The sequence below is a fragment of the Halorubrum ejinorense genome (assembly GCF_039522565.1).
GTDB classification, from domain to species: domain Archaea; phylum Halobacteriota; class Halobacteria; order Halobacteriales; family Haloferacaceae; genus Halorubrum; species Halorubrum ejinorense.
This window is the reverse complement of the sequence record NZ_BAAADQ010000016.1, coordinates 1-112279: the sequence shown is the minus strand read 5'-3', so window position 1 is coordinate 112279 and position 112279 is coordinate 1. Positions and strand designations below refer to the sequence as shown.

Annotated in this window: 102 protein-coding genes, 1 tRNA gene, 1 other RNA gene and 1 pseudogene (1 of these 105 cut by a window edge); 40 read left to right on the top strand and 65 right to left on the bottom strand. The window is 69.1% G+C overall.

The annotated features are described in order from the left end of the window. Both ABDZ89_RS15965 and ABDZ89_RS15960 read left to right on the top strand, forming a co-directional pair. Positions 1-25 carry the 3' portion of an amidohydrolase family protein gene (locus ABDZ89_RS15965; RefSeq protein ID WP_343780658.1) on the top strand. It extends 1037 nt beyond the left edge of the window, so the window shows 25 of its 1062 coding nt (coding positions 1038-1062); its start codon lies beyond the left edge, outside the window; it ends in the stop codon at positions 23-25. Next, complete coding sequence (locus ABDZ89_RS15960) at positions 25-873, top strand: metal-sulfur cluster assembly factor (RefSeq protein WP_343780656.1); 849 nt, start codon at positions 25-27, stop codon at positions 871-873. The genes ABDZ89_RS15965 and ABDZ89_RS15960 overlap by 1 nt, the downstream gene beginning before the upstream one ends. 103 nt (positions 874-976) lie before the next feature. Here the strand turns inward: ABDZ89_RS15960 and ABDZ89_RS15955 are convergent, their stop codons facing one another. The 4 genes from ABDZ89_RS15955 to ABDZ89_RS15940 form a co-directional block, all read right to left on the bottom strand. After that, positions 977-1174, bottom strand: coding sequence for a hypothetical protein (locus ABDZ89_RS15955; protein ID WP_343780655.1), 198 nt, complete (start codon positions 1172-1174; stop codon positions 977-979). Positions 1175-1206: 32 nt separating this feature from the next. After that, on the bottom strand, positions 1207-1962 hold the full coding sequence (locus ABDZ89_RS15950; protein ID WP_343780654.1) for a metallophosphoesterase: 756 nt from the start codon (positions 1960-1962) through the stop codon (positions 1207-1209). Next, on the bottom strand, positions 1959-2750 hold the full coding sequence (locus tag ABDZ89_RS15945; RefSeq protein ID WP_343780653.1) for a DnaJ domain-containing protein: 792 nt from the start codon (positions 2748-2750) through the stop codon (positions 1959-1961). Before ABDZ89_RS15945 ends, ABDZ89_RS15950 begins: the two co-directional genes overlap by 4 nt. Positions 2751-2889: 139 nt before the next feature. After that, positions 2890-3147 carry an MTH865 family protein gene (locus ABDZ89_RS15940; RefSeq protein WP_343780652.1) on the bottom strand — a complete coding sequence of 86 codons (258 nt, stop codon included), beginning with the start codon at positions 3145-3147 and terminating at the stop codon, positions 2890-2892. Between the two features lie 202 nt (positions 3148-3349). Here ABDZ89_RS15940 and ABDZ89_RS15935 point away from each other — a divergent pair, with 202 nt between their 5' ends. Continuing rightward, positions 3350-4408, top strand: coding sequence for a M42 family metallopeptidase (locus ABDZ89_RS15935; protein ID WP_343780651.1), 1059 nt, complete (start codon positions 3350-3352; stop codon positions 4406-4408). A 22-nt stretch (positions 4409-4430) separates the two neighbouring features. On the opposite strand, the gene ABDZ89_RS15930 is transcribed toward ABDZ89_RS15935, so the two are convergent. Continuing rightward, entirely contained in the window at positions 4431-5732 is a 1302-nt protein-coding gene (locus tag ABDZ89_RS15930) for an MFS transporter (protein ID WP_343780650.1), read from the bottom strand. Positions 5733-6001: 269 nt separating this feature from the next. Between ABDZ89_RS15930 and ABDZ89_RS15925 the strand changes: the two genes are divergently transcribed. Beyond that, positions 6002-7240 carry a cytochrome P450 gene (locus tag ABDZ89_RS15925; RefSeq protein WP_343780649.1) on the top strand — a complete coding sequence of 413 codons (1239 nt, stop codon included), beginning with the start codon at positions 6002-6004 and terminating at the stop codon, positions 7238-7240. A gap of 153 nt (positions 7241-7393) precedes the next feature. Next, positions 7394-8452 (top strand): hypothetical protein, encoded by a 1059-nt coding sequence (locus ABDZ89_RS15920; RefSeq protein WP_343780647.1) that lies wholly within the window; start codon positions 7394-7396, stop codon positions 8450-8452. A gap of 41 nt (positions 8453-8493) precedes the next feature. Here the strand turns inward: ABDZ89_RS15920 and purN are convergent, their stop codons facing one another. Continuing rightward, on the bottom strand, positions 8494-10098 hold the full coding sequence (purN, locus tag ABDZ89_RS15915; RefSeq protein ID WP_343780646.1) for a phosphoribosylglycinamide formyltransferase: 1605 nt from the start codon (positions 10096-10098) through the stop codon (positions 8494-8496). 168 nt (positions 10099-10266) lie between these two features. Between purN and purB the strand changes: the two genes are divergently transcribed. The 6 genes from purB (at position 10267) to ABDZ89_RS15885 (ending at position 16071) form a co-directional block, all read left to right on the top strand. Further along, positions 10267-11712 (top strand): adenylosuccinate lyase, encoded by a 1446-nt coding sequence (purB, locus tag ABDZ89_RS15910; RefSeq protein WP_343780645.1) that lies wholly within the window; start codon positions 10267-10269, stop codon positions 11710-11712. Positions 11713-11754: 42 nt separating this feature from the next. Beyond that, positions 11755-12120: a zinc ribbon domain-containing protein gene (locus tag ABDZ89_RS15905; protein ID WP_343780643.1), complete on the top strand. Its 366-nt coding sequence runs from the start codon at positions 11755-11757 to the stop codon at positions 12118-12120. Positions 12121-12206: 86 nt separating this feature from the next. Further along, positions 12207-12902, top strand: coding sequence for a sensor domain-containing protein (locus tag ABDZ89_RS15900; protein ID WP_343780642.1), 696 nt, complete (start codon positions 12207-12209; stop codon positions 12900-12902). Positions 12903-12992: 90 nt separating this feature from the next. After that, positions 12993-13700 (top strand): hypothetical protein, encoded by a 708-nt coding sequence (locus tag ABDZ89_RS15895; RefSeq protein ID WP_343780641.1) that lies wholly within the window; start codon positions 12993-12995, stop codon positions 13698-13700. Then, positions 13701-14378, top strand: a complete 678-nt coding sequence (locus ABDZ89_RS15890; protein WP_343780640.1) for a metal-dependent hydrolase — start codon at positions 13701-13703, stop codon at positions 14376-14378. A gap of 97 nt (positions 14379-14475) precedes the next feature. Then, positions 14476-16071, top strand: coding sequence for a phytoene desaturase family protein (locus tag ABDZ89_RS15885; RefSeq protein WP_343780639.1), 1596 nt, complete (start codon positions 14476-14478; stop codon positions 16069-16071). A gap of 39 nt (positions 16072-16110) precedes the next feature. Here the strand turns inward: ABDZ89_RS15885 and ABDZ89_RS15880 are convergent, their stop codons facing one another. Then, complete coding sequence (locus tag ABDZ89_RS15880) at positions 16111-16677, bottom strand: PAS domain-containing protein (RefSeq protein ID WP_343780638.1); 567 nt, start codon at positions 16675-16677, stop codon at positions 16111-16113. A 187-nt stretch (positions 16678-16864) separates the two neighbouring features. On the opposite strand from ABDZ89_RS15880, the gene ABDZ89_RS15875 reads away from it, so the two are divergent. Then, positions 16865-18394 (top strand): Ig-like domain repeat protein, encoded by a 1530-nt coding sequence (locus tag ABDZ89_RS15875; protein ID WP_343780637.1) that lies wholly within the window; start codon positions 16865-16867, stop codon positions 18392-18394. Positions 18395-18475: 81 nt separating this feature from the next. Here ABDZ89_RS15875 and ABDZ89_RS15870 read toward each other — a convergent pair whose 3' ends face one another. The 3 genes from ABDZ89_RS15870 to ABDZ89_RS15860 all read right to left on the bottom strand — a co-directional run bounded on the left by ABDZ89_RS15870 (position 18476) and on the right by ABDZ89_RS15860 (position 20065). Further along, entirely contained in the window at positions 18476-19051 is a 576-nt protein-coding gene (locus tag ABDZ89_RS15870) for a hypothetical protein (protein WP_343780636.1), read from the bottom strand. A gap of 303 nt (positions 19052-19354) precedes the next feature. Beyond that, positions 19355-19426 (bottom strand) — tRNA-Ala (locus ABDZ89_RS15865). A gap of 81 nt (positions 19427-19507) precedes the next feature. Further along, positions 19508-20065 carry a type II toxin-antitoxin system RatA family toxin gene (locus tag ABDZ89_RS15860; protein ID WP_343780634.1) on the bottom strand — a complete coding sequence of 186 codons (558 nt, stop codon included), beginning with the start codon at positions 20063-20065 and terminating at the stop codon, positions 19508-19510. 589 nt (positions 20066-20654) lie between these two features. Between ABDZ89_RS15860 and ABDZ89_RS15855 the strand changes: the two genes are divergently transcribed. Beyond that, the gene (locus ABDZ89_RS15855; RefSeq protein WP_343780633.1) at positions 20655-22742 is read left to right on the top strand and encodes an ABC transporter ATP-binding protein; all 2088 of its coding nucleotides are present in this window, start codon (positions 20655-20657) and stop codon (positions 22740-22742) included. A gap of 84 nt (positions 22743-22826) precedes the next feature. Here ABDZ89_RS15855 and ABDZ89_RS15850 read toward each other — a convergent pair whose 3' ends face one another. From ABDZ89_RS15850 to ABDZ89_RS15830, 5 genes are all read right to left on the bottom strand, one after another. Further along, entirely contained in the window at positions 22827-23045 is a 219-nt protein-coding gene (locus ABDZ89_RS15850) for a hypothetical protein (RefSeq protein ID WP_343780632.1), read from the bottom strand. A 235-nt stretch (positions 23046-23280) separates the two neighbouring features. Further along, entirely contained in the window at positions 23281-28026 is a 4746-nt protein-coding gene (gltB, locus tag ABDZ89_RS15845) for a glutamate synthase large subunit (RefSeq protein WP_343780631.1), read from the bottom strand. A 232-nt stretch (positions 28027-28258) separates the two neighbouring features. After that, complete coding sequence (locus tag ABDZ89_RS15840) at positions 28259-28426, bottom strand: HEWD family protein (protein ID WP_343780629.1); 168 nt, start codon at positions 28424-28426, stop codon at positions 28259-28261. 150 nt (positions 28427-28576) lie between these two features. Further along, positions 28577-30421, bottom strand: a complete 1845-nt coding sequence (locus ABDZ89_RS15835; protein ID WP_343780627.1) for a PGF-CTERM sorting domain-containing protein — start codon at positions 30419-30421, stop codon at positions 28577-28579. A gap of 1749 nt (positions 30422-32170) precedes the next feature. Further along, on the bottom strand, positions 32171-32836 hold the full coding sequence (locus ABDZ89_RS15830; RefSeq protein ID WP_343780625.1) for a DUF6517 family protein: 666 nt from the start codon (positions 32834-32836) through the stop codon (positions 32171-32173). Between the two features lie 160 nt (positions 32837-32996). On the opposite strand from ABDZ89_RS15830, the gene ABDZ89_RS15825 reads away from it, so the two are divergent. Beyond that, on the top strand, positions 32997-33737 hold the full coding sequence (locus tag ABDZ89_RS15825; RefSeq protein WP_343780994.1) for a hypothetical protein: 741 nt from the start codon (positions 32997-32999) through the stop codon (positions 33735-33737). 102 nt (positions 33738-33839) lie between these two features. Here the strand turns inward: ABDZ89_RS15825 and ABDZ89_RS15820 are convergent, their stop codons facing one another. Continuing rightward, entirely contained in the window at positions 33840-34349 is a 510-nt protein-coding gene (locus ABDZ89_RS15820; RefSeq protein WP_343780624.1) for a DUF7097 family protein, read from the bottom strand. An 81-nt stretch (positions 34350-34430) separates the two neighbouring features. Beyond that, entirely contained in the window at positions 34431-35777 is a 1347-nt protein-coding gene (locus ABDZ89_RS15815) for an alkaline phosphatase family protein (RefSeq protein ID WP_343780623.1), read from the bottom strand. A gap of 283 nt (positions 35778-36060) precedes the next feature. Here ABDZ89_RS15815 and ABDZ89_RS15810 point away from each other — a divergent pair, with 283 nt between their 5' ends. The 8 genes from ABDZ89_RS15810 to ABDZ89_RS15775 all read left to right on the top strand — a co-directional run bounded on the left by ABDZ89_RS15810 (position 36061) and on the right by ABDZ89_RS15775 (position 44163). After that, on the top strand, positions 36061-36972 hold the full coding sequence (locus ABDZ89_RS15810; protein WP_343780622.1) for a PhzF family phenazine biosynthesis protein: 912 nt from the start codon (positions 36061-36063) through the stop codon (positions 36970-36972). Between the two features lie 119 nt (positions 36973-37091). Continuing rightward, a complete protein-coding gene (locus tag ABDZ89_RS15805) occupies positions 37092-38042 on the top strand; it encodes a calcium/sodium antiporter (RefSeq protein WP_343780621.1) in 951 nt (316 codons plus the stop codon). A 108-nt stretch (positions 38043-38150) separates the two neighbouring features. Further along, positions 38151-39578 (top strand): D-aminoacyl-tRNA deacylase, encoded by a 1428-nt coding sequence (locus ABDZ89_RS15800; protein WP_343780620.1) that lies wholly within the window; start codon positions 38151-38153, stop codon positions 39576-39578. 146 nt (positions 39579-39724) lie between these two features. Then, a complete protein-coding gene (ftsZ, locus tag ABDZ89_RS15795; protein WP_343780619.1) occupies positions 39725-40879 on the top strand; it encodes a cell division protein FtsZ in 1155 nt (384 codons plus the stop codon). A 109-nt stretch (positions 40880-40988) separates the two neighbouring features. Further along, the gene (locus tag ABDZ89_RS15790) at positions 40989-41165 is read left to right on the top strand and encodes a protein translocase SEC61 complex subunit gamma (protein ID WP_343780618.1); all 177 of its coding nucleotides are present in this window, start codon (positions 40989-40991) and stop codon (positions 41163-41165) included. Continuing rightward, complete coding sequence (locus ABDZ89_RS15785) at positions 41165-41617, top strand: transcription elongation factor Spt5 (protein ID WP_343780616.1); 453 nt, start codon at positions 41165-41167, stop codon at positions 41615-41617. The genes ABDZ89_RS15790 and ABDZ89_RS15785 overlap by 1 nt, the downstream gene beginning before the upstream one ends. A gap of 179 nt (positions 41618-41796) precedes the next feature. Then, positions 41797-42759, top strand: coding sequence for an archaeosortase A (artA, locus tag ABDZ89_RS15780; protein WP_343780613.1), 963 nt, complete (start codon positions 41797-41799; stop codon positions 42757-42759). Between the two features lie 156 nt (positions 42760-42915). Further along, positions 42916-44163: an MgtC/SapB family protein gene (locus ABDZ89_RS15775; RefSeq protein ID WP_343780612.1), complete on the top strand. Its 1248-nt coding sequence runs from the start codon at positions 42916-42918 to the stop codon at positions 44161-44163. 64 nt (positions 44164-44227) lie between these two features. Here the strand turns inward: ABDZ89_RS15775 and ABDZ89_RS15770 are convergent, their stop codons facing one another. The 3 genes from ABDZ89_RS15770 to dph5 all read right to left on the bottom strand — a co-directional run bounded on the left by ABDZ89_RS15770 (position 44228) and on the right by dph5 (position 45961). Next, a complete protein-coding gene (locus ABDZ89_RS15770; protein WP_343780611.1) occupies positions 44228-44602 on the bottom strand; it encodes a CBS domain-containing protein in 375 nt (124 codons plus the stop codon). Between the two features lie 61 nt (positions 44603-44663). Further along, complete coding sequence (locus ABDZ89_RS15765; protein WP_343780610.1) at positions 44664-45050, bottom strand: CBS domain-containing protein; 387 nt, start codon at positions 45048-45050, stop codon at positions 44664-44666. Between the two features lie 113 nt (positions 45051-45163). After that, positions 45164-45961, bottom strand: coding sequence for a diphthine synthase (gene dph5 / locus ABDZ89_RS15760; RefSeq protein WP_343780608.1), 798 nt, complete (start codon positions 45959-45961; stop codon positions 45164-45166). 216 nt (positions 45962-46177) lie between these two features. Between dph5 and ABDZ89_RS15755 the strand changes: the two genes are divergently transcribed. The 3 genes from ABDZ89_RS15755 (at position 46178) to lrpA1 (ending at position 49527) form a co-directional block, all read left to right on the top strand. Beyond that, on the top strand, positions 46178-48073 hold the full coding sequence (locus ABDZ89_RS15755) for a 2-oxoacid:acceptor oxidoreductase subunit alpha (protein ID WP_343780606.1): 1896 nt from the start codon (positions 46178-46180) through the stop codon (positions 48071-48073). Between the two features lie 3 nt (positions 48074-48076). Beyond that, positions 48077-49015: a thiamine pyrophosphate-dependent enzyme gene (locus tag ABDZ89_RS15750; protein WP_343780605.1), complete on the top strand. Its 939-nt coding sequence runs from the start codon at positions 48077-48079 to the stop codon at positions 49013-49015. Between the two features lie 83 nt (positions 49016-49098). Then, positions 49099-49527 (top strand): HTH-type transcriptional regulator LrpA1, encoded by a 429-nt coding sequence (lrpA1, locus tag ABDZ89_RS15745; RefSeq protein ID WP_343780603.1) that lies wholly within the window; start codon positions 49099-49101, stop codon positions 49525-49527. A gap of 52 nt (positions 49528-49579) precedes the next feature. Here lrpA1 and ABDZ89_RS15740 read toward each other — a convergent pair whose 3' ends face one another. Both ABDZ89_RS15740 and ileS read right to left on the bottom strand, forming a co-directional pair. Continuing rightward, positions 49580-50053, bottom strand: a complete 474-nt coding sequence (locus tag ABDZ89_RS15740; protein WP_343780601.1) for a GNAT family N-acetyltransferase — start codon at positions 50051-50053, stop codon at positions 49580-49582. A 134-nt stretch (positions 50054-50187) separates the two neighbouring features. Next, a complete protein-coding gene (ileS, locus tag ABDZ89_RS15735) occupies positions 50188-53340 on the bottom strand; it encodes an isoleucine--tRNA ligase (protein WP_343780599.1) in 3153 nt (1050 codons plus the stop codon). A gap of 239 nt (positions 53341-53579) precedes the next feature. Here ileS and ABDZ89_RS15730 point away from each other — a divergent pair, with 239 nt between their 5' ends. Further along, positions 53580-54836: a carboxypeptidase-like regulatory domain-containing protein gene (locus ABDZ89_RS15730; RefSeq protein WP_343780598.1), complete on the top strand. Its 1257-nt coding sequence runs from the start codon at positions 53580-53582 to the stop codon at positions 54834-54836. Here the strand turns inward: ABDZ89_RS15730 and ABDZ89_RS15725 are convergent. Next, the gene (locus ABDZ89_RS15725; protein WP_343780597.1) at positions 54827-55924 is read right to left on the bottom strand and encodes a pyridoxal phosphate-dependent aminotransferase; all 1098 of its coding nucleotides are present in this window, start codon (positions 55922-55924) and stop codon (positions 54827-54829) included. The two genes, ABDZ89_RS15730 and ABDZ89_RS15725, sit on opposite strands and share 10 nt — an antisense overlap. Positions 55925-56054: 130 nt before the next feature. On the opposite strand from ABDZ89_RS15725, the gene ABDZ89_RS15720 reads away from it, so the two are divergent. Beyond that, complete coding sequence (locus ABDZ89_RS15720) at positions 56055-56567, top strand: metal-dependent hydrolase (protein WP_343780596.1); 513 nt, start codon at positions 56055-56057, stop codon at positions 56565-56567. 74 nt (positions 56568-56641) lie between these two features. On the opposite strand, the gene ABDZ89_RS15715 is transcribed toward ABDZ89_RS15720, so the two are convergent. Continuing rightward, positions 56642-57433: a PHP-associated domain-containing protein gene (locus ABDZ89_RS15715; protein WP_343780595.1), complete on the bottom strand. Its 792-nt coding sequence runs from the start codon at positions 57431-57433 to the stop codon at positions 56642-56644. Between the two features lie 137 nt (positions 57434-57570). On the opposite strand from ABDZ89_RS15715, the gene ABDZ89_RS15710 reads away from it, so the two are divergent. Continuing rightward, the gene (locus ABDZ89_RS15710; protein ID WP_343780593.1) at positions 57571-57870 is read left to right on the top strand and encodes a DUF7565 family protein; all 300 of its coding nucleotides are present in this window, start codon (positions 57571-57573) and stop codon (positions 57868-57870) included. Positions 57871-57931: 61 nt separating this feature from the next. Here the strand turns inward: ABDZ89_RS15710 and rocF are convergent, their stop codons facing one another. Next, positions 57932-58837, bottom strand: coding sequence for an arginase (gene rocF, locus ABDZ89_RS15705; protein ID WP_343780592.1), 906 nt, complete (start codon positions 58835-58837; stop codon positions 57932-57934). 135 nt (positions 58838-58972) lie between these two features. On the opposite strand from rocF, the gene ABDZ89_RS15700 reads away from it, so the two are divergent. Continuing rightward, positions 58973-59191, top strand: coding sequence for a hypothetical protein (locus tag ABDZ89_RS15700; RefSeq protein ID WP_343780591.1), 219 nt, complete (start codon positions 58973-58975; stop codon positions 59189-59191). A gap of 116 nt (positions 59192-59307) precedes the next feature. Then, complete coding sequence (locus ABDZ89_RS15695; protein WP_343780590.1) at positions 59308-59841, top strand: Rrf2 family transcriptional regulator; 534 nt, start codon at positions 59308-59310, stop codon at positions 59839-59841. 116 nt (positions 59842-59957) lie between these two features. On the opposite strand, the gene ABDZ89_RS15690 is transcribed toward ABDZ89_RS15695, so the two are convergent. From ABDZ89_RS15690 to ABDZ89_RS15660, 7 genes are all read right to left on the bottom strand, one after another. Continuing rightward, complete coding sequence (locus ABDZ89_RS15690; protein ID WP_343780589.1) at positions 59958-61136, bottom strand: NAD(P)/FAD-dependent oxidoreductase; 1179 nt, start codon at positions 61134-61136, stop codon at positions 59958-59960. Between the two features lie 84 nt (positions 61137-61220). Then, entirely contained in the window at positions 61221-62081 is an 861-nt protein-coding gene (locus ABDZ89_RS15685) for a nucleoside phosphorylase (RefSeq protein ID WP_343780587.1), read from the bottom strand. A 75-nt stretch (positions 62082-62156) separates the two neighbouring features. Beyond that, positions 62157-62588 (bottom strand): cytidine deaminase, encoded by a 432-nt coding sequence (cdd, locus tag ABDZ89_RS15680; protein ID WP_343780585.1) that lies wholly within the window; start codon positions 62586-62588, stop codon positions 62157-62159. 78 nt (positions 62589-62666) lie between these two features. Continuing rightward, positions 62667-64244, bottom strand: coding sequence for a glutamate-cysteine ligase family protein (locus ABDZ89_RS15675; protein WP_343780584.1), 1578 nt, complete (start codon positions 64242-64244; stop codon positions 62667-62669). A 57-nt stretch (positions 64245-64301) separates the two neighbouring features. Beyond that, on the bottom strand, positions 64302-65036 hold the full coding sequence (locus tag ABDZ89_RS15670; protein ID WP_343780583.1) for an MBL fold metallo-hydrolase: 735 nt from the start codon (positions 65034-65036) through the stop codon (positions 64302-64304). Between the two features lie 35 nt (positions 65037-65071). Then, positions 65072-65902, bottom strand: a complete 831-nt coding sequence (locus ABDZ89_RS15665) for a hypothetical protein (RefSeq protein ID WP_343780582.1) — start codon at positions 65900-65902, stop codon at positions 65072-65074. A gap of 88 nt (positions 65903-65990) precedes the next feature. Further along, a complete protein-coding gene (locus ABDZ89_RS15660; protein ID WP_343780580.1) occupies positions 65991-67991 on the bottom strand; it encodes an ATP-dependent DNA ligase in 2001 nt (666 codons plus the stop codon). Between the two features lie 193 nt (positions 67992-68184). Here ABDZ89_RS15660 and ABDZ89_RS15655 point away from each other — a divergent pair, with 193 nt between their 5' ends. Continuing rightward, positions 68185-68769, top strand: coding sequence for a GNAT family N-acetyltransferase (locus ABDZ89_RS15655; RefSeq protein ID WP_343780579.1), 585 nt, complete (start codon positions 68185-68187; stop codon positions 68767-68769). Between the two features lie 123 nt (positions 68770-68892). Next, positions 68893-70530, top strand: a complete 1638-nt coding sequence (locus tag ABDZ89_RS15650; protein ID WP_343780578.1) for an HTTM domain-containing protein — start codon at positions 68893-68895, stop codon at positions 70528-70530. A 59-nt stretch (positions 70531-70589) separates the two neighbouring features. On the opposite strand, the gene ffs is transcribed toward ABDZ89_RS15650, so the two are convergent. Together ffs and ABDZ89_RS15640 are read right to left on the bottom strand one after the other, a co-directional pair. Continuing rightward, an RNA gene (gene ffs, locus ABDZ89_RS15645) (signal recognition particle sRNA) lies at positions 70590-70901 on the bottom strand. 83 nt (positions 70902-70984) lie between these two features. After that, entirely contained in the window at positions 70985-71392 is a 408-nt protein-coding gene (locus ABDZ89_RS15640) for a DUF7548 family protein (RefSeq protein WP_343780576.1), read from the bottom strand. 109 nt (positions 71393-71501) lie between these two features. Here ABDZ89_RS15640 and ABDZ89_RS15635 point away from each other — a divergent pair, with 109 nt between their 5' ends. Beyond that, positions 71502-71960, top strand: a complete 459-nt coding sequence (locus ABDZ89_RS15635; protein WP_343780575.1) for a DUF7992 family protein — start codon at positions 71502-71504, stop codon at positions 71958-71960. Between the two features lie 51 nt (positions 71961-72011). On the opposite strand, the gene ABDZ89_RS15630 is transcribed toward ABDZ89_RS15635, so the two are convergent. Continuing rightward, on the bottom strand, positions 72012-73037 hold the full coding sequence (locus ABDZ89_RS15630) for an aldo/keto reductase (RefSeq protein ID WP_343780574.1): 1026 nt from the start codon (positions 73035-73037) through the stop codon (positions 72012-72014). An 86-nt stretch (positions 73038-73123) separates the two neighbouring features. Continuing rightward, on the bottom strand, positions 73124-73768 hold the full coding sequence (locus tag ABDZ89_RS15625; RefSeq protein WP_343780572.1) for an FAD-dependent oxidoreductase: 645 nt from the start codon (positions 73766-73768) through the stop codon (positions 73124-73126). A gap of 334 nt (positions 73769-74102) precedes the next feature. On the opposite strand from ABDZ89_RS15625, the gene ABDZ89_RS15620 reads away from it, so the two are divergent. The 3 genes from ABDZ89_RS15620 (at position 74103) to ABDZ89_RS15610 (ending at position 78091) form a co-directional block, all read left to right on the top strand. Beyond that, positions 74103-75860, top strand: coding sequence for a 2-oxoacid:acceptor oxidoreductase subunit alpha (locus tag ABDZ89_RS15620; RefSeq protein ID WP_343780571.1), 1758 nt, complete (start codon positions 74103-74105; stop codon positions 75858-75860). A gap of 3 nt (positions 75861-75863) precedes the next feature. Next, positions 75864-76727: a 2-oxoacid:ferredoxin oxidoreductase subunit beta gene (locus tag ABDZ89_RS15615; RefSeq protein WP_343780570.1), complete on the top strand. Its 864-nt coding sequence runs from the start codon at positions 75864-75866 to the stop codon at positions 76725-76727. Between the two features lie 128 nt (positions 76728-76855). Next, positions 76856-78091, top strand: coding sequence for a digeranylgeranylglycerophospholipid reductase (locus ABDZ89_RS15610; RefSeq protein WP_343780568.1), 1236 nt, complete (start codon positions 76856-76858; stop codon positions 78089-78091). A gap of 199 nt (positions 78092-78290) precedes the next feature. Here ABDZ89_RS15610 and citZ read toward each other — a convergent pair whose 3' ends face one another. The 5 genes from citZ to alaS all read right to left on the bottom strand — a co-directional run bounded on the left by citZ (position 78291) and on the right by alaS (position 85968). Then, positions 78291-79430 carry a citrate synthase gene (citZ, locus tag ABDZ89_RS15605; protein WP_343780567.1) on the bottom strand — a complete coding sequence of 380 codons (1140 nt, stop codon included), beginning with the start codon at positions 79428-79430 and terminating at the stop codon, positions 78291-78293. Between the two features lie 192 nt (positions 79431-79622). Continuing rightward, positions 79623-81512: a PINc/VapC family ATPase gene (locus ABDZ89_RS15600; RefSeq protein WP_343780566.1), complete on the bottom strand. Its 1890-nt coding sequence runs from the start codon at positions 81510-81512 to the stop codon at positions 79623-79625. Positions 81513-81602: 90 nt separating this feature from the next. Next, positions 81603-82319 (bottom strand): type 1 glutamine amidotransferase, encoded by a 717-nt coding sequence (locus ABDZ89_RS15595; protein ID WP_343780565.1) that lies wholly within the window; start codon positions 82317-82319, stop codon positions 81603-81605. Between the two features lie 49 nt (positions 82320-82368). Further along, the gene (locus ABDZ89_RS15590) at positions 82369-83178 is read right to left on the bottom strand and encodes an alpha/beta fold hydrolase (RefSeq protein ID WP_343780564.1); all 810 of its coding nucleotides are present in this window, start codon (positions 83176-83178) and stop codon (positions 82369-82371) included. A gap of 9 nt (positions 83179-83187) precedes the next feature. Then, on the bottom strand, positions 83188-85968 hold the full coding sequence (alaS, locus tag ABDZ89_RS15585; RefSeq protein ID WP_343780562.1) for an alanine--tRNA ligase: 2781 nt from the start codon (positions 85966-85968) through the stop codon (positions 83188-83190). Between the two features lie 159 nt (positions 85969-86127). Here alaS and ABDZ89_RS15580 point away from each other — a divergent pair, with 159 nt between their 5' ends. From ABDZ89_RS15580 to ABDZ89_RS15570, 3 genes are read left to right on the top strand one after another with little or no spacing between them, the layout of a single operon-like run. Further along, positions 86128-87999: an ATP-binding protein gene (locus ABDZ89_RS15580; RefSeq protein WP_343780561.1), complete on the top strand. Its 1872-nt coding sequence runs from the start codon at positions 86128-86130 to the stop codon at positions 87997-87999. Positions 88000-88057: 58 nt separating this feature from the next. Next, the gene (gene srp19 / locus ABDZ89_RS15575; RefSeq protein ID WP_343780560.1) at positions 88058-88336 is read left to right on the top strand and encodes a signal recognition particle subunit SRP19; all 279 of its coding nucleotides are present in this window, start codon (positions 88058-88060) and stop codon (positions 88334-88336) included. Between the two features lie 2 nt (positions 88337-88338). After that, on the top strand, positions 88339-88569 hold the full coding sequence (locus ABDZ89_RS15570) for an H/ACA ribonucleoprotein complex subunit GAR1 (RefSeq protein ID WP_343780559.1): 231 nt from the start codon (positions 88339-88341) through the stop codon (positions 88567-88569). Here ABDZ89_RS15570 and ABDZ89_RS17155 read toward each other — a convergent pair whose 3' ends face one another. The 17 genes from ABDZ89_RS17155 to ABDZ89_RS15485 form a co-directional block, all read right to left on the bottom strand. Then, positions 88570-88998 carry a hypothetical protein gene (locus tag ABDZ89_RS17155; RefSeq protein ID WP_371153024.1) on the bottom strand — a complete coding sequence of 143 codons (429 nt, stop codon included), beginning with the start codon at positions 88996-88998 and terminating at the stop codon, positions 88570-88572. Positions 88999-89132: 134 nt separating this feature from the next. Continuing rightward, positions 89133-90635, bottom strand: a complete 1503-nt coding sequence (locus ABDZ89_RS15560) for an NADH-quinone oxidoreductase subunit N (protein ID WP_343780557.1) — start codon at positions 90633-90635, stop codon at positions 89133-89135. Next, a complete protein-coding gene (locus ABDZ89_RS15555; protein ID WP_343780991.1) occupies positions 90628-92142 on the bottom strand; it encodes a complex I subunit 4 family protein in 1515 nt (504 codons plus the stop codon). Before ABDZ89_RS15555 ends, ABDZ89_RS15560 begins: the two co-directional genes overlap by 8 nt. A 14-nt stretch (positions 92143-92156) precedes the next feature. Further along, complete coding sequence (gene nuoL / locus ABDZ89_RS15550) at positions 92157-94202, bottom strand: NADH-quinone oxidoreductase subunit L (RefSeq protein ID WP_343780555.1); 2046 nt, start codon at positions 94200-94202, stop codon at positions 92157-92159. A 1-nt stretch (position 94203) separates the two neighbouring features. Beyond that, positions 94204-94524, bottom strand: coding sequence for an NADH-quinone oxidoreductase subunit NuoK (gene nuoK / locus ABDZ89_RS15545; RefSeq protein ID WP_343780554.1), 321 nt, complete (start codon positions 94522-94524; stop codon positions 94204-94206). Then, entirely contained in the window at positions 94521-94880 is a 360-nt protein-coding gene (locus tag ABDZ89_RS15540) for a hypothetical protein (RefSeq protein ID WP_343780553.1), read from the bottom strand. Before ABDZ89_RS15540 ends, nuoK begins: the two co-directional genes overlap by 4 nt. Next, entirely contained in the window at positions 94877-95143 is a 267-nt protein-coding gene (locus ABDZ89_RS15535) for an NADH-quinone oxidoreductase subunit J (RefSeq protein ID WP_343780551.1), read from the bottom strand. Before ABDZ89_RS15535 ends, ABDZ89_RS15540 begins: the two co-directional genes overlap by 4 nt. Before the next feature lie 49 nt (positions 95144-95192). Further along, positions 95193-95654 (bottom strand): NuoI/complex I 23 kDa subunit family protein, encoded by a 462-nt coding sequence (locus tag ABDZ89_RS15530; RefSeq protein ID WP_343780549.1) that lies wholly within the window; start codon positions 95652-95654, stop codon positions 95193-95195. A gap of 1 nt (position 95655) precedes the next feature. Further along, the gene (locus ABDZ89_RS15525) at positions 95656-96729 is read right to left on the bottom strand and encodes a complex I subunit 1/NuoH family protein (protein WP_343780548.1); all 1074 of its coding nucleotides are present in this window, start codon (positions 96727-96729) and stop codon (positions 95656-95658) included. Then, positions 96729-98393, bottom strand: a complete 1665-nt coding sequence (locus ABDZ89_RS15520; RefSeq protein ID WP_343780547.1) for an NADH-quinone oxidoreductase subunit D — start codon at positions 98391-98393, stop codon at positions 96729-96731. Before ABDZ89_RS15520 ends, ABDZ89_RS15525 begins: the two co-directional genes overlap by 1 nt. Further along, on the bottom strand, positions 98390-99088 hold the full coding sequence (locus ABDZ89_RS15515; protein WP_006629677.1) for an NADH-quinone oxidoreductase subunit B: 699 nt from the start codon (positions 99086-99088) through the stop codon (positions 98390-98392). Before ABDZ89_RS15515 ends, ABDZ89_RS15520 begins: the two co-directional genes overlap by 4 nt. Next, on the bottom strand, positions 99088-99504 hold the full coding sequence (locus ABDZ89_RS15510; RefSeq protein ID WP_343780546.1) for an NADH-quinone oxidoreductase subunit A: 417 nt from the start codon (positions 99502-99504) through the stop codon (positions 99088-99090). Before ABDZ89_RS15510 ends, ABDZ89_RS15515 begins: the two co-directional genes overlap by 1 nt. A 153-nt stretch (positions 99505-99657) precedes the next feature. Further along, positions 99658-100266 carry a 5-(carboxyamino)imidazole ribonucleotide mutase gene (purE, locus tag ABDZ89_RS15505; RefSeq protein ID WP_343780545.1) on the bottom strand — a complete coding sequence of 203 codons (609 nt, stop codon included), beginning with the start codon at positions 100264-100266 and terminating at the stop codon, positions 99658-99660. Positions 100267-100399: 133 nt separating this feature from the next. Further along, the gene (locus ABDZ89_RS15500; RefSeq protein WP_343780544.1) at positions 100400-101581 is read right to left on the bottom strand and encodes a 5-(carboxyamino)imidazole ribonucleotide synthase; all 1182 of its coding nucleotides are present in this window, start codon (positions 101579-101581) and stop codon (positions 100400-100402) included. 122 nt (positions 101582-101703) lie between these two features. After that, on the bottom strand, positions 101704-102438 hold the full coding sequence (locus ABDZ89_RS15495) for a profilin-fold protein (RefSeq protein ID WP_343780543.1): 735 nt from the start codon (positions 102436-102438) through the stop codon (positions 101704-101706). Between the two features lie 76 nt (positions 102439-102514). Beyond that, positions 102515-103681, bottom strand: a complete 1167-nt coding sequence (locus tag ABDZ89_RS15490) for an FtsZ/tubulin family protein (RefSeq protein WP_343780541.1) — start codon at positions 103679-103681, stop codon at positions 102515-102517. A gap of 70 nt (positions 103682-103751) precedes the next feature. Further along, positions 103752-104855, bottom strand: coding sequence for an AI-2E family transporter (locus ABDZ89_RS15485; protein WP_343780540.1), 1104 nt, complete (start codon positions 104853-104855; stop codon positions 103752-103754). Between the two features lie 110 nt (positions 104856-104965). Here ABDZ89_RS15485 and ABDZ89_RS15480 point away from each other — a divergent pair, with 110 nt between their 5' ends. Beyond that, positions 104966-105463 carry a LabA-like NYN domain-containing protein gene (locus ABDZ89_RS15480; protein WP_343780538.1) on the top strand — a complete coding sequence of 166 codons (498 nt, stop codon included), beginning with the start codon at positions 104966-104968 and terminating at the stop codon, positions 105461-105463. 39 nt (positions 105464-105502) lie between these two features. On the opposite strand, the gene ABDZ89_RS15475 is transcribed toward ABDZ89_RS15480, so the two are convergent. From ABDZ89_RS15475 to ABDZ89_RS15445, 7 genes and pseudogenes are all read right to left on the bottom strand, one after another. Further along, positions 105503-106729, bottom strand: a complete 1227-nt coding sequence (locus ABDZ89_RS15475; protein WP_343780537.1) for a M20/M25/M40 family metallo-hydrolase — start codon at positions 106727-106729, stop codon at positions 105503-105505. Then, positions 106726-107679 carry a diaminopimelate epimerase gene (dapF, locus tag ABDZ89_RS15470; RefSeq protein ID WP_343780536.1) on the bottom strand — a complete coding sequence of 318 codons (954 nt, stop codon included), beginning with the start codon at positions 107677-107679 and terminating at the stop codon, positions 106726-106728. The genes ABDZ89_RS15475 and dapF overlap by 4 nt, the downstream gene beginning before the upstream one ends. Continuing rightward, a complete protein-coding gene (gene lysA, locus ABDZ89_RS15465) occupies positions 107676-109052 on the bottom strand; it encodes a diaminopimelate decarboxylase (protein ID WP_343780535.1) in 1377 nt (458 codons plus the stop codon). The genes dapF and lysA overlap by 4 nt, the downstream gene beginning before the upstream one ends. After that, positions 109049-109888, bottom strand: coding sequence for a 2,3,4,5-tetrahydropyridine-2,6-dicarboxylate N-succinyltransferase (locus tag ABDZ89_RS15460; protein WP_343780533.1), 840 nt, complete (start codon positions 109886-109888; stop codon positions 109049-109051). Before ABDZ89_RS15460 ends, lysA begins: the two co-directional genes overlap by 4 nt. Positions 109889-109945: 57 nt before the next feature. Continuing rightward, the gene (gene dapB / locus ABDZ89_RS15455; protein WP_343780531.1) at positions 109946-110755 is read right to left on the bottom strand and encodes a 4-hydroxy-tetrahydrodipicolinate reductase; all 810 of its coding nucleotides are present in this window, start codon (positions 110753-110755) and stop codon (positions 109946-109948) included. Continuing rightward, on the bottom strand, positions 110752-111738 hold the full coding sequence (gene dapA, locus ABDZ89_RS15450) for a 4-hydroxy-tetrahydrodipicolinate synthase (RefSeq protein ID WP_343780530.1): 987 nt from the start codon (positions 111736-111738) through the stop codon (positions 110752-110754). The genes dapB and dapA overlap by 4 nt, the downstream gene beginning before the upstream one ends. 249 nt (positions 111739-111987) lie before the next feature. Further along, positions 111988-112098 (bottom strand): annotated as a pseudogene (locus tag ABDZ89_RS15445) (haloacid dehalogenase type II); the annotation flags it as partial. Positions 112099-112279 lie beyond the last annotated feature (181 nt).

Sequence of the window (112279 nt, the reverse complement as noted above, 5' to 3'; positions counted from 1 at the left end):
CGACGCGGGGGCCGCGGCGGACTGATGTCGGGGAGCCGTAGCGACGCCGGCGGCGACCCGCGCGGGACGCCGGCGGTCAGGGAGCGGCTGGACCGCGTCGAGGACCCGGAGCTCGCCCGCTCCATCGTCGAACTCGACTACATCGACGCGATCGAGGTCGACGGCGGCCGCGTCGTGGTCAGGTTCACGCTGCCGACGGCGTGGTGTTCGCCCGCTTTCGCGTGGATGATGGCGACCGACGCCCGCGACGAGGTCGAGGCGCTCGACTGGGTCCACACGGCGCGGATCGAGCTGTGCGACCACATGCACAGCGCGGAGATCACGACCGGGGTGAACGCCCGCGACGGCTTCGGCGAGACGTTCCCGGACGCCGACGGCGACGTCGCGGCGGTCCGGGCCGCCATCGCCGACAAGGCGCGGGTCTCCAGGCAGCGCGAGGCGGTCAGGGTCCTGCTCGACGCCGGCGCCGAACCGGCGCAGGTCGTCTCGCTCGTTCGCGGCGACCTGACGGTCGCCGAGGAGGAGGCCCACGTCGACGTGGGCGGGCTGTCGCTCGTCGTCGACGCCGAGCCGATCGCTGACTACCTCGACCGGGTCACGACGAGCGGCCACGTGACGGCGGCCGACGACACGCTGTTCCTGACGCCCGAGGGCGGACCGATCCCGGCCGAAGAGTTGGACGTGGTCCAGAAGCGGTCCCGGCTCGCGACCGTCAACATGGGCGGGCAGGGCGCCGTCTGCGACGCGCTCCACCGCGCGCGTCACGGCCCCGACGGCCCGGACGGCTCGGCGAACCCGTCGTTCGACGGGTCGGCGTACGACGGCGAGGTCGACGAGTTCACCTCCACGTGGACGCTCGGCGACGACGACTGAGCCGCGGGCGGCGGCCGCCGTCGAGGGCGGCCACGCGTCCCCGTCTGTTCGGCCGCGGGTCCCCGTTCCGTCGGGCCGGCAGCGCTCCCCGGAGCGACCGAGCTCAGCGGATCGGCCCCAGGCCGCCGAGCCCGCCGCCCCCCGAGCCGCCGTCCTCCTCGGGCTCGCCGTGGCCCTCCTTCTCCAGCCCGTGACGGCCGTTCGCGGCCCACTCCTCGCGGTCCCAGCCGCACTCGGGGCACTCGCCGTCGCCCCAGTCGAACGGTTCGCCGCAGCCGAGACAGCCGGTGTCTGTGTTCATAGGTCACACTGCTCGCGGGGCGACAAAAGCGTTCACAACAGCTCGCGGAACTCGCCGAGCGGCGGGAACAGGAGCGCCTCCTCGCTCCCGCCGTCGTACACGATCGGGGCGAGGTCGGCGGCGTCGGTGACGAGCGGGGAATCGAACCCGTCGGCGCGCAGGCGGTTGACCGCGACCCCCGCCGCGAGCCGGGTGAACGCCGGTACCAGCAGCACGTCCGCGCCACGGTACGCGCCGGCACCGGAGAGGAAGCACGGCCGGCGGTCGCCCTCGATCTCGATCGTCGGGTGGACGTGGCCGAACACGTACCGGTCGGCCGGGGCGGACGGCGGCTCGTGGCCGTGACAGACGACCGTGGTCCGCGACGGGCCGTCAGATTCGGGGCCTTCGGGTCGGCTCGCTCCCGCCTCGAGGACGACGGAGTCCGAGACGGGGCCGTCCCACGCCGCCGCGAGCGCGGTGTCGTGGTTGCCGGCGACGAGTCGGAGCTCCGCGCCGCGGGCCGAACACGCCTCGCGGACCGCGCGCAACGTCTCGGCCGCGCGGTCGCTGACGCGGTCGAAGGTGTGGACGACGTCGCCGGCGACGACGAGCGTCGCCGGCTCGAACCGGTCGAGCAGCGCGGCGAGTCGGTCGGTGAGATCGGCGCGCTCGCCGAGCGGGAGCGAGACGGCGGAGGCCTCCCCGCGGCCGACGTGGAGGTCGGCGACGACGAGCGCGTCGGGGCCGGCCAGGTAGACCGCCCGCTCGGCGAACTCGGCGTCTGGGGCGTGGGGCGGACCGGTCACCGGCCGAACCCGGTGGACGGCTCCCGGCGTCGGCCGCCGTCGCGGCGGGCCTCGACGCGCTCCCCGTCCGGCGCCCCGGCGCCCTCCCCCCCGTCGACGTGATTCCGCGCGGTGGCGTACGCCTCGCGGACGCGCCGGAACGACTCCTCGTCGCCGCCTTGGTCGGGGTGCGTCTCCATGACGCGCTCCCGATAGGCGCCCTTCACCGCGTCGAGGTCGGCGTCGCGGGAGACGCCGAGCTCGTCGAAGGCGTCCCCGACGGGGTCGGCTCGACCGGCGGGGCGGCCCCGCGGCGAGCGCCCGGTCGCCCGGTCGCCGCCGAAGCGACCGGGTCCGAACCCGCTCGAGCCGGAACGGCCGGCCTCCGAACCGTTCCCGGTCGCCCAGTCCGGCTCGTCGACGTCGAACGGCAGCCGGCGGCCGAGCCCTCGGCCCGGCATCTCGTGTTCACAGAGGACCGTGTAGACGCCCTCACCCTCCAGCCGGAAGTAGTCGTGTGCGTTGAACGTGATGGCGACGCCGCGCTCGGGGAGGTAGAAGGGGACGACCACGTCGTCGAACCCGTGGTCCTCGCTGAAGCGCTCGCCGGCCGCCTGCAAGTACGTCCGGATCTCGCGGCGGCGGCGCTCGTCGCCGGCGGCGCCACGGTCGCCGGCCTCGGCGACCCGGGACGGAGCGAACCGGTCCCCGAGGTAGAACACGAGCGCGACCGCCACGGTGGCGACCGCTCCGAGGACGATCCCCCAGAGCACCCACCGCGGCAACAGCCCCGTAAGATCGGCGGTCACACCCGCCGTAACGGTTCCGTGGTAATCAACCTCCCGCCGTGACGGGCGCGGCGGCGACGGAGGTGCGGGACGGACCGACGGCTCGGAGGTCGAGCCTGCGGTTCGACGGCAGAACGTTCGCGTGCGGGTCGTCGGGCGGTCAGATCATTCCCTTCGACTCCAGCCCGTCGAGGATGTCGTCGACGAGGGCCTCGGCGGAGTCGTAGGGGAACTCCTGTTCGCTGCCGAGCTTCGCCGCCATCTCCATGGCGGTGAAGCTCACGTCGCCGGCCTCGAACTTCGTCGCCGGGCCGTCCGGCAGCGCCGGGACGAGGTCCATCTGGTTGCTGACGGGGAAGTCGGCGTCGCCGAACGCGTCCAGGAACTGTTCGCGGAGTTCCGCTCTCACGTCGCTCATACACACTCCATCCCGCGAGCGCCCGCAAAAGGGTTGCGGAACAACGGTAAACGCATTTAGGGTTGTCGACGGGAGGCGTCGCCGAGACGAGCGCGGCGAAGACGGTCGGTGCCCGAGCGAGGGCCGCCGCCGCGAGCGCACCGAAGCCCGACGGTCGTGCCGGAACCTCCGAGACTTTGTCGCTGGGACGACCAGTCCGAGTATGGCACGCGAGTTCGACTTCGACTTCGACCTGCTGCGCGAACTGACCGAGGCCCGCGGCGTCCCGGGCTACGAGGACGACGTCCGAGACATCGTCCGGCGCGAGTTCGCCGACAGCGTCGACCGCGTTCGCACCGACGCGATGGGCAACGTCGTCGGGACGATCGAGGGCGACGCCGACTACTCGGTCGCCGTGGCGGCCCACATGGACGAGATCGGGTTCATGGTCCGTCACGTCACCGACGACGGCTTCGTCCAGGTCGACCCCCTCGGCGGCTTCGACGCGCGGGTGTTGCGCGCACAGCGCGTCACGGTCCACGGCGACGAGGACCTGACAGGCGTCATCGGCTCGGTCCCGCCGCACACGCTCACGAAGGAGCAACAGGAGAAAGACGACGAGGTGAAAGACGTCTTCATCGACCTCGGCCGCGACGCCGAGGCGGTCGAGGAACTGGTCTCGGTCGGCGACCTCGTGACGCTCGACCAGACGACGACGCGGATGGGCGATCGAGTCACCGGGAAGGCCCTCGACGACCGGATCTGCCTGTTCGCGGCCATCGAGGCCGCCCGCCGGATCGAGGACCCGGACGTGACGATCCACTTCGCGGCGACGGTCCAAGAGGAGGTCGGCCTCCGGGGCGCGAAGGCGCTCGGGGTCGATATCGACCCGGACCTCGCGATCGCGCTGGACGTGACCGTCGCCAACGACGTCCCGCAGATCGGGGAGCCGGCCGACGCCGTCACCGAACTCGGCGCGGGGACCGCGGTCAAGCTGAAGGACTCGTCGGTGATCACCAGCCCGAAGGTCCACGGCCGCCTCACCGACGTCGCCGAAGGCGAGGGGATCGACCACCAGCACGAGGTGCTGCCCGCGGGCGGCACCGACACCGCGGGGTTCCAGCACACCGCCGGCGCGAAGCCGGTCGGCGCTATCTCGATCCCGACGCGGTACCTCCACACCGTCACCGAGACCGCCGACGGCGGCGACGTGGAAGCGACGATCGACCTCCTGACCGCCTTCTTGGAGTCCGAGACGGGCGAGCACGACTACACCCTCTAACGGGGTTCCCCGCCGACCGGTCTCAGTCGTCGCCGGGGACGGCGGCGCCCGGCTCCCGGTCGGCGCGGTGAGCGCCACGCGCCTGCCACGCGAAGCCGGTCGTCGCGAACGCGATGAACCCGGCCGCGAGCAGGAACCCCGTCTCGGTGGTCGTCCCGTCCATCGTGACGCCGACGAGCACCGGGCCGACGACCTGTCCGACCTTCCACGAGACGGAGCGCAGGCTCATCGCGCTGGCGACTGAGTCGTACGCCTCGCCCTCGCTGACGAACAGCGACATGCTCGCCGGCAGCCGGATCGAGTCGGCGACGCCGAGCAGCGAGTACGCGCCGAACAGCGCGAAGAACGCCCCGCCGAGCGTCTGGGAGTCGCCGAGGTACGAGACGGTGACCGGCGACAGCGTCCCCTCGAAGTACGCCGCCAGCGGGACCATCGCGGTGCCGACGCCGTAGAGGAGCGCGCCGACCGCGACGAACAGGTAGGTGCGCTCGTAGCGGTCCGTGAGGTCGCCGACGAACCCCTGCGTGAGCGCCTTCGTCAGCTTCCCGCCGGCCATGATCCAGCCGATGGCGAACGCCGAGATGCCGAACGTCGTCCGCGCGTAGATGGGGAGGAAGATGATCACCGCCATCTTGCCGACGCTGAACGTGAACCGGAAGAAGACGAGCGCGCGCACCATCGGGAGGCCGAGCAGCGACCGGAAGGTCTCGATCCCGCCCGCGTCCTCGGGGTCCTTCCGGCCGCCGGGGTTGTCGCGGAGGAAGGCGATCACGAGCGCGAACGCGGCGAGCGTGACGACGGACAACACGACGTACGTCTCGGTGAAGCCGTAGGCGTACAGGAGGTAGCCGCCGACGAGGTCGCCGGCGAGCGACGAGAAGGAGGCGAACTGGTTGTACGAGCCGAGCCAGCGCCCCTGCTCGTCGTCCGGGCTGATCTCGCCGATGACCGTCGCGCCGGTGATCCAGAGGACGCTCGCGCCGAGCCCCTGGACCATCCGCACGAGGATGATGTGGACGGAGCTGTCGACCAGCGCGAAGCCGACGAAGACGGCGACGTTGATCAGGAAGCCGCCGAGCAGCCACCGCTTCGCGTTCCCGGTGTCGACCTTTCGCCCCAGCGGCAGGACGATGACGAGTTGAACGATCGCGAACGCGGTGCCGAAGAGTCCCTCGATGAACCCGGTGGTGCCGAACAGGTCCGCGTACAGCGCGAGGGCGATCAGGATCGTCGAGTACGCCTGACTGCGCGCGAACGCGGTCCCCGCGAGGGCCGCGAACTCGCGGTCGCCGAGCAGCCGTACCGAGTTTCCGAACTGCGCCACGGTCGTCTCTGATCGGAACCAAGGTCACCCCGAGAAAAAAGGGTCGCAGATCCGGCGGTCCGGGTGGGGTTATCGTTTCGTTCGGTCAGTATTCGGGCCTGGTGACCCCGTCGAGATCCGCGGGTACCGAGAGGGGCTGCCCGCTGCGCTCGGAAACCTCCGACGACGGCGGAAACGCATCGATAACTGAGAACGTCCGAAACACCGGTGAACACTATTTAAGCGAGCTGTCCAGTAATTTTATCCCATTCGTTTCCGATAGTTGAAACATGAGTTCAGCAGGTCCCCAAGGACTCCAAGCCGTTCCCGAGGAGCTACAGGATCGCGAGTCGTGGCTCGACCCGTTCGACTGGTACGAGCGGATGCGTGACGAGGCGCCGGTCCGCTACGACCCCGAGCGTCGGACGTGGGACGTCTTCCGGTACGAGGACGTGAAACGCGTCTTGGACGACGACGACACGTTCTCGGCGGACCCGGGGGAGGCGTCCGACTTCGTCGAGCCCGAAGGGCCGGGAGAGGGACTGATCTTAGACACGATGCTGTTCGAGGACCCGCCCCGTCACGACGAACTCCGGAACGTGGTAGACGAGTGGTTCCAGCCCCGGACGCTCGCCGACCGCGAGCCCCACTTCCGGGAGCTGGCGGGGGAGCTGCTCGACGACGCCGTCGGACCGGGCGGAGAGATGGACGTCGTCGGGGACCTCGCGTACCCGTTCCCGGTGACGGTAATCGGCGAACTGCTCGGCGTCCCGTCGTCGGACCACGACCGGTTCAAGACGTGGTCGGACACGCTCGTGGAGGCCGCGAGCGACGGGGAGAGCGCGGACGCGTTCGCGGATCGTCAACAGCGGACCCAGATGGAGATGGGCCAGTACTTCCTCGAGATGATAGAAGACCGTCGCGAGGACCCCCGAGACGACCTGCTCTCCGTCATCGTCACCGCGGAGTCCAGCGAGGGGGAAACGCTCTCGCGCGAGGAGGCGCTCGGGATGTGTATCCTGCTGCTCGTCGCGGGGAACATCACGACGACCAACCTCATCACGAACGCGGTGCGGTGTTTCGCCGAGGCGGACGGGGACCTGTTCGACGACCTCCGCGGAGACGACCGCGCGCTCACGGGTGCCGTCGAGGAGGTGGTCCGATACCGGTCGCCGGTCCAGGCCATGAGTCGGGTCGCCACCGAGGACGTGACGATGCGCGGTGAGACCGTCGAAGCGGGCGACCGCATCATCGTCTGGCTCGGCTCCGCGAACCGAGACGAACGCAAGTTCGAGGCGGCCGACGAGTTCCGTCCGGACCGATCGCCCGCCCAGCACCTCGGGTTCGGTCACGGGACGCACTACTGTCTGGGCGCCCCGCTCGCCCGGCTCGAAGCCAAGGTCGGGCTGTCTGAGCTACTCGACCGCGTCGAGAACGTGCGACTCGCGGAGACGTCGCTCCAGCCGACCCGAAGCTCGTTCGTCTACGGCGTCGAATCGCTCCCGATCCGATACGACGAGCGACGGTAGATCCCGTCACCGGGAGCTCACCTGACGAGCGGACGGCCCCGTCCGAGAGACCCTCGCAGCGTCGGTCGCCGCCGGTCGAGTCCGGTGGTCAGCGGCGATGACCGCGGGTCGAACCACAGGTTTGAGGTGTCGGAACCGAGTACCGCCGGCCGCATGCCCTCCCGCTCTCGTCGCGCCCTCCTCGCGGCAGCCGGTACCGGATTCGCCGGCGGTCTCGCGGGCTGTAGCGCCCGCATCGGGGACTTGTCGACGGCACAGACCGATCCGAACGATTTCGACGTGGGTCCGGTCTACGTCGCCGACGGCGTCCGGCTCCCGGACGGCGCCGGGCCCCGGACCGTCGAGGACCCCACGGGCGGCCGCGTCGCGCTGTTCCCGTCCGACGGGACGGACAGAGAGGCCGCGCTGTCCGCGTTGCGGGGTGCGACTCCCGTGGCGGTCGTCGGCCGCAGCGCCCAAGCGACGCTCATGGACCTCTGCGCGGCCGACGGCCGGCCGTACGGCTTCGCCAGCAACAGTTGGGGACCGACGACACGCGTCGCGGCCGCCGTCCCGTCGGACGACGGGCTGGTCACGCACGTGTTCGAGGGGGTCGAAGTCCCGAGCGGTCTCGCCGGAGCGGTCGCCCGCGTCTTGGACCCGCCGCGGACCGCGTGCCCGGTCGACGCGGAACTGTCGGACCGCCCGCCCGGGCTCGACGACGGGGCGAGGACGCTCGGCCCCTCGTACGTCCACGGTCGCAACGACGTGGCCGCCTTCACCCGCCGGGACGCGGTTCGAGTCGCCAGCGACGCGGACCGGACGCACGTCGAACTGGAACTGCGAGGGACGATACGCGGGGGCGAATCCGCCGGCTGCGACGGGGCGTACGCCGCCGATCAGGTGCGACTCGTGGCCTCGTTCGACGGCGACGTGCGTTCGACCGCCCCGCCCGCGGGCGAGACCGCGGGGCTGGAGGTTCGCCGTGTCGCGGAGGAGACCGGCGACGCCGTCGACCATCGGTTCACGCGGTCGGGCGACGGGGTGCGTCCGGAGTTCACGGCGTGTCAGCGCTCGCTCGTGACGGCGACAGAGACGCTCGATCCGTTCTCGTACGTGGCCAACGCTCGGTTCCGGTGGCGAGACCGGCGGATCCTTCGCGAGGACGACCTCTGGCACCACCACACGCCGGGGCGCGCGGTGTGGTACCCCGACGGCGGCCGGTCGGCGTGAGCCCTCGTCGCCGACGGGGACGGCGGACGCGACCGCGCCCGTCAGTCGTGTCGGAAGCAGCGCGAGCCGGTGAACGCCATCGCGACGTCTCGCTCGTCGGCCGCGGCGATCACGTCCTCGTCGTTGACGGAGCCGCCGGGCTGGATCACGGCCTCGATCCCCGCGTCGGCCGCCTCCTCGACCGCGTCCGGGAACGGGAAGAAGGCGTCCGAGGCCATCACGGCGCCCTCGGCGGACTTGCCCTCCGCGTCCTTCTCGGCTTTCATCGCCGCGAGCGTGACCGCGTCGACGCGGGACACCTGCCCCATCCCGACGCCGACCGTCTCGGTGCCGGTCGCGAACAGGATGCCGTTGGACTTGACGTGTTTCAGGGTCTTCCACGCGAACAGCATCGTCTCGACCTGCTCGTCGGTCGGCGCCCGCTCGGTGACGACCTCTAAGTCGTCGGCGGTGGGCGACCGGCGGTCGCGCTCCTGAACGAGTCGGCCGCCGACGATGGGCTTCTCGGTGAACCGCTCGGAGAACCGGTCCTCGCCCTCGCCGAGCGGGCCCACGTCGAGCACGCGGAGGTTCTTCTTCTCGCGGAGCACGTCGAGCGCGCTGTCGGTGTAGCCGGGCGCGACGACGACCTCCTTGAACGAGTCGGCGACCGCGGTGGCGGTGTCGGCGTCGCACTCGCGGTTGAGGGCGACGATGCCGCCGAACGCCGACTTCGCGTCCGTCCGCAGCGCGCGGTCGTACGCGTCGGCGAGGTCCGAGCCGACCGCACAGCCCGCGGGGTTGGTGTGTTTGATCACCGCGGCGGCGGGGTCGTCGAACTCCTTGACCAGATCGAGGGCGGCGTCCGCGTCGTTGTAGTTGTTGTACCCCATCCCCTTCGCGCCGGGGTTCAGCTGGTCGGCCCCGACGACGCTCGCCTCCTCGCAGCCGTCGTCGACGTATAAGGCGGCGTCTTGGTGCGGATTCTCGCCGTAGCGCAGCGAGGCGGACCGCTCCTCGGAGACGAACCGGCGCTCCGGGAAGTCGCCGCCCACGTCGCCCTCGACCGCGACGTTCGCGGGGCGGCCGTCGGCGTCCCGGTCGACGGTCACCCGGTCCTCGGCGAACCAGCGGACCGCCCGCGGGTACGCCGTGAACTCGGCCTCACGCAGGACGCGGGCCTTCAGCGAGTCGGCGTCGTCGTCCTCGTACACCGGGATCGGCTCCTGGGTGACGACGGGGCCGGCGTCGACCTCCTCGGTGACGACGTGGACCGTGCAGCCGGTGGTCCGGACGCCCGCGTCCAACACCTGCTCGTGGGCGTCCGTGCCGGGGAACGACGGGAGCAGCGAGGGGTGGACGTTCAGCGTCGTCGGCATCGAGTCGAGGAACGCGTCGGTCAGCACGCGCATGTAGCCGTCGAGACAGACGAGGTCCACGTCGTAATCCGAGAGTCGCTCGACGATCCGTCGCTCGTGTGACTCCCGCGACTCCCCCTCGTCGCGCTCGACGACTTCCGTCGGAACCCGGCGCTCCGTCGCGGCCTCCAGCACGGGCGCCTGCTCGCGGTTCGTCAGGACGACCGACAGCTCGGCGCCGCCCGGCGCGGCGTCGGCGATGTGTCTGAGGTTCCGTCCCCGGTTGCTCGCGAGTCCGGCGATCTTCATACCCGTGGGTCCGACCGATCGGGTATATCGATTGCGGTCCGTGTCGCGTCGATACCCACGATTGCGGATCGGATGTGGGTTTGACGGCGCCGAGAGACGAGAACGGATCCACATCCGTGCCGTCGCCCCATCGACACGCTTTTGCTGGCTCCGGCGGCAGTCGCGGACGTGACAGACGATGCCATCTCGGGGCTGTCCCGGTCGGACCCGCTCGCGGCCGTCTCGCCGCTCGACGGCCGGTACGCCTCGCGGACCGCGCCGCTGTCGTCGTACGCGAGCGAGGCCGCGCTGATGCGGGCCCGGACCCGCGTCGAGGTCGAGTACCTGCTCGCGCTGGGCGCGCTCGACGCGACGCCCGTCGCCTTCGACGAGGCGGCCGAAGCGTCGCTCCGCGGCGTCTACGAGGAGTTCTCGGCCGAGGACGCGCGGCTGATCAAGGACCTGGAAGTCGACGGCGCCGCGGGGTACGCCGCGACCAACCACGACGTGAAAGCGGTCGAGTACTTCCTCCGGGTCCGGCTGGCGGAACTCGCCGACGCGCCCGACGCCCCCCTCGCCGACGCCGAGTCGCTGTACCCGTGGATCCACTTCGGGCTCACGAGCGAGGACGTGAACAACCTCGCGCACCGGCTCCTCGTCAAGCCCGCGGTGAGCGACGTGATCGTTCCCGCGGTCCGCGAGGTTCGCGACGCCCTCGTCGAGTTGGCCCACGGCCACCGCGACACGCCGATGTTGGCCCGGACCCACGGCCAGCCCGCGACGCCGACCACCTTCGGCAAGGAGATGGCGGTGTACGCCGCGCGGCTCGGCCGCGCGCTGGGCCGCGTCGTGGTCGCGAACGAGGACCTCTCCGGGAAGCTCGCGGGCGCGTCGGGCACCTTCGCGGCGCACCGCGCAGCCTACCCGGAGGTCGACTGGCGGTCCTTTTCCGCGTCGTTCGTGCGCGGCCTCGAGTTGGAGTACACCCCGCTCGCGACGCAGGTGAACCCCTGCGACGACCTCGCGGCGCTTTTCGACGCGCTGCGAGGCGTCAACAACGTGCTCCTCGATCTGGATCTGGACGCGTGGCTGTACGTCTCCGACCGCTACCTGGGCCAGCAGACCGTCGAGGGCGAGACGGGGTCGTCGACGATGCCCCACAAGGTGAACCCGATCGACTTCGAGAACAGCGAGGGGAACCTCTCGAAGGCGAACTCGGACCTCACCTTCCTCACCGACTACGTGACGAGCTCGCGGCTCCAGCGCGACCTCTCGGACTCCACGGTCAAGCGCAACGTCGGCGCCGCGCTGGCGCACTGCCTCATCGGCTACTCGAAGGCCGGCGACGGGCTCGGGAAGGTCGTCCCGAACGAGGCCGTCATGCGCGAGGAGTTGGACGCGACACCCGAGGTGATCGGCGAGGCGGTCCAGACGATCCTGCGGCGCGAGGGCGACACCGAGGCGTACGAGCGCGTGAAGGAACTCTCTCGCGGGCGGTCGGTGACGCTCGACGACTTCCGCGAGCTGTTCGACGAACTCGACGTCGACGACGACGTTCGCGAGGAGCTGAAGGCGCTGTCGCCCGCCGGTTACACCGGGTTCGCGGACGAACTCGTCGACGAGATCGACGAGTAAGCGACACAAGAAGTTTATCGCTCGCCGCTGAAATCGAGGCCGATGCCCTCCGAGACCGACGACTCGAAGTATTCCGTGTTCGGCGACGACGAACCGAACGAGACCGATACCGACAGCGGCGGCGCGGACCGTGCGAGCGGCGCCGGCGGCGGCCGCGACGCTCCGAACGACCGCGCCGCTCGGGGCGACGGCCGACCCGCCTCGCTCGGCGGCGACGACGAGGGGTGCCCCAAGTGCGGCGGAACCGAGGCCGAGACCGACGAGATCGCGACCAGCGGGACGGGACTCACCAAGATGTTCGACGTTCAGAACCGCAGTTTCCTCGTCGTCTCCTGTGCGAACTGCGGCTACTCCGAGCTGTACAAGGGCCAGTCGTCCGGGAACGCGATCGACTTCTTCCTCGGCTGATTCGAGGGACGCGGCCGCCGAGCCCGTACAGCCGATCCCGCGGCGCGGAGCGACCGATTTTTGTTGGACGAGAGACCTGTCACGGTATGGTCTCCCTCCGACCGCTCGCCGCCCTCCCGGTCGTCGGCGTCCTCGCCGACGGCCGCACGTATCGTCACCTGCTGTACCTGCTGGTCGCGCTGCCGATCGCCTTCGTCCACTCCGGCGTGTTCTCGTTCGGCGTCGTCTTCGGGGCCCTCCTCGCGCCGGTGCTGGTCGGGCTCGTGGTCCTGCTCGCGACGCTCGTCGCCGCTCGGCTGCTCGCGGCCTTCGAGCGCCGGCTCGCGGACGGGCTCCTCGGGACCGACCTCGCGAGACCGGACGACCTCGGCGAGGCCGACGGCGCGGTCACCGGCGCGCGGAAGTACGTGGACGCCGCCTCGACGTGGCGGGGGGTCGGGTTCCTCTCGGCGAAGTTCTCGGTCGCCCTGTTCGGCCTCGTTCCGCTGCTCCTGCTCACGAGGGGGCTCCCGCTCGTCGCCGCGCCGGCCCGGTATCCCGTCACGATCCAGTTCGGCGAGGTCAACGGCGAGCCCGCGACGTGGGCGATCGAGACGCTGCCGGAGGCGCTGGCGGCGGTCCCGCTCGGCGTCGCCGCAGTTCTCGCCGCCTGTCACCTCGCGAACGCGGTCGCGTACGCCGCCCGCCGGATGGCGGTCGCCCTGCTGGACGGACCGACGCGGAACGGCCCCGCGGGCGAGAGCGAGCGCGTGACGGTCGACGGCGAGCCGAGCGGGGACTGACTCCCCGACCGCCATCGGTCCGTCCGGAAGCGCCCCGATCTACCCCGGCCCGCCCGGTGCGCTTATTCGCCTCCGAGCGTCAGCGATGGTATGGCACCGCCGCTCGTGAGCGCGGCCGTGGGCGCGCTGCTCGCGGCCGCGCTGCTCGGAGACGCGTTCGACCGACGGTCGGTCGCGGTCGTCGTCGCGGCCGCGCTCCTCCCGAGCCTCGACGCGGCCGCGAGCCTCGTCGTGCCGGGCGCGACGAACGCGCTCTTCCACGCCGTCTGGGCGCCGCTTCTCGCCGGCGGACTGCTGTACTGGGACACGACCGCCCGCGCGGAGTCGACGCTCCGAGCGCGCGGCGGCTGGCGCGCCGTCCGGGTCGCGTGGGTCGCGCTCGCGTCGCTCGTCGTCGCGGGGATCGGTTCGGCGCTGTTCGCCGGAAAGGGGGCGGTCCTGCTGTACCCGTTCGAGGAGGCTCGATACGCCGTGCGGGGGCGGCTCCTCTTCTCGACGCAGGAGGGGGTCGTCCAGACGTTCGTCGCGCTCGGCGCCGACGGCCCCGGCCTGTTGCCGCTCGGGAGCGTGGACGCCGCGACCGCGGAGCCGGTCGCCTCGTGGATCAACCCCGACGGGCGCCCCGGGCTCGACCCGGGCGCAGACCGGCGGTTCGACTTCGTCGAGAACGGGTGGCAACTGGTCGTCGTCGCCGCCGCGGCCGCGACGCTCGCGGTCCGGTGCCGTGGGGAGGGGCGCGGGACCGAGGGGTCGACCGAGACGGACCCGACCGACGCCGACGCGGAGGTGACCCGGTAAATGCCCTCCACCGTCGTCCACGCCGGGTTCGCGCTGCTGCTCGCGGCCGCGCTGTTGCGCGACGACCTCGACCGGCGGGTGCTCGCGGTCCTCTTGATCGTCGTCGTGCTCCCCGAGGTGGACAGCTTCCTCGGCCCGATCATGCCCGGCGCGCATCGCACGGTCGGCCACAACTTCGTGATCCCCGCGGTCGCCGCGTCGGCGCTGTACTACGACACCCGCGTTCGGGGTCGGTCGCTGGTCCGCGACCGGCTCTCTGACCGGTGGGTCGCGGTGGCGTGGGCGGCCATCTTCGTCCACGTCTTCGCGCACATTTCGCTCGACTGGACTCACCTCGACGGCGTGAACGCGCTTTGGCCCCTCCGAGACCGGTTCTTCCACCTGGGCGGCGAGGCGTTCTACTCGACGGCCGACGGGTTCGTCCAGACGTTCGTCGACGTCCGGATCGACCCGGAGACCGGGACGCGGACCGTCGACGCGGGCGCCGGGGGCACCAGCGAGTCCGTCCACGTCAGCAACCCGGTCCAGCCCCGCGACCCGGACGTGGAGATCGAGGAGCCCGTCGAACGCCGCTTCCCGGTCGCGAACGGCGGCCGGCGGCTCTACCTGATCGGCCTCGGCCTGTTCGCTCTCGTCGCTCGTCGGCTACAGGGCGACGGCCCGACGAGCGGGGAGTGACGAGCGAGGAGTAACGGGGCCCGAAACCGGGAGAGGACGGCGCCCCCAACATGGTATGACCGCAGGGTAAACCCTCCCTGAGCCGTACGGGATCCCGATGACTACACAACCGGACGCGGACCTGTCGGAGGCGGACGAGCCGCTCGCCGGGGAGTCGATCGCGGTCGTCGGCGCCGGATTCGGGGGGCTCTCGGCCGCCGCCTACCTCGCCGACGCGGGGGCGGACGTGACGGTGTTCGAGCGGAACGAACACCCCGGCGGGTACGCCGGCCGGATCGAGCGCGACGGGTTCCGGATCGACACCGGCCCGTCGTGGTACCTGATGCCCGAGGTGTTCGACCGGTTCTTCGAGTCCTTCGGCCGCTCGACGGACGACTACTACGACCTGATCGAGTTGGACCCGCTCTACGACGTGGTCTGGAAGGACGGCGACCGCGCCTCGATGCCGGCCGACCGCGAGGGGCAGAAGGCGCTGTTCGAGTCGTACGAGCCGGGCGCGGGCGACGTGCTCGACGACTACCTCGCCGACGCCGCGGAGGCGTACGAACTGGGGATGGACCGGTTCGTCTACCCGAGCCGGTCGCGGCTCCGCGACATGGTCGACACCGACGTCCTCCGGTCGGGTCGGGCGCTCCCGAAGCTCCGCGAGATGGACGACTACGTCGGCGACTACTTCGACAGCGAGAAGCTGCGCCAGATCGCGGAGTACAAGCTCGTCTTCCTCGGCGGGTCGCCGTACAACACGCCCGCCATCTACACGCTGATGAGCCACGTCGACATGAACCTCGGCGTCTACCACCCGAGCGGCGGGATCGCGAGCGTCGTCGACGCGATGGCCGACCTCGCCGGCGAACTCGGCGTCGAGATCCGGACGAACGAGCCGGTGACCGCGGTCGAGCCGTCGATTCCGGCCTCGAAGCCGACGTTCACCGTAGAGACGGAGCGGCGCGGGGGAAGCGAGAACTCCGCGTCCGGGGGCGGACGCTTCGACCGCGTCGTGGCGAACGCGCCGCCGCCGCACGTCGAGCGCGACCTCCTGCCGACCGGGACCGTCGACCGCGAGTCGTACTGGGAGTCGCGGACGTACGCGCCCTCCGCGTACCTCTCGTACATCGGGGTCGAGGGCGACGTCGACTTGGAGCACCACACGCTCGTGTTCCCGACCGACTGGCGGCCCCACTTCGACGACATCTTCGACGAGCCGGGGTGGCCCGACGACCCCGCGTACTACGTCCACGTCCCCTCGAAGACGGACCCTGAGGCGGCGCCGGACGGCCACGAGGCGGTCTTCCTGCTCGTCCCGCTCGCGGCGGGACTGGAGGACGACCCGGAGACCCGCGAGCGGTTCCGCGAGCGCGTGTTCGACGACCTCGCCGAACACGCCGGCGTCGACTTCCGCGACCGGATCGTCTTCGAGGAGACCGCCTGCGTCTCCGACTTCCGGCAGCGGTTCAACGCGCCCCGCGGCACCGCGCTGGCGCTGTCGCACACCCTCGAACAGACGGGACCGCTCCGCCCGGCCCACCGCGCGCCCGGCGTCGACGGGCTCTACTACGTCGGTGCGTACACCAATCCCGGCATCGGGATGCCGATGTGCCTGCTCAGCGGGGAACACGTCGCCGAGGCGGTCGTCGCGGACGCGACCGGCGGCGGCGTGCTCCCGTCGGTCGTGCCCACGTCGACGCTGCGGTGAGGGCCGGTTCGGCGTCCGCCGCTTGGTTCGGGGAACGCGTCACTCCGGAGCGTTCCCGCCGGCTTCTCGGGTTTCGGTCGACTTCGGCTCCTGGGCGGCGACCCAGTGCGTGACCGTCCCCGCGTCACCGAACAGCGGCCGCAGCGAAACGAGGGCGGTGAACGGGGTTCCGTCCGAGCGGCGGTTTCGGATCTCGACCGTGACCCGCGACCACGTCGACAGGGCCTCCCGGAAGTCTGCGCGGGCGTCGCGGAAGTCGGCGCGGACCTCGGCGTCCGGGTCCGGTGCCTGGAACAGGCGGGGGTTCCGCCCGCGGAGGTCCTCCATCGCGTATCCGGTCCAGTCGCGGAACCAGCGGTTGACGTAGACGATCGGCGTGTCGCGGTACGCCGGCCCGGTGAGGGTGAGACCGAGCGGGAGGTCATCGAGCGCCCGGACGCGGTCGACCAGCATCGCCTCGCGCTCCGCGCGGTCGTCCGGGTGCGCCGACCGGGGCGGAACCAGCTCCCCGTCGAGGCCGTGTTCGTCGACGAGCTTCGAGAGGCGAGTCCGAAACGTGCCGCGGTCGGCGTCGACCGCCGCGAGAACGTCGCATCGGAGCGTCACACGATACGTTGGCGACCGGGCGACAAGCCAGTGTCGTTCGGCGGCGAACACCGGTCTCCGCGGTCGGCGGCGAGTCGATCCGGGCTGAAAGCGACGAGGTGAGGTTGGGTCGGGCTCCGCCACGTCACACCTAATCGCTGGTTGAAACGAATGTTATATATCTCCGTCTCCGAGCCCCCGGTAACCGATGCGCAAAGCAAGCGCCGTCGTCGCCGTCGCGCTCCTCGTCACGCTCGCCGGCTGTGGCGGGCTCGGCGGCGACACCGCTGGCGGACTCTTTGGAGCGCCGTCGCCGTCGATCGAATCCGTCGACGCGCCCGAGTCGCTCGTCCACGACGAGCGGGCGACGGTCGAGGCGACCGTGCGGTGGGAGGGTCTCGCGAGCGACGGCGGGGGCGGGAGCGGGGGGTCGGCGAGTTCGAACGCGACGCTCGATCCGGTCCGGGTCGCGGTTCGGGTCGGCGACGCGACGCTGCTCTCGGAGAACCGGTCGGTCCCCGCGAACGGGACGATGACGGTGGCGGCCGCGGTCGACGCCGCGGCGCTCGAACCGGGCGAACACGAACTCAGGGTGACCGTCGGCGAGGCGACGGCGACCCGGACGCTGGTCGTCGAAGAGGCGCGGCCGGCGACGTTCACCGTCTCTGACGTCGAGGCCCCGGAGGGCGTCGCGTACGGCGAGAACCTCTCCGTCGCGGCGACCGTGACCAACGCCGGCGACCTAGCGGGCAACCAGACCGTCCGGATCCGGTACGGGACCGGCGCGAGCGCGAACCGGACGGTCGCGCTCGACGGCGGCGCGGAGGCCCGGGTGTCCGTCACGTTCACGGACGTGCGGCTCGACGGCGGCGATTACCCGGTCGTCGTGACGACCGCGAACCGAACGCGCGAGCGGACCGTCGCGCTCGACCACCCGAGCCCGTACCGGAAGACGACGCTCGGGCTCTACGTCGACGACGACGCCGTCGACCGGAACGTCTCGGAGGTCGTCGCGGCCGCGACGGGCTACTGGGAGCGGACCGACGAGCGCTACCTCGGCTACCCGGTCGCGTACGAGCGCGTCGACGACGCGGACGACGCCGACGTGGTCCTCCGGTTCGACCGCGTCGATCGGTGCGGCGTGGAGGGCAACGACACGCGCTACTTCGGCTGCGCGGACCTCCTCGTCGACGAGCCGCGGACGCCGATGACCGCGACCGTCGATCCCCGGATCTCCGACGCGGAGATGAACGCGACGATCATCCACGAGCTCGGCCACGTTCAGGGGCTCGAACACGGCGAAGAGCCCGCCGGGCTGATGAACGCGACGAGCACGCTCGCGACCCACCGCCCGCTGAAGGTCCACGTGCGCGCCGACGACGGCGCGGTCACGGGTCCCGTCGAGGACGAGGTGGCCGCGGCGCTCGACCATTTCGCGGCCCGCGACGATATCGCGGGGAGCGACGGCTTCTCGTGGAAGTTCGTCGATAGCGCGCGGGAGGCGCACGTCCAGATCACCTACGACGAGCGCGGCGACGTCTGCTTCGCCGACGGCGGCGGCTCCTGTACAGTCGAGGGCGAGTACTACGGCCAGCAGGACGTGCGCCTAGAGGAGTTAGACGAGGCGGTCGTCGCGTGGCACGTCGGCGCGTCGCTGGCGCCGGTGTTGCTGGAGGAGGTCCCGCCGGAGCTGACGGGCGATGCGGAGCGGCGTGAGCGGGAGGCGTGGCCACAATAGCGTAAACTGGGCTAATAGAATGTTTTCGAAATAGCAATTCAAGTCCTGTTTAGCACGGAACCAGCAATGAGCGAATTATAACTAGAAGTAGTCTGTTATTTTTGATATAACACTAACAACCAGAAGGACACCAGAAAAACAGATAACGAACCCAAGCCAGCTAGGCAAAGTTTCGCGGAGATAGCCTTGGGCTAACAACTCGTCAGGAATTGGACCTGAGATTGTAAGTATTTGCCAGACAAACCCAACCACGAGCCCAGTTACGCCTACATTGGTCTTTACAGTACGTTTTGCCTTGGTCTCAATTTCTGATTTTAGATTATCGGAGCGTAGAATGACTTCTTCTGCAAGGATTTCGGGGGTGTAGAAGTTTGATACAGCGAGCTCTACACTGCCAAGAGCACCAATCACAAGGCCGTATACAACTGCATCCAACTCAAATCCGAAATCATATATTAGCAATATTAGAGTGCTCTTCCAAAGCGGGCCAATATTCGTATGTTCAACGTATTGCTGAGCTAGAATGCTTCTTGTGACTTCCAATTCTTCATCACTAGTGTCGTCGGGTTGTTCGAATCTACTTGGAAGTAGCACAAGAAGATAGTCTCGTACGTATGTTTCCCAACGAGTTAGATCTGGCTCAGTAACCTCCGGCATAGTAGAGAATATTTATCTAATTGATAAAATTAACGGGCAGTCATCTTATTTAAAGAAGCAAACAGTAGATGAGAGTTGTACAAGTGGACTCGCGGGGGTCCCACGAGCGAACGCAGTGAGCGAGTGGGACCACGCGAGGGAACGACTGAGCGAACGAAGTGAGCGAAGGAATGGACTCGCGGGGATTTGAACCAAAACCAGACGTGCTCGCTCGCTTCGCTCGCTGCGCGCGACTGGTAGGGTTCAAATCCCCACTCGTTACAGATGTGCGCAGCTCGCGACGTTGCTCGCGGCACAAAATCATGGACTCGCGGGGATTTGAACCCCGGGCCTTCCCCGTGCCAGGGGGATGATCTACCACTGATCTACGAGCCCTCGAACGCATTCGTTCGTTCCCCGCTGGATATATTAAGGCCTTCGACTCGGCGACGCGGCGGGCGTCGCGCACCGACTCACTCAGATGCGGTTGGAATCGACGTACACGTCGAGGTCGACGTCTCTTGTCGACCCCTCTAAGTCCTGGACGGCGCGCTCGACGACGCGCTCGGCCTCCCCCTTGATGAGCGGGATGGCCTTCTTCAACACCCAGTCGAACGAGACCAGCCGCGGCAGGTCGAGCGCGTCGGGGCTGGCGGAGCTGGGGTCGAACTCGACTTCGAGCGCGACCTCGCAGGGCGCGTCGTCGGTCGAGTTCCCGTCGCCCGTCTCCCCGTCGCCGTCGTCCGTCTCCGGGGGGGTCACCCGCCAGCAGCCGCCGGCGTCGATGTCCTTGGTGATCTCCCAGTCGATCCGCTCGGGCGGCTCGACGCCGGTAACCTTCGAGTTTGCGGTGTAAGATATCTTCCACCACGCGAACCGGAGCGCGTAGCGGGTCCCCGGACCGCCGTCGCCCGTGATCGTCCGGACCTCGCTGAGGTACTCGGAGTAGTTCGCGTACCGCGGGAAGTCGAGCAGGAACGCGTACACCTCCTCGGGGTCGGCGTACACCTCCGTGCTCACGACGAGTTCGTCCACGTACTGGAGTTCGAGCGGCGCTTATTAAACGGACCGGCGACCAGATCACCCCCGCTGAAGGGAACCGGCCGCCGCTTCAGTCGTCGAGGGACGCCGTTTATAATCGATTGCTAGTGGACCGGCAGCGAGCACCGCTAAAGCCCCAACTGCTCAGTAATGCGAAGTTGGCTTCCCGACGGTGAACACTTCCAAAGCCCCAGTCGCGAGGACTCGCGCACCTCGTTGCGCTCCTCGCTCGTTCGCTCCGCTCACTCGCTGCGGTGCTAACGTCGGTGTGCTTCGTCCTCGCGACTGCCCCTTTGAGTCCCGCCCCGCACAGCACCGCAGCCTCACGCCTCCCCAGCCTCGCGGTTCGCGCTCTTCGAGCGCTCACCGCGTCCAGCGAGAATCGAAGATCCTCTGGCAGCCGGCGCGTAGCGCCGGCGACCTCGCGCGCGCTGTTCGGCCGCGGGGCGGCCTCACAGGCACGCGCCACCGCACTCTGTGAGGTCAGTATCAACGATCGGTGGCGCAGCGATGGTGATGACCAGAACCCGGAACGGGACGCCGAGGTCGTCGGATACATGGGGCTGCCGGCGCTCGTACGCCCATGGCCGCCGACGACCGCAACGCCTTCGAAGTGTACCGCGACCGGGTCGACCGCCCGCTCGGTCGGCTGTTCCGCGAGTACGGGGCGTCCGAGGCCCACTGGCTCGTGATCGGGATGGTCGCCAACGTGGTCGCCCGCGTCGCGGGACTGATCCCGCCGGTCGTCCTCGGCGTCGCCATCGACGCCGTGTTCACGGGGACCGGCCCCTACACGCTCCCGCTCGTGCCCGACGGGTGGCTCCCGACCGCGGAGCCCGCGCAGTTCCGCCTCTCGGTGATCCTCATCTTCGGGTCGTTCCTCGTGACGGGCGTGTTCACGTACGTCTACGGCATCGCCGCGAACAACTTCGCCCACCGCGTGATGCACGCGGTCCGCACCGACTCCTTCGACCAGATGCAGCGGCTCGACATGACCTTCTTCGACGACAAACAGACCGGCGAGGTCATGTCCGTCCTCAACAACGACGCCTCGAACCTGGAGGTGTTCTTGGACAACGCCTTACAGAACTCCGCGCGTCTAGGCGTGATGGTAGTCGGCATTGCGGGCGTCCTCGTCTACTACAACTACGAACTCGCCGTCGTCACGCTGGCGGCCGTCCCGCTCATGTTCCTCTTCACGCTCTGGTTCATGCGCGCGGTCGAGCCGCGGTACGTCGCCCAACGTTCCGTCGTCGGCGACCTCAACACGGCCCTCGAAAACGCGCTCTCGGGCGTCGAACTGGTAAAGACCTCCAACACGGAGGCCCACGAGAGCGAGCGCGTCGAGGACGCCTCCTACTCGTACTTCCGGCGCACCATGTCCATCCTCCGGCTCAACTACGTCTACCGGCCGGGGATGGAGCTGCTCGCCGGGCTGGCGTTCGCCGCCACCTTCGCGGTCGGCGGCTACTGGCTCGCGAACGGCCCGCCGGGTCCGTTCAGCACCGAGCTGACGGTCGGGACGTTCGTCACCTTCGTCCTCCTCACCCAGCAGTTCGTCGCGCCGCTAGCCGAGGTGTCGAACATCATCGACCAGTACGAGAACGCGAAGGCCTCCTGCGAGCGCGTGTTCGGCCTCCGTGACATCCCGATCCGCATCGAGGACGACGACGACGCGGTCGAACTCGGCGGCAACGGCGGCGGACCGGCCGCCGACGGTGGCGTCTCCGAGGGCAGCAGCGGCGCGCAGGCCGAGCGTGGCGCCCGCGGCGGGGTCGCCGGCGCCGTGGAGTACGACGACGTCTCGTTCGCGTACCCCGAGAACGCCCTCGTCGACCCCGAAGACGCCGAGGAGGAGGTCCTCAGTGGCGTCTCCTTTTCGGCCGACCCGGGCGACACCGTCGCGCTGGTCGGACCGACCGGCGCCGGGAAGTCGACGCTGCTCAAGCTGCTCCTCCGGCTCTACGACGTGACCGACGGCGCGATCTACGTCGACGGCCACGACGTCCGGGACGTGACCGTCGAGAGCCTGCGCTCGTCCGTGGGCTACGTGGCGCAGGACACCACGCTGTTCGACGGGACCATCGCCGAGAACATCCGGTACGGTCGGTTCACGCGGATCGACGAGGCCGAGGGCGACGAGGAGTCGATCCGCGAGCGCGTGGTCGAGGCCGCGAAGGCCGCGGAGGCCCACGAGTTCATCGACTCGCTGCCGAACGGCTACGAGACGCGGATCGGCGAGCGGGGCGTGAAGCTCTCCGGCGGTCAGCGCCAGCGGCTCGCCATCGCGCGCGTCGTGCTCCAGGACCCCGCGATACTCATTCTCGACGAGGCGACCTCCGCGGTCGACACGGAGACGGAGATGCTGATCCAGCGCTCGCTCGACCGGCTCGCAGCCGACCGCACGACGTTCGTCATCGCACACCGCCTCTCGACGGTGACCGACGCCGACACCGCGCTCGTCTTGGAGGACGGGGCGGTCGTCGAGCGCGGCAGTCACGAGGACCTGCTCGACGCGGACGGCCTCTACGCGAAGCTCTGGGGCGTTCAGGCCGGTGAGATAGACGAGCTACCAGAGGAGTTCGTCGAGCGGGCCCGCGAGCGACACGTCGACCGCGCGGTCGAGCGGGCGACCGAGAGCGAGGACGACTCGGAGCCGCTCGACGGCTGATCGGGAAATCGGCCCCGATGGCCCCGTCGAACGTTCGCGGGCGTCCCGTCGAGACGGACGAGTGGGTTAACCCGGCGCCGTCGATCACTTCGTCTCGTCAGTTCGGGTCGGGTCGTGCATGTCCGGTTCCGATGATCGGATCGTCTTAACGGCGATGAGCGCGAGCAGACTCACCGCGGCGAGGAAGAAAGTGGGTACGGCGACCTTGACGAGGAGCGGTACTCCGAGGAGGTCACCTGCGAGCGCGGTGAAAAGCGTCACCAGTACGAGTCCGGACAGCCGGCTCTGCCAGTTTGCGGTCATACTCTGAACCCGTCGTAGATGGTATCGAGAGACAGCCAACACTCGGTGCCGTTTCTCGTGTGTTCGTCCACAGATACGCGTCTGACCTGTAACTCAGTAGTAAATAACCTTGTGGCGACTGCGCTGATCGAATCCGAACATCGTTCCGTGCGAGAGACGCGTTCTGTACCCTTAGAGGCCGTCGAAGTCCATCACCGGCTGCGGGGTTCAACGGAGCCGGGAGACGCGGCCCGAATCAGTCGTCGCCCGAGACCTGCTCGGCCGCGTCCGCGCCGGCGTCCGGCACCGCGGCGGCGGGCGCGGGCGGCTCCTCCCGAACGTCGTCGCCGATTCCCTCGGCGATGACGTCGGCGTACGCGTCAGGGAAGACGCGGACGAAGTCGTCGAGCGCGGTTCCCCAGTCGTCGAGGAGGTCGGCCGCGCGCTCGCTCCCGGTGTACGCGCGGTGGTTCTCGACGAGCCGGCGGAGCATGCGCTCGTCGGACTCGTCGAGGCTCTCGGAGACGGAGACCATCCCGCGGTTCACGCGGTCATCAAGTCGGTCGTCCGGGTCGTACACGTACGCGATGCCGCCGGACATCCCGGCCGCGAAGTTGCGGCCCGTGTCGCCGAGGACGGCGACGACGCCGCCGGTCATGTACTCGCAGCCGTGGTCGCCGACGCCCTCGACGACCGCCCGGACGCCGGAGTTGCGGACGCCGAACCGCTCGCCCGCGACGCCGTTGACGTACATCTCTCCGGACGTGGCGCCGTACAGACAGACGTTGCCGGCGACGACGTTGTCGGCCGGGTCGTACGCCGCCTCGGCCGGAGTGTCGATGATGATCCGACCGCCGGAGAGCCCCTTGCCAACGTAGTCGTTAGCGGCGCCCGACAGCTCCATCGTGATCCCGGACGCGAGGAACGCCCCGAAGCTCTGGCCGGCCTCGCCGTCGAACCGGCAGGAGATGGTGTCGTCGGGGAGCCCCTCGCCGCCGTGTTCGGAGACGACGCGGTTCGAGAGCGTCGCGCCGATCGCGCGGTCGACGTTCCGCACGTCGCGGGTGAGCGCGACCGGCGCGCCGTCCTCGATGGCGGGTGCGGCCTCGTCGATGAGGTCCCAGTCGAGCAGTTCGTCGATGCCGGAGTGGGCCTGTTCGCGGACCTTCGTACGAGACTCGCCCGCGGGCTCGGCGATGACCGCCGAGAGGTCGAGGTGTTTCGCCTTCTCGTGGTCGGTCTCGCGCTGGGTGAGCAGCTCGGGGCGACCGATGAACTCCTCCAGTTCGGTGTACCCCTGTTCGGCCATGATCTCGCGCAGCTCCTGTGCGATGAACGTCATGTAGTTGACGACGTGGTCCGGCTGGCCGGGGAACCGCTGCCGGAGGTCCTCGCGCTGCGTGGCGACGCCGACCGGACAGGTGTTCTCGTGGCACTGCCGGGCCATCACGCAGCCGGAGGTGACGAGCGAGGCGGTGCCGAAGATGTACTCCTCAGCGCCGAGCGCGGCCGCGACAGCGACGTCGCGCCCCGTCCGGAGCCCGCCGTCGGCCGACACGCGAATGCGATCGCGCAGGCCGGTGGCGCGGAGCATCTGATTCGCCTCCGCGAGCCCGAGCTCCCACGGCAGGCCGGCGTTTTTGATCGACGTCTTCGGCGACGCGCCGGTCCCGCCGTCGTGACCGGAGACGTGGACCACGTCGGCGTTCGCCTTCGCGACGCCCGCCGCGATGGTGCCGATGCCGGCCTCGGAGACCAGCTTCACGTTGACATCGGCCTCGGGGCTCGCGGCCTTCAGGTCGAAGATGAGCTGTTTGAGGTCCTCGATCGAGTAGATGTCGTGTTGGGGCGGCGGGGAGATGAGCCCGACGCCGGGCGTCGAACACCGGACGTGCGCGATCATCTCGTTGACCTTCTCGCCGGGGAGGTGACCGCCCTCGCCGGGCTTCGACCCCTGGGCCATCTTGATCTGGAGCTCCTCCGCGTTCGCGAGGTACTCCGAGGTCACGCCGAAGCGGCCGGAAGCGACCTGCTTGACGGTACACTCCTTTTCGGTGTCGAACCGCTCCGGCGGCTCGCCGCCCTCGCCGGTGTTGGACTTCGCGCCCAGCCGGTTCATCGCGATGGCGTTGTTCTCGTGGGCCTCCGGCGAGAGGCTCCCGAGGCTCATCGCGGCCGTCGAGAAGCGCTCGACGACCGACTCGACCGGCTCGACCTGCTCGACCGGGACCGGGTCGCGGTCGGAGTCGAACTCGAGCAGACCGCGCAGCGATTGGAGCTCCTCGGTCTGGTCGTTCACCAGGTCCGCGAACTCCTGGTACTGCTCGTAGTCGCCGCCGCGGACCGCCTGCTGGAGCGTGCCGACCGTCTGGGGGTTCCAGCCGTGTTTCACGCCCGACGAGCGGTGTTCGTACTCGCCGATGGTCTCCAACTGCGGGTCGGCGCCGAACGCCATCGCGTGGCGGGTGCGGAGGTCGTCTTCGATCTGTTCGATCCCGATCCCCTCGGTGCGGATCTCGGTCCCTTCGAAGTACTCGGCGACGAAGCCAGAGTCGAGCCCGACCGCCTCGAAGATCTGTGCGCCCTGATACGACTCCATCGTCGAGATGCCCATCTTCGCCATCGTCTTGAGGAGGCCGTCCTCCAGCGCGTGACGGTACGCCGCGAGCGCCTCCGTCTCTTCGGCCCCGTCCGGGCCGGCGACCACGTCGGCGATGGAGGCGTACGCGAGGTACGGGTCGACCGCGTCCGCGCCGTAGCCGACGAGCGTCGCGAGGTGGTGGACCTCGTGTGGCTCACCGGACTCGACGACGAGCCCCGCGCGGTTGCGGAGCCCGTTGCGGACGAGGTGGTGATGGACTGCGCCCGTGGCGAGCAGGCTCGGCACCGCGAGCCGGTTCGGCCCGACGGCGCGGTCGGAGAGGACGACGACGTCGGCCCCGTCCTCGATGGCGGCCGCGGCGTCCTCTCGGACGCGGCTCACGGCGTCGACGAGCGACCCCTCTCGGTCGTAGGTGACGTCGACGGTCACCGAGGTGAACGCCGGGGCGTCGGAGTCGCCGTCGCTCGGCGAGCGTTCGCCCGGCCCGGGGAGCGCTCGGAGGGTGGCGGTCTCGCTGTCGGTCAGAACCGCGGAGTCGGCGACGATCTGCTCGGCGTGTTCGGGCGTCTCGTCGAGCAGGTTTCGCTGGTTCCCGATCCGGGTCTCCAGCGAGGTGACGAGCTCCTCGCGGATGTAGTCGATCGGGGGGTTCGACACCTGCGCGAACAGCTGTTTGAAGTAGGTGAAAAGCGGTCGGTCCACGTCGGCCAAGACCGACAGCGGCGTGTCGTCGCCCATCGAACCGACCGGGTCCTTCCCGTCCTCGGCCATCGGCTCGACGAGGTGGTTCAGCGAGTCGGTCGTGTAGCCGAAGGCGGCCTGGTGCGCGCGGACCGTCGGCTCGGTCTCGTCAGGGTCGGCCCCGTCCGAGCCTTCGCCGTCGTCGCCCGTGGCGCCGACGGGATCGACACCCGACCCGGAGTCGACACCGTCGGCCGCGCCGATTCCGGCCGCGCCGTCGTCCTCGTCTGTGAGCGACTCCAAGTCGACCTGACCGCGGTCGACCCACTCGCCGTAGCGCTCGTCGGTGAGGTCCTCGAACACCTCGTCGTCGGGGACGATCCGGCCCGCCTCGGGGTCCGCGACGAAGATCTCGCCGGGCTGGAGTCGACCGCGCCGGCGGACGTCCGCGGGGTCGGTCGGGAGGGCGCCGACCTCGCTGCCGACGACGAGCCGGTCGTCGGTCGTTACCTCGTAACGGCACGGTCGCAGGCCGTTGCGGTCGAGGACTCCGGCGACGCGCTCGCCGTCGAAACCGATGACCAGCGCGGGGCCGTCCCACGGCTCGACCAGCGAGGCGTGGTAGTCGTAGAAGTCCGCCCGGTCGTCGTCCATCAGGTCGTCGTCGCGGAACGCCTCCGGGATCAGCATCCGCATGGCGTGCGGGAGGTCGCGGTCGGTCTGGAGGAGGAGTTCGAGCGCGTTGTCGACGCTGGCGGTGTCGGACTGGTTCGGGTCGTCGATCACCGGCTTGATCGTGTCGAGTTCGGCCCCGAACGCCGGGTGTTCGAGGTCGTTTTCGCGGGCCCGCATCCAGTTGACGTTGCCGCGGATCGTGTTGAACTCGCCGTTGTGGACGATGTTCCGATACGGGTGCGCGAGATGCCACGCGCCCAGCGTGTTCGTCGAGAACCGCGCGTGGACCAAGGCGACGTGGCTCGCGAACCGCTCGTCGGTCAGGTCGGGGTAGTAGTCGGCGAGCTGTGAGCCCTTCAGCAGGCCCTTGTAGACGACGCGCTGGCGGTCGAGCGAACAGACGTAAAACCGACCGGCGCCGTCCACCTCCGACACCGCGTTCTCGATCTCGCGGCGCGCGGCGTACAACGCGCGGTCGAAGCCGACTAGGTCGGGGTCGGCGTCGTCCTCGCGGGTCTCCTCGGAGGTGAATCGCTGGGCGAGCCCCGCGCCCTCGACGGGCGCGACGAACACCTGCGACACTTCCGGCTCGGACTCGAGCGCCGTCGTGCCGAGGTCGGCGTTGTCGGTCGGGACCGAGCGCCACGCCAGCACTTCGAGCCCGTAGACGGCACACACCTCGGCGATGACGTCGTGTATCTCCGCCTGAACGCCCGGCTCCGGCGGCATGAACACGGAGCCGACCGCGTACTCGTCCGGGAGGTCGGCGTCGACGACCTCGCGGAAGAACTCGTCGGGCCGGGCGACCATGATGCCCGCCCCGTCTCCGGTGTTCTCTTCGGCTCCCGTCGTCCCGCGATGTTCGAGGTTCTCGAGCAGCGTGACCGCGTCCGCGACGGTGTCGTGTGCCGGCGCCCCGTCGAGGTCGACGACGCCTCCGATACCGCAGTTCGACCGGTCGTCCGTCGGCGCCGCGAGCCCTTCCTCTCGGCCCGAGGAGTCCGAGTCGCGTACGCCACGGGTGGTACTACGTGACTTGGTCATACGCCCGCTCACGGATGAACAGTTAAAGGTATGACCCTGATAGGGGTGGTATCCATCGTACACACATTAGGGAATATAAGGTAATTATTCATCACGGGTGGTGTACAGATCACACGGTTTAGGATCGGCCACTGCCTACCGGTTGCGACGCGGCAAAGACGAGATTCGTCCGATATCGATCCGTGAACGTTTCACATATCCAGAGAAGACTGGCGGAGCGTCCAGTCGAGAGCTACTCCTCGAGCGGGACGAACGAGCCGTTGATGTCCCACTCGTGGATACAGTAGACGTTGCCGGGAGTCCCCGTGATCCGCCACCCGTCGGCCTCCTCGTCCCACCGTTCCTCGCGCCCGCAGAGTTCGCACGTGCGCTCTTTCGGCGGTGTGATGGTAACGCCCATGTCCGGACCGACGGCACCGCGGCGCAAAAGGATATCGACGGTCGGCGGGCAGGGGAAAACGACCTGACGAGCCACCGTCGCGTCGTCCGGTTCTGCCCTGAAGTCGCGATCGGCCCTTGGGACACGTCGCGATCGACCCTCGAGACGAGTCTACGATCCACGCACACGCCGCCTTGCGAGCAGCGACGCGCCCGTTAGCGCCGTGAGCGACGGGACGGCACCGAAGCCGGGGAGGTCGTACACGGTCGACCGGATCGGCGCCTCTTCGTAGCCGATGTCGGTCGCAGTGGCACCACCCGAGGACGGATCGCGCTCCGCGGACGACGACGTGGACTCGGTTCGGCCGGTCGACCGCGAGTCGTCGCCGTCTCTCCGACCGTCCGACCGTTCTCCGGAGGTCTCTGCTATTCCCGCTGCGGAACGGGACCCACCGAGATCACTGCGACCGGTCCCGAAGAGACCGGGCGGTCCCACGAACAGCGGGGCCTCGGAACCGTTCGGACCGGCGGTGACGCCGATCACGGGAGGAACCGTCGACAGATTAACGCCAGAGTCGGACGGTGCCGGACCACCACCGCCGGTGACGTTATCGACTTCGACCGGGGTGTCGCGACCGGGAGAGTCCCCGCCTCCGGTGGGGCCACCGCCCGAACCGGTTCCGCTGGGAGCACCGGTTCGCCCGGCGGAACCGGTGCTCCCAGCAGAACCGGACGCGCCGGCTGAGCCGGTTCCCCCTGCCGAGTCGGGTGGGCCAGCTGAATCGGTAGAAACGCCTTTCGGGCCGGCGGACGTGCCGGAACCGCCAGGCGTATCGGACCGGCCCGACGGGCCCGGTTCGGTCTGTCCCTCCGCTCCGACCGATCGATTCGGTCCGGACGACTCCGTCGGCTCGGTCGGCCCGTTGTCTGTCGGCGATGCGGCGGTCGTGACGCTCTGCGTCTCGTTGTCGGCGTGTTCCGCGGGGGAGTCGGCGCCGCCCGGAGTCAACCGCGTCGTCACGCGGTGGCGGTCGTTCGCCGCGGTCCGGCGCAGTCGCTCGTCGTCGACCCGGAACGTCGCCTCGAACGTCTCGCCCGGGGCGGGCGACGTCTCAGTCCCGAACGCGGCCTCACCGTCGGTGACGAGGAACAGGCCGCGACGGTCGAGGTGGACTGCCGACTCGTTCGGCGTCGGCCCGAGTGCGGTACCGGCTGCGGCGCCGGAGTCGTTCGTACCGACCGGCGCTACTCCGAACGAGAGACCGTCGAGTCGGTCGAGGTCCGCGCCGCGATCCAGGGACGCGTTCGTAGCTGCCGTGAGTCCGGTGAGTCCGGTCGCGTTCGCGGCGTACACGACCGTGTCGTTCTCGGTCGCGGTCGTCGCGGGGGTGAGCGTCCCGTCGGTCATCGCCTCGCGGACGGCGGTCGCGTTCTCGAAGCCGTCCGGTGAGACTGCGCGCGTGGTGTAAGCGGTCAGGTCGGTCGTCGAGCGGGGCACCACGGTGACCGTGGCGGTGTCGTTGGTGACTGCGGTGCCGTGTTCCGACCGCAGCGTGAGGGTATACGTTCCCGGCGAGAGCGGAGTGAGATTTCCGGATACCGAATCCACGGAGATTCCGGAACCGGTCGTAACGAACTCCGACGGTGATGCCGGCGACGCGTACGTATTGATGCTAATGGGCGACGGACCTGTGTCAGTGGTTGTGAGGTTGAGTGTGGTAGTATTGTTTTGACCGACAAGAGCCACAGAGGATTGTTTATAAGTAGAATTGACTGCTAGTTCGATATTATTTCCAGCAATAGTATAGTTGTTTTTATTTAATTGTAAATCTGCCTTTTTGCGTTCAGAAACTGTTACCTCTTGAGCCGTAGTTGTACTAGTAGTCAAATCGTGTATTTTCACAGTGTATGTGCCAGACTGAGCGGCCGGGACGAATCTACTAATATTAGACGAAGCAACCAAATTCAGCTCTTCTTCATATACTTTCCCAGAATCTGATTTCGATACAGTAAGCAAAGCACTTCTTTTGTTCCCAGTCGCTCTTATACGGATTGGAATTTGAGAACCTGCCACGGAATCACTTGCGCTGACTCGTGTGGTCGAATTATTTAGTCTGATTGTGACATTTTCATTTCCAGACTCAGATGTTAGGTAATAATAGCCAGTCGTGAGATTATTTGTGCCAATTGTGTGAATTGTATCCGAGTTGTTAGTATGTATCTCTCTGGTTGTATTACCACTTGGTTTCGAAATATTGTACCTGCCTTCTCGTTCTAAACGTAAGCCAATTTTTGATCCACGATTAGCCGTGTACTTTCCAGTGGTAGTTACTAACTTATCCAAACGTACCTCCGACATAGATTTATTTTCGATTAAAGAAACGTTTGATTCTGTAGCGATTCTGCTAATACGGATGTTATCAATTTGTGGTAGAACACTGTGGGCAGTAAAATTAGACCCAATGAGTGGGTATACGTACAGGAACTCACCGTCTACATCATATCGTTGTGGGTGGTCGTCAAAACGGATTTGCGCTGTTTTATTCGCTGAAAAATCAACGGTAATACGGCCTTGGATCCCAGATATGTTTGAATTCAGTTCGAATACTAGTACACTATTATTGCTGTATTCGCCATTCAGATTATTGTAATATAGTGGCTCACCCTCAAATTGGATAGGTTCGGAAATGTTGAGTGTCGTTGTATCCAAATCATAAATTGAATCTAATCCATGTTCATCTGGTGATGAGTGAAGTCCAATAGTGATTTGTGTTTCACCCACTAATGTCGTGTTATTTATATAAATAGGATTATTAATTGAGTTTGTAGTCTTGATTTTCTGTCCGATTTCTCCATTCTGTCCTTGTTCCCAAATGGTTATTGAGGCATTATGTCTCAGATCTCGATTAATAGAATAATTATATCGAACGAACCGTGTAGATTTGTTGTTAGGACCTGGTTCGAGTTCGACAGTACCCGGTGAAGATATGCTAAACTTGACATCCGCTCTCCCTTTGCCCTGTTGAGCGGTGTATAAGATATCGTCGTTAGTCTTTGATCCCTTTCGGTTGTACCTGGTGACATTTGTCGTGTCGATATCACTAAGGTAGAGATCAAACCTTCGAGAGTTAGGGATTGCTGAGGCAGATATGACTACGGTCGCATTTGAGCTATTTGGATTTTCCAAGTATACTCCTGAACTTCTATTTTCGCTGTTTTCGGAGTTTATTCGGTATGATGTCGAACTACGATTCATATTGGCCCCGGCATCAACTAGATTTCCAACATGGACTCTGACGGGCTTGTTAGAGCTAAAAACCTCAATATTGGTAATTACCTGCTCCTGCTGACTCCCAATTTGGATATCACTCGCACCGTCCACGTCCCATAGTTGTCCAGAAGCCACAATTGTTCCAGATATTATTAATAAACCAGTACCAATCAGTAAGCATACACTGACACCGACCAACAGCCGACGAAGCGATCGCGTCTGGGTCATATCGAATGGGCCACGGATGACAGAGCAGTCGCTAGGGGCCGCGCGGTGTCAAGCTCCGATGCCCGCGAACCGCTTCCTGTCACGCCGCGGGATATCTGACTCGGGCCGATCGATTATATATGGATTACGGACGTGAAAGCTTCCGTTCGAGAAAATAATCGCATGACTGCGGCGCTTTTGAGAGAATTATCTCGCGGAAAGCGCGTGAGAACGTTCGAGGAACGAGGCACGGGCTCGGTCGCAAAAGCGTAGTGACGGCGGGGCTGATCAGTGTTCGATCGCTTCCATCATCGAGAGCAACTGCTCGGACTGGTCGACCTCGACCGGGTGAACGCCCAACGCGGCGATCACGTCCTCGCCGTGTTCGACGGTAGCGATGTATACGAGGACCGGAATGTCGTCGACCTCTCCGCCTTGACCGTTACTGCCGTTGACATCCGCGCTGACCGTGGTTTCGAAGATCGACACGGTGGTCTCCGCGTCGAGTATCGTCCGCGTCTCCTCCCCTCGGCTTTCGATGTCGTCGGCCTGGATCTCGGTCCCGTCACCCCCGACCCCCTGCTGGTTCACCTGTTCGAGGAGGCGCCGGATGAGCTCCGCACCTTCCACTCTGACCAGCGGGTTGACGGACTGTCCGACCACGGACGCGTTCGGGGTACTCGCGACGAACAGCGCCGAGCCGACGGTCTGGTTGGTGTACCGGGCGATCCACGTCGTCGCCGACACCTCCGCGTTCGCGCCGGTCACGTTGAACTCCTGTTCGATGGTGAACGACTCCGGCTCCTGCCCGGTGTATTCGGCCGCCGTGTACGCGCTCTCCGGGACCCGCGCTGGTTCGGCGTCGAATTCGTAGTTGCCGTCTTCGCCGGCGCATCCGGCGGCGGCAACGGTTCCTGACGCCGCGAGCGCCGCGAGCAGTTCACGTCGTTTCATAACCGACAGTAGGCAGGCGTTATTCTTTAAGCCTATCGGCGCGGATATCGGTCGCGAGAACGCGTAGCCAAAGGCACAGATTTCACAGCCAAAGGCACAAAGTTCACGTTGAGGCGCACGCGAGGGGAGGCAAATGGAACGTCGAGGACAAATTGGGCTGGTGGAAGCGCTCTTCTTGGACGTGGTCCGCCTCCACGAGACGTGGATGGAGGTGGTGTTCCCGCGACAGCTCGACCCGAGCGCAGTCTTGGGGAAGTGGAAGCCCGAGACCGGCGTTCAGTCGGTCGGGTACTACCTGTGGGCGGTACTGGGAGCGCCGCTCGTCGCGGTCGCGTACCCGCTGTTGCTCGTCGGGTTCGCCACGCGCTACTACGCGGCGAAGCTCGACTCGGCGGTCACCCGGATCGGCGTCGCGGGCATCGTGCTCGTCGCCGCGGTCGTGTGGGGCGGGCTCACGGTGATAACGCACCTCCAGCTGCCGTTCAGCGCCGTGATCGCGGTCGGCGCCGCCAGCGCGGTAGCGGTCGTGTCGTCCGCCTTCGCCGCGGGCTTCTCGAAGCTGGGCGGGCGGTTCGTCAGCGTCCTGCTCGCGTACCCGTTCGCGATGACGGCGCTGTTCCTTCCGCCCGTCGTCGCCGCGCTCGTCACGCCGACGCTGGAGGAGCTAATCCTCCCGCCGAGCTACGACCTCGCGCGGTGGATTCTCGACACGTTCCTCGCGGTCGGTGGGATCAACGAGATACTCCGCGGCGCGTTCGACTTGGAGACGTTCGGCGAGCAGTGGGGGCTGCCCGGGCTGGGATACGTCCTGATGTGGATCGGTATCTCGGTGCCGCTCGGCTGGTTCCTCGGACTGCTCGTCGCGCTGGCGAACGTTGTCCGACCGACGCCGGACGCCTGATCCGGCCGGCGTCGGACAGCTGATCCGGCCGGCGTCGGGCGCGCCGTTCGGTCGGCGCCGTGACGCAATTCTTCGGGCGTCTAGCTGCTGCGCCTCGCCGACTCACTCCTCGGGATCGTATCTCTCGCCCGCCGTTTCGAAGGCCGACGCCGAGCGCTCCGCCTCGCGTCGCCGCTCGCGTTCGGCGATGGCTTCGGGGTCGGGACTCGCGTCGTCGTCGATGCGCGCGATGGAGCCGTGAACCTTCGCGTGACACCATCGACACAGCCCGACGGTGATCTCGTGCGAGCCGTCGCCGCCGTACGAGAGGTGATGTTCCTCAACGAGTGGCCGGGCCTCGTCGTGGGCCAAGCGCACGTCGTCGAGGTCGCACCGAACGCAGGTCTTCGCGTCCGTCGTCGACCGGTAGTGCGGGCACGCGCTCCACTCGCCGTCGGCACCGACGTGACAGTCGTACCCGTCGGCGCGCCGGTCGGCCGCGAACCCGGGGTCGTCTCCCGATCTCGTCAGCGCGAACCGACACCGACCGTCGTCGGTGAGGTGATCGCAGACGCCGGCGACCGCGTACGGGTCGTCGACGCCGACGGGGGTCCCGTCGGGTGTGCGCTCCATGCGGGTCGCTAGGGGCGGAAGCACTTCAATACGACCGCACGGGTCGAGGAAAGCGATCGAGGGGCGGGGACGGTCGCCCGCTCAGACGAGGCTGGCGCCGTCGAAGTCGGTACGGCCGTAATCGACGTCGAGCAGCCGGAGGATGGTCGGTGTGACGTCGAGGAGGTCGGCGTCCTCGACGGTCGTGTCCGGGTGGTCGACGAACAGCGCGGCGTCGTCGAAGGCGTGCATCCCGGTTCGCGGCCCGTCGGCGTCGAAGACCCCGTCGTGGGGGCGGAAACCGGACTTGAGGTCGAACCCGTCGTTCGGGACGACGACGAGATCGGGTGCGATGGCGGCGTGGTCGCCGCGGAACACCGTCTCGCGCTCGATGACGCGGTCGGCGACCGGATTCCCGTCGGGGCCGGTCCACGACTCCAGCGCGTCGCGGAGTTCCGCGCGCGTCTCCTCGTACTCGGACTCGGGGACGACGCCGTTCGGCTCGCGACCCTCCACGTTGAGGTAGAACCGGCCGGGAACGAGCGAGTACGCGCGGGCGTCGTCGTCGATGTCGGACAGCGCGTCGTGGTCGTCGTCCCCGTAGGAGAGCCACCCTTCCCGTTCGAGCCACTCGTTACAGTAGACGTCGTATCGAAGCCGCGTGAACCCGTGCGTGGAGCCGACGACGAGGGTGACGTCGCTCGGGAGCGCCTCGCGGATCGTCCCGATGTGATCGTCGAGCGCAGCGTGGAAGGAGAGCAGGTCCTCGCGGTGGGTCCCGGCGTCCTCGTAGTCGCCCCACAGGAAGTGGTTGACGCGGTCGGGGGCGGTGAAGACGCCGACGAAGAGGTCCCAGTCGTCGCGTTCGACGTACCGCTCGAAGGCCGCGGCACGAGCGTCGAGGGTCTCGCGGGCGTGCTCTAAGAACGCCGTCTTGTCCGCTTTGTGGCCGAGCTTCGCGTTGACCGACAGTCGATAGTCGCTGCCGGTGAGGTACTCGCGCAGCTCATCGGGGGTGGCGGCCGCGTCGAGGTCGGGCGAGAGGTAGCCGGAGACCATCCGCTGAACGGTTCGCTGCGGCGGGAACGTGACGGGCACGTTCAGCACCGTCGCGTCGAGTCCCGCGTCGGTCGCGCGGTCCCAGACCCGCGGGGTCTGGACGTCCCGTCCCATCGGAACGTACGTGTCGTAGGAGCCGATCTCACGGTCTTGGAACCCGTACACGCCGGTTTCTCCGGGGTTCTTGCCGGTCGTGAGGCTCGGCCAACACGCGCTCGACTCCGCGGGAACGATGCTGTCGATCCGCTCTCCCTCGCCGTCGTCAGCGATCGCCGACAGCGTCGGGAACGTTCCCGGGTTGTCGGCGACGAGCCGGTACGAGAGGCCGTCGATCCCGATGAACGCCACGCGGGGAGTGTCGTTCCCTCGCAGCCGGTCGAAGAGGCCCATACACACCCATCCGTGGTCGAAGGCAAAAGGATTGACATCGGCGCGGTGGGAAACGGCGCTGTGACAGCCGTCCGAGTCGCTCCCGATCGGCGTGTCGGTCCGAACCGGGTCGGCTCCGATCGGCCTGTCGGGCCAAACGATCCACACGGGAGTAGCGGGCGCGGAGGTCTGGACGATGACCCGCGGTCCGTATTCGGCTCGCTCGCGAGGAGAAGCCGCTGTCGCGGGGGCGACCGGGACCGCTCGGGAGGCTTTTTGTCAGTGACTCCCGGAGGGGATCGACATGGAAACGCGACGCGCGCTGCTCGTCGACGCCTTCGCCGCAGAGCCGCTGGCCGGGAACGTCGCCGGCGTCGTCCCGGACGCAGAGGGACTGACTGACGACCAGATGGGCGCCATCGCCGCCGAACTCGGCGCCTCAGAGACCGCGTTCCTGACCGGGGGTGACGGGGACGCCGCCGACCGAATTCGGTACTTCTCGCCGACCACGGAGGTCGACCTCTGCGGGCACGCCACCATCGCGACCTACGGCGCCCTGTTCGCCGAGGGCGGAGTCGACGGCGGCGAACGAACGCTCCGCACGAACGTCGGCGATCTCTCCGTCGCGGTCGACGACGACGGCACCGTCTGGATGCGCCAACAGGCCCCGAGCGTCGAGACCGTCGAGGTCGACGCCGACCGGCTCGGGTCGGCGCTCGGGATCGATCCCGCCGCGTTGCGCGACGTGGGCGCGGACCTCCCCGTCGCGGTCGCGTCGACCGGGCTGCCGTTCCTCGTCGTCCCCGTGAACTTCTTAGAGCGCCTCGGTGAGGCGGATCCCGACGACGACGCGATCGAGCGCCTGTCGGAGGAGTTCGACGTCGCCGGGGTGTACGCGTTCACCTTCGACACGCTCGAAGGCGACTCGACGCTCCACGGGCGGGCGTTCGTGCCCGCGCTCGGCGTCTCCGAGGACCCCGTGACCGGCACCGCGAGCGGGGCGGTCGCCGGGTACCTCCACCGCGTCGACGCCTTCGACGGGGACGTACCCGCGGAGCTCCGCTTCGAACAGGGCCACTTCCTCGACCGACCGGGGATCGTCCGCGTCGACGTGGAGTCGGACGGCGTCCGGGTCGGCGGGCGAGCGACGGTCTCGCTCGACGGGGAACTGCGGGTTCCGGCGGACGAGGGCGACGACGGGATCATCGAGGCGTGAGCCGGCCGCGAACGCCGAGATCCCGAGGGTGACCCGGAATCCGAGGTCGCGGTCGGCGGCGACGGGGACGCCGACGCGGAATCACGACTCTTTTGAGACGGCGCGGAGAACCCGGAGCCGTGCTGTCTGGGTCGCCGCTCGTCGAACTGCTGTTGATCGTCGGTGGCGTCGCCCTTCTCTACGCCGGCGCCGAACTGCTCGTCTCCGGCGCCGGCGACCTCGCGCTCGCCGTCGGGCTCAAGGCCTCGACCGTGGGCGTCACCGTCGTGGCGTTCGCGACCACCGCGCCGGAGCTGTTCGTCTCGCTGCTCGGCGCGGTCACGGTGTCGACCGACATCGGACTCGGCGCGATCGTGGGCTCTAACATCGCCAACATCGGCCTCGTCTTGGGCGTCTCCGCGATTATCCGACCGCTCGACGTCTCCGACACGGTGTTACGCCGACACATGCCGTTCATGGTGCTCGCCGCGCTGCTGCTCGTCGGCCTCGGGTGGGACGGGCGGGTCGGGTTCGTCGACGGCCTCGTCCTCCTGACCGCGCTCGTCGTCTTCACCGTCACGGTCCTCCGCCGCGTCAGCCAGAACCAGTCTGCGATCAGCGACGCGGAGCGCGACGAGATGCCCGACGTGAAGGCGCGCGACGTCGCCACCGTGGTGGGGGGCATCGTCGCGCTCGTGTTGGGCTCGCGGTGGCTGATCGACGGCGGCGAGTCGCTGCTGTCGGCCGCCGGCTTCTCCGATCTGTTCATCGGGCTCACGGTGTTGGCGCTCGGCACGTCGCTGCCCGAGTTGGCCGCCAGCGTCGTCTCCGCGTACCGCGGCGAGTCGGAGTTCAGCGTGGGCAACGTCGTCGGCTCTAACATCTACAACGTTCTCGCGGTCATCGGCGTCGTGACGCTGGTGACTCCCATCGGGGTCGCCCCGGGCGTCCGCGGCTTCGAGTTCCCCGCGCTGCTCGCGTTCACGGCCGGCGCCGTCGCCCTGATGTCGTACGGCGACCGCGTCACCCGCGTGGACGGCCTCGTGCTCACCGCCGGGTACGGCGCCTTCCTCTACCTGCTGCTTCCGTGACCGGTCTCGAGACGGTTCGGAGGGATGCGAGGAGACGAGGACGAAGGACCGAGAGCGGCCCCACCGAGAACCGACGGGTATTCGGTCGCGGCCGCCGGAGACGGTGGCGTGATAGCGATCGTCGTCAGCCGGGCCGATAGCGCCTCGGCACACATCGGCGAGCGGCTCTTGGCGGTCGGCGACTGGGAGGCCCGCGAGGACGACTCGCTGCCCGACGGCGAGGGCGGCGAGACCTACTATCGGACCGAGGGGTTCGAACTCCGCGAGTTCGACGACCTCCACATCCGCCTGTCGGACCCGGTCGCGGCGTTCGACTGCGACCCGGCGTTCCTGGCGTTCGTCTCGCGACACTCGGGCGAGACCGGAAAGCTCCTGACCGCGCACGTCACCGGGAACTTCGGCGGCGCCGAGTACGGCGGCGACCCCGAGTCGCTGGCGCGGGCCGCGCCCGGCGCGGAGAAGCGCGTCGTCGAAGCGCTGGCCGCGCACGCACCGGACGGCTACGAGGTGGGCATCGAGTGTACGCACCACGGCCCGACCGCGGTCTCGGTACCCTCGCTGTTCGTCGAACTGGGCTCCGACGAGCCGCAGTGGACCGACGCCGAGGCGGCCGAGGCGGTCGCGCGTGCGGTGTTGGATCTCCGGGGGACGGGAGCGGACCTGCTCGGCGGGTCCGGCGGTTCGAACGCCGGAACCGCGTCCGACGGCCGGTCCGACACCGATGACAGGCCCCGTCACGTCGTCGGGTTCGACGGCGGTCACTACGCGCCGCGGTTCACGCGGATCGCTCGCGAGACCGAGTGGGCGGTAGGCCACGTGGGCGCCGACTGGGCGCTCGCCGACATGGGCGCGCCGGCGTCGAACCGCGACGTGATCGACGCCGCCTTCACGCGGAGTCGGGCCGAACACGCCGTGATCGACGGCGACCGGCCCGATCTCGCCGCGGTCGTCGACGACCTGGGCTACCGGGTCGTGAGTGAGACGTGGGTTCGTGAAGTGGGCGACGCGCCGCTCCCGCTCGTCGACCGCCTGGAGACGGCGATCGGCCCGGTCGACGAGGGGTTGCGGTTCGGTGCGGTCGACGCGTCCGACCCGACCGCGGTCGACCTCCGCGAGCTCCCGGGGGATCTGCTCGCGCGAGCGCAGGGACTCGACGCCGCGGCGGCGCGGGAGGCGGTCGAACGCGTCGCGGTCGCCTTCGACACGGAGCAGGGAGGCACCCGCGCGGCCGGTCGCGTCGCGTTCGCGACCGCCCCCGAAGCGCCGGGGTACGCCGACCTCGTCGAGGGGCTGGCGGCGGTACTGGAGACGGGGTACGACGCGGTCGAGGTCGACGCGGACGGCAACGCGGTCGCCGCTCGCGAGACCGCGTTCGACCCGTCGCTGGCCGCCGAACGCGGCGTTCCGGAGGGACCGGCGTTCGGGCGGCTGGCCGACGGCGAGTCGGTCGAGGTCGACGGCGAGACCGTCGAGCCTGCTGACGTGTCGCGGGCGCGGACGGATCGGTTCCCGATCGACGGTGCCGCGCTCGACTGATTTATAAACGGCGTCGAACCCGCCGGTTTCGGGCGCGACGCCCGTACTCGCGAGGGTCGGCGGCGAACGCCGTCGATCTCGCCGTCGGACCTGCGTCAGACGATCGGGCAAAAATAAATACGTCCGGGTCGCAACGACACCACATAATGGACTCCATCGTAGAGGACGCCATCGACGAAGCCGAAGAGGCCCCCGCAGACGACGCCGGGGGAGCCGGCGAGAGCGCCGCCGGAGGGAGCGCCGGCGCGCCGCCACAGACCGGGACGATGACCGACGACGAGCTACAGGACGTCCTCCAAGACCTCCAGACGAACATCACGGTGGTCGGGTGCGGCGGCGCGGGCGGTAACACGGTCAATCGGATGACCGAAGAGGGGATTCACGGGGCGAAGCTCGTGGCCGCGAACACCGACGTTCAACACCTCGTCAACATCGAGGCCGACACGAAGATCCTCATGGGCCAGCAGAAAACGCAGGGCCGCGGTGCCGGGTCGCTCCCGCAGGTCGGCGAGGAGGCGGCAATCGAGTCCCAAGAGGAGATCCAAGACGCCATCGACGGCTCCGACATGGTGTTCGTCACCGCGGGACTCGGCGGCGGGACGGGAACCGGCTCCGCGCCGGTCGTCGCGAAGGCCGCGCGCGAGTCGGGCGCGCTGACCATCGCCATCGTCACGACCCCCTTCACCGCCGAGGGCGAGGTGCGGCGGACGAACGCCGAGGCCGGCCTCGAACGGCTCCGCGACGTGAGCGACACGGTCATCGTCGTCCCCAACGACCGCCTGCTCGACGCGGTCGGGAAGCTCCCCGTGCGGCAGGCGTTCAAGGTGTCCGACGAGGTGCTGATGCGCTCGGTGAAGGGTATCACGGAGCTCATCACCATGCCCGGGCTGGTCAACCTCGACTTCGCCGACGTTCGGACGGTCATGGAAAAGGGCGGCGTCGCGATGATCGGCCTCGGCGAGTCCGACTCCGACTCGAAGGCCCAAGACTCCGTGAAGTCGGCGCTACGCTCGCCGCTGCTCGACGTGGACATCTCCGGCGCGAACTCCGCGCTCGTCAACGTCACCGGCGGCACCGACATGTCCATCGAGGAGGCGGAGGGCGTCGTCGAGGAGATATACGACCGGATCGACCCCGACGCCCGGATCATCTGGGGGACCTCGGTCGACGACGAGCTCGAAGGCGAGATGCGGACGATGATCGTCGTGACCGGCGTCGAGTCGCCGCAGATCTACGGCGGCAACGGCGAGCCGCCAGAGGGGACCAACGCCGACGTCGAAGACATCGACTACGTGGAGTGAGCCGCGGCGCGTGAACGGCGCGGCGACGGCCGGCGCGTGGCCCGTGCGACCTCCCTCCCCGGACCGCATCAAAAGGTAAAAACCGTCTCGTCTCGAATCCGCTCGTAAGATGGACGTTCCGTACGATATCAACAGTTACATTCGGGTGCTGAAGCTGGCGAGCACGCCGAGCAACGACGAGTTCCTTCAGGTGTCGAAGATCGCCGGTGCCGGGATTCTGCTGGTCGGGTTCATGGGCTTCCTGATCTTCGCGATCATGAGCCTCCTCCCGGGGGTCGGCGCGTAATGCCGATCTACTCGGTCAAGACGACCGCGAGCCAAGAGCGGACCGTCGCCGACATGATCGCCGAGAAGGAGGCGCCGGAGATCCAGGCCGTCATCGCCCCCGATCAGCTCACGAGCTACGTGATGGTCGAGGCCACCGACGGCACCGCGTTCGGCCGGATCCTCGACGAGATCCCGCACGCTCGCGGCGTGATCCAGAGCGGCGACGGCCCCGCCGAGAGCCCGTTCTCGGAGGTCGAGCACTTCCTCTCGCCGACCCCGGACGTGGAGGGGATCGCCGAGGGAGACATCGTCGAGCTGATCGCCGGGCCGTTCAAGGGCGAGAAGGCGCGCGTCCAGCGGATCGACGAGGGCAAAGACCAGGTGACCGTCGAGCTGTACGAGGCGACCGTCCCGATCCCGGTGACCGTCCGGGGCGACCAGATCCGCGTCCTCGACAGTGAGGAGCGGTAGCTCCTCATATTGAGCGAGCGGCGTGACACGCCGCGAACCGACAGCGAGGAGCGGTAGTCCCTCCGCTCGAGGGGCGGGGCTGGCGACGGCTGACGTTCGGAGAGAGCCTGCCGGCGATCTGACGGCGGAACCGCACGCAACGACAAGGGCTTTATTCGACGACCACGGACCGTAGCGACATGTTCGGCCACGGCGTGCCGGCGGTGTTGAGCGTGATCCCCGACACGTTCACGTTCGCGTGGGTCGTCGCGATCCTCTTCGCGACGGCGTGGCTGCTGGACAGCCGCGGACTGGCCGCGGGGCGGACCCTCGCGGCGGCGACGTGGGCGTTGTTCGGGCTCTTCTGGCTGTCGACGGTGCCGTACTTCGCGTTCGAACACCAGAGCTACGTCGAATCGATCCTCGCGCTCGTCGGCTTTCCCGCCAGCGTGTACGCGGGCTATCTCCTGTACGACGGCCGCGCGTCGCTTTTCACCCTCACGCGGGCTATCGCATTCATGTTATTCATCTACCTCCCGTTCGAGACGATACCGGCGTTCACCGTCGCAGGAGCCTCGTTCCCGGAGCCCCGGAAGGTCCTCATCGAAGCCGTCGCGACGCAGACGGGGATGCTGATCGACCTGCTGGGCTACGCGCCCGAGCGAGTGGTGAGCAGCGAGGGGTACGACGCGGCGTACTCGTGGACGCTGGCGGACGGCCACACCGTCATCATCCACATCGTGCTGGCGTGTACCGGACTCGGGAGCATGGCCATCTTCGGCGGTCTCGTGGCCGCCGTGAAGGCGCCGCTCTCCCGCAAGCTGCGCGCGCTCGCGGTGTCGCTCCCGCTCATCTACGTGCTCAACATCCTCCGGACGACGTTCATCTCGGTGGTGGCGGGCAATCAGTACATGCAGTGGTATCCGGACGTGGTGTTGACCATGTTCGGCGCGACCGACCCGTACCGGGTGTCGTTCCTCATCTCCGACCGGATCATGAGCCAGCTGTTGGCCGTCGTGGCGCTCATCGCGATCACCTTCCTCGCGGTGCGCGAACTGCCCGAACTCGCGGTCATCCTCGAGGACGTGCTCTACCTCCTCACGGGCGAGGAACACGACCTGACGGAGGCGCTGGACCTCCCGCGGGAGCCGACGAACCGGTAAGGGCCGGGACCGGTTTTCGACGCCCGCCCGGAATAAATATCCCTATATAGCAAGCTATAGACGTGGGTGGCGGGTACGGACGTTCATGACTTCGAGGACGCGAGACGGGCCGCCAGGCCGCGGCGCGGGAGCCGGGCCGCGACGGGGTGAGAAACGGTGACGAGCGCGGTCGACCTGTTCGTTTACCTTGAGACGAACGTCGCTAAGCTGGTCGTCGCGACCGCGCTCGGGATGTTCCTCGGACTGGAGCGCGAGTGGTCACAGAAGTCCGCGGGGATCAGGACGTTCGGCCTCATCAGCCTCGTGGCGGCCGTGTTCTCGCTGCTCGACGAGCCGGGGCTGCTCGTCGTCGGCGGCGTGCTGGTCGTCACCAGCGCCGTGCTCTTAGCGGCTCGCAGCTTCGTCGACGCCGAGGTCGACGGACTCTCCCTGACCACGTCCGCGTCGATGCTCGTCGCCTACGGCGTCGGGGTCCTCGCCGCGGAGGGGCTGTTCATCGAGTCGGTGACGGTGGCGGTGCTCTCGTCGCTGCTGCTCGTGTTGAAACGGGAGCTCCACGAGTTCGCGTGGGGGCTCTCCCGCGAGGAGGTCCGCAGCGCCGTGGAGTTCACCATCCTCGCGTTCGTCGTGTTCCCCCTGTTGCCCGCGGAGACGATCGACCCGTGGGACGCGGTCCAGCCGCGGCTCGTCTGGTCGCTGGTGGTCGCCGTCAGCGCCATCGGCTTCGTCAACTACGTCTTGGTGAAACGGTATCAGGGACGCGGCTACGCCGTCACGGGCTTTTTCGGCGGGCTCGTCAACTCGACGGCCGTCGTCGCCGAGATGGCGAAGCGCGCGAAGGGGCGGGCGGACCTCAGCAGTATCGCGGTGGGGTCGATCCTCCTCGCGAACGCGGCCATGGCGTTCCGGAACGCCGCGGTGGTGGCCGTCTTCGTTCCGGAGGCGGCGCTGGTCGTCGGCGCGCCGCTCGGCGCGATCACCGTCGTGGGGGTCGTCGTCGCCCTGTGGCGCAGCGACTGGCGGACGAGGGTGGAGACCGAACTCACCTCCCCGTTCAGTCTGCGGAGCGCCCTGACGTTCGGCGGGATCTTCCTGCTCGTGTTGCTCGTCTCCGCGGTCGCCGAGCGGACGTTCGGCGCGAGCGGGTTCATCGCCACGTCGTTCCTCGCCGGACTGGTGTCGTCGGGGAGCTCGACGACCACGGCGGTCTCGCTGCTCGGCACGGGACAGATCGGCGTCGACACGGCGGTGGCCGGGGTCGTCGCCGGCACCGCCGCGAGCATCGCGGTGAAGACGGTCTTCGCGGCGAGCATCGCGCGCGAACTGATCCGGCCGGTGTTCCTCTGGAACCTGCTTTTGATCGTCGTGGGAGCGGTCGTCGGGCTCCCGCTGTTACTGCTCTGACGGCGCGGGAGTCGCGCCGCGGGACCGGAGCCCGGGGACGGCGCCCCGGAGCTCGACACCGGAGTCAGGAGAGGTGTTCGGTGATGTCCGTCGAGGAGACCATCCCGACGTGGTCACCGTCGACGACGGGGAGGTGTTTCACGCCGTACATCGTCATCATCGCCGCGACCTCCTGCATCATGAGGTCGGGGGTCACCGTTTCCACGTCCTCGGTCATCACGTCGCGGACCGTCGTCTCGTCGGGGTCGTGGCCGTCGGCGACCGCCCCGACGACGTCGCTCTGCGTGACGATACATCCGCCGCCGGTCGTCACGACGAGGGCGCTGATGTCCTTGTCGCGCATCCGACGGGCGGCCTCTCGGAGCGGCGCGTCCACCCCGATCGTCTCCAGTGGCGCCGACATGACGTCCGCGACGCGCGTTCTGTCGTCGAGATCCATATCATGATGTGTGCTACCACGTCTGATTACTCTTCCGGAATACGCAACCGCGGACGGTCAATCACCCTACCCGAGAGAGGTGCGCCGTGAGGTCCGTCGTCGACACCATCCCGATCGGTCTGCCGTCGTCGTCGGTCACGGGAAGGTGAGTGTATCCGTGCGCGGTCGGCTCCGCCAGCTCCGCGACGGTGTCGTCGCGGCTCACGGTGACCACGTCGGTCGTCATGAACGCCTCGACCGGCGTCCGGTCTTTCGGGTCGTTGTCGCGGACGAGCCCGACGAAGTCCGTCGTGGTGATCAGTCCGGCAAGCGCCCCGTCAGGGTCGACGACAAGGATCGAGCCGACGCCGGTCGCGAGCATCTCCTTCGCCGCGTCGACCGCGGTGGCCCCGCGCTCGATCGTGGTGAGGTCAGTCGACATGAGCCGCTCGACGGGGGTGTCGTTCATGAGGTACGGTAACGCGCGGCACGGTAATCAAACGTCCGGTCGGCACGGCGTCGGCGAGAGCGCGACCCGAGGGACACGGAATCGGCCCGGAGGGGAGGCCATCGACGGGCGGTTCACTCCTCGACGAGCGAGCGGGGAGCGTCAGCGAGTCCGACGAGGGCGTCCGCCTCGACGTGGTGGAGGTCGCCGGGAACGACGAGCAGGTGGAGGGGGTCGCCGAACTCGCGGTCGGCGAGGGCGCTCAGTCTGTCGGCCGCGACGACGGCGTCAGGAGAGCCGGCGCGAGCGACGACCACGGCGAGCGCGTCCTCCCACTCCTCGGCGAGCAGGCCGGCGGCGACGTCGGCGGTCATGTACTCCTCGTGGTCGGGGTCGGGCCCGGTCGGCCCCGTTCCGACCTTGATGTCGAGGTAGACGACGGTGTGGAGCCCGCGCTCTCGGTTCGCCTCGATGGTCTCGACCACGCTCGCGGGCACGTCACCGCCGCCGTGGGCGTACGGGAACGGGAGCGTCGTCGCCTTGCCGAACCGGTAGTTCTGGAGGCCGGTCAGGCTCGACGCCGCCGACTGCGCGGTCACGCCGTGGACCACTCGCGTGTCGATCCCGCGTTCCTCGGCGCGGAGTCGGAGGTCGGTGTGGGTCGTCGATATCATGGTGTCGCCGGCGGTGAGGAACGCGGCGTCGCCGTCGGCGGCCGCGTCGAGGATCGGCTCCGGATCCTGCTCGACGCCCGCGCGGTCCCGGACCTCGATGTCGACGCCGTGGTGGGCCGCCAGTTCCGACGCGTCGGCGCCGACCAGTCGGCTAGTGTAGAACTCGGCAAAGACCCGATCGGCCGCGCGCAACGCCTCGCGCCCCTCGACGGTGACGGAGCGCTCGTCGTAGAGGCCGAGTCCGATGAACGTGAGCATGCCGGCGCTCGGCGCGCGCCGGCCTAAAAGGGCGCGGAAGGGGTCGCTGACGCGCCGGCGGCCTCCGGGATCGACGCCGACGCAGTTGAGTGTGGAGTGGTGACATGCGACGCCCTAATAGACCTTCATGATTGTTCCTTGTGATTCCATAGCAAGCCCTAAGAGGGAACCTGTATAACGTCCAGTCACGACGCCCATACGGGCTCACATACCATTATGACTGACGAAGAACTCATCTGGCGGATATCGGGGGGATCCGGTGACGGGATCGCTTCGACCAGCCAGAACTTCGCAAAGGCCTTGATGCGATCGGGGCTCAACGTCTTCACGCATCGGCACTATCCGTCGCGGATCCGCGGCGGCCACACGTACACCGAGGTCCGCGCGTCGGGGGACCCGGTCAAGTCCCGCGGAGACGGCTACAACTTCCTGCTGGCGCTCGGCGACTCGTTCGCCCGCAACCCGCAGGAGGAGGCCGTCTACGGTAACGAGGAGATCAAACCCCTCTCGGAGAACTTAGACGAGCTCCGCGAGGGCGGCGTCATCGTCTACGACGAGGGGCTCTTGGACGCCTCGGAGATCCCGAACTTCGACGAGCGCGTCGAAGAGAACAACTGGCACGTCTACCCCCTCGACCTCCGCGGGCTCGCCCGCGACATGGGTCGTGAGGTCATGCGCAACACCGCCGGCGTCGGCGCGACCTGCGCGCTGACCGGCATGGAACTCGACCACGTCGAGGACCTGATGCGCGACGCGATGCCGGAGAAGATCCTCGAACCGAACATCGAGATCCTCGAAACCGCCTACGAGCAGGTTCAAGAGGAGTACGACGTCGACGCGTCAGATGTCAGCGTTCCCACGGGCGAGCACGCCGAGACGCAGCTGCTCATGTCCGGGTCGGACGCCATCGCCTACGGGGCCATCGACGAGGGATGCCGGTTCATCGCCGGCTACCCGATGACCCCGTGGACCGAAGTGTTCACCATCATGACGCAGAACCTCCCGAAGCTCGGGGGGATCTCCGAGCAGGTCGAAGACGAGATCGCGGCCGCGGCGCTCGCGGTCGGCGCCTCCCACGCCGGCGTCAAAGCGATGTCCGGCTCCTCGGGCGGCGGGTTCGCACTGATGTCCGAGCCGCTCGGGCTCGCCGAGATGACGGAGACACCCGTCGTCCTCGTCGAGGCGATGCGCGCCGGTCCCTCGACCGGGATGCCGACGAAGCCCGAGCAGTCCGACCTCGAACACGTCCTCTACACCTCGCAGGGCGACTCCCAGCGCGTCGTGCTGGCGCCCGGGACCGTCGAGGAGGCCTACGAGCAGTCGCGGCTCGCCTTCCGGCTCGCCTACGAGTACCAGATCCCGTCGATCCTCCTGTACGACCAGAAGCTCGGCGGCGAACTCGTCAACGTCCCGAAGAGCCACTTCGACCGCGAGCCGAACCCGACGCTCGGGAAGACGCTCTCGGAGGACGCGCTCGACGACGAGCCCCACTCGGCCGACGGGAAGTTCCACCGCTTCCAGCACGACGTCGACGACGGCGTCTCGCCGCGGTCGGTCCCCGGCCAGAAGGGCGGGCGCTTCCTCGCGACGGGCAACGAACACGACCCGACGGGACACATCAGCGAGTCCCCGGACAACCGCGTGGCGCAGATCGACCGGCGGGCCCAGAAGCTGGCGGCGATCCGCGACGACCTCGACGGGGAGGACACGGGCTCGTACGCCGGCCCCGAGGACGCCCAGTACGGCATCCTCACGTTCGGCAGTCAGCAGGGAACCGTCGAGGAGGCCGTCGGTCGCCTCAACGAGGCCGGCGTCTCGGTGAAGTCGTACGGCGTCTCCGACATGCTCCCGTTCCCGACCGAGCAGGTCGAGGCGTTCGTCGAGAGCGTCGACGAGGTCCTCGTCGTCGAGATGACGGCGTCCGGACAGTTCCGCGGGCTCGTCCAGAAGAACCTCGGCCGCTACGGCGAGCGGCTGTCGAGCCTGTTGAAGTACAACGGGAACCCGTTCGAGCCCGCCGAGGTCGTCGACGGGTTCGAGGCCGCGATCATCGAAGGCGACGGCGACGCGTCCGGCCATCAGACCACCTTCGTCCCAGCCGCAGGTGACTAACCAATGAGCACGTTTTCAGCAATCGGAGAGGAGCGAGAGATCGACCGCGACGAGTACACGCCCGGTGTCGAACCGCAGCCGACCTGGTGTCCGGGCTGCGGTGACTTCAGCGTCCTGAAGGCGCTCAAGCAGGCGCTTCCGGAAGTCGGGCGCACGCCCGAGGAAACGCTCCTGTGTACCGGTATCGGCTGTTCGGGCAAGCTGAACAGCTACCTCGACACGTACGGGTTCCACACGATCCACGGGCGCTCGCTGCCCGTGGCCCGCGCCGCGAAGCTCGCGAACCCCGACCTCGAAGTGATCGCCGCCGGCGGTGACGGCGACGGCTACGGGATCGGCGGGAACCACTTCATCCACACGGCCCGGGAGAACCACGACATGACGTACATCGTCTTCAACAACGAGATCTTCGGGCTCACGAAGGGACAGACCTCCCCGACTAGCCCGAAGGGCCACAAGTCGAAGACGCAGCCCCACGGCAGCGCCAAGGAGCCGATCAAGCCGCTCTCGATGTCGCTGAACGCCGGCGCCTCCTACGTCGCCCGCACGGCCGCCGTCAACCCGAACCAGGCCAAGGAGATCATCACCGAGGCGATCGAGCACGACGGGTTCGCGCACGTCGACTTCCTCACCCAGTGTCCGACCTGGAACAAGGACGCGCGCCAGTACGTGCCGTACATCGACGTCAACGACTCCGACGACTACGAGTTCGACAAGACGGACCGCGTCGAGGCCGCCGAGATGATGCGCGAGACCGAGCAGTCGCTGTACGAGGGCGAGGTCCTCACCGGCCGCTTCTACGTCGACGAGGATCGCCCCTCCTACGGCGCCGAGAAGCAGGCGATCGGCGAGATGCCCGAGGAGCCGCTCGCCGAGCGCTACTGGGACGACGACTACGAGTGGGAGCGCTCCCACGACATGTTCCTCGACAAGCACGCCTGAGCCGGCGAGCCGGCCGTTCACGGCGTGGCGGAATCGTTTATCGATTCGCAAGGTATTTTTTCATTGGCGGTAAACGGAGTAGTATGAGCACGGTATCGACAGAGGAACGCATCCTCTCTGTGTTAGAAGAGGACGCGCAGGCGTCCTGCGGAGAGATCGCGGAGCGAGCGGACGTGTCGAAGCCGACGGTCCGCAAGTACATCGACCGCCTCGAAGACCGGGGCGTGATCGTCGGCTACTCCGCGGAGGTCGACCCGAAGAAACTCTCTTCGCAGTCGATCGCCATGGTCGGAATGGACGTGGACTCGGGCCGGTACGTCGAGGCCACGCGGGAACTGAAGTCCCTCGATGAGGTCCAGGCGCTGTACACCTCTTCGGGCGACCACATGCTGATGGCGGAGGTGCGCGCCGGCGACGGCGACGAACTCGGCGACGTCATCTCCGAGAAGCTGCTCGGGGTCGAGGGCGTGACCGCGGCCCACCCCTCGTTCCTCCAAGAGCGACTGAAGTAGTCGGCGTTCGGGCCGTTGAATCCGACGGCGGTGGGACGGACCCCGCTCCGCCTCAGGCGAGCGCGTGCGGATCCGCGACGACGACGGTTTCGTCGCCCGCGGGGCTACGGCGGCTCCCGCGCGACGCGAACCCGTGTGCGCTGAAGAACTCCTCGGCGCTTGGCCGGTCCGGCGGGACCGTCGCGCGGAGCGTTTCGACCCCGCGACCGGCGAGGGCGTCGCCCACGCGAGCGAGAAGTTCGTCGGCCACGCCCTCGCCCGCGCGGTTCGGATGGACCCACAGCGCCAACAGCTCGGCCTCGGCTCCGTCCGGGTCCGGGTGTGCGATCGCCAGCCCGACGGGGCCCGCCTCGTCGCTCTCCATCAGGAACGACCACTCGGCCTCGGCGGCGGCCTCTCGGACGCCGGCGGCGGACACGTCCAGTAAGGGAGCGCCGATGTCGTCGAACACCGTCTCCTCGCGCGCTCGGGAGACGGCGGTCCGCAGCGCCTCCGCGTCGTCGGGCCGGGCCGCCCGGACATACATGATCGACCGTCAGTAAAGAACGCACCTATAGGTTTCGGCGGCGGCGCGATTCGCGGTCGAAATCGGGCGCACGGCGCGACCCGAGCCGGCCGGAAGTTCGAGCGCTGACGCGGGGTCGTGAGCCCGAGAGAGCCTTACGCGACCGGTTCGACGCCGATCGTGATCGCGACGTCTTCGACCGACCACTCCTCGACGAGCCCGCCGTCCGCGTCCGCGGCGTCGGCCGGGTCGTCGATCCACGCGTCGGCGCGCACCTCGCCGGCGATCAGGTCGGCGTGCTCGTCGACGAAGCCGGCGACGCGTTCGTCGTCGACGGCGACGCCGACGCGGACGCGGGCCTCCACGTCTAAGTCGAGTTCCTTACGCATCTCTTGGATCCGCCGGATCACGTCGCGGGCGTAGCCCTCGGACTCGATGTCGTCGGTGAGCGACGTGTCGACGTAGACGGTCCCGCCCTCGAACTCCGCGCCGGAGACGTTCTCGGGCGGCTCGGCGACGTACTCGACCATCTCGTCGTCGAGGGCGACCGGCTCGCCGTCGACGGTGATCTCGCCGCCCTCGACCGCCGCGCGGGTCGCGCCCTGAACCGCCTCCATCACCTTTTGGGCGTCGCCGCCGAACGCCGGGCCGATGGCGGCCATCTGCGGCTCGGCGGTCTCGACCAGTTCGTCGAAGGCGTCGGTGACGACGACCTCGCGGGCGTTGACGCGGTCGGCGATCAGGTCGGAGAGCCGCTCGACCGCGGCCGCGACCGCCTCGTCGTCGGTCTCGACGACGACGCGCGGGACCGGCCAGCGGAGCTTGCGACCGGCCTGCTGGCGCGCGTTGGCCGCCGACTCCTCGACGTCGCGGAACACCGCCACGTCGCGTTCGAGGTCGGGGTCGCGCAGGGCCGCGTCGGGCTCGGGGTACGACAGCGCGTGGACCGTCGTCGCCTCGCCGTCGAGCCGCTGGTACATCCGCTCGGTCAGGTACGGCGCGATCGGCGCGAGCATGCGGATCACCTCGTCGAGGACGGTCGCGAGCGTCGCGTAGGCGCCGCGCTTCGAGGCGGAGTCGGCCTCCTCCCACATCCGGTCGCGAACCGCCTTCACGTAGAAGCGCGAGACGTCCTGCGTGACGAACTCGATCACGGCGTTGACGGCGTCGCTGACCTGGTAGTCGTCCCAGGCCTCGGCGACCTCCGCCTCCACGGACTGGAGCCGGGAGAGCACCCACTCGTCGACGAGTTCGAGCTCGCCGTCGGAGAGGTCGGCCGCGGCCGGGTCGTAGCCGTCGAGCTCCATGTACTCCAGCGGGAACCGGAACACGTTCCAGAGGATGTTGAGCTTCCCCTGGATCTCGCCGAGCCCGTCCCACTCGAACGCGAGGTCGACGCCCTGCTGGTCGTGCGAGAGGAGATACGTGCGGAGCGGGTCGCGACCGGCGCGGTCGATCGCCTCCTCGGGCGTGACGATGTTGCCGACCGACTTCGACATCTTTCGCCCGTCCTCGTCGTTGGCGAAGCCGTGCATCAGCACCTCGTCGTAGGGGATCTGGCCGACGGCGGCGGTCCCCATCCCGAGCTGCGACCAGAACCACCCGCGGGTCTGGTCGTGCGCCTCGATGATGAGGTCGGCCGGCCACAGCTCGTCGTGAGCGTCCTCGTCGCTCGGGTAACCGAGGGTGCCCCACGAGGCGACCGAGGAGTCGAGCCACACGTCGAAGACGTCCTCGACGCGGCGGTAGGTGGTGCCGTCCTCGACGATGGTGAGACCGTCGACGGAGGGGCGGTGGAGGTCGATGGAGGCGGGGTCGACGTCCTCCTCGACGCGCTCGGCGAGCTCCTCGCGGGTGCCGACCACGATCATGTCCTCGTCGAGGTTCCCCGCCTCCGCGTCCTCCGGCACCCAGATCGGGATCGGGACGCCCCAGTAGCGCTGCCGGGAGACGTTCCAGTCGGGCGCGTCCTCGATGAAGTCGCGGAAGCGGTTGTCGCGGGCCCACCCCGGGTGCCACTCGGAGTCCTCCATGTTGTCGAGGAGGTCGTCTTTCACGTCCGTGATCGAGATGAACCACTGGTCGGTGACCAGCTGGATGATCCCGGTGTCACAGCGCCAACAGTGGCCGTAGCTGTGGTCGACGGTGCCGTGCGCGAGCATGTGACCGTCGGCGACGAGGTCGTCGATGATGTCGTCGTTGGCGTCGCGGACGAACTGCCCGGCGTACTCGCCGGCGGCCTCGGTGAACTCGCCGTTCGGCCCGACGGGGCAGTGGATGTCGAGCCCGAGCTCCGTGCCGCGGTGGAAGTCCTCCTCACCGTGGCCGGGGGCGGAGTGGACGAGCCCGGTCCGGTCGGCCTCGACGTAGTCGGCGGCGTACACCTGCCCGGCGCCCTCGAAGTCGGGGTACTCGGCGACGCGGTCGGCGAGCGGGTGGTCGTACGCCCAGCCGACGAGCTCCTCGCCGGTCAGCTCCGCTTCGACCTCGTAGTCCTCGTAGCGGCCCTCCTGTAACACGTCCTCGACGCAGTCGGCGGCGACGTAGATGAGTTCGCTCTCGCCGTCCTTCTCCGCGCGGACCGCGTTGTAGGTGAGCGCCTCGTCGACGGCGACGAAGGTGTTCGCGGGGATGGTCCACGGCGTCGTCGTCCAGATGACGAGGCTCCCCTCGCGGTCGGCGAGCGGGAACTTCACGTAGACGGAGGGGTCCTCGACGTCCTCGTACTCGACCTCGTTGTTGGCGAGCCCGGTCTCACAGCGCGGACACTGCGAGATGGACCGCTTCCCCTGCTCGACGAGCCCGTTGTCGGCGACCTCGGAGAACGCCCACCAGGCGGCCTCCATGTACTCCGGTGAGATGGTCTCGTACGGGTTCTCCCAGTCCATCCAGACGCCGATGGACTTGAAGTCCTCGTCCATCGCCGCCCGGTTCTCCAGGGCGAACTCCTTGCACTTCTCGATGAACGACTCCATGCCGTACTCCTCGATGTCCCGCTTGTTCTCGAAGCCGAGCTCCTCCTCGACTTTGACCTCGATCGGGAGCCCGTGCATGTCGTAGCCGGGGCGGTCGGTGACGCGGTGCCCGGTCATCCGCTTGTGCCGGATGACGGCGTCTTTCAGCGTCTTGTTCCAGGCCGTCCCGAGGTGCATCTGCCCGGAGGTGTACGGCGGGCCGTCGACGAAGAAGAACGGCGGGTCGTCGGCGTGGGCCTCCTTCGCCGCCTCGTAGGCGTCGTTGTCTTCCCAGTAGTCGTCGACCGCCGACTCGACGTCGGCGGGCGCGTACTGGTCGTCGATCTGCTCCATACGCGTTGGTCTGCGCGCGCGTATTTGAATACGGCGGAGTCGGGGCCGACGGTCCGCAGTTCGGAGCGTCGATCCGTCGTTCGACGGGGGGTCCCGCGAGTCGGGGTGGGCTTCGAACGACGGCGGGCCCGGAACGACGGCGGGCCCCGGAACGAGTTTCGCTCGCCGACGGAGGGAAGGCGGCGCTTACCCGGATAGTCGGCCCATACCAATACCGTTGGACTGCCTCGGTCGCGGGTATGAACGTCCCACGTGCGGCCGTCGTCGCAGTGGCGGTACTGGCGGTCGCGGTCGTCGCGACCGGCGGCGCGGTCGGTCAGGAACAGGTGACGCTCACCGTCTCGGTCACCGACCAACAGGGAGACGCCGTCGGCGGCGTGACCGTCGAGGCGGCGTGGGAGACCGAATCGGGTGAGACGGGGACCGCGACGGGGACGACGGCGAGCAACGGGAACGTCCTCCTCGACGCCCCCGCGAACGCGAGCGTCGAACTCGACGTCGACGACGACAGGTACGTCCGGAACAGGCCGCTCCGGATCGACAACGCCAGCGAGGGGGACGTCGCGCTCGGCGTGTCGCGCAGCGGGACCGCCACGGTGTCGGTTCTCGACGCCGAAAACCGGACGCTGGCCGACGCGACGGTGACCGTCCGCGAGGACGGCCGATCGATCGACCGCGGCACGACCGGGTCAGACGGGACCTACGAGACGGCTCGCCTGGAGCGGGGAACCTACGAAATCGAGGTCGTGAAGCCGGGCTACTTCGAGGGGAGCCGCGAGGTGACGGTGTCGGCGAACTCGGAGGCGACGGTCACGATCGAACGGGGGACCGCGACCCTCGACGTCCGCGTGTTCGACGACCACTTCGACCCGCCGACCGCGATCGAAACGGGGTCCGTTCGGGTGTCGTCGTCGGTGTTCGACGGACGAGTGTCGGTGACCGACGGGACGGCCTCGCTCACCGTTCCCGTGAACGCCCTCTACACGGTCGAGGTCGTCAAGGACGGGTACGGCGGGTCGCCGGAGCGGGTCAGAGTCCGAGAGTCGGCGGCGGCGACGAACGTCACGGCACAGCGGACCCCGGCGCTGACGGTCGTCCCGGCGAACGAGCGCGTCTTGGTCGGTGAGACGACTCGCGTGACGGTTCGGAACGCGTACGACGAACCGGCCACCGGGGTCACGGTCGTGGTCGACGGCGAGTCGGTCGGCGAGACCGACGACCGCGGGGAGATCGGCGTAGAGATATCGAGCACCGGAAGCCGGACGATCGTCGCACGGAGCGACGACGCCGAGTCCGACCCGGTGACCGTGGAAGGGGTCGAGACCGCGGAGGAGGCGGATTCGGACGCGGACGGGGAGAATGGATCGGACGCGGACGGTGACGGCGGCTCGGAGACCACCGACGACGGCATACCCGGCTTCGGCGTCGTCGCCGCGGTCATCGCGTTACTCGCGGCGGCGGCCGTCGTCGGTCGTCGCCGGGACTCTCAGAAGTAGTCGGCGAGTCGCTCGGCGGCCGCCTCGGCGCGGGGCGTCACGAGGGCGAACCGGATCCACTCGTCGCGGGCGGTACCGAACGCCTCGCCCGGCATCCCCGCGACGCCGGCCTCGTCGATCAGGCGCTTGACGTTCGCCATCGTGCCGGGGAACCCGTCGAAGCGCGCGAGCACGTAGAAGGCACCCTCCGGGCGGCTGTACTCGGCGCCGGCCGCGTCGAGGGCGGCCGTGAACGCGTCGACGCGGTCCGCGAGCAGGTCGCGCGCGTCGGCGTAGTAGCTCGGCGGGGTCTCCGCGAGCGCGTGGAGGACCGCGTACTGGGAGGGCCGCGCCCCGGCGACGTTCACGAGCATGTGCCGCGTCCGCGCGTCGCCGACGTGCGCCTCGGGGAAGACGGCGTAGCCGACCCGGAACCCGGTGATCGCCATCGACTTCGAGAAGCCGCTCGTGGCGATCACGCGGTCGGAGTCGAGCGTCAGGGCCGACTCGAACGAGCCCGTCAGGTCGAACCGGTCGTACACCTCGTCGGCGACGACCAAGGCGTCGACACTCTCGGCAATCGCGACGACCTCGCGTACCGCATCGAGATCGTACACCGCGCCGGTCGGGTTGTTCGGGGTGTTCAACACGATGAGCGCGGTGTCCTCGCTCGCGGCCTCGCGCACCGCCCCGACGTCGAGTCCCCCGTCGCGGGCGGTCGGAACGAGGGTCGGCTCCCCGCCGAGGAGGTGCGTCTTCCCGGGGTAGTACGGGTACACCGGGTCCATGAGCAACGCCTCGTCGCCGGCGCCGCGGTCGAGGGCGCGCGCCATCGCGAGGTAGTTCGCCTCGCCGGTGCCGTTGGTGACGACCACGCGCTCGGCGTCGACCTCGCGGCGCGCCGCGATCCGCTCCCGCAGCTCGCGGAGCCCGTCGCTCGGCGGGTACTGGAAGTCGGCCGGCGGCAGGTCGGCGTACTCGCGGAGCGCGGCGCGGAGCGCGGCGGGCGGCTCCCAGTCGGGGTTGCCGCTCACCATGTCGATGACGTCGCCGTCGGCGGCCGCGGCGTACTGCATGACGTGGAAGAACTTCGGCTCCTCGTACTCCATACGGTCGGGTCGGCCGCGGTCGCCGTGGCTCTTTCGGCCGGGGAGCGGCGGTCTCCGATCGAGGTAGGCAGGCCTTACGGCCGTCGCCGCGATCCGGTGGTTTGACCACCTCCCCTACGCAGGGACAGACATGAACAAACGCGGCCACGTGCTCAACGGTCTGCTGCTCTCGTTGGGCCTCGGATTCGTGCTCGAACCGGGGCTCAACGCGGCGACCGCCGAGATGATCGCGCAGATCACCGTTCCCGTCGTGTTGGGAGCGCTGTTCCCCGACGTCGACACCGCCTTCGGACGCCACCGGAAGACGCTCCACAGCCTCCCGGTGCTGGCGGTCTTCATCGCGTACCCGATCGTCTTCGGCAACCTCCAGTACGTGTGGATCGGCGTGTTGACCCACTACCTGCTCGACGTGGTCGGGAGCCGGCGAGGGATCGCCCTCTTCCACCCGCTGTCGGATCGGGAGTACGGAATGCCGACGGGCGTAACGACGAGCAGCAAGTACGCGGACCTCGTCACGGTGGTCATCACCGCGGTCGAGATCGCCGCCTTCTGGGCGATCAACAAATACGTCGTCAATCTCGAACTCGACCTCTCTGCGGCCGCACGGACGGCCTCGGAGGCCGCGGCCGGGTTCGGTCTCTGACGCCGACACCGGAGGCGAACGAGTCGCGACAGCGTCGGCTACTCGCGAGTTCTCGCGGCGCGATTCGACGCCGTCTACTCGTAGACGCTCACGTCGTCGAACCGCCCCTCATAGGCGACGTTCGACGGGAGGGTCGGCTCGTTGCCGGAGAGGAACATGCGGTCGAGTTTCGCCCACGTGTTCTCGTACCCGAGGTGGGCGAACTCGACGAGCCCGCGCAGCTGGTGGCCGATCCCGCCCCGGTGGATCACCGTCCGCGGTCGGCGCTCGCGGAACGCCTCCACGACCGCCTCGGCGTCGTCGAGCGCGCCCTCGAACGCGGTCCACGCCTCCCCGACGGTGCCCGTGAGGTGCGCGTACGAGGAGCCGAAGCCCGCGCAGCCGGTCTCTTCCGCGGTCCGACGCGCTCGGGCGTTCTGGTGGGGGAGCAGCTTTGTGTTGTACGTCTCGACGGCGTCGATCCGACCGGCGTGCGCGTCGATCTCTGGCCGCGTGAGCGAGATGGTTGCGAACCCGGGGTGGGGAACGAGGACGGCCGCGTCCTGCCGCTCGAACTCGGCCATCGCGCCCTCGAACGTGATGTAGTCGGGGACCGGTTCGGAGAGCCCGAGCACGAGGAGGTGCCGCCGGTTCCCCCAGTCGCCGGTGAACACCTCGCGGGCGGGGACGACCTGGAGCTCGTCGTCGGAGTATCGAGCGGCGCGCTCGCGGACCGTCGGAAGGCGCGTGAAGTGCGGAGCGTACACGAGCGCGTCGATCCCGCGCTCCTTCGCGCGGGCGACGACCTCGTCGTCGAGCACCTTGACGTGGCCGTCGACGCGCGTTCTCGATCGGGTCACGGTCGGACGGTCGTCGCGCCCGCGCAAATGCGTATCGTTCGACGACGACGGTGCCGCGACCGCAGGTCCGATCGGGACGGTCACGAACGGGGCGACGAGACGGTGACCCGTTTCGACGCGCCGGCGTGGGAAACCGTTAATCCCCCTCGGGCGAGAGTTCGGGTATGGCCCCTCGCTGGACGTGCGGCATCGGCGACTGCGACGCCGCCTTCGACGACGTGGAGTCGGCGATCGTCCACCAGACGAACGAGCACCAGCGCCACGAGTGCAAGGTGTGTGGCACCATCGTCCCCGACGGCTACTTCGCGATCCGGCACGCGTTCGACGAACACACCCGCGCCGAGTTCGTCCGCGCGTACGACGCCGACTCGGCGGCGGTCCGCCGCCGGGAAGAGATCAAAGGCGACATCGAGTCCGAAGCGGACCTCCAGCGGGTAGTCGAAGAGCTCGACCGCGGCGTCTGAGGCGGAGTCGCCGGGATCCGCCACCGTACGCCGCCCGCGGTCGCGGCCGTTCGGTCGCCGCTTACAGCACGCGCTTGCCGAACGCGCTCGCCGCCAGTTCCGTCGCCAGTTCCGCCGTCTCGTTGTGCTGGTCGAGCGTCGGGTTCACCTCCACGAGCTCCATCGACCGGAGCGCGTCGCTTTCGTCGACGATTTCCATCGCACTGTGAGCCTCGCGGTACGTGACGCCGCCGCGGACGGGCGTCCCGACGCCGGGGGCCGCGTTGGGGTCGAGCCAGTCCAGATCGAGGCTGACGTGAAGCCCGTCGACGCCGGCGGACGCGACCGAGAGCGCCTCCTCGGTGACGTCCGTGATCCCCCGCTCGTCGATGTCCGACATCGTGTACGCCGCGAAGCCGCGATCTTTGATTAGCTCCACCTCCGGTTCGTCGACCGACCGGAGACCGACGAGCGCGACGTTCTCGGGAGCGAGTCCCTGCGCGTTCGCCCACTCGGTGTCCGCGAACTCGCCGATACCGAGCGCCGCCGCCAGTGGCATCCCGTGGACGTTCCCCGACGGGCTCGTCGCCGGCGTGTTCAGGTCGGCGTGCGCGTCGAACCACACCGCGCCGATGTCGGCGTCGCGAGCGGACCCGACGAGGCTCCCGATGCCGATGGAGTGGTCGCCCCCGAGCGCGAGCGGTATCCGGCCGTCGGCGAGCGTCCCGGCGACCTCGTCGCCGAGCCGTCGACAGACGTCGGCCGTCTCGCGGAGGAACTTCGCTTTCCCCTCGCTCGGGGCGTCGGTGTCCGGGTCGCGCTCCTCCGCCCGCGGGACGTGGAGGTCGCCCGCGTCGACCGTCTCGACTCCCGCGCCGGCGAGTTGGTCGGCGAGCCCGCCGTACCGGATCGCCGACGGCCCCATGTCGACCCCGCGTCGGTTCGCTCCGTAGTCCGTCGGCGCGCCGATGATCTTGACCGTAGTCATACCGGCTACGCGACGCGACGCCGCTTGAATGGTGGTGATCGACGCGCTCGAAGGCGACCGAGCCGCCCGTGACCGCACTGCGACCCGCTCGCCGGATCGGACACCGTTTTGCGCCCGGGAAGCCACAGGGCGTCCATGGGCAGCTCCGATCCCCGTTCGGTCGATCCCAGCGACGTCGAGCCGGTCGGCGCGACCATCGCCGTCGCGTTCACCGGGGCTGCGATCGGGCTCGCCGGCGCCGCGGTCTCGTTTGTCGCCCCCGACTTCGGGCTCACGCTGATCGGCGTCGGGGTGGTGATCGCGCTGGTGAGCCCGATCGCGTACGTCCGGATGAAGCGGCTCCGGGGGGAGTGAACGACGGGACGCGGTTCGGGTGAGACGCCCGAAGGGACGGTCCCGAGCGGGTCCCTCACGATCGTTTATAAGGAGGTTCCATCGCATTTAAGCGGGCCCGCTATGTATTTGATTCCATGTCATCGATCGAGCTCACATCGAGCCAGAAAAGCATCCTCACGGCCCTGATCAACCTGTTCGGGGAACAGGAGGACGCGGTGAAAGGCGAGGAGATCGCCGACGAGGTCGACCGCAACCCGGGGACGATCCGCAACCAGATGCAGAGCCTCAAGGCCCTCCAGCTGGTCGAGGGCGTCCCCGGTCCGAAGGGCGGCTACAAGCCCACCTCCAACGCCTACGAGGCCCTCGACATCCAGCGCATGGACGAGCCGGCCAACGTTCCGATCTACCACGAGGGCGAGGAGGTAGCGGAGCTCAACGTCGACGGGATCGACCTCTCCAGCGTCCACCACCCCGAGCTGTGCCGCGCCGAGATCCACGTTCAGGGCTCGGTCCGCGACTTCCACGAGGGCGACTCCGTCACCGTCGGTCCGACGCCGCTCTCGAAGCTCGTCATCGACGGGACCGTCGACGGCAAAGACGACACCGCGAACGTCCTCATCCTCCGGATCGACGACATGCGAGCGCCCGACGAGCCGGCCGAACACTGACGGCGGGACTCGGATTCTCGCGTCGAGTGAGTCGCTGATTCCTCTGTCCCGAAAGAGCGGTTTCCCGAGAAACGAACCGAACGCCCAGTCGAGTCGCTACCGCGAGTCGCCCGCGTTCACATGTCGCCGAACGCACTGAAACCGCGGCCGGCCGAGGAGACCTTGGCGATCCAGCGCGTGGCGATGGCCTTCTTCAGCAGCTTCGCCGGCGTCCCGCCGAACGTCTTGATCGGCATCCCCACCACGTCGTGAGCGACCGCCTCCTCGCCGACGGAGATGACCGTCCCCTTGTCCTCGTGGGTCCACGAGCGGAGCGGCGCGCCGCGGGCGGCGCGCGCCAGGTTGGCGCCCGCGACCTCGGCGGCCTGCCAAGCGGCCTGCGCCGTCGGCGGCGCCACTTCCTCGCCCTGCTCGACGAGGGCGGTGTCGCCGATGGCGAACACGCGGTCGTCGCTGGTGGTGAAGTCGGCGCCGGCGTGGACGCGGTTCGACCGGTCGTCCTTGTCGACGTCGACGTCCTCGATCTCCGGCTGGCCGGTGATGCCGCCGGTCCAGATCAGCACGTCGTGTGCGAGCTCCTCCGGCACCTCGTCTTCGCCGCCGCCGAGGTAGACGGCCTCATCGTCGGCCTCGGAGATGAAGTCGCCGGTGAGAATCTCGACGTCGGCGTCCTCCAACCGCTGGCGGAGCGCGCCCTGGATCTGCGGGTCGTTACCGGGGAAGACCTCGTCGAGCCCCTCGACCAGCTTGATCTCGATCGGCGCGCGGTGTTTGTCGCGGTACTCCGCGATCTCGCCGGCCGTCTGGATGCCGGAGAGACCGGCGCCGCCGACGATGACCTGCGCGGGGTCCGAGCGGGTCGCGTCCGCGGCCGCCTCGCGAACGTCCTCGTGGATCGCCTTCGCGTCGTCGAGTCCCTTCAGCTGGTGGGCGTTCTCCTTCAGCCCCTCGATGCCGAAGAAGGCCGTCGTGGAGCCGACGCCGAGCAGGAGGTAGTCGTAGTCGACGGTCGTCCCGTCGTCGGTCTCGACGACCTGGCCGTCGGTGTCGACGTCGACGACGCGGCCCTGAACGAAGTCGGACTCGGACGACTTGATCTCGTCGACGGGGATCGTGATCTTGTCCTCGACCGCGGGGTTGCGGATCGCGCGGTGGACCTCGTGCAAGACGAGGTGGTAGTCGTGCTCGGAGATCCACGTGAGCTCCGCCTCGCCCTCACCGACCTCGTCTTCGAACGCCTTCACCGCCCCTGCGCCGGCGTACCCGGAACCGACGACCACGACCTGTGTGCTCATGTCTGTGGGTCCGCGGTCCGCGGGTAAAGTCGCTTTGGAACGTTCGCGGGGCGATAACGCGCTCGAAGCGGAGACGCGTGACCGCTACAGCGAGAGTCCGGCGTGCCAGCGGTCGGCACCGGCCTCCCGTTTCACCTCGTCCATGCGCGCGAGCAGCTTCACCGCGAGGCTGGCCGTCTCCGCCGCGCGCGACTCGCCCTCCGTTCGGAACTCGCCGGTCACGCGGTTGGCGTAGACGGAGCAGACCGCTCCCGCCCGGAGGCCGTACACGCCCGCGATCGTGAGGATCGCGGACGCCTCCATCTCGATGTTCTTCACGTTCGCGTCCCGTAGCTCCGCGACCAACTCGTCCGAGCCGGCCGCCTCGAACCCGTCGAACCCGGGGCGCCCCTGGCCCGCGTAGAAGGAGTCGGCGCTCATCGTGACGCCGGTGTGGTAGTCGTGACCGAGGCGTTCCGCGGCGGCGACCAAGGCGGAGACGACCTCGCCGTCGGCGGTCGCGGGGTAGTCCTCCCGCACGTACTCGTCGCTCGTCCCCTCCTGCCGGACGCCGCCGGTCGTGATCACCAGGTCGCCCACGTCCATCTCGGGCTGGATCGCGCCGCAGGAGCCGACTCGAATGAACGTGTCGACGCCGACCCGGGCGAGCTCCTCGACGGCGATGGCCGCCGACGGGGACCCGATCCCGGTCGAGGTGACGGAGATCGGCGCCCCGTCGTAGCTGCCGGTCGCGGTGCGGTACTCGCGGTGGCGCGCGACCTCCTCGTGGTCGTCCCACAGCGCCGTGATCTTGTCGACTCGCTCGGGGTTACCCGGGAGGAGGACGGCGTTGGCAACGTCCTCGGGCGCGGCCTCGACGTGGTAGCCGGCCTCGTCGTTGGGGTCCTCGCTCTCGGCGTCCGCGGCGGGAGCGTCGGCGGCGGAGGCGTCGGTCTCGTCGGTCATGTCCCCCCGTTTCGACGAGTGATTCAAAAGGGCTTCCGGCTCGGACCGGTGAAGGCGCGGCGAGCAGCGCCCGAGTCAGTCGCCGCCGGCGTCCCGACCGTCGCCCGCTTCGCTCGCGTCGTCGAGCGTTCCCTCGGAGATGGTGTTCGGGAGGAGTTCGCCGAGGGTGTACTCCGTCACCGCGTCGCCGCCCTCGTCGCAGGCGACGACGAGGTCGTCGGCCGCGAACTCCGCGAGGCTCTGCCGACACATCCCGCAGGGGGTGACGCCGTCGCGGACGCCGGAGGAGACGGCGATCCGGTCGAACTCGCGGTGACCGTTCTTCACCGCCTCCGCGAGCGCGACCTCCTCGGCGTGGAGGCTGTTGGAGTAGTTCGCGTTCTCGATGTTACAGCCGGTGAACACGGTGCCGTCGACCGTTCGAAGCGCGGCGCCGACGCGGTACTCGGAGTACGGGACGTGGGCGTCGTCGAGGGCGTCGCGCGCGGCGGCGATCAGCTCGTCCATACCCGAGCCTCGGTCGGGCGACCGTTAACTGTACTGTGTCGCCGTCGGATCCGGGACCGTTCCGGATCGTAACCCGAGTCACGCCCCGTCCGTCCACGCGGAGAAGCCGCCCTCGATGAGCGTCTCCGACTGCCGATCGATGTACTCCCGTTGCGTCTCGTAGACGGCGGTCTCGAAGTCGTCGCCGCCGTCGAGGCGGTCGCGGACGCGGTCGCGCTTCCAGCTCGCGGGCGTCGTCCGGTTCGCGACGCGCCACCGGAGCGGGGCGATCCACGCGGCGGCCTCGTCGTCGGCGCAGCCGGCGGTGCGTAGTCCGGCCTCGGCGTGGTCGAGGAGGTCTGCGTACAGCGCGTCGGTGTCGGTCGTGCGCTCGCCGTCGAGTCCCACCCATTCCAAGTCGGCCGCCAGCCCGTCCGCGACCGCCGCGTAGAAGTTGTCGCGGGCGGTCTCCCAGTCGAGGCCGATGACGGGGTGTTCCCGCTGTGCGAGCGACTGCATCAGCCCGGCGAACGCGGCCTGGAACGCGATGGAGTCGCGGACGGTCGGCTGACCCGGGATCGGCCGGAACTCGATGCGGGCGTTGGCCGCCGAGCGGCTGGCCCCCTCGAAGACGGGGCGGACCCACCGCCAGTAGCTGCCGTGTTTCGTCCGGAACGTCGCGAAGGCGTCGTCGAACCGGTCGCTGCCGTCGGGTTCGGGCATCGGTATCAGCGTCTCGTCGCTCGCGATGCGGTCCACGGCGGTCTCGACGTCGTGGAAGTCGCGCGGGAACCGGACCTTGTCGGCGTCGGTCCGGGCGTTGAGGACGGACTCGAAGACGTGGATGCGGTTCGAGGTCGCCCCCTCGCTCAGGACGCGTTCGCCGTCCCAGTCGTCGTCGTACAGCTCCGGCGGGAAGAACGGCGAGTTGGCGCCGAGCGCTAAGAGCGGGCCGGCGATCCGGAGGGCGTACCGGAAGTGCCGCGGCAGCGTCTCGGCGCGGCCCACCTGGTAGTGCGGCTGGACCGACGTGATCAGGCTCTCCGGCATCACCGTCTCCGCCGGCAGCGACACGCCCGGCGCCTCGAGGACGACGGCGGGCCCCTCCTCCGCCTCGCCCGCGTCGTTGCGGCCCGAGTTGGCCATCGCGTGGTACCGGACCGCGTCGCTCATGTTGACCGCGACGACGACGCCGTCGACCTCCACGCTGTCGGTGAGGTACTCGCGGACGGTCTCGCCCGCCGGCGGGATGGTCCAGAGGCCGTCCGAGACGAGCCGCATCCCCTCGACGCCGGCGGTGTTCTCCGCGGCCTCCAGGCGCGCGCGAACCTCGGCGAGCTGCGCGCGGAGCCCGTGGTCGGAGAGGGGCTGCGGGCTCGTCGACATCTCCGCGTTGTGGAGTCCGAGCTCCTTCTCGAACCCCATCAGCTCCAGCATGCGGCGCGGGACGCGCATCAGCGCGTACTCGCCGGCCCGCGACTCCTCGCTCCACCGCCCGTCGCCGACCGCGTAGAACTCGTACTCGAAGCCGACGATCGACTGGTGGTTGTCGAAGGAGCCGTCGTGGAGCTCCTGTTTGACGATCTCGGCCTCCTCGGCCGCGCGCTCGGCGAACGCCTCGGCGTCGACCGAAAGCGCCTCCCGGACCCCGTCGGCCAGCGCGGACTCGGTGGTCATGCGACCGCCCAACGACGCGGCGGGATAAAAAGGTCACCGCCCGCGACGCGGCTCCTGTTACTGGTTCGCGGAGCGCGCGTCGAGAGCGACCGGGATCGAGCGGCTCGCGACGTCGCCGGCGAACGCCTCGCCGTCGGCCTCGAGCTGGGGGAACGTGTCGTAATGGATCGGGACGACGAGGTCCGGCGCCATCGTCTCGGCCAGCTCGGCGGCCTCGCGTCGGTCAGCGACGATGCCGCCCCCGCCGATGTTCGCGAGGAAGACGGAGACGTCGAGCTCGGCGAACCCGTCGAGCGCGTCGGAGTCGCCGGGCCAGAACACGGTGTGTCCGCCGAGCGACAGCAGGAAGCCGCAGCCGAAGCCGGGCGGGTGCGGCACCGAGCCGTCGGCGTCGGCGTTCGGCCCCTCGGGGTCGTTGTGGGCGGGGACGGACCACGCCGTGACGGCACCGGCGGGCGTGTCGACGTCGACGCGCTCCTCCTCGCCGACGCGGACCACCTCGTAGTCGTCGGCGAGCGCGTCGATCGGCTCCACGTCGCGATCGATCCCGGCGGGGTCGACGGCGTCGTAGATCGCGATCGTCGCGTCCTCGCTCGCGACCGACCGGATCCCGTCGCTGTCGTAGTGGTGGTCGTGAGTGACGACGACGAGGTCGCCGTCGCGCGCCCAGTAGTCGTCGAGGACGCCGTACCGGCCGGGGTCGGTGTAGACGACCGGTCCCCCGTCGGTCGCCAACCGCGCAGTCGCGTAGCCGAGCCACTCCACCGCGAGCTCATCGTAGCGGACCGTCATGTCCCCGGATCCGGTCGCGGTCGTCTTGAGCGTGGCTATCGATTCCGGTCCCGCTCCCGGTCGCCGTCGATCACGGACAGCTCCCACGCCGCGGCGAGCGCGTCGTCGTCGACCGCCCGCCCGAGGAGGTGTTCGGGGACGAGCGGCATCGGGACCGGGACGTAGCCGGCGTCGCGCAACGCGGCGAACCCGCCGAGGGTCTCGACGACGGTCCCGTCGTCCCCGCGGCGAACGCGGAAGCGCTTGTCCGCCGGGTCGCGCCGGTACGCGAAGGGGAACGCCTCGTCCGGCGGCGTCCGGAGGCTCTCGACGCCCCCGAGGACCGCGACCGGATCGCCGTCGACCTCGCAGACGAGTCGCGGGACGACCGGGCGCCCGGCGTCGTCGGAGGCGGCGGCGTCGACGTCGGGGTGCGCCGTGACCGGACCCGCCGGGGTGTCCGTCTCGCGCCAGTCGAAGGTCGGCTCGCCGAGTCCCTCCGTACGGACGCAGGCGTACCCGCCCCCGGAGACCGGGATCCGGTCGGGGCCGAGATGGAACGTCCGTCGGCCGTCGCGTCGCGCTGCGAGCAGCGGCGGCTCGGCGAGGAGGTCCCGGACCGCGTCGGCGGTGGCGGCGTCGCGGGCGACGAACAGGGCGCGGCGGTCGCGGTCGAGCGCGTGACCGAGCCGTGAGGTGATCACGATGGGCGTCGCGTCGTCCGCCGCGAGCGGCTCCACCGCGACGCGGTCGTCGCCGCGGGTCGCGATCGCCGGCGGCTCGGCGCCCGATTCGGGGCGGGTGATCTCGTACCCCGCGGCCGCGAGCCGGTCGACGGCCGCGTCGGTGAGGTCGCGCCGCGTCGCGTCGCCGAGCGGGCCTGGCATAGGCGACCGTACGGGCCCGAACGTGAAGGGGTTTCGCGTGGCGGAACGCGGGTCGTCAGGCTGGCGGGCGCGTCCCTCGCCGCCCGGCTCAGTCGTCGCCGACGAGCCGCCGGACGCGGGCGAGCGAGTCGGCGTCGGCGACGCCTTTGTCCTCGCGGACGCCGACGAAGCGGGGGAACCGGAGGGCGTAGCCGGCCGAGTAGGTCGGCGAGCGCTGTATCTCCTCGTAGCCGACCTCGACCACCAGTTCCGGGTCGAACGCGACCGTGGTGCCCGCCTCGCCGACGACGTGGGGCTCCAGTCGCTCCGTGAGGTCAGCGAGCGCCTCGTCCGTGATCCCCGTGGCGACCTTGCCCACCGTGGCGTACCCCGGAGGTGCGAGGTCGTCGCCGTCGAGGCGGCCCGACCCGTCGCCGTCCGTCACGCCGTTCGGGTCGACCGCGTCGCCTGAGTCGACCGCACCGGCCGACCGGGCGCCCCCGTCCGCGTCGCGAACGGCGAGCAGGAACGTCCCGAACAGCTCCGCGCGGCGCCCCTCGCCCCACTCGGCGCCGACGACGACGGCGTCGAGCGTCTCCACGTCGGGCTTGCGCTTCAGCCAGTCGCGCCCGCGGTCGCCGGGCGTGTACGCCGCCTCGGGGTTCTTCAGCATGACGCCCTCGTGGCCGGCGTCGAGGGCGGCCCGCTCCGCGGCCGCGACGGTGTCCGCGTCGTCGGCGAGCGTGAGGTCCTCCGCCGCGTCGGGCAGGACCGCTCGGAGTCGCTCGTGGCGCGTCAGGAGAGGGTCGTCGAGCAGGTCGGCGCCGTCCGCGTGGAGGCAGTCGAACGCGTGGAGACGGAGCGAGACCGTCTCGCGCATGCGGTCGACGTCGTGTTTTCGGCGGAACCGCCTGAGCACCTCCTGAAACGGGAGGGGATCCCCGGCGTCGTCGACCGCGACGACCTCGCCGTCCAAGATGACCGGGACGTCGACGCGCGCCGCGACGTACTCGGCTATCTCCGGGAGCGCCTCGGTCACGTCGTCCATGTTCCGCGAGTAGAGCCGCGGTCCGAGCGCCGACCCGTCGTCCGGTCGGTCCTCCCCGTCGCCGTTCATCTGAGCGGTGCCGGCCGGGGCGGTGCCGGCCGGGGCGTAGTGGACCTGAACGCGCGCGCCGTCGAACTTCGTCTCGACGGCGACCTCACCGAACGAGTCGACCGCGTCGGTGGCGGTGCCCGCCTGCGCGAGCATCGCCTGGACCGGTCGGCCGACCCGCAGCGACTCCTCGCCGAGGCCGTCGAGCCCCTCGTCGCGGGCGCGCACCGCGACGCGACCGTAGTCGTTCGTCACTTGGAGGGCGCGCTCGACGGCCGCGACCGCGTCCGCCGGCGCGTCGAGTTCGGGCTCGTCGGTCGCGTCCGAGTCGGTGGACGCCTCGGGTTCCGGACCGTCCGGTTCCGAGTCGCCGTCCTCGGACCGAGGTTCCGGGGCGAGGAACGCCTCCGCTATCGCGTCTCGGACCGTCCCCTCGCCGACGCCCAGTCGCATCTCGCCGAGGACCAGCCTGGCGAGGAACGCCGCCTCGCTCGGGGAACACCGGGTGAACAGTCCGAACAGCGTGTCTCGCTTGCGGGACTCGCTCCCGTCGCCGCTCTCGGCCGCGAGTTCGCGCAGGCGCTCGTCCACCGCGGCGACCGTGAGCGCGTCGCGCCCGGCGCCGAAGGCGACGAGCCCCTGCTGGCCGCCGAAGTCGTACTCGGCCGCGACGGCGCCGATCTCTCCGCGTTCCGCCAGTCGGTCCTCGACGTCGTCCGCGGAGACGTTCGGGCCCGCGGCGCGGGCGACGGCCTCGCGGCAGAGCGCGGGCCCGACGTCGAGCGTCCGGGTGTCGTGGGCGGGGAAGACGCGACCGAGCAGGAACCGGACGACGACGGGGAGGTCGTCGGTGGGGCCGTCGCCGGTCTCGGCGCTTCGGTCGGTCTCGTCACTCCCGTCGCTTCCTCCGACCCCGGCGTCCGCGAGCAGGTCGGCGACGGCGAGGGTCGTCTCGATGTCGCCGTCGTTCGCGGCCACCCGTTCCGCCCGTTCCGCCAGCGCGGCGAACTCCATATGCGTCGAGTCGGCGACCGGCGGGCAAAAGCGACGCGATGCGCGTTGTGCGTCGGGCAATAGCGACCCGACGCGCGTTGCGCGGCCGGCAAAAACGACCCGACGCGAGCGCACGACGCGGCCGATTCTCGACGCCGCGACCGGCGGCCCGGCCGGGGAACAGTTTTTCACTTCCGCCCTCCTACGGCCTCCCATGTACGTCCGCGACGCCAAAAACCGTGACGAGGCGTGGTTACTGGACGCGATCGAGCGCCTGGGGCTCGACGACGTCGCCTTCCGGTCACGGGACTACGTGATCGCGGTCGACGAGGAGTCAGGCGACCGGGCCGGATTCGGCCGGCTTCGGCTCCACCGCGGCGACGAGGGCGAAGAGAACCGGATCGAACTCACCGGGATCGGCGTCCTCCCCGAGTGGCGCGACCGCGGCGTCGGGGCGCACGTCGTCGAGCGCCTCGTCGACACCGCGGCCGCGGACCGGTTCGACACCGTGTACGTGCTCACCGACCAGCCGGAGTACCTGACGCAGTTCGGGTTCGAACGCGTCGACACGGCCGACCTCCCGCCGGCGCTCTCCGACCGCCTGACGGAGAAACGCGAGTTCCTCGGCGGCGACGTCGTCGGGCTCGAACTCGCGGTCGACGACTTCGAGATGCCGAGCCCGCTCCGCGGGGCGTTCAAGGACGCCGAGCCGACCGGCGACGACGAGCCGACCGAGTCGGCGGAGGACTTCGGGATCGACCCCGACTCGGCGACCTACAAGTACGACACCGGTCGCTGAGGGCCTCTCGCGGGCCGCCGATCGGTCTGCGCGCGTCCGCCGACCGGAGGCCTCCGGGGCGTCGCTACACCAAGCTTATACCGGTCGGTCTTGGAGGGCAGTCCAACGACGCACCGCGACACCATGGACCGAACCTCTTCCACGCAGACCGCGCGGTCGCGGATCGCCGGCGCCGTCGACAGGCTGTCCGCGGCGTTCGCGGCGCGGGTCGCGATCGACTTGCGCGCGCTCGCCGCCTTCCGGATCGGGCTCGGAGCGGTACTGATCGCGGACCTCGCGTTGCGGTCGCGGTCGCTGACCGCCTTCTACACCGACTACGGCGTCCTTCCGCGACGGGCGCTCTTCTCCGACTACTCGGCGACCCAGTCGCTGTACGGGTTCGTCGGGGAGCCGTGGGCCGTGGCGCTGCTTTTCGCCGTCGCGGGCGCGTTCGCCCTCGCGTTGGCCGTCGGGTATCGAACGCGAGCCGTGACCGTCGTCTCGTGGGTCCTGCTGTTCTCGTTACACGGGCGGAACCCGATGGTGTTGAACGCGGGCGACAGCCTGCTTCTCATGCTGCTGTTCTGGAGCGCCTTCCTCCCGCTCGGCGCGCGCTGGTCGGTCGACGCCGCCAGACGCGCCGACCGATCGGCCGACTCCGAACCGGAACCGAACTCGGCACCGGCGGGGGTGAGCGACGCTTCGATCGCGACGGTCGCCACGATGGCGGTCCTGATACAGATGCTGTTGATGTACGTGACGAACGCGGTCCACAAGTTCGAAAGCGAGCAGTGGATGGGCGGCGACGCGGTCGCGTACATCACCCAGGCCGACCAGCTGACCTACCTGTTCGGCAACTACCTCGCCGAGCTCCACGGACTCCTCCGCGCGTTCACGGTCCTGTGGGTCGTGCTCCTGGTCGCGTCGCCGCTGTTGCTCCTGCTCACCGGCTTCCCACGCGCGGTGCTCGGGTCGCTGTTCGTCGGGATGCACCTCGGGATGGCGGTCACGATCCGAGTCGGCCTCTTCCCCGTCGTCGTCGTCGTCGGCTTCCTCCTGTTCGTCCAGACGCCCGTCTGGGACGCCGCCGAGCGCGTCGTCGCCAGTCTGGATCGCTCGGGGTCGCTCGCGCGGTGGCGGGCTCGTCTCGAATCACGGGCGCGGTCCGTGCCCGCGCTCGGCGCGTGGGCCCCTCGATGGACCGCCTCGGACCGCGCCGACGGCTCCGATACTTCGAGGCTCTCCGCCGGTCTCGCCCGCGGGCAGGTGCTCTTCACGACGGTGCTGCCGTACGCGTTCCTCGTGTTGATCGTCCTCTCGAGCGCGTCGTCCGTCGGCTACGCCGACACCCCCGACCCCGCCGAGGAGGTCTTAGACGCCGTCGAGATGGAACAGTCGTGGCAGATGTTCGCGCCGGACCCCATCGACACGACCCGGTGGTACGTCGCCGCCGGGACCCTCGAAGACGGCAGCGAGCGGGACCTGTTACACGGCTCGGCGGCCGACTTCGAACGGCCGTCGCGGGTGGAGACTACCTATCCGACCGCTCGGTGGCGGAAGTACTTCGCGAACGTCTACGGGGCCGACAACGAGAACCACCGCTCGTACCTCGCGAACTACCTCTGTAGCGATTGGAACCGGACCCACCAGACGGCCGTCGAGAACGTGACCGTCTACCAGGCGTACGAGCGAACCACCCCCGGCAACGGAACCGTCGAGGCCGCCGGCGAGTTCGCGCTGATCGAGTACGACTGCTCCGGCGAGTTCATCCAGAACGAGTGACGCCGCGGTGGCGGTGTGGAAAAAAGGGGCGCCGCTCGCCGAGTGAAAACGCGTATGAATGACGGACAGGCGGGGGAGCCCGGCGTTCCGTCACGGGGTATCCCGATTGCCTCCTCCACCCCGCGACCCGACGAGCGACTGGCGTCCGGCGGTGGGCTGCTCGCTTCCGCGCCTGACCCAGTGTCGCCGACGAACCGCGACGGACCGCTCCTGCGAGCGGGCGCCACGGACCGCTGTCCCCGGCGGACGAGGCTTCCACGTTGGCTCTCGGGGCCCGTGCCGGTCTGACCGGACGTGCCCGCTGTTCGGTCCCCGCTAAAGACTACCTCACGGGTGACGAGCGGGGCCTAACCGCCCGACCTAGTCCACTTCGCTGTACAGGGCACCAACTTAAGGGCCTTTCGTTCGGCGAGACGCCGGAGGTGAACCGTACGAACTCACCCGCCGCCCGCCCTCACGACAACAGCGCGCGGGCGTACACCGCGGCGGAGAGCGGCACGGGGACCGAGACGGCGACGACCGCGGGCGCGTGCCACACCAGCCAGCGGTACTCAGCGAACACCGAGGTCGGCTCTATCGCGGTCGCCCACAGGGCCGCGCTCGCGGTCGTGGCGACCCCGAGGACGACGGCGACCCCGGCGAGCGTCCCCGGGTCGAGGTTGCCCCGCTCGACGGAGGCGATGACGACCGCGCTCAACAGCGCGAACAGCGCGATCCCGCCCCAGCCGACGGCGCCGGAGGAGTAGTACCCCGCGAGTTCGGTCGCGTACCCCGAGACGAGCGCGTACGGCGCGACGAGCGCGATCACGGTGGCGACGGCGGCGACGATCCCGACCCGGCGCGAGAGGGCGCGGAAGTCCATACTCGCTCTCGGAACGGCGCCGCGGTAAAAGGACCGGATCGGACGCACCGCGGGGCGCGGGCCGACCCGTTCCCGTAGCGTTTTGCCTCGGCGGCCCCCACGTCCGACCATGTCACTCGACGTCGACCCGCCGGCCCCTCCCGAACTCGCCGCCGTCGACCCGAACGAGTACGAGGACGCCGAGGTGTCCGGCGGCGAGTACCGCCGCGACGAACTGGGGAGCTTCCTCCGCGAGGGCGCGTGGGAGGAGGCGTTCGCGGAGTGGGCCGCCGGCAGCGACATGGACGAGGAAGACTGGCGGATCGCGCTCGACCTCGATCTCGTCTCCCGGTTCGACTTCTTCTGGGACGACTTCGCTGACCGCGTCGGCTACCACGCGCCGGGGCTGCCCGAGGACTGGAAGGAGCGCGACCTCCACCCGGACTTGGACTCGTGGGGGACCGTCTCCGCGATCAACGCGGGGCTCACGGAGCTCGGACAGATCGTCTGCGAGACGCTGAAAGCGGAGTACATCGACTGGGAGGCCGACTTCGACGCGCCGGACGACCTCCCGGACTTCGACGAGTGACGCGGCGTCGACGCGTCCGTCGACGGCGGCCCGACCGAGACCGCGGGGCGCTCAGTGCCCCCAAAGGGTGCCGTCCGGCGCGTAGCGCGCGTCCATGATCCGGTCCCACTGCTCGTCGGACAGGTCGACGTCGGTGGCCGCGACGTTCTCGTCGAGCTGTTCGACCGTCCGCGCGCCGACGATGGGGACGCAGGTGAACTCGTCCCACTCGGTGAGCCACGCGAGCGCGACCTGCGCGGGCGTGGCGTCCGACTCGTCGGCGACCTCGCGGACGGCGTCGAGCACCTTCCAGCCGCGTTCGGACAGGTAGAAGCGCTCGAACCGGTCGTCGAAGCTCGCGCGCGACCCGTCGGGCGCGATCACCCGCTCGGGGTCGTCCGGGTCGGCGCGCTCGTACTTCCCGGTGAGGAACCCGCCCGCGAGCGGGGAGTACGGACAGACGGCCAGATCCTGGTCGACACAGACGTCGAGGTACTCCTTCACGTCCTCGTAGTAGCCCGCGTGGTGGAGCGGCTGGACCACGTCGAAGCTCGCGTAGTCGTTGACGTCGGCGGTCCACTGGGCCTTCGTCAGCCGCCAGGCCGCCATCGTCGACGCGCCGAGGTGGTGGACCTTCCCCGCCGCGACCAGCTCGTCGAGCGCGCGCATCGTCTCCTCTATCGGGGTGTCCTCGTCCCAGCGGTGGATATAGTAGACGTCGAGGTAGTCGGTGTCGAGCCGGTCGAGGGTCCCCTCGATCTGCGCCCGGATGTGTTTGCGGCCGAGCCCCGAGTCGTTCGGGCCGGGCTCGCCGCGCCCGTCGAACGGGAAGTACACCTTCGAGGCGATCACGTAGTCCTCGCGGTCGCGCTCGTCGAGCCACTCGCCGATGTACGTCTCGCTCTTCCCGTTCGGCGTCCCGTACACGTTGGCCGTGTCGATGAAGTTGATCCCGCGGTCCGCGGCCGCGTCGAGCAGTTCGTGGGCCTCCTCGCGGCCCGTCTCGACGACGCCGTTCGTCTCGCGACCGAACCGCCACGTCCCGAGACAGAGTTCCGAAACGCTGAGCCCGGTGTTGCCGAGTCGTCGGTAGTCCATACTCACCCCTCTCGGTGCCGGTCTGTAAAGCGTGGCGGCACCGGCGGTCGGGACCTGAGAGCGCGTCGCCCGTCAGGGGTCGGTGGCTACCCGAAGTTCTCGACTTTCGCGGCGTCAGCGTCGCCGCCGGCCGCGTCGACGGCGGCCTCCGCGTCCGCGACGAGGTCGGCGAACCCGTAGACGAAGACCGTCTCGTCGGCCGCGCCCGTGAGCACGTCGTCGACGGCCGTCGTCAGCGCGTCGTCGCCGTCGAGGAGGTGGACCGACACGCCGCGCTCGCGGAGCGCCTCGATCCGGTCGGCGTGGGCCGCGTCGTCGGCGCGGTAGACGATGGCGGCCGCGGCCCCCTCGTCGAGCGCGCGCTCCGCGATGGCGACCGCGGGGCCGATCCCGGGTCCGCCCGCGATCACGACCGCGCGCGGCTCGCCGTCGTAGTGCTGGTCGCCGTACGGGCCGGAGAGGGTCATCTCGGTGCCGGCCTCGGCGTCGGCGAGGAACGCGGAGAACTCGCCGCCCTCGTCGGGGTCGATACCGATCGTGACCTCGAAGCTGTCGCCGACGTGCGGCGACGAGAGCGTGTAAAAGCGTGCGACCGACTCGCCGTCGATGTCGGTGCCGAGCTTCACGAACTGTCCGGGTTCGGCCGCGAACCCCTCGGGGGCGCGAAAGCGGAGGGCGTACGTGTCGGGGCCGACCGACTCGACCGACTCGACCGTCGCTGTCGTGTCCATAGGCCGTATCGGCGGGGGAGACACAAACGTGTTCCCGTCGGCGTCGGTCCTGCCCGTGTCGAAACCGGTTCGCTCGCGCACGCCGTGCCACGAAGCGTCCGACCTAGGCCGAGGGTCGGCCGAAATCGTTCGACGAACGTCGAAAACGGGTCCGACGCGAAGGGACGATCGTGAGGAAAGCGGTGAACGCATGGTCAATTATCTTGAGTGTATTCGCGAATTCGGCCCCAATAAACGACAATATTCGCGAGAAGGAACACGTTCGTTCAGAAATGTGTCGGTGACTCCTTCCAGAAGCCTTTTGATGAGTCCGCCGGAACCTTGCCCATAGCACATGGCCGCGGATTTCAACTGGGCTGTCGGCGGAGAGGCCGGCGACGGCATCGACTCGACGGGAAAGATCTTCGCACAGGCGCTTTCCCGCGCGGGTCGACACGTGTTCACGTCGAAGGACTTCGCATCGCGGATCCGAGGCGGGTACACCGCCTACAAGGTGCGGACCTCCGTCGACAAGGTACAGAGCGTCGTGGACCGACTCGACGTGCTCATCGCGTTGACCCCCCGGACGATCGAGGAGAACCTCGACGAGCTCCACGAGGGGTCGGTGATCATCTACGACGGCGAGCGGACGACGATGCAAGACGTCGAGATCCCCGAGGAGATGATCGGACTCGACGTCCCGCTCAAGAGCCTGGCCGAAGACGCCGGCGGGGCGATCATGCGGAACGTCGTCGCGCTCGGCGCCGCCTGCGAGGTGGCGGAGTTCCCCATCGAGAACCTCGACTCGGCGCTCGAAAAGCGGTTCAAGGACAAGGGACAGAAGCTGGTCGACAACAACAAGGAGGCCGCCCGCGCCGGTCAGTCGTACGTCGCCGAGGAGTACGACCACGAGTTCGACTACGACCTGGAGACCACCGACGAGGACTACGTCCTCCTCAACGGCGACGAGGCCATCGGGATGGGCGCAATCGCGGCCGGCTGCCGCTTCTACGCCGGCTATCCGATCACGCCCGCGACCGACGTGATGACGTACCTCACCGGCCGCATCGAGCGGTACGGCGGCCACGTCGTTCAGGCGGAAGACGAGCTCTCCGCCGTCAACATGGCGCTGGGAGCGGCCCGCGGCGGCGCCCGCGCGATGACGGCGACCTCGGGCCCCGGGATCGACCTGATGACCGAGACGTTCGGCCTCATCGCCACCTCGGAGACGCCGCTCGTCATCTGTAACGTGATGCGCTCGGGCCCCTCGACCGGGATGCCGACGAAACAGGAGCAGGGCGATCTCAACCACATGCTGTACGGCGGGCACGGCGAGGTCCCCCGGTTCGTGCTCGCGCCCACGACGATTTCGGAGTGTTTCTGGAAGACCGTCGAGGCGTTCAACCTCGCCGAGAAGTACCAGCTCCCCGTCTACCTCACCGCCGACCTCTCGATGGCGGTCACCGAGGAGACGTTCTCCCCGGACACCTTCGACATGGACGAAGTCGAGATCGACCGCGGCAACGTCGTCGACGAGACGACGATCGACGACCACATGAGCGAGTCCGGCGGCTTCCAGCCCCACGAGATCACCGACGACGGCATCTCGCCGCGGGCGTTCCCCGGCACCGCCGACGGCGCGCACATGTCCACCGGCCTCGAACACGACGAGCAGGGTCGACGGACCGAGGACACCGAGATGCGTGTCGAGCAGGTCGACAAGCGCAACCGGAAGGTCGACACCGCCCGCGAGCGCGAAGACTGGAGCCCGCGCGAGTTCGGCGACGCCGACGCGGAGAACCTCGTCATCACGTGGGGGTCGAACGAGGGCGCGCTCGTCGAGGCGCTCGATCTGCTCGGGGACGACGGGCCCGACGTGCGGGTCCTCTCGGTCCCGTACATCTTCCCGCGACCGGACCTTACCGAAGCGGTCGAGGCGGCCGAGAACGTCGTCGTCGTCGAGTGTAACGAGACCGGACAGTTCGCGAATATCGTCGAACACGACGTGCTCGAACGCGTCGACCGCGTGAACAAGTACACTGGCGTGCGATTCAAGGCCGACGAACTCGCAGACGAGATCAAAGCGACCCTCGAAGCGGGGGTGGAGGCGTAACCAATGAGCTCAGATATTCGATTCACGGACTTCAAGTCCGACAAGCAGCCGACGTGGTGCCCGGGATGCGGCGACTTCGGCACGATGAACGGGATGATGAAGGGACTCGCGGAGACGGGGAACGACCCCGACAACACCTTCGTCGTCGCCGGCATCGGTTGTTCCGGGAAGATCGGCACCTACATGCACAGCTACGCGCTCCACGGCGTTCACGGACGCGCGCTCCCCGTCGGCACGGGCGTCAAGATGGCTCGGCCCGACATCGAAGTGATGGTCGCCGGCGGCGACGGCGACGGCTACTCCATCGGCGCGGGCCACTTCGTCCACGCCGTCCGGCGGAACGTCGACATGACGTACGTCGTGATGGACAACCGCATCTACGGCCTGACGAAGGGACAGGCGTCGCCGACCTCCCGTGAGGACTTCGAGACGTCGACGAGCCCCGACGGCCCCAAACAGCCCCCGGTCAACCCGCACGCGCTGGCGCTCGCCTCGGGCGCGACGTTCATCGCGCAGTCGTTCTCCTCGGACGCGCTCCGACACCAAGAGATCATTCAGGAGGCCATCGAACACGACGGGTTCGGCTTCGTGAACGTCTACTCGCCGTGCGTCACCTTCAACGACGTCGACACGTACGACTACTTCCGCGACTCGCTGGTCGACCTGAAGGAGTCGGACCACGACCCGACCAACCGCGAGGACGCGAAAGACGTCATCCTCGACAACGAGAAGGAACACCAGGGCGTCTTCTACAAAGACGAGTCGTCGGTGCCGTACCACGAACAGCACGGCGTCGACGAGGACATGTCGGTGATCCCGGACGGCGCTCCGGAGAGCGCGACCGATCTCGTCCGCGAGTTCTACTGAAACGGTCGCGAACGACGGGCGGTATTCCGTCCTCTCGCGACGGCCAAAAACGGGCGAACGAGCCCGTTTGCGCGGAGTTCTCGTCGGGTTTCAGCAAGTCTAATTAGGTGGGTCCGCAACCGTTGTGTATGGTTGACCGCTACGACGTCGCGATCGCCGGCGCCGGTCCGGCGGGCGCGCAGTGCGCCCGCGACCTGGCGACGCGCGGCTACGACGTCGTCGTTCTCGAGACCGAGTCGGAAGACGAGTTCCCGCGACAGAGCAACAAGTCGACGGCGGGCACGTTCCCGTCGATGATGTCCTCGTTCGGAATTCCCGACGGCGTCGTGATGTCGTACACAGACGACGTCGTGTTGGAGTCTCCCAACGAGTACTACGAGAGCTACCAGCCGGGCGCGGTGTTGGAGTTCGCGGAGTTCAAGCAGTTCCTCGTCGCCGACGGCCGGGAGAACGGCGCGGAGTACCGCTTCGACGCGCGGGTCTCCCGACCGATCCTCGACGACGACGACGTCATCGAAGGCGTGCGGTACAACGGCGACGAGGAGGTGTACGCCGACATCGTGATCGACGCGACCGGTCCCGCCGCGCCGATCGCGAGCGCCCTCGACGTCGTCGACCTCGAACGCGAGAACCAGGCGATCGGCATCGAGTACGAGATGGAAGGCGTCGAGATGAACCACCCGGAGTACGCGGACCTCCGGCGCGCAATGATGCTCCGTCTGGACCACGAAATCGCGCCCGGCGGCTACTCGTGGATCTTCGCGACCGGCGAAGACACCGCGAAGGTCGGCATCTGTTACATCCAGAACGACCGCCACCGCGAGTTCGCCGAGGCGGGCAAGACCGTCGACGGCTACCTCGACGACTGGGTCGACCGGGACCCCCGGTTCGCCGACGCAACGAAGCTCGACGGCAAGGTCCACCGCGGCTCCGCACACATCCAGCGCCCGGGACAGATGCACACGGACCGGTTCATCGCCATCGGCGACACCGTGCCGACCATCGACCCGCTGTGGGGCGAGGGGATCCACAAGGGGATGAAGTCCGCCCGCGCCGCCGCGGCGACGGTCGACCGCTGTCTCACCGACTCCGAGCGCCGCGTCGACGCGGAGAGCCTCGCCGTGTACGAGACGCTCTGGCACCGCGACGTGGCGCCGCGCGCGAAGTCCCGGCTGGCGCTCACGGAGTTGCTGTATCTCGCCCCGAACGAGCGGTACGACCGACTCCTCCGAGACCTCCAGCGGACGGACGACGACATCTTAGCGAAGGCGAACCGCGGCGAGAAGGCGGGGATGGCGCGGCTCCTCCATCTCGACGACGTCCCGCTGCTCGCGAAGTACGCTCGCGAGCGCCTCAACGCCTGAACGCGACGCACGACGGCGAACGATTCTCGCGGACGCCGACCACCGACGAGACCTGACTTCGGAACGGCTCCGTGGCCTGGAGTCGGGGAGTCCCCGGAACGCGCGCGAGGCTGGTCGGCGTCGGTTCCGGGACGTCAAACGAAAGTCTCTGCGTTCGAGTGACGGAGGCAGACAACCGACAGAAACGGGTCGCGACCGCTTACCGCTCGTCGATCGGGACGAACTCGGCGTTCTCGGGGCCCGTGTACCGGGCGCGCGGGCGGATGAGGCGGTTATCCTCCTGGTACTCGGCGACGTGGGCGATCCAGCCGCCGGCGCGGCTCATCGCGAAGATGGGGGTGTACATGTCGACCGGAATGCCGAGCGAGTCGTAGACGGAGCCGGAGTAGAAGTCCACGTTCGGGGCGATCCCCTTCTCGACGAGCCCCTGATCGGTGAGGTGCTCCTCGATGGCGGTGGTGTAATCGAGCCACTTGGTGTCGCCAGACGACTCGGAGAGGTCGCGGAGCTTCTCCTCGAGGATCTTCGCGCGGGGGTCTTTCACCTTGTAGACGCGGTGGCCGAACCCGGGGATGCGTCCGCCGTCGTCGCGGGTATCTTTCACCCACTGAACGGGGTCCTTCGAGGAGGCGTCGATCTCGTGGAGCACCTCCATCACGTCCTGGTTGGCGCCGCCGTGGAGGGGCCCGGAGAGCGCCCCGATACCGCCGGTGACGCCGGAGTAGACGTCGGCCATCGTCGAGCCGATCACCATCGCGGTGAACGTCGAGGCGTTGAGGCCGTGGTCGGCGTGGAGGGTGAGCGCCATGTCGAACGTCTCCTCGCTCACCGGATCGGGCTCCGTGCCCGTGAGCATGTAGAGGAAGTTCCCGGCGTGCGAGAGGTCCGGATCGGGCGCGACCGGCTCGTTCCCCTGACGGACGCGTTCGAACGCGGCGAGGACCGTCGGGATCTTCGCCGTGATCCGGCGGCCCTGCGTGAGGGTCGTTTCCTCGCTGTCGCCGTCGTCGGGGTCGTACGCCGAGAGCATCGACGTCGCGGTCCGGAGGGCGGCCATCGGTCGCTCGCCGGCGTCGGCGAGCGCGCGGACCGTCTCGATGACGTCGTCATCGACGTCGCGCTCGGCCACGAGGTCGGCGGTGAACGCGTCGAGTTCCGCGGCAGTGGGGAGCGAGCCGTGCCACAGCAGGTACAGCACCTCCTCGTAGCTCGCGCCGCGAGCGAGGTCTTCGATGTCGTACCCGCGATACACGAGCTTTCCGACCTCGCCGTCGACGTAGCTCAGATCCGACTCCGCGACGAGGACGCCCTCGAGCCCGCGTTTTAACTCATCAGCCATACCCCGAGTTGTCTACACCGTCAAAAAAGCGTTATCTTTCAGGAGGGATAGGTTACGACGATCGTGGTACGTTTCTGCGTCGGACGACGCGTACCCGGCGATCGAGAGACGGCTCTCGGGTGACCGGACGCCGTCGGCCCGGTCTGAACCCCCCGCTCTCTGCCGCGGCGGACCCGACCGCACCCGTTCGTCTCAGCGGGCCGGAACGACGGTCACCGTCCGGTTCCGGTCGATCGCGTCTTCCAGTTCCTCCGCGATGGCGGAGCCGCGAGAGACCTGAACCTCGCCGCCGCGGCCGACGGTGGCGGTGAAGAGGTACTCGCCGTCGGCGCGCACTTCGACCGTCTCGCCGACGCCGTCGTCGACGTCGATGACGACGTGTCGCGAGGTGATCTCCGGCGCGACCACGGTCCCTCGCTCGGCGCCGACCTGCCCGTCACCGTGACCGCTGGCGCCGCTCTCGCCGCCGGAGGCGCCGGCGCCCGCGCCGCCCGGCTTCTCGTCGTGCGTGCGAACGTCGATGTCGATCCCGAGCCGGTTCTCGATGTCGGCGATGCGACCGCCTCCCTTCCCTATCACGGTGCCGATGTCTCCCTCGGTGACGTAGACGACCGCCTCGTCGTCGCCGTTCAGCGACACGTCGACGTGGCCGTGCGCGACCGAGCGGATCTCGCGTTCGATCTCCTTTTTGGCGATGCGACCGACGCCGCTCTCGCTTTCGGCCTCTTCGTCGTCGTTCAGCGGGACGGTGACGACCTGCCGGTTGAACGTGTATATCTCGAACTCCGGCGTCCCCGTCTCGAAGTTCGACACCTGGATGACCGGACGCGCGAGGTCCTCCGCCGTGAGTCCGGCGGGCACCTTCACCTCGGTGGTCACGTCGTAGACGGTGTGGACCTCGCCCGCCTCGATGTAGACCACGGTGTCGACGATCTGGGGGATCATCCCGAGTTCGACGCGACCGACGAGCCGCTGGAGCGCGTCGATGGCGCGGGAGGCGTGGACGACGCCGACCATGCCGACGCCGGCCATCCGCATGTCCGAGAACACCTCGAAGTCGTTCGTCTTCCGCACCTCGTCGTAGATGGTGTAGTCGGGCCGGACCAAGAGGAGGGAGTCCGCGGTGTTCTCCATCTCGCCGCCGAGCGCGCCGTACTGGGTGATCTCCGGCCCCACCTGGAGGTCGCGCGGCTTCTCCATCGTCTTCACCGCGTAGTCGCTGTCGTTTAAGAACTCGGCGACCGCCTGCGCGAACGTCGACTTGCCGGCGCCGGGCGATCCCGAGATGAGCACGCCGCGTTTCCGCTCGCGGAACCGCTCGCGAAGCTCGTCGGCGAACTCGTAGTCGTCGAGCGTCGTCTTCGCGATGGGCCGCACCGCGGTGATCTCGATCCCGTCCGCGAACGGGGGTCGCGCGACCGCGATCCGGTAGTTCCGGAACTGGACGATGTCTATCCCGTCGTTCGACAGTTCGATGAAACCCTCGTTGGACTGGCGGGCGAGGTCGACGATCGAGTTGGCCCACTCGCGCATCTGTTCCTCGTCGGTCTCCTCGTCGTCGATCTCGACGTAGCGCATCTCGCCGAGCGTCCCGCGCTTCGCCTTCGGAACGGTGCCGGTCTTGAGGTGGACCGACATCGTCTCGTCGGTGAAAAAGTCCTGAATCGGGAGGTCGTCGACGACGCCTCGGGCGACGGGTTCGACGTACTCCACGTCGAGTCCCTTCGCGCGGGCGACCTCGGCCTGGACCACGTCGCTGGAGAGCAGCGTCGCGTCGTGATCGGCGGCGAGATCGCGGATCAGCGCGTCGACGTCGCCCTCGTGGGCGTTCGACTTGGCGTCGCCGCTGGCGCGCTCGCCGACGTACCGCAGGTCGATCGTCCCGTCGTCGGCGTAGTCGGCGAGTCGCTTGAGTTCGCTCAGCCCGTCCCAGCCGGATTCGAGCCCGTCGTTCGCCTGCGACTCCAGTTCGCCGACGACCGCCTCCGGGACGAACACGGAGACCGACTCGTAGGTCCCGTCCGCGACGCGTTCGGACACGCGGCCGTCGACGACCGCGCTCGTGTCCGGTACTACGTTCATACCGAGGTTCGGTACGGGAACCGTATAAGGGTGTTCGACCGGGGGCCGCGTCGACGGCGCCGGTGGGTCGTCCGCGGCCGCCCGCCTCGCTCAGTCGTCCGCGGCCGCCGGCTCCGTCTCGTCGGCCGCGAGCCGTTCCGCGTACGCCGTGAAGTTCTCGAACAGCGCCTTCGCCTCGCAGGCGGCGTCGTACGCCGCGGGGGTGATCGACTCGAGGACCGTGTCGACGCGCGCGTCACCGATCTGGTCTCGCTTGCCGTCCGTCACGTCGCGAGCGGTCTCGATGTCGTACTCGGGGTGGAACTGGACGCCCCAGCAGTGGCCGTCGCGGAACGCGTGGACGCCGTGTTCGTTCTCGGCCAGCAGCGTCGCGGACGGCGGGAGTTCGACCACCGCGTCGCCGTGAGTCGTGAAGGCGGTGAAGGAGTCGCCGAGTCCGTCGAAAAGCGGGTCCTCGCGCAGGCGGCTGATCTCGTTGTAGCCGATCTCGAACCCGTCCATCCCGGCGACGCGGCCGCCGAGCGCCTCCGCGAGCACCTGATGGCCGTAACAGACGCCGAGGACCGGGCAGCCGGCCGCGACGGCCTCGGCGACGTAGTCGACGAGCGCCGGTATCCACTCCTCGTCCCAGTAGACGGACGACCGCGACCCCGTCACCACGACGCCGTCGAAGTCGGTGTGGTCGGGGAGGTCCCCCGCGGTGGCGTCGAACTCGACGAGGTCGGCGTCGATCTCCCGCCGGAAGTTCCGACGGGTGTTCGCGCCGTCGTGGGCGGCGTTCAACAGGGCGAACCGGAGGCGAGTCATCGAGTGGACGGAGAGGCGAGAGCCTCAAAACGGTTGCGCTGACGGTGAGCTACTCGAACTCGCCGGTCGCATGCTCAGCGAGCCACCCGACGAGGTGGTCGTTGACCGCGGCCGAGGCCTCGACGCCGACGAGGTGGCGAGCGCCGTCGACGGAGACGAACTCGCCGCGGGGAAGCCCCTCGGCCAGCGTCTCGCCGGCCGTGATCGGACAGACCGCGTCGTCGCTCCCGTGGACGACCACGGTCGGCGTCGTGACCTCGAACAGTCGGTCGACGAGGTCGAACCCCTCGACCGCGGCGCGGTGTGCCTCGTACGTCTCGCGGTCGGCGTCCTCCGCGAGGCGCCACTCCGCGATCCGTTCGAGCGCGTCCGGGTGCGCTTCCCGGAAGTCGACCGAGAGCAGCCCGGAGAGGACCCCCTCGACCGCCGACGGGTCGGCCGGGTCGGCCCAGACCCCGTCAGCGTGGTACGCGTCGCCGGCGGGCGGCGTCCCGACCACGGCGAGACTGGCCGGGCGCGAGGAGCTCAGCGCCGCGGTCAGCGCGACCATCCCGCCGAGGCCGTAGCCGACGAGGTGGGCGTTCCGGATCCCCTCTGCCGCACAGACGGCCTCGATATCGGCCGCGAGCGTCTCGACCCGGTAGGGGCCGGGCGGAGCGTCCGACCGCCCGACGCCGCGCGTCTCCGGCGTGACGACCGTGTGCGGTCCCGCCAGCGCGGCGTGTTGCCACCCGAACTGCCACGCGCCGAGGCCGACGTCGCCACAGAACACGACCGCCTCGTCGTCGGGCCCGACGCCCCTCGCGTCGACCTCGTATCGGATCGCGGCGCCGTCGCGGGCGTTCTCGGCGACCGGCATGGTGCCCTCTCAGGCCTCGCGGACGGCCCGGAGCACGTCCGGCGCGTCGTCGAGGGCGCCGTCGAGCGCCTCGGCGTCGGGACCACCGCCCTGTGCGAAGTCCGGCGGCCCGCCGCCGCCGCCGCCGACGCGGCCGGCGAGTTCGGCGACGACCTGCCCGGCGTTCACGTCGACGCCGTCGGGGACGCCGACGACGAAGCTCGCGGAGCCGTCGGCGCCGCTGCCGATCACCGCCACCTTCCCGTCGTCGACGTGGGCGTTCGCGGTCGCGCGCAGCTCGTCAGCGTCGCCGTCGAGCCGCTGGATCACCGCGACCGTCCCGTCGACCTCGACCTCCTCGGCGTCTGCGCCGCCGGAAGCGCGCGCGGTCGCGAGCTCCTCTTTGAGCGATTCGATCTCCTTGCCGCGCGCCTTCCACTCCTCGAAGAAGCGCTCGGCGGTGTCGGGAACGTCGAGCGGGTCGACGTCTAAGACCGCGGCCGCGTCGTACAGCGCGTCCTCGGTGCGCTGGGTCGCCTCGACCGCGGCGGCGCCGGCCGCGAACACGATGCGCTCGACGCCGTCCTGAACCGGCTCCGTTTTCAACACCTTCACCGTGCCAATGGCACCGGTCCTGTCGACGTGGGTCCCCGCGCAGGCCTGAACGTCGGCGTCGCCGACGTGGATCAGCCGGACGTTCGTTCCCGGCGGGACGCCCCCCTGATACAGGTCGAAGCCGTGTTCGGCCTCGGCCTCGTTGCGGTCGGGCCACTCCTGACGGACGGGAACGTCGTCGCGGATCAGCTCGTTGGCGACGCGTTCGATCGCCTTGACCTCCTCGCGGGTGATGCGTTCGAAGTGACGCACGTCGAGCCGCGAGGAGTCGATCCCCTTCTGGGCGCCCGCCTGCCGGACGTGATCGCCGAGCACCTCGCGGGCCGCGTGGCCGATGAGGTGCGTCGCGGTGTGGTGCGCGCGGAGTCGGTCGCGGCGGTCGCCGTCCACCTGCCCGCGGACGAACTCCCCTTTCCCGGGGTCCGCGTCCGCACGGTGGAGGACGACCCCGTCGACCTCCTGGACGTCGGTCACGTCGACGGTTGTCTCACCGACCGTGAGCTGTCCCCTGTCGGCCGGCTGCCCGCCGCCCTCGGGGTAGAACATCGTCTGGTCCAACACGACGTCGTACCCCTCGTCGGCGTCTAACACGTCGAGGACGACCGCCTCGAACTCCGTGCGGCCCTGGTCGTCGTAGAACAGTTTCTCCGTCTCGGGGAGGTCGGCGAGACGCTCGTCGCGCTCGTCGCTCGCGGCCGCGGCGTCTCCCTCCTCGTGTCGGTCGGCGACGAGCGAGTAGAAGTCGTCGGGCACGTCGACGGTCGCCCCCCGGTCGTCGGCGATGTCGGCGACCATGTCGGGCTGGATCCCGTGTGAGTCGTACAGCTCCAACAGCTCCGCGGTCGGGATGGGTTCGCCGGTGCCGGCGTACTCGTCGGCGAGCTGTTCGACCTTGCGAGCGCCACGTTCCAGCGTCTCCTCGTACTTCCGCTCCTCGCTGCGAACGATCTCGCGGATCGTGTCGCGGTTCCGGTAGCCGAGCCGCTCGGCCTGCATGTCGACGAGTTCGTCGAGCGGCGCGTCGACGCCGACCTCGTCCACGAGCCGCTTCGTGCGTCGCAGGACCATCCGCGTGAGATATCCCGTGCCGACGTTCGAGGGAACGATCCCGTCGCCGAACATGTACGCGAGCGTCCGCGAGTGGTCGGCGATCGCGTAGATCGATTCGAGCGGCTCCACCAGCTCGCGCAGCCGGTCGACGTCGACGTCGAGTCGGTCGGCTATCTCGCCGCGAGCCGCCTCCACGTCGTCGACGTCGTCGATGTCGAGGCGCCCCGAGAGCTTCGCCGCGCGGTGGACGATCTCGCGTTCCGCCTCGGTGTGTTCGATGCCCGCGTTGTCCTTCAGGAAGTCGATGGCGTCGGGATAGATCGCCTCGTACACCGTCGCGGTCCCCTGGCTCATCCACGTCCAGCGTTCGAGCCCGTACCCGGTGTCGACGATGTACGTGTCCATGAACGAGTACGTGTTCCCGTCTTTCATCTCGTAGTCGCCGTCGGGGTCTAACTCCATACACATGAAGACAAGCGTCGCCAGCTCGGCGCCCTTGTAGATGACCTCGATGGCGGGGCCGGCGTTGCCGCCGCCGACCCACGGGTCCTCGATGTAGGTTATCTCCTCTAAGTCCGCGCCGAGACTCTCGAACAGCTCGTCGCAGTACTGGACCGTCTCGTCTTTCCAGTACACCTCGCCGTGATAGGCGTACTCCTCCTCGTCGACCTCCTCGCGCGTGTTGAACGCGTGGTGGGCCATCATCTCGAACGCCATCGTGTGCCGGCCCGTCTTGCCGACGTTGTCGATGTCTTGCATCCGGATACACGGCTGCGAGATGGTGAGGGGGTTCGCCGGCGGCGGCGTCGCCCCGGAGGTGACGAGCGGCTGGAAGTCGTAGATCGACGCCTGCGTCAGCAGGACGTCGTCGCGCCACCGGTTCGCGGCGACGGGGTACGGCTCGATCCGCTCGTGGTCGTTGTCCTCGAAGAAGGAGAGGAACGCCTCCCGCATCTCCGACAGCGAGTGCGACTCGGGAAATCCCGGGTCGTCGATGAAACTGTAGTCCTCACACGGCGGCTCGCCGCACAGCTCCCTGTCGTCGTCGCGGGTCCAGAAGTGCGCGCCACAGGAGGTACACTCCTTCCGGGTGAACCCCTCCTCCTCGAAGTAGTCGAGACGGTACTCCGCTTCGAGATCGCTCATTACACGAACGTGGCCGGTGTTGCTCCAAAAGGGTTCCGGGGTCGGTCGTCAGCGTCGGCGTCAGGCCGAACGCGAGCGGAACGCGGCCGTCCGAGGTCTCCCGCCCGCGACGGCCGGTGAGAAGGTTTATCACCGCAGCCTGTGCTACAATTTACCATTGTGACTTCCGCGTTGAGCGAGCGTGCGACGGTCCTCGTGCTCGATGAGGACCACGAACTCGCCACCCGGCTCGACACGCCGATCGATGCCGACGGGGACGACGAGGCCCGCGCGGTGGAGACGCACGCCGCCGTACCCGACGCGGTCGGCGACGAGCGGATCACCGACGCCGACGTGACGGTCGTCGTCGACGGGCCGGGCCTCGAACGGCTCCGGTCCGTCGACCGCAGCGGCGCCGTGGTCGCGTTCGTCGGCGATCCGACGGGCGAGACCGCCACCGACCCCCTCGTGGACGCCGTCGCGACGACGCCGGACGCGCTCGCGGAAACGGTGTCGTGGCTGCTCGCTCGCGACCAGCGGTGCGGAAGCCGGGCCGATCCGACGCACACGCCGTCGCGGATCGAGCAGCTCAACGCCGGAATGACTGAGTTGGCCGCCGTCAGGTCGGTCGACGAGGCGTACCGGGCCGCGATCGCCGTCGCCGAGACGGTCTTCCCGGAACACCAGGCGGTGGTCGCCGTCGGCGACGAGGAGTGGGTCGAACCCGTCGCCGCCTCGTCGGGCGTCCCGGTCGAGGACTGTAACCGAGTCCGCGTCGGCAGCGGGGTCGCCGGCAGAGCGGTTCGGACCGGCGACGCGTCCATCGCACCGAACCCGAACCCCGACAGCCGGTACGCCACGCTGCTCACCGTGCCGGTCGGCGACGACGTGGTGTTCCAGCTGGCGACCGCCGGCACCGAGGGCGCCGACGAGTTCGACGACGACGACCGCCGGCTCGCCGAACTGCTCGCCTCGCACTTGGAAGAGACGCTCGACCGGATCGCCGTCAACGAGACGCTTCGAGCCGAACACGACCGCCTCCTCGCGCTGTTCACGAACGTTCCGGACCCCGCCATCGCGTACGACTACGTGGACGGGGAGCCGATCGTTCGACAGGTCAACGACGCGTTCGAGTCGACGTTCGGCTACGACGCCGAGACGGTGACCGGAGAGTCTATCGACGACTACATCGTCCCCACCGATTCCGGGTCGGAGGCCGAAGAGCTCAACGACCGGCTTCAGAGCGGAGAGAACGTCCGGCGCGAGGTGACGCGGACGACCGCGGACGGCCACCGCCACTTCATCCTCCACGTCATCCCGATCCGACTCGACGCGGCGAACGCGGCGGGCTACGCGATCTACACCGACGTCACCGACCGGCGAGAGCGCGAGGAGACCCTCCGCCGACAGAACGAGCGCCTCGACGAGTTCGCCTCGATCGTCTCCCACGACCTCCGGAACCCGTTGTCCGTCGCGGAGGGGTACGTCGACCTCGTCCGCGAGACCGGCGAGCTCGACCACCTCGACAGGGCCGCGGACGCGATCTCGCGGATGGACGAACTCGTGGCCGACCTCCTGTCCCTGGCCAGACAGGGCCAGTCCGTCGGTGAAACGGAGTCCGTCTCGCTGTCCGACATCGCGCGCGACGCGTGGGAGAGCGTCGACACCGGCAACGCGACCCTGACCGTCGAGTCGGACACGGGCTTCGAGGCGAACCCGACTCGGCTCCGCGCGCTGTTCGAGAACGTCTTCCGGAACAGCGCGGAACACGGGCGCGACTCCCCCGAAGACCCGCTCTCGGTCCGAGTGGGGACGACGACGTTCCGCGACGAGAGCGGCGCCGAGACGGACGGATTCTACGTCGAAGACGACGGGACCGGCCTCCCGGACGACGAGCTCGACCGGGTGTTCGAGAGCGGGTTCACCACGGAGGAGTCGGGCACTGGACTCGGGCTCGCCATCAGCGAACGCATCGCGGAGGCGCACGACTGGACCGTCACCGCACGCGCCGGCGAGGACGGCGGCGCCCGCTTCGAGTTCCGGACGAGCTAGGGAGTCCGCCCCGCGGCGGTCCGAAACGACCTTACGCCGCGCGCGAGGGGATCACGGTATGGTCGAGAACGTCGTCTACCCCGCCTACTTCGACGCCGAGCTGTCGCGCTCGGACGGGCGCCGCGTCCCGATGGATCTGGCGGTCGAAGCGCCGACCGTCGACGAGATCGCGAAGGCCGTCCAACAGGTCGGTTACGACGCCGCCGTCGAGCGCGACGCCACGTACTCGCGGGAGTACGAGGCCCGCGGCTCCGTGGTCGTCAAGGGCACCGAAGACACCGCGAAGAACGATCTCGTACAGGCGATCGCCGCGTACCTCGGCGTCCTGCGAGAGTAACCGTGCGGCGCGTCGGGACAGTCGTCCGAACCGCCGGCGGACTCGCGATCGCCCGGGGGGACCCGGGCGAGGACCCGCCGCGGATCGGCGCGAGCGTCGTCGACGAGTCGCTCTCTACCGTCGGGCGCGTGGTCGACGTGTTCGGGCCGGTCGAGCGCCCCTACGTGGCCGTCACGCCCGGCGGCGGCGTCGCGCTCGCAGACCTCGTCGGCGGAAAGCTGTACGCGCGGTAGCTACGCGCCGGTCGCGTCGGCCCCGTCGGCCCGCTCCCCGTCGACGGTCTCCGCGTCGTCGCTCGCGGCAGCGTCGTCGCTCGCCGTAGCGTCGTCGCTCGCCGTAGCGTCGTCGCTCGCCGTAGCGTCGTCCGTTTTGTCAGCGTCGTCTATCTCGTCGACGACCACGTCGAAGTCGTCCAGCGTCTTGTCGGTCCGCGCGAGCCGTTCCGCGACGATCAGCTTCTCGCGGCGCTCCAGTCGCTCCCAGTCGAGCGCCGCCGGCGGGGACGCGTCCAGCGTCTCGAACCGATCGATCACCGCCTCGTTGGCGAAGCGCTCGAACGATCCGCACTCCGGGCAGGTCCGCGACAGGTGTGACGTGTCGAACGACCGGGTGACGGCGTGATCCAAGCAGTTCAGACACCGGTAGGTGTGCGTCCGGGACACAACGAACGGACGGGCCGCACGAAGGAGTATCTGTGGTCGCCGGCGGGCGGCTCGGCGAGCAAAACGCACAGAGTGCCCGCCGCGAGCGCGGACGGAGTGAGAACGGACTCGAAACGACCGGACGCGGTGCCCGGTCAGAACAGCGCTGAGGCCGCCGCCTCGGCGGTCTCGATGACCGGACCGAAGCCGGGCAGGAGCAGCACCGTCACGACCGCCGCGAAGACGACCGCGGCGTACAGCGCCGTCGGGCGCACGTCGATCGCGTCGAGCGCGCTCGGCGACGCGGGGTCGTCTAAGAACAGCGCCTTCACGACCCGGCTGTAGTAGTACAGCGAGACGACGCTGTTGACCGCGCCGAGTCCGGCCAGCCACACGACGCCGTTGTCGATGGCCGCCTGGAACAGGAAGTACTTCGAGAAGAACCCGGCGAAGGGCGGCAGCCCGGCCAGCGAGAACATGAACACGGCCATCGCCACGGAGGCGACCGGCGCGCGCCGCCAGAGTCCGGCGTAGTCCTCGAAGGTGCGACCGACGCCCCACTTCTCCGCCATCGCGACGAAGAGGAACGCGCCGGTGTTCATGAACCCGTAGACGAGCAGGTGCGCCATCGCCGCGCCCATGACGGTGCCGTTGGCGGGCCCGTCGACCGTGAGCGCGGCGACGCCGATGAGCGCGTAGCCCGCGTGGCCGATAGAGGAGTACGCGAGCATCCGCTTGACCTCCTCTTGGACCGCGGCCGCGAAGTTACCGAGCGTCATCGTCACGGCTGCGAGGACGCCGAAGGCGAGCACCCAGTCGATGCCGGCGCCGAGCGACGTGCCCACCGGGAACGCCTCGGTGAACACGCGGAACGCGACGACGAACCCGGCCGCCTTCGAGGCCGACGAGAGGAACGCGCTCACGGGTGCGGGCGCGCCCTCGTACGCCTCCGGCGCCCAGAAGTGGAACGGGACGGAGGCCGTCTTGAACGCGACGCCGCCGATCATCATCACGACGCCGATACCGAGCACGCCGGCGAGCCCCTCGATGGAGGCCGACGCGATGTCGGCGAGTATCAGCGACCCGGTCGCGGCGTAGACGAGCGAGATGCCGAACAGGAAGATGGCCGACGAAAGCGCGCCGACGAGGAAGTACTTCATCCCCGCCTCGACGCTCCCGCGGTCCTGTTTGAGGTACGCGACGAGCACGTACGACGGCAGCGACACCATCTCCAGGGCGACGAACACGACCGCGAGCGAGTTCGCGACCGCGAGCAGCGCCATCCCCGTCGCGGCGAACGTCACCAGCGAGTAGAACGCCGCCGGGTTGGCGTGGTCGTCGAAGTAGTCGTGCGCGGCGACGAGGACCAGCGCGGTCACCGACGCGAAGATGGCGGTGAAGAACAACGCCATGGTGTCGACCTTCACCGCGTCCGCGAACAGGTAGACCGCGCCGGCGTCCGCGCTCCCCACGCCGGTCGCGGTGAGCCAGACGGTGGCCGCGAGCGCGACGAGCGAACCGAGCGCCCCCACGACCGCCATCGACGTGTTCGACCGAGCGTCCGGGCGAACCGTGTCGACCAACAGCAAGACGAGACCGGTCGCCGCCAGCAGCAGCGCCGGCAGCAGGGCGGTCACGGCCGGCAGACCGTTAACCATCGATCGTCACCCCCTCGACGACGGGAACGGCAGCGTCACGGATCATCTCGAAGAAGATGTCGGGCGCGACGCCGAGGACGATGATCGCCACCAGAAGCACCGCGAGCGGGGCGACATCGTGGAACGGCGCTGGCCCGACCTCGTAGTCGGTGTCGAGCTCGAAGGGCCCGAACAGCGTGCTCTGCATCGCCGACAGTAGGTAGCCGGCGACGATGACGATACCGAACATGGCGAGCGCCGTGAACACCGGCGCGTACGGGAGCGCCGGCGCGGACAGCGAGCCCACGAAGATGAAGAACTCGCCGGCGAAGCCGGCCATCAGCGGCAGCCCCATGTAGCCGAAGGCGCCGGCGACGAGGATACCGACGGTGACCGGCATCCGGTCGGCCATGCCGGCCATCTCGTCGACCTCCCGCGTGTGGGTCGTGTTGTAGATGACGCCGACCGCCATGAACATCAGCCCGGAGATGAGGCCGTGCGCGACCATCTGGAAGGTCGCGCCGCCGACCCCGTACTCGGTGAACGCGATGAGTCCGAGGATGACGTACCCCATCGACGAGACCGACGAGTACGCCACGATCCGCTTGAGGTCGCTCTGTCCCAAGGCCAGGATCGCGCCGTAGATGACGCTGATGACGGCGATGGCCGCGATCGGGATCGCGAGCGCGGACGCCTGGTTCGGCAGCATCGTGAAGTTGAATCGGAGCAGGGCGTACGTCCCCATCTTCAGGAGGACGCCGGCAAGGAGCACCGACGCGGGCGTCGGGGCCTGAACGTGGGCGTCCGGCAGCCACGTGTGGAACGGAACGATCGGGACCTTCACCGCGAACCCGAGGAACATCGCGAGGAACGCGACCATCGCGATCCGGTCCGGCGGGATACCGAACCAGGTGTCGAGCCCGCCCGCGGCGATCGCCTGCGCGATCTCGGGCAGGGCGAACGACGACACCGAGTCGCCGAGCGCGAACACGAGGCTCATGAAGCCGATGAACATCAGAAGCGACGCCGCGTTCGTGTATACGAAGAACTTGATCGCGGCGTACTTGCGGTCGTTACCGCCCCAGACGCCGATGAGGAAGTACATCGGCACCAGCACGGCCTCCCAGAAGACGAACCAGAGGAAGAAGTCGAGCGCGGTGAACACGCCCAGCAGGTTCGCCTCCATGAACAGCATGAGCCCGTAGAACTGGCTCTGCCGGCTGTCGATGGGCGTCCACGCGCTGACGATCGCCAGCGGCACGAGGAACGTCGTGAGCACGAAAAGCGGGAGGCTGATCCCGTCGAGTCCCACGAACCACGAGACGCTGCGACCGCCGACCTCGAGCCACTCGATCTGCGTCGTGTACGCGATATCGCCGCCGGTGAGCGCGTTACCGCCGGCCTCGAAGCCGGACCACAGGTAGAGGCTCCCGACGAACGGGACGAGGCTGATCGCGAACGCCAGCCGTCCCGCCCACTCGTCGGGCGCGAGGAACACCGTCAGCGCGCCGACGAACGCGGCCGCCATGAGCGCTTCGAGTATCACAGGAACCACCCCCCGGTCGCGCCGAGCACGAGCAACAGCGCGACGAGTCCGAAGGTGAGCAGCGCGGCGTACTGCGAGACGACCCCCGACTGGAGCTTCCGGATCCGGCCGCCACCGGTCAGGCTCACCGACGAGACGCCGTCGACGGCGCCGTCGATGATCCCCTGATCGAAGGTGTTCGCGACGCCCGCGATGTCTTCCGTCCGATACGCGAGCCAGACCTGTAGTTCGTCGAGGTAGTAGTTGTTGTACAGCACGTCTTTGATGCCGCCGAGCTTGGCGGTGTGTTCCGTCGGGGAGGGGACGTTATAGAGCCGCCAGGCGAGTCCGAGACCGAGCAGCGCGAGGCCGAGCGACACGGCCGCGCCGGCGAGGACCGTACCGACCTCACCGCCAACGACGTACTGGCTGCTGTACGGTCCGATGTCGCCGTAGTGGTGCGAGGAGAGCCCGTCGATGCCGCCCCACTCGTTGTCGAGCCAGCGGTGGAGCAGGTCGATTCCCTCCAGGCCGAGCACCTTCTGGACCGGCACCATGTTGATGAAGCCGGTGACGACCGCGAGCGACCCGAGGACCGTCAGCGGCCCCTTGACGTTCCAGCGAACGGGTTCCGGGTCGCGAGCGGTCTCGCTCCGTGGCTCGCCGTGGAAGGTCAGGAACACCATGCGGAAGGTGTAGAAGGCCGTGACCGGCACCGCGAGCAGCCCCATCAGGTAGGCCCCGAACAGGAGCGGCTCGCCGGGGGCGTGGACGAGCGCCTCGTAGAGGATCTCGTCTTTCGACCAGAAGCCGGCGAACGGGAAGATTCCCGCGAGCGCCAGCGATCCGGCGAGGAACGTGTAGTAGGTGACGGGCATCTTCGACCGCAGCCCGCCCATGTCCCACATGTCCTCGTTGTGGTGCATCGCGATGATGACCGAACCGGCGCCGAGGAACAGGAGGGCCTTGAAGAACGCGTGCGTCGTCAGGTGGAAGACCGCGGCCACGTACCCGCCCGAACCGAGCGCGAGCATCATGTACCCGTACTGCGAGATGGTCGAGTACGCGAGCACCTGCTTCAGTTCGTCCTTCACGAGCCCCATCGTCGCCGCGAACAGCGCGGTGAAGCCGCCGATGAAGGCGATGACCGCGAGCGTCGTCGGCGTGAGCGCGTAGAAGCCGTACATCCGCGCGACGAGGTAGACGCCAGCCGCCACCATCGTCGCGGCGTGGATCAGCGCGGAGACGGGCGTCGGGCCCTCCATCGCGTCCGGGAGCCACGTGTGGAGCGGGAACTGCGCCGACTTCCCGACGACGCCGCCCAGAACGAGCAGGCCGACGACGGTGAACCACGTCATGACGTCGAGTCCGAACGGCGTCCACACGGCCTGTTCGCCCGCGAGCGCGGCCTCCGCGAGCGCCGGGAACGACTCGGCGCCCGCGAACGCCGCGGTGCCGAACGTCGCGAACACCGCGACGACGCCGACGAGGAAGAAGTAGTCACCGAAGCGGGTGACGAGGAACGCCTTCTTCGCGGCCGACGGGGGACCGGGCTCCCGGAAGTGGAAGCCGATGAGCAGGTACGAACAGAGACCGACCAGCTCGAAGAACATGAACGCCATCAGCAGGTTGTCGGCGACGACGAAGCCGAGCATCGACGCCGTGAAGAGGCCGAGTCCGGCGTAGTACCGCGGCAGCCCGGTCTCGCCCTCGTCGTTCATGTACCCGAGCGAGAACACGTGGACGAGCAGCGCGACGAGCGTCACGATGACTAACATTAGCGCCGACAGCGGGTCGATCAGGACGCCGAACGAGAGTTCGACGTTCGTCGGACCGATACCCGCGCCGCCCTCGCCCGCCCAGTAGTACAGCGTTTCGTTGTACGCGTTCCCGCCCGCGACGGTCACCGCGACCCAGATCGACAGCAGGAACGACCCCGCCGTCGCCGCGATGCCGCCGAAGGCACCGCCCTTCGGGAGGTACCTGCCCGCGCCGAGCGCGATCAGGAACGAGAAGAACGGGAGGAGAACTATCGCCGGAACGTATGCGAATGCGTTCACCATCTTACCACCTCATCTCCGCGGGAACAGTCACGTCTGTCGTGCCGAAGTTGCGGTATAACACGAGTATGATGCCGATGCCGATGGCGACCTCGGCGGCGGCGAGCGCGATGACGAACAGCGCGAACACCTGCCCCGTGAGGTCACCGTAGTACAGCGCGAACGCGACGAAGTTGATGTTGGCCGCGTTCATCATGAGCTCGACGCTCATGAGGAAGTACAGGGCGCTCCGTCGCGTGAGCACGCCGAACAGTCCGATACAGAAGATGCCCGCCGCCAACAGCAGGTACCACGACGGCGGGATCGAACCGGCGACGGCGGTCATCGGCCGTCACCTCCGTCGCGGCCACCGTCGGTAAGCGCCTGCCCGACCGCGGAGACGATGGACCCGTCCTCCTCGCGCTTCGCGAGGTAGACGGCCCCGTCGACCGCGACGTCGAGCGCGACGGCGGCGATCAGGAACGCCGCGAGGAACCCTTCGGCGGGGATCGTCGCGACGTCGTACGCGCCCAGGTCGAACAGCGCGTACCCGATGTTGTGGACGACCGAGGCGTCCGCCGGGAACCCGGCGGGCGCGGCTTCGAACGCCGCCGCGTTGACCGTTGCGGCGATCAGAGCGAACAGGGCGCCGACGGCGATCGCGGGCGCGATTCGCGACCCGCGGCTCTCGTCGTTGCTCACGCGCGACTCACCTCCGTTTCAGAATCCGATCGCGTGAGCATCACGGCGAACGTGACCAAGATGAGAACCCCGCCCACGTAGACGAGGATCTGCATGGCGGCGATGAACTCCGCCCGCAGCATCACGTAGTGCACCGCGACGCTCGTGAGGGCTCCGCCCAGAAGCAGCGCGGCGTGGAACACGTCGCGCGCGAGGACGACCCCGAGGGCGAACGCCAGCGTAACCGCGGCGAACAGCCCAAACGCGATGGTAGCGTAAACCATTGTGTGTGTCTCCTATGAGAACCCCTTTGAAGATTTCGAGACGAGCCCGTTACTGGTAGTCGATCTCGCCGTCGCCCTCCCCGATCCACGCGCCGCGATCGGGGTTCCGGGACTCCAGCGGATCGATTCCCTTGTACCACGGGACGTTCTTGAGCTGTTCTTTGTTGAACACGAAGTCGTCTTTCGTGTCCGCGGTGAACTCGAAGTTCTGCGTCAGCAGGATGGCGTCGACGGGACAGACCTCCTCACAGAGCCGGCAGTAGATACACTGCCCGATGTGGAGGTTGTACTGCTCGCCGTTGCGCTGGTCGTCTTGAACGATCTGAATCGTGTCGTTGGGACAGACGTTCTCGCACTGGCGGCACCAGATACACCGCTCCTGGCTGAACTTGTGGACCCCGCGGAACCGCGGGCTCACTTCGGGCGCGTCCTCCGGGTATTCCACCGTGAACGTCGTCCCGTCCAGCGCGTGTTTCATCGTCGTCGCCATGGATTTCATGAGTCCGATCATATTACGCGATCACCCCCACGATTACGGCCGTGAGCACCAGGTTCGCGAACGACAGCACGAGCATTCCTTTCCAGCCGATCTCGATCAGCTGGTCGATGCGGACGCGCGGCAGCGCCGCGCGGGCCCACTGCGTGAACAGGAAGAAGCCCCAGATCTTCACCACGAACCAGATGAAGCCGATGCTCTCCGGGCCGGGCCCGGAGGCGCCGCCGAGGAACGTCACGGCGAGGATGGCCCCGCCGAGGAAGATGTGGACGAACTCGCCGAGGTAAAAGAGGACGAAGTACGCCGAGGAGTACTCCGTCTGGTACCCCGCGACGATCTCCGTCGGCGCCTCGGGGATGTCGAACGGGTTCCGTCCGATCTCCGCCATGTTCGCCGTGAGGAACAGCACGAACGCGAACGGGTTCACGAACGCGTACCACGACGGGATGGCGATGCCGCCTATCGACACGAGCGTCTCCGTCTGCGCGCCGACGATGCCGCTCATCTGGAGCGTGCCGGAGAAGATCACGACCGACATCCCCGTGACGATGAGCGGGATCTCGTACGCCAGGTTCTGCGCGACGGCGCGGAGCCCGCCGAGCAGCGAGTACTTGTTGTTCGACGCGTACCCCGCCATCACCAGCGAGACCGACGCGATCGACGCGAACGCGAACACCAGCGCGAACCCGACCTCGGGGTCCGCGAGCTGGAGGTTGATCGGCCCGAGCTGCCCCATCGGGATGACGGAGAAGCCGAGCAGCGCGGACGCGGGCAGCAGAATGGGCGCGATGTCCCACGAGGGGCGGTCGACGCCCTCCGGGATGATGAGCTCCTTCGCGAGCAGCTGCACCGCGGCCGCCGGGATGATGAGCAGGCCGTAGGGACCGATCCGATCGACCGCGATGCGGTCGGTGAACGCGGCCGTGATCTTCCGTTTGGCCCACGGGCCCGCGACGCCCGTGAACGCGAGGATGATGTTCCCGACGACGAAGGCCGCGACGAGCGACGCCGCGACCTCGCCGATGACGCTATCGAGCCCGAGCGTGTCGACGATGAACTCGGGGAACAGCTGTGCGGGCGCCGCGCCCATCAGCGGTCCACCTCCCCGAGAACGATGTCGAGGCTACCGAGGGCGGCGATGACGTCGGGGATGTACTCCCCGTTCGCCATCTCCGGGAGCGTCTGGAGGTTCGAGAAGCACGGCGATCGGATCTTGAACCGAGCGGGCTTGTCCGTCCCGTCGGCGCGGATGTAGATGCCGAGTTCGCCCTTGGCGCCCTCGACGGCGCGGTAGATCTCCGTGTCGTCGTCCGGGCGCAGCGTGCGGGGGACGTTGGCCTGAATGTTCCGCTCGTCTTCGGGCCAGTCTTCGAGCAGGTCGACGCACTGCTCGATGATCTTCGCGGACTCCTCGACCTCGCGCATCCGCACGAGCAGCCGGCTGAAGTTGTCGCCGCCGTCCTCGGTGACGACGTCCCAGTCGAGTTCGTCGTAGTACCCGTACGGGTCGTCGCGGCGCAGGTCGTAGTCGATTCCCGACCCGCGGGCGACGGGGCCGGTGGCGCCGTAGTTCTTCGCGATGTCTTCCGGGAGGATGCCGGTGTTGATCGTCCGCATCTGGAAGATCTCGTTCGAGGTGATCAGGTTGTGGTACTCCTCGATGGACTCCGGGAGCTGGTCAAGGAAGTCCCGGGTCTTCGAGAAGAACTCCTCGCGCGGCTTCGGCAGGTCCCAGACGACCCCCCCGAGCCGGAAGTAGTTGAACATCAGCCGCTGGCCGGTCAGGTCCTCGAGAAGGTCCTGAACGCGCTCGCGGTCGTTGATGGCGTACATGAACGTCGCCGTGAAGTCGCCGTTCACGTCGAGCGCGAACGTCGCGAGCGCGAGCATGTGCGCGGCGATCCGGCACATCTCCGCCCCCATCGTCCGGATGACCTGCGCGTACTCGGGCACCTCGATGTCCGCGAGGTCCTCGGCCGCGCGGGCGTACGCCCACTCGTTGAGCAGGCCCGCCGAGATGTAGTCCCAGCGGTCCGGGTACGGCATGATCTGGTGGCGGTACGTTCCGGACTGGGCCATCTGCTCCTCGCTCCGGTGGAGGTAGCCGATGTCGGGCTCGACGTCCATGACCTGCTCGCCGTCGAGCGTCGTCTTCAGGTGGAGGACGCCGTGCGTCGCCGGGTGGTGCGGCCCGATGTTGAGGAACATCGTGTCGGACTCGGAGTCTTTGTGATGGTCCTGAAGCGGGTTCGCGTGCTCCGGCAGCGTCGCGATCTGGGGCCGGTCCTTGTCGTAGTCCATCGACAGCGGGTGCCCCTGCCAGGTCTCGGGCAGGAGGATCCGACGCATGTCGGGGTGGCCCTCGTAGTCGATGCCGATGAGGTCGTACGCCTCACGCTCGTGCCAGTCGGCCGTCCGGAAGACGGGCTCCGCCGATTCGGAGACGGGGTCGTCCTTGTCGGCGGGGACGACGATGCTGACCTCCTGCGTCGGGTCGTCGTACTTCTTCAGGTGGTAGATCGACTCGTAGCGGTTCTCGTATTCCTGCGCGGAGACGACGGAGAGGTGGTCGTACCCCGCCTGCTCCTTCAGAGTCGAGAGCGTTTCCTGAACGGTGTCCGGCCGGATCACGAAGCCGGGCGCGTTCAGATGGTCGTCGCGGTCGACGACGAGGTCGCCGAGCAGCGCCTCCAGCTCGTCGGGGGTGCGCTCGACGGCCGCGTCGTCGACGGGGTCTGGTCGTTCGAGGCTCATGGCGAATCAGCGAAGTTGTACCGCATGACGAGTTCGTCGTCGTCGATCTGGTCGGTCAGTTTGTCGACGAGCTCGTCGCGTTCGAGGTCCGAGAACTCCTCCAGCTCGTACGGCTTGACCGTGACGGGCGCCGCCTCGCCGTTGGCGACGCGCTCTTGCAGCTTCACGACGCCGTAGACGAGCGCCTCGGGACGGGGCGGGCAGCCGGGGACGTGGATGTCGATCGGGATGACCTCCTCGGCGCCTTTGATCACGTTGTACCCCTCCTGGAACGGGCCGCCGGAGATGGTACACGAGCCCATGCCGACGACGAACTTCGGCTCGGGCATCTGGTCGTACACGCGCTTCATCCGCGGCGCGAACTTCGAGACGATCGTCCCGGGGACGATCATCACGTCGGCCTGCCGCGGCGACGCGCGGGGGACGCCCGACCCGAAGCGGTCGAGGTCGTGTTTCACCGCGTAGGTGTGCATCATTTCGATGCTACAGCAGGCGATACCGAACTGCAGCATGAACATCGAGGAGCCGCGACACCAGTTCAGGAACTTGTCGAACTTGGTGAGGATGAACGGCGAGGAGCCGAACGCCTCACGGAGGCGGGAGTTGAACCGGTCTCCCTGCCCGGTCATCCGCGCGTCGCGGGTTTCGGTTACGACTTGCGATTCGTCGGTGATAAATGGTTGATCGCTGCTCATTAGTTGATGTCCTCCGTCGTCTTTCTGCTGGTCGCGCGCGGACTGCGGGCCCAGCTGATCGCCCCCGACCGCCACGCCCAGACGAGTCCGACCGCGAGGACTCCGACGAACGCCAACATCGGCCACAACAAGGCGGTCATCGGGACGCCGGCCTCGATGGCCGGGCGGTAGATGGCCGCCCACGGGAACAGCAACACGGTCTCGATGTCGAACACGACGAACAACAGCGCGACCATGTAGTACTGGATGTTGAACCGGATCCGCGTCCCGCCCGTCGGGGTCTCGCCGGACTCGTAGGTGGTACTTTTGCCGGTCTCAGGCACGCTCGGACGGAGCAGCGCCGACACTGTCATCATCGCTATCGGGATGAGCAGGCCGACGACCGCCAAGGCGCCAATCGCTATCCAATCGCTCATATAGGTCTCCGTAACGTGCTGGGGTTTGGACCGCCCCCTCATAAGCGTTGAGTCTTGTGCGTCCACGGGCGTGCGGGCCGGTATCGGCCGTTAGCGGGGAAAAACCGAAGTACGGCGGTGGCCGCGGACAGAAGTGGGACCGAACACGTTCCGTTACCGGTTACGGAACCCATCGAGACCGAGGTCGTGAAGCGCCGCCGAGTCGTCCGCGACCCCCGCCTTCTGGTCATCGTGGAGGTCGACCAGCCGCTCCGCGACGGTTTCGTGTTCGCGAGCGAGAACCTGCGCCGCCGACAGGGCGGCGTTGTACGACTTCCCGGCGTCGACGGCGACGATCGGCGCGCCCGTCGGCATCCCGATCACCGAGTCGACCGACTTCTCCTGAACGGGCACCCCGATCACGGGCACCGGATACGCGATCGACGCGGTCATGTTCGGCAGGTCCGCCGACTTCCCGCCCGCACCCGCGATGATGACATCGAGCCCGCGGTCCGTCGCCGTCCCCCCGTACGCGTACATGAGCTCCGGCGTCCGGTGTGCCGAGACGACGTAGCTCTCGTAGGTGAACCGCGCGTCCGGCGCCTCGTCGAAGTCGGTCTGCTCCGCGAACCCGAGGTCGTCGAGCGCCGCGTAGGCGTCCTCCATGACGGGGAGGTCCGAGTCCGAGCCCATGATGATCCCCACGTCCGGGGTAGTCGCCGGGTCGGCGTCCGCGTCGGCCTCCGCTTCGAGCCGCTCGATCAGGTCGTCCACCGTGGTCATGGTCGGTGGTTCGGCGGACGGCTACAAGGAACTCCCGGATGCGGCGACCGCCCGCACGGAGTCCGCGTGCCGCCGGAGCGGTTCCGGAGCGGTTCCGGGTCCGGGCGGCCACCGCGGCGTGACGAGTCGTCGCCTACTCGTCACGGAACGTCAGCCCGTCTCGCAGTTCCCGCGCCCGGTCGAGCAGCGCGGCGCGCTCGTCGAGCGAGACCGCGTCCGGGTCCGCGTCGGCGTCCGTCGCTGTCAGGTGGCCCATCTTCCGAAGCGGGTAGACGTCGTCTTTGCCGTACCAGTGGAGGTCGGCGTCGGGTGCGCCGAGGACCGTCTCGACGTTCCGGAGCGTGGCCGGTTCGGTCTCGTCCACGTCGCCGAGCACGTTCGCGGTGACGGCGGGCGCGACGAGGTCGGCGGGGCCGAGCGGCCAGCCGAGGACCGCGCGGACGTGGTTCTCGAACTGCGAGGTACGCGCGCCCTCGATCGTCCAGTGGCCGGAGTTGTGGGGGCGCGGCGCGATCTCGTTGACCAGCACGTCGCCCTCGCGCGTCTCGAACAGTTCGATCCCGAAGACGCCGCGGCCGTCGAGCACGTCGAGCACGTCGCGGGCGACCGACTGCGCCTCGTCGACGATCTCGTCGCTCGCGCGGGCGGGGGCGACGCTCTCGCGGAGGATCTCCTCGCGGTGGACCGTCTCCGTGACGGGGTAGGTCCGCGTCTCGCCGTCGGCGCCCTTCAGCCCCATCACGGCGATCTCGCGCTCGAAGTCGAGGAACTCCTCGGCCATCGCGGCGCCGCCGATCTCGGCGAGCGCGTCGGCCGCGTCGGCGGGGGCCTCGACCGGGACGTTCCCGCGGCCGTCGTACCCGCCCTCCCGCGCCTTCAGCATGACGCCGCCGAACTCCTCGACGACGCGTTCGAGCCCCTCGGCGGTCGCGACCGCGACGAACTCGGGGACGGGGATTCCGGCGTCCGCGAGCGCCTCCTTCTGGACCAGCTTGTCCTGAATCGTCTCGAGCGTGCCCGGAGCGGGGTGGACCGGCACGCCGTGGTCGTCGCCGGCGGCCGCGAGCACGTCCGGGTCGGCGAGTTCGATCTCGAAGGTCACGGCGTCGACGCGGCGCGCGAGCTCGTCGACGGCCGCCGCGTCGTCGAAGTCGGCGACGATCTGGTCGCTGACGACGGGCGCCGCCGGACAGTCGGGCGTCGGATCCAAGACGACGAGGTCGACGCCGAGCGGCGCGGCGGCCTCGGCCAGCATTCGGGCCAGCTGTCCGCCGCCGACGACGCCGAGCGTCGGCCCCGGCAGGGTGATCGACATGTGCGAGTCGGTACTGTACGGTAGTGAATAAGTATTGCCAATGTGCGAAAGAAATATCCACGAACGCGGATCGATCGGTCGTGCGTCTGCGAACCCGGGGGCGAACGGACCGAACCGGTGTGTCAGAGCGAGACGTTTCGGAGGTCGGCTTCGAGCTCGTCGACGAACTCGTTGTACGCCCCGACGAACCCGCGGAACCCCTCCGCGTGCGCCCGCACGTCGGCCGCCGAGGGCGCCCCGTACTGCGACAGGAGGTAGAGGCCGCTGGAGCCGCCGATCCGGAGGTACGAGACCGTGCCCTCGTCGTACTTCAGCTCCCAGCGGTCGCCGTCGACGCGGGCGGTGAACGTCCCGTAGTCGTCGCTCTCGTACCGGTGGACTTCGCCCGCGATGATCGCACAGGTGTCGCGTATCGCGTCGAGGACCCGGTCGCGCTCCGCCACCACGCCGTCGGTGGTCGTCGGCTCGGGGAACTCCGCGCTCACGTCGTCGAGGACGCCGGACAGGGAGGCGACGTAGTCGTTCCACGCCGCCACGAACGCCGCGTAGTCGTCGAGCGCGGTCGCCAGCGCGGCGGGCTCCGGCGGCTGTTTCGTCGAGACGACGTACGTGTCGGACCCCGATTTCGGCGAGAACAGGAGGAACTCCAGTTCGCCCGCCTCGTGTTTTACGGTCCACTCGCCGCCGGGGGTCGAGAGCGTCTCCCGCCCGTAGTCGCCCCCCTGAAGCAGCGCCAGCTGGTAGGCGATCCGCCCGGCGTGGTCCCGGACTGCGGCGACGAGGTCGTCGCGGCGCTCCGCGACGGCCGCGGCGTCGCGAACGTCGACGTCGATCCCGAGGTCTGCCTGCGTCGTCACGGGGTCACTGGGCGCGCCACGCGGTTAACCGGTTCGGGTCGATCGACCGCGGTACCCCCGGTCGTTCGAGTCGGCGTCACCGGATCGTCTCGCGGATCTCGCGGATTCGCTCGGGCTCGTCGACGCCCGACCGGACGACGACAGCGGAGACGGCGTCGCCGTCGGGGACCGGCGCGTCGCCGCTCAGTATCGCGTCCGAGCCGGTCTCCTCGGCGAGCCACCGCCGCCCGTCTGCGATCGCCTCTCGGTTGAGCCACTCCGGCGGCCCGCCGACGATCAGCAGGGTTCGGTCGGCCCGCCCCCCGGGGACTTCGACCGTGTTCTTGCCGCGGGCCGCCTTCCGGATGACCGTCTCGATGGCCGACACCGCGGCGCCGATGTCGACCTCGGCCGGTTCGGAGGAGCCGAACAGCCCGAGCCCGAACCGCGACCCCTGCTCGGGCGAATCGACCGGCTGGGTCGCGTGGCCGATCGCCGCGACCTCGCCGTCGCTCCCCACCGCCCGAGCCACGTCGCTCGCGTCGAGCACCTGCTGTGGCGTCGCCGTCCCCTCGGGCGCCTCGCCGGCGCCGAACAGCGCCGCGATCCGGTCGGCGGCGATCCCGTTGAGTCGGTCCCGGGCCCCGCCGAGCGTCTCGCCGGGTCGGAGCCACGCCGCGTTGTCGAACGGGAAGACCGCCGCACAGCCCTCGGAGAGCGCCTCGAGGGTCCGCGCGGCGTTCCGCTCGGCCAGCGGGCGGTGCGGCGTCTCCGTGGCGGCCTCGCTCGGGGACCCCGCGGACCCCCCGGAGGCCGCCGATCTCGGGTCGTCGTCCTCCTCTTCGGTCTCGCTCGCCGTGGGGAGAAGACCGAAGGCGTACACGGGCGTGTCGTAGAGCCGGGAGAGCTCCTCGGCGAGCGCCGGCGCCGCGCCCGCGCCGGCCGCGCCGCCGAGGCCAGTGATTATCAGGAACGCCTCCGCGGTCGAGGGCCGCTGGTCGTCCATCTCCCTGCCGAGTTCGCTCGCGTGCGCGTCGCCGAGGCGGCGCCCGGCGTGGAGGTCCCCGCCGAGTCCGTCGCCGCCCGCGGCGTCGCCGAACCGGTACCGGCGCTCCTCGCCGAGCGCGTTCAGCGCGCTCAGCGCGTCCATGTCGGTGTCGAAGCCGTTGACGCCCGCGAGGAACGGGTCGCCGTCGTGGTCGGCCGCGAGTCGGTCGGCGATCCGCCCCCCGGCCCCCCCGAGGCCGATCACGTGTAGTCGCATACGTGCCCCGGTCGTCGAGCGGGGATATATGACTTCGGCTCGCCGCGAACAGGGGCGACCGGGGACCGGCTCAGAACTCTTCGAGCCGGCGTTGGCCGTCGGGGATTTCGGGGCCCGGGTCCGGCTCCACGCCGAGGAGGCGCAACAGCGCGGTGTCGGCGAACGTCAGCGCCAACACGAGGATGATCGGCGCGAGGAAGAGGCCGTGGAACCCGAACACGACCGGGCCGAAGATGTACGCGAGCATGAGGAGCCCGACGTGCGTCGTCTCGCCGCTGAAGTACGGGCGGAGGACGATGTCGGGGATGGTGTCGACGACCACGACCGTGACGACGAGGAACCCGGCGACGTACGCGAGCAGTCCGAGTTCGCCGTCGAGCGCGATCGGTATCGACATCGCCGCCACCAGCGGAATGTAGACGATCTTCATCCCGATCACGGGGATCAGGCTGGCGACGCCGGTGAGCGCGCCGGCGAGCGTCGGGTACGGGATCTCGACCGCGGCGGGCGCGACCACGTTGTACGCGAGGTACGTGACGACGGCGATGATCGAGATGGCGATGACGTTGAGCAGGTTGCCGTACAGGACGGCTTCAAGCTCGTCGTCCGCCGTTTCGAGGTACTCGCGGACGATCGCGTCGTCGTCGAAGGTGAGCAGCCAGTCGTGGAACTTCGACCCGTCGATGAGCAGGTAGTACGTGACGACGATGGTGATGAGCAGGTTCAGGGCGAGTCCGGACGCCGTACTCGCCAGCAGCGACGCCTGCTCGGAGACGAGGTCGATGAGCGGGTCGAACTGGCCGGAGCGGTACGCCGCGAGCAGCTCGTCCATCGTCGGGTTCGACAGCGCCGCGAGATCGCCGATGACCGAGTTCTCGGCGCCGATGGTGTCGGCCACCGGGTACGTCTCGATGAACCGCCGCGCCTCTAAGACCAGCAGCACCAACGTGTAGCTCACGAGGCCGATGAGGGGGATGCCGATGACGGACAGCGACACCACCGCGCGGACCCTGGTCGGCAGCCGGAAGCGTTCGAGCCGGTGGTAGAACCGCCGCGTGGAGTAGTAGAGGAAGACGGCGACGGTGAGCGGGGCGACGAACCGAAAGGCCACGAAGCCGGCGACGACCGCGACCGCGAGGCCGAAGAGGGCGACGACGAACCGCTTTTCGTCCATGGGCCAGGGTCACCACCGCCGGACATAAACCATGGTGGTCGCTGAGGGCCCGGCGGACGGCGGTCGCGCCGATCCCAAAGCCCCTAACGGTCGGGGGTGAACGGGGACGCATGAACGAGATCCATCCGGATCAGCGCGTCGCGGTGCTGGCGGACTCACAGAACCTGTACCACTCCGCACAGAGCGTCTACTCGCGGAACATCGACTACTCCGGCCTGCTGGAGTCGGCCGTCGCGGACCGGTCGCTCGTCCGCGCCATCGCGTACGTGATCCGCGCCGACTCCCCGGAGGAGGAGAGCTTCTTCGAGGCGCTCCGCGACATCGGCTTCGAGACGAAGATCAAGGAGATCAAGACGTTCGCGGACGGCTCGAAGAAGGCCGACTGGGACCTCGGGATGAGCCTCGACGCCGTCTCGCTCGCGAGCCACGTCGACACGGTCGTCCTCTGTACCGGCGACGGCGACTTCGCCCGGCTCTGTTCGCACCTCCGCCACGAGGGGGTCCGCGTCGAGGCGATGGGGTTCGGCAACTCCGCCGCGGACGAACTGATCGAGGCCGCCGACGAGTTCGTCGACCTCGCCGACGAGAAGGAGACGTTCCTGCTCTGACTCGCGGCGGCGTCGGTGCCGCCGCCGTCACGTGCCTCTTTACAGGCCCACGTCGCCGTCGCCGAGCAGCGCCGCGACCGCGCGTTCCACGGCCGTCGCGGCCGCCTCCACCTCACGCACCCGGACGTACTCGCGCTCGGCGTGAGCGACCGCGCCGGACTCGTCGGCGATGTCGCCGGGACCGAACACGACCGTCGGCGCCGGCGCGAAGTACGACGCCTCGGTCGCCGCGCCGAACGGGCGTACGTCGCCGCCTCGGTCGCTCGGGAGGCCGACCGCCTCGCCGGCGTCCCGCGCGCCGGCGGCCACCGCGCTCACGAGTTCGTGGTCCGGGTCGGTCGCGAACGCCTCGAGGAACGGCGACTCGCGGTCGGTGAGCGCGACCGCGACGTCGACGCCGCGGTCCGCCGCGAGCGACTCGCTGACCGCGGCCGCGAGCGCCGACCGGAACGCCGCGGCGGACTCGGGCGGAACGCTCCGGCGGTCGACCGTTATCTCGCAGTCGGCCGGCACCTGGTTCGTCGCGTCGCCGCCCCCGATCACGGTCGGGGTGAGCTTCGGCGGGCCGAGTTGCGGGTGTTCGGTCGCGTCGTCGTCGAAGGTCCGGATCGCGGCGAGCGCGTCCTCCGCGGCCGCCACCGCGTTCGCCCCCGCGAACTCCGCGGCGTGAGCGGCCGTCCCGGACAGTTCGACGGTCGCCTGAAACCGTCCCTTCGCGGCGGTACACGCGTCGAGGCCGGTCGGCTCGCCGACCAGAAACAGGTCGCCGTCGAGGCGGTCCTCGGTGTCCGAAAGCTGCCCCGTCAGCGCCGCCGCGCCGAGCGAGAGGGCCTCCTCGTCGGGCGTGAGCGCGAGCGTGATCCGGCCGCGGTCGGGGTCGGTCGTCAGAAAGCCCGACAGCAGCGCCGCGAGCGGTCCCTTCGCGTCGCACGCGCCGCGTCCGCGAACGACCGCCTGCCGCCCCGTCTCGCCCGCCTCGACCGACGCGGAGTCGCCGCCGCGCTCGTCGTCCCGGGCGGGCCCGCGTTCGAACGGGACGTGCGGCGTCACCGCGTCGAGGTGCGTGTTCAACACGAGATGCGGCCCGCGGCCGGGCGCGTCGGAGCGCTTCTCGGCGACCACGCAGCCCTCGACGACCTCGGTCTCGACCCCGAACCGGTCGAGGGTCTCCACGACGAGCTCGCGCATCTCGTCGACCGACTCGTGGGAGGGGATCCGAACGGCGTCCTCGAGGAACGAGACCGGGTCGAACGCGGCGTCGCTCATCGGGGGTCGAACGGAAGCGTCCCCGAGAACTCGTGGGCGACCGGCCCGGTCAGCGTGGCGTGACCCTCGTCGGGGACGGTGATCGACAGTTCGCCGCCCGGCGGCCGGCTCACCGCGGACTCGCCTTCGATCAGTCCCAGCCGACGGGCGACCGCGACGACCGCGACCGCGCCGGTGCCACAGGAGCGCGTCTCGCCTTCGACGCCGCGCTCGAAGGTTCGCTGGTCGAGGACGGCAGGTCCCTCCCCGCTCCCGTCGTCGACGACCGCGGCGAGGTTCACGTTCGCGCCCTCGGGGAAGACGTCGGCGTGGCGGACCGGCGGCGCGACCGCGTCGAGGTCGACCGCGTCGAGGTCGACCGCGTCGATCCCGTCGGCGTCGTCGCGGCCGCCGTCGACGAACGCGACGGCGTGCGGAACGCCCGTGTTCACGGCGGTGACGCGCAGTCCCTCGACTCGCTCGTCGACCAGCGGTTCCCCGGCGGCCGCGCCCTCGCGGGCGACCGGGACGCGGGTCGGGCCGAACGTCGGCTCGCCCATCTCGATGGTGGCCTCGGACGCGTCCGCGTTCACGGTGGCGCGCCGCGTCCCGGCCTGCGTGTCGATCATGAACTCGCGGTCTCCGGTCCGGTCGTGCGCCCACCGCGCGACGACCCGAGCGCCGTTGCCGCACATCGTCGCGGTGGAGCCGTCGGGCTGGACCAGCGTCATCACCACGCGCGTCGGCGCGAACCGCTCCTCGATGCTCAAAAAGAGGACGCCGTCGGCGCCGCGCCGAGCGTCGCCCGCCGACCCGGCGTCGAAGTCGGCCCGGTCGACGCCCGTCTCGCGGTCGCAGTGCGTCCGCGCGAACGCCCCGCGGTCGCCGACGTTAGCGTTGTCCGCGTCGACGACGAGGAAGTCGTTGCCCGTGCCGTGGTACTTCTCGACCGGGACGGCGTGGGCGTTCATCTGACGCCCTCCGTGCCCTCGGCTCGGTGCCGGTTCGCGTCCCGTTCGGCCGCCGTCAGGTCGCCGAGCGTCTCGCGGCGCCGGGCGACCGTCGCGGTTCCGTCGTCGAGCGCGACCTCCGCGGGTCGCGGCCGTGAGTTGTATTGGCTCGCCATCTCGTATCCGTAGGCGCCCGCGACGCCGACGGCGAGGAGGTCCCCGCGGGTCGGGTCGCCGAGCGCCCGGTTCCTACAGAGCGTATCGCCGGTCTCACAGATAGGTCCGGCGACCGTGACAGGGGTTGCCTCCCGGTCTTCCGGGGCCGGCGAGTCGTTGCCGTCGCGCTCCAGCCCGCCGCCGAGGTTGGCGATCGGGTGGTACGCGTCGTACATCGCCGGGCGAAGCAGGTCCGTCATCCCGGCGTCGACGCCGACGACGGTCTCGTCCGGCGTCGGCTTCACCGTGTTCACCCGCGTCAGGAGGACGCCGGCGTCGGCGACGACGTACCGACCGGGCTCGACGGCGAGGTCCACGCTCGCGGGCAGGGGCGCGACCGCCTCGCGAGTGGCCGCGGCCACCGCCGGCAGGTCGAGCGGCGGCGCGTCCTCCTCGTAGGGGACGCCGAACCCGCCGCCGACGTCGACGTACTCCAGATCGAGGGGGTCGGCGGAGCCGTCGTCGGGGTCGATCAGCTCCCGCGCTAGGTCGCCCATCCGCGCGACCAGTTCGCGGTGGCTGTCCAGCTGTTCGGGGTCGATGCCGGAGCCGGCGTGGGCGTGGACGCCGACCACGTCGAACCGCTCCGCCGCCTCCCGAGCCGCCTCCGCGGCGCGGTCGTAGGGGACGCCGAACTTCGCGGCGCCGCCGGTGGTCACCTTCTCGTGGTGGCCCGCGCCGACGCCGGGGTTGACGCGGACGCAGACCCGCCCGTCGTAGCCGCGCTCGGCCAGCCGGTCGAGGGTGTCGAGCGCGCCGACCGTCACGGTGAGGTCGGGCTCGGCCGCGGCGACGCCGACGACGTAGTCGAGGTCGCGGGCCGGCGGGTTCACCGCGGTGTAGTGGAGCCGGGAGCCGTCGAAGCCGGCCGCGAGCGCGCGGTCGACCTCGCCGGCCGACGCGCACTCGGCGTCGAGGCCGGCGTCGCGGACCGCCTCCAGGACGGCGCGTCCGGTGTGCGCCTTGACCGCGTATCGCACGTCCGCGTCGGGGAACGCCCCGAGCAGCCGCTCGCAGTTCTCGCGGACGCGGTCGAGGTCCTGGACGTATAGCGGGGTCTCATACTCGGCCGCGAGGCCGCGCAGGCGCTTGGCGTCCCAGTCGCTCACGCGGCGGACCGAGGGGTTGTCGGCGGCGGGTTCGCTCGTCGCCTCCGCGCCCGCGTCGCGGTCGCTCATTCGCGGAGCGCGTCCTCCCGTCGCGTCGCTTCTAGGGTCTCCTCCTCGACGTGCGTCGCGACGACGGCGGGCTTGTACGCGCCGCCCTCGAAGAGGTCGTGGTCGCCGACGGACGACTCCACCATCCGGGTGAACGCGCGGCGCTCGGCCGGGAGGTGACCGTAGATCACGTCCTCCTCGACGAGGTCGTAGACGGGGATGCGGGGCGTCAGGAGCGTGTTCTCGCCGACGACGGAGTTCTCGCCGACGCGGAACCCGCTCGTGACCCGGCAGCCCGCGCCGAGCGAGACGCCGTCCTCGACGATGACGGGGGCGTCCTCGACCGGTTCGAGGACCCCGCCGATCAGCGTGTTGGCCCCGAGCTTGACGTTCTCGCCGAGCTGTGCGCACGAGCCGACGGTGTCACAGGAGTCGACGAGGGTGCCGTCGCCGACGTACGCGCCCATGTTGACGAACGAGGGGCTCATCATGATACAGTCGCTGCCGAGGTACGCGCCGCGGCGGATCGCCGTCCCGTCGGGCGTGTTCCGCGTGCCGCGCTCGGCGAGGTCGGCCGTGTCGCGCAGCGGCAGCACGTCGTGGTAGGTGACGCCGCCGTACTGGCGCGGCTCGGTCTCGCGCAGGCCGAAGTTGAGCAGGATGCCTCGCTTGACCCACTCGTTGGCCTCCCACGAGGTGACGTCGTCGCCGGTCTTCTCGGCGGCGCGCACCTCGCCGGCCTCCAGCGCGGCGAGGAACGCGTCGATCACGGCCGCGTCGTCGTCGGTCGCGTCGGCGGCGGTCAGTCCGTCCTGATAGCGGTCCCACAGATCGGCGACGTCGGATTCGAGGCTCATTGGCTGGTGTATGGCTGAGTGGCGGTATTTACTCGTCGATGTCCGGATGTCTGAAGGTCATTCATTCGCGGCTCCGTCGGCGGCAGCGCCCGCGTCAAGCACGTCGGCGAACCCGTACCAGCCGGCGTCGCGGCCGGCGAGCCACGCGGCGGCGTCGAGCGCGCCCTCGGCGAACACCCCGCGGTCGCCGGCGCGGTGCGTGAGTTCGAGCGTCTCGCGGTTCCCCGCCAGGAGGACCTCGTGCTCGCCGGTTACGTCGCCCGCTCGACGGGCGTGGACGCCGATCTCGCCGGCGCTCCGCGGCGCGTCGCCCTCGCGACCGTGGACGCGCTCGTCGAGGTCTTCGCGGACTTCCTCCACGTCGTCGAGGATGGACCCCGCGGTGCCGGAGGGGGCGTCGCGCTTCGCGTTGTGGTGCGTCTCGGTCAGTTCCACGTCGTAGCCGGGCAGCGCCGCGGCCGCCTCGCGCACGGCCCGGCGGAGCGCGGCGACGCCGCGCGCGAAGTTCGACGCTTTGAGGACCGGAACCGCGTCGCTCGCGGCGCGGAGGCCCTCTATCTGTCCGTCCGCGAAGCCGGTCGTCCCGGTCACGAGGGGGACGCCGGCGCCCGCGCAGGCCTCGGCGTACGCGACCGCCGAGTCCGGGCCGGTGAAGTCGATCAGCACGTCGGGCCGCTCGCTCGCGAGCAGGTCGTCGAGTCGGTCGGCGTCCTCGACCGCGACGCCGGCCACGGGATCGACCGGACTCCGATTGACCGCGACCGCGACCGTGACGCCCTCGCGGTCGGCGGCGGCCGCGATCACCTCGCGGCCCATGCGACCGCCGGCGCCGGTGACGGCGACGGAGAGCGGCGAGTCCGCGCTCATTCCGCGCCCCCCGTCGCCGCGGGGTCGACCGCGCCCGGGGCGCCGCGTTCGTACTCCGCTAGCAGGTCGCGCAGCGACTCGCGTCGCTCCTCGGAGAGCCGCGAGAGCGGCGGGCGGACGCGCGGTCCGCCCCGCCCGCGGATGTGCATCGCCTCCTTCACCGGGATGGGGTTCGTCTCGGCGAACAGTTCGCGGACGAGCGGCGAGAGCTCGTGGTGGAGCGCCCGCGCGCGGTCGTAGTCGCCCGAGAGCGCGGCGCCGACCATCGCGCAGGTACGCTCGGGCTCGACGTTGGCGACCACGCTTATCGTCCCCGTGCCGCCGACCGACAGCACGGGCAGGGTGAGCCCGTCGTCGCCCGACAGCACCGCGAACGACTCGTCGCGCGTCCGCTCGATCACCTCGCTGATCCGGTTCAGGTCGCCCGAGGCCGCCTTGTAGCCCTGAATGTTCGGGTGTTCCGCGAGTTCGACCGCGACGTCGACCGGGATCGACTGCCCCGTGCGGCTCGGGACGTTGTAGACGATCTGCGGGATGTCGACCGCGTCGGCGATGGTTCGGTAGTGCTTCAGAAAGCCCGCGGGCTCGGGCCTGTTGTAGTACGGCGAGATGAGGAGGAGGCCGTCGGCGCCGGCGTCGGCCGCGCGCTCGGACAGCGAGAGCGCCTCCGCGGTGTTGTTCGAGCCGGTGCCCGCGATCACGGGGATGTCGTCGAGCGCGTCGCGGACCGTCTCGATCACCGCGACGTGTTCGTCGTGGCTCATCGTCGCGGACTCGCCGGTGGAGCCGACGGGGACGACCCCGTCGACGCCGGCGCGTTCGAGGAACCGCGCGTTCGCGGCGAGCTGATCGTGGTCGACCGCGTCGCCGTCTGTGAACGGGGTCGTCATCGCCGGGTAGACGCCCTCGAACGGCGCGTCGGTCGCGTTGCTGTCTGTCGGTTCTGCCGTCGCGTACGGGGTGGTCGTCGTCGTGTCCGTCATGGTGTGGTCTGGTAGTCGGGTCGGTCGTCGAGCGGAGCGGTCGCGCGACCCCGAGCGGGCCGCGGGTCGGGGGTCGTCCGGGACGGGGTCGCCACTCCCGCCGGCGGACGGCTCACGCCCGTTTCTTCGAGAAGAGCCGCGTCGCTGGTGGCGTCGGCGAGCCGAGCGTGGACGCGGGTCGGGTCACACCGTTCGATACCGGAGTGGTCCGCTTATAGATTGCGCCTCGCGCCGAAACTGCCGACTCGGTCACGCCCCGAGCAGGTCGGCGGGGCCGTGGAGCGTCTCGACGGTCGCGTCCGGATCGCCGCCGAACGGTTCCCACGGCGGGCCCTTCCGGTCCACCCGCGCGGCCTCCACGTACACGAGCGTGACTGTCCGAGTCGAACCTCACCGTCGAGACGCGGTCGGCGTCGAGCGGCAGGGGCGGGGCCGCGGCCGCCGGCGGCACGAGGGGCCGGACCGGGAGCCTCGGGGTCGTGTTAACTTAAGCATCGGTTCCAGCAGACGGCGAAGGCTCGGAGCCATGATTCTGCCGCCG

What these genes read in the sequence shown, in the direction of transcription:
- ABDZ89_RS15960 (WP_343780656.1), top strand. Translation starts at nt 25, where the DNA reads ATGTCGGGGAGCCGTAGCGACGCCGGCGGCGACCCGCGCGGGACGCCG.
- ABDZ89_RS15955 (WP_343780655.1), bottom strand. Translation starts at nt 1,174, where the DNA reads ATGAACACAGACACCGGCTGTCTCGGCTGCGGCGAACCGTTCGACTGG.
- ABDZ89_RS15940 (WP_343780652.1), bottom strand. Translation starts at nt 3,147, where the DNA reads ATGAGCGACGTGAGAGCGGAACTCCGCGAACAGTTCCTGGACGCGTTC.
- ABDZ89_RS15935 (WP_343780651.1), top strand. Translation starts at nt 3,350, where the DNA reads ATGGCACGCGAGTTCGACTTCGACTTCGACCTGCTGCGCGAACTGACC.
- ABDZ89_RS15925 (WP_343780649.1), top strand. Translation starts at nt 6,002, where the DNA reads ATGAGTTCAGCAGGTCCCCAAGGACTCCAAGCCGTTCCCGAGGAGCTA.
- ABDZ89_RS15920 (WP_343780647.1), top strand. Translation starts at nt 7,394, where the DNA reads ATGCCCTCCCGCTCTCGTCGCGCCCTCCTCGCGGCAGCCGGTACCGGA.
- purN (WP_343780646.1), bottom strand. Translation starts at nt 10,098, where the DNA reads ATGAAGATCGCCGGACTCGCGAGCAACCGGGGACGGAACCTCAGACAC.
- ABDZ89_RS15905 (WP_343780643.1), top strand. Translation starts at nt 11,755, where the DNA reads ATGCCCTCCGAGACCGACGACTCGAAGTATTCCGTGTTCGGCGACGAC.
- ABDZ89_RS15900 (WP_343780642.1), top strand. Translation starts at nt 12,207, where the DNA reads ATGGTCTCCCTCCGACCGCTCGCCGCCCTCCCGGTCGTCGGCGTCCTC.
- ABDZ89_RS15895 (WP_343780641.1), top strand. Translation starts at nt 12,993, where the DNA reads ATGGCACCGCCGCTCGTGAGCGCGGCCGTGGGCGCGCTGCTCGCGGCC.
- ABDZ89_RS15890 (WP_343780640.1), top strand. Translation starts at nt 13,701, where the DNA reads ATGCCCTCCACCGTCGTCCACGCCGGGTTCGCGCTGCTGCTCGCGGCC.
- ABDZ89_RS15885 (WP_343780639.1), top strand. Translation starts at nt 14,476, where the DNA reads ATGACTACACAACCGGACGCGGACCTGTCGGAGGCGGACGAGCCGCTC.
- ABDZ89_RS15875 (WP_343780637.1), top strand. Translation starts at nt 16,865, where the DNA reads ATGCGCAAAGCAAGCGCCGTCGTCGCCGTCGCGCTCCTCGTCACGCTC.
- ABDZ89_RS15870 (WP_343780636.1), bottom strand. Translation starts at nt 19,051, where the DNA reads ATGCCGGAGGTTACTGAGCCAGATCTAACTCGTTGGGAAACATACGTA.
- ABDZ89_RS15855 (WP_343780633.1), top strand. Translation starts at nt 20,655, where the DNA reads ATGGCCGCCGACGACCGCAACGCCTTCGAAGTGTACCGCGACCGGGTC.
- ABDZ89_RS15850 (WP_343780632.1), bottom strand. Translation starts at nt 23,045, where the DNA reads ATGACCGCAAACTGGCAGAGCCGGCTGTCCGGACTCGTACTGGTGACG.
- gltB (WP_343780631.1), bottom strand. Translation starts at nt 28,026, where the DNA reads ATGACCAAGTCACGTAGTACCACCCGTGGCGTACGCGACTCGGACTCC.
- ABDZ89_RS15840 (WP_343780629.1), bottom strand. Translation starts at nt 28,426, where the DNA reads ATGGGCGTTACCATCACACCGCCGAAAGAGCGCACGTGCGAACTCTGC.
- ABDZ89_RS15830 (WP_343780625.1), bottom strand. Translation starts at nt 32,836, where the DNA reads ATGAAACGACGTGAACTGCTCGCGGCGCTCGCGGCGTCAGGAACCGTT.
- ABDZ89_RS15820 (WP_343780624.1), bottom strand. Translation starts at nt 34,349, where the DNA reads ATGGAGCGCACACCCGACGGGACCCCCGTCGGCGTCGACGACCCGTAC.
- ABDZ89_RS15815 (WP_343780623.1), bottom strand. Translation starts at nt 35,777, where the DNA reads ATGGGCCTCTTCGACCGGCTGCGAGGGAACGACACTCCCCGCGTGGCG.
- ABDZ89_RS15810 (WP_343780622.1), top strand. Translation starts at nt 36,061, where the DNA reads ATGGAAACGCGACGCGCGCTGCTCGTCGACGCCTTCGCCGCAGAGCCG.
- ftsZ (WP_343780619.1), top strand. Translation starts at nt 39,725, where the DNA reads ATGGACTCCATCGTAGAGGACGCCATCGACGAAGCCGAAGAGGCCCCC.
- ABDZ89_RS15790 (WP_343780618.1), top strand. Translation starts at nt 40,989, where the DNA reads ATGGACGTTCCGTACGATATCAACAGTTACATTCGGGTGCTGAAGCTG.
- ABDZ89_RS15785 (WP_343780616.1), top strand. Translation starts at nt 41,165, where the DNA reads ATGCCGATCTACTCGGTCAAGACGACCGCGAGCCAAGAGCGGACCGTC.
- artA (WP_343780613.1), top strand. Translation starts at nt 41,797, where the DNA reads ATGTTCGGCCACGGCGTGCCGGCGGTGTTGAGCGTGATCCCCGACACG.
- ABDZ89_RS15770 (WP_343780611.1), bottom strand. Translation starts at nt 44,602, where the DNA reads ATGGATCTCGACGACAGAACGCGCGTCGCGGACGTCATGTCGGCGCCA.
- ABDZ89_RS15765 (WP_343780610.1), bottom strand. Translation starts at nt 45,050, where the DNA reads ATGAACGACACCCCCGTCGAGCGGCTCATGTCGACTGACCTCACCACG.
- dph5 (WP_343780608.1), bottom strand. Translation starts at nt 45,961, where the DNA reads ATGCTCACGTTCATCGGACTCGGCCTCTACGACGAGCGCTCCGTCACC.
- ABDZ89_RS15755 (WP_343780606.1), top strand. Translation starts at nt 46,178, where the DNA reads ATGACTGACGAAGAACTCATCTGGCGGATATCGGGGGGATCCGGTGAC.
- ABDZ89_RS15750 (WP_343780605.1), top strand. Translation starts at nt 48,077, where the DNA reads ATGAGCACGTTTTCAGCAATCGGAGAGGAGCGAGAGATCGACCGCGAC.
- lrpA1 (WP_343780603.1), top strand. Translation starts at nt 49,099, where the DNA reads ATGAGCACGGTATCGACAGAGGAACGCATCCTCTCTGTGTTAGAAGAG.
- ABDZ89_RS15740 (WP_343780601.1), bottom strand. Translation starts at nt 50,053, where the DNA reads ATGTATGTCCGGGCGGCCCGGCCCGACGACGCGGAGGCGCTGCGGACC.
- ileS (WP_343780599.1), bottom strand. Translation starts at nt 53,340, where the DNA reads ATGGAGCAGATCGACGACCAGTACGCGCCCGCCGACGTCGAGTCGGCG.
- ABDZ89_RS15730 (WP_343780598.1), top strand. Translation starts at nt 53,580, where the DNA reads ATGAACGTCCCACGTGCGGCCGTCGTCGCAGTGGCGGTACTGGCGGTC.
- ABDZ89_RS15725 (WP_343780597.1), bottom strand. Translation starts at nt 55,924, where the DNA reads ATGGAGTACGAGGAGCCGAAGTTCTTCCACGTCATGCAGTACGCCGCG.
- ABDZ89_RS15720 (WP_343780596.1), top strand. Translation starts at nt 56,055, where the DNA reads ATGAACAAACGCGGCCACGTGCTCAACGGTCTGCTGCTCTCGTTGGGC.
- ABDZ89_RS15710 (WP_343780593.1), top strand. Translation starts at nt 57,571, where the DNA reads ATGGCCCCTCGCTGGACGTGCGGCATCGGCGACTGCGACGCCGCCTTC.
- rocF (WP_343780592.1), bottom strand. Translation starts at nt 58,837, where the DNA reads ATGACTACGGTCAAGATCATCGGCGCGCCGACGGACTACGGAGCGAAC.
- ABDZ89_RS15700 (WP_343780591.1), top strand. Translation starts at nt 58,973, where the DNA reads ATGGGCAGCTCCGATCCCCGTTCGGTCGATCCCAGCGACGTCGAGCCG.
- ABDZ89_RS15695 (WP_343780590.1), top strand. Translation starts at nt 59,308, where the DNA reads ATGTCATCGATCGAGCTCACATCGAGCCAGAAAAGCATCCTCACGGCC.
- ABDZ89_RS15690 (WP_343780589.1), bottom strand. Translation starts at nt 61,136, where the DNA reads ATGAGCACACAGGTCGTGGTCGTCGGTTCCGGGTACGCCGGCGCAGGG.
- ABDZ89_RS15685 (WP_343780587.1), bottom strand. Translation starts at nt 62,081, where the DNA reads ATGACCGACGAGACCGACGCCTCCGCCGCCGACGCTCCCGCCGCGGAC.
- cdd (WP_343780585.1), bottom strand. Translation starts at nt 62,588, where the DNA reads ATGGACGAGCTGATCGCCGCCGCGCGCGACGCCCTCGACGACGCCCAC.
- ABDZ89_RS15675 (WP_343780584.1), bottom strand. Translation starts at nt 64,244, where the DNA reads ATGACCACCGAGTCCGCGCTGGCCGACGGGGTCCGGGAGGCGCTTTCG.
- ABDZ89_RS15670 (WP_343780583.1), bottom strand. Translation starts at nt 65,036, where the DNA reads ATGACGGTCCGCTACGATGAGCTCGCGGTGGAGTGGCTCGGCTACGCG.
- ABDZ89_RS15665 (WP_343780582.1), bottom strand. Translation starts at nt 65,902, where the DNA reads ATGCCAGGCCCGCTCGGCGACGCGACGCGGCGCGACCTCACCGACGCG.
- ABDZ89_RS15660 (WP_343780580.1), bottom strand. Translation starts at nt 67,991, where the DNA reads ATGGAGTTCGCCGCGCTGGCGGAACGGGCGGAACGGGTGGCCGCGAAC.
- ABDZ89_RS15655 (WP_343780579.1), top strand. Translation starts at nt 68,185, where the DNA reads ATGTACGTCCGCGACGCCAAAAACCGTGACGAGGCGTGGTTACTGGAC.
- ABDZ89_RS15650 (WP_343780578.1), top strand. Translation starts at nt 68,893, where the DNA reads ATGGACCGAACCTCTTCCACGCAGACCGCGCGGTCGCGGATCGCCGGC.
- ABDZ89_RS15640 (WP_343780576.1), bottom strand. Translation starts at nt 71,392, where the DNA reads ATGGACTTCCGCGCCCTCTCGCGCCGGGTCGGGATCGTCGCCGCCGTC.
- ABDZ89_RS15635 (WP_343780575.1), top strand. Translation starts at nt 71,502, where the DNA reads ATGTCACTCGACGTCGACCCGCCGGCCCCTCCCGAACTCGCCGCCGTC.
- ABDZ89_RS15630 (WP_343780574.1), bottom strand. Translation starts at nt 73,037, where the DNA reads ATGGACTACCGACGACTCGGCAACACCGGGCTCAGCGTTTCGGAACTC.
- ABDZ89_RS15625 (WP_343780572.1), bottom strand. Translation starts at nt 73,768, where the DNA reads ATGGACACGACAGCGACGGTCGAGTCGGTCGAGTCGGTCGGCCCCGAC.
- ABDZ89_RS15620 (WP_343780571.1), top strand. Translation starts at nt 74,103, where the DNA reads ATGGCCGCGGATTTCAACTGGGCTGTCGGCGGAGAGGCCGGCGACGGC.
- ABDZ89_RS15615 (WP_343780570.1), top strand. Translation starts at nt 75,864, where the DNA reads ATGAGCTCAGATATTCGATTCACGGACTTCAAGTCCGACAAGCAGCCG.
- ABDZ89_RS15610 (WP_343780568.1), top strand. Translation starts at nt 76,856, where the DNA reads ATGGTTGACCGCTACGACGTCGCGATCGCCGGCGCCGGTCCGGCGGGC.
- citZ (WP_343780567.1), bottom strand. Translation starts at nt 79,430, where the DNA reads ATGGCTGATGAGTTAAAACGCGGGCTCGAGGGCGTCCTCGTCGCGGAG.
- ABDZ89_RS15600 (WP_343780566.1), bottom strand. Translation starts at nt 81,512, where the DNA reads ATGAACGTAGTACCGGACACGAGCGCGGTCGTCGACGGCCGCGTGTCC.
- ABDZ89_RS15595 (WP_343780565.1), bottom strand. Translation starts at nt 82,319, where the DNA reads ATGACTCGCCTCCGGTTCGCCCTGTTGAACGCCGCCCACGACGGCGCG.
- ABDZ89_RS15590 (WP_343780564.1), bottom strand. Translation starts at nt 83,178, where the DNA reads ATGCCGGTCGCCGAGAACGCCCGCGACGGCGCCGCGATCCGATACGAG.
- alaS (WP_343780562.1), bottom strand. Translation starts at nt 85,968, where the DNA reads ATGAGCGATCTCGAAGCGGAGTACCGTCTCGACTACTTCGAGGAGGAG.
- srp19 (WP_343780560.1), top strand. Translation starts at nt 88,058, where the DNA reads ATGGTCGAGAACGTCGTCTACCCCGCCTACTTCGACGCCGAGCTGTCG.
- ABDZ89_RS15560 (WP_343780557.1), bottom strand. Translation starts at nt 90,635, where the DNA reads ATGGTTAACGGTCTGCCGGCCGTGACCGCCCTGCTGCCGGCGCTGCTG.
- ABDZ89_RS15555 (WP_343780991.1), bottom strand. Translation starts at nt 92,142, where the DNA reads ATGGCGGCCGCGTTCGTCGGCGCGCTGACGGTGTTCCTCGCGCCCGAC.
- nuoL (WP_343780555.1), bottom strand. Translation starts at nt 94,202, where the DNA reads ATGGTGAACGCATTCGCATACGTTCCGGCGATAGTTCTCCTCCCGTTC.
- nuoK (WP_343780554.1), bottom strand. Translation starts at nt 94,524, where the DNA reads ATGACCGCCGTCGCCGGTTCGATCCCGCCGTCGTGGTACCTGCTGTTG.
- ABDZ89_RS15535 (WP_343780551.1), bottom strand. Translation starts at nt 95,143, where the DNA reads ATGGTTTACGCTACCATCGCGTTTGGGCTGTTCGCCGCGGTTACGCTG.
- ABDZ89_RS15530 (WP_343780549.1), bottom strand. Translation starts at nt 95,654, where the DNA reads ATGATCGGACTCATGAAATCCATGGCGACGACGATGAAACACGCGCTG.
- ABDZ89_RS15525 (WP_343780548.1), bottom strand. Translation starts at nt 96,729, where the DNA reads ATGGGCGCGGCGCCCGCACAGCTGTTCCCCGAGTTCATCGTCGACACG.
- ABDZ89_RS15520 (WP_343780547.1), bottom strand. Translation starts at nt 98,393, where the DNA reads ATGAGCCTCGAACGACCAGACCCCGTCGACGACGCGGCCGTCGAGCGC.
- ABDZ89_RS15515 (WP_006629677.1), bottom strand. Translation starts at nt 99,088, where the DNA reads ATGAGCAGCGATCAACCATTTATCACCGACGAATCGCAAGTCGTAACC.
- ABDZ89_RS15510 (WP_343780546.1), bottom strand. Translation starts at nt 99,504, where the DNA reads ATGAGCGATTGGATAGCGATTGGCGCCTTGGCGGTCGTCGGCCTGCTC.
- purE (WP_343780545.1), bottom strand. Translation starts at nt 100,266, where the DNA reads ATGACCACGGTGGACGACCTGATCGAGCGGCTCGAAGCGGAGGCCGAC.
- ABDZ89_RS15500 (WP_343780544.1), bottom strand. Translation starts at nt 101,581, where the DNA reads ATGTCGATCACCCTGCCGGGGCCGACGCTCGGCGTCGTCGGCGGCGGA.
- ABDZ89_RS15490 (WP_343780541.1), bottom strand. Translation starts at nt 103,681, where the DNA reads ATGCGACTACACGTGATCGGCCTCGGGGGGGCCGGGGGGCGGATCGCC.
- ABDZ89_RS15485 (WP_343780540.1), bottom strand. Translation starts at nt 104,855, where the DNA reads ATGGACGAAAAGCGGTTCGTCGTCGCCCTCTTCGGCCTCGCGGTCGCG.
- ABDZ89_RS15480 (WP_343780538.1), top strand. Translation starts at nt 104,966, where the DNA reads ATGAACGAGATCCATCCGGATCAGCGCGTCGCGGTGCTGGCGGACTCA.
- ABDZ89_RS15475 (WP_343780537.1), bottom strand. Translation starts at nt 106,729, where the DNA reads ATGAGCGACGCCGCGTTCGACCCGGTCTCGTTCCTCGAGGACGCCGTT.
- dapF (WP_343780536.1), bottom strand. Translation starts at nt 107,679, where the DNA reads ATGAACGCCCACGCCGTCCCGGTCGAGAAGTACCACGGCACGGGCAAC.
- lysA (WP_343780535.1), bottom strand. Translation starts at nt 109,052, where the DNA reads ATGAGCGACCGCGACGCGGGCGCGGAGGCGACGAGCGAACCCGCCGCC.
- ABDZ89_RS15460 (WP_343780533.1), bottom strand. Translation starts at nt 109,888, where the DNA reads ATGAGCCTCGAATCCGACGTCGCCGATCTGTGGGACCGCTATCAGGAC.
- dapB (WP_343780531.1), bottom strand. Translation starts at nt 110,755, where the DNA reads ATGAGCGCGGACTCGCCGCTCTCCGTCGCCGTCACCGGCGCCGGCGGT.
- dapA (WP_343780530.1), bottom strand. Translation starts at nt 111,738, where the DNA reads ATGACGGACACGACGACGACCACCCCGTACGCGACGGCAGAACCGACA.